This window comes from Flagellimonas sediminis (assembly GCF_010500845.1).
Classification (GTDB): domain Bacteria; phylum Bacteroidota; class Bacteroidia; order Flavobacteriales; family Flavobacteriaceae; genus Flagellimonas; species Flagellimonas sediminis.
The window spans coordinates 403,700-519,042 of sequence record NZ_JAAAMI010000001.1 but is presented as its reverse complement, the minus strand read 5'-3'; the positions used below and the strand labels follow the sequence as shown (position 1 = coordinate 519,042).

At 42.6% G+C, this 115,343-nt stretch carries 93 protein-coding genes and 3 tRNA genes (2 of these 96 running past the window's edge); 42 read left to right on the top strand and 54 right to left on the bottom strand.

Annotated features, from left to right (window positions below; genetic code table 11):
* The 6 genes from GTK07_RS02210 to GTK07_RS02185 form a co-directional block, all read right to left on the bottom strand.
* Positions 1 to 379, bottom strand: partial view of an OmpH/Skp family outer membrane protein gene (locus GTK07_RS02210; RefSeq protein ID WP_163633454.1) — the 5' portion only. The gene continues 128 nt to the left of window position 1, outside the view; 379 of the gene's 507 nt are visible here — the first part of the coding sequence; its start codon is at positions 377 to 379; the stop codon falls past the left edge of the window.
* A gap of 240 nt (positions 380 to 619) precedes the next feature.
* Positions 620 to 1,450 carry a class I SAM-dependent methyltransferase gene (locus GTK07_RS02205; protein ID WP_163632595.1) on the bottom strand — a complete coding sequence of 277 codons (831 nt, stop codon included), beginning with the start codon at positions 1,448 to 1,450 and terminating at the stop codon, positions 620 to 622.
* Positions 1,428 to 1,973 carry a hypothetical protein gene (locus GTK07_RS02200; RefSeq protein ID WP_163632593.1) on the bottom strand — a complete coding sequence of 182 codons (546 nt, stop codon included), beginning with the start codon at positions 1,971 to 1,973 and terminating at the stop codon, positions 1,428 to 1,430. The genes GTK07_RS02205 and GTK07_RS02200 overlap by 23 nt, the downstream gene beginning before the upstream one ends.
* 98 nt (positions 1,974 to 2,071) lie before the next feature.
* Positions 2,072 to 3,940, bottom strand: coding sequence for a tRNA uridine-5-carboxymethylaminomethyl(34) synthesis enzyme MnmG (gene mnmG / locus GTK07_RS02195; RefSeq protein WP_163632591.1), 1,869 nt, complete (start codon positions 3,938 to 3,940; stop codon positions 2,072 to 2,074).
* Positions 3,941 to 3,942: 2 nt separating this feature from the next.
* Positions 3,943 to 4,362, bottom strand: coding sequence for an rRNA maturation RNase YbeY (gene ybeY, locus GTK07_RS02190; protein WP_163632589.1), 420 nt, complete (start codon positions 4,360 to 4,362; stop codon positions 3,943 to 3,945).
* Complete coding sequence (locus tag GTK07_RS02185) at positions 4,355 to 7,804, bottom strand: hypothetical protein (RefSeq protein WP_235932406.1); 3,450 nt, start codon at positions 7,802 to 7,804, stop codon at positions 4,355 to 4,357. Before GTK07_RS02185 ends, ybeY begins: the two co-directional genes overlap by 8 nt.
* Before the next feature lie 121 nt (positions 7,805 to 7,925).
* Here GTK07_RS02185 and gltX point away from each other — a divergent pair, with 121 nt between their 5' ends.
* Positions 7,926 to 9,428, top strand: a complete 1,503-nt coding sequence (gene gltX / locus GTK07_RS02180; RefSeq protein ID WP_163632587.1) for a glutamate--tRNA ligase — start codon at positions 7,926 to 7,928, stop codon at positions 9,426 to 9,428.
* 87 nt (positions 9,429 to 9,515) lie between these two features.
* Positions 9,516 to 10,448 (top strand): SPFH domain-containing protein, encoded by a 933-nt coding sequence (locus GTK07_RS02175; protein ID WP_163632585.1) that lies wholly within the window; start codon positions 9,516 to 9,518, stop codon positions 10,446 to 10,448.
* Positions 10,449 to 10,504: 56 nt separating this feature from the next.
* Here GTK07_RS02175 and GTK07_RS02170 read toward each other — a convergent pair whose 3' ends face one another.
* The 4 genes from GTK07_RS02170 to GTK07_RS02155 all read right to left on the bottom strand — a co-directional run bounded on the left by GTK07_RS02170 (position 10,505) and on the right by GTK07_RS02155 (position 13,394).
* Complete coding sequence (locus tag GTK07_RS02170; protein ID WP_163632583.1) at positions 10,505 to 10,720, bottom strand: DUF6327 family protein; 216 nt, start codon at positions 10,718 to 10,720, stop codon at positions 10,505 to 10,507.
* A complete protein-coding gene (locus GTK07_RS02165; protein ID WP_163632581.1) occupies positions 10,717 to 11,067 on the bottom strand; it encodes a hypothetical protein in 351 nt (116 codons plus the stop codon). Before GTK07_RS02165 ends, GTK07_RS02170 begins: the two co-directional genes overlap by 4 nt.
* A 3-nt stretch (positions 11,068 to 11,070) precedes the next feature.
* Complete coding sequence (locus GTK07_RS02160) at positions 11,071 to 11,400, bottom strand: YtxH domain-containing protein (RefSeq protein ID WP_163632579.1); 330 nt, start codon at positions 11,398 to 11,400, stop codon at positions 11,071 to 11,073.
* 308 nt (positions 11,401 to 11,708) lie between these two features.
* Complete coding sequence (locus GTK07_RS02155) at positions 11,709 to 13,394, bottom strand: glutamine--tRNA ligase/YqeY domain fusion protein (RefSeq protein WP_163632577.1); 1,686 nt, start codon at positions 13,392 to 13,394, stop codon at positions 11,709 to 11,711.
* Positions 13,395 to 13,658: 264 nt separating this feature from the next.
* Here GTK07_RS02155 and GTK07_RS02150 point away from each other — a divergent pair, with 264 nt between their 5' ends.
* The 7 genes from GTK07_RS02150 (at position 13,659) to GTK07_RS02120 (ending at position 33,874) form a co-directional block, all read left to right on the top strand.
* Entirely contained in the window at positions 13,659 to 15,920 is a 2,262-nt protein-coding gene (locus GTK07_RS02150) for a T9SS type B sorting domain-containing protein (RefSeq protein WP_163632575.1), read from the top strand.
* Positions 15,921 to 15,926: 6 nt separating this feature from the next.
* On the top strand, positions 15,927 to 18,008 hold the full coding sequence (locus GTK07_RS02145; RefSeq protein ID WP_163632573.1) for a PorP/SprF family type IX secretion system membrane protein: 2,082 nt from the start codon (positions 15,927 to 15,929) through the stop codon (positions 18,006 to 18,008).
* Between the two features lie 10 nt (positions 18,009 to 18,018).
* Positions 18,019 to 32,202 carry a T9SS type B sorting domain-containing protein gene (locus GTK07_RS02140; RefSeq protein ID WP_163632571.1) on the top strand — a complete coding sequence of 4,728 codons (14,184 nt, stop codon included), beginning with the start codon at positions 18,019 to 18,021 and terminating at the stop codon, positions 32,200 to 32,202.
* A gap of 19 nt (positions 32,203 to 32,221) precedes the next feature.
* Positions 32,222 to 33,172: a PorP/SprF family type IX secretion system membrane protein gene (locus GTK07_RS02135; RefSeq protein WP_163632569.1), complete on the top strand. Its 951-nt coding sequence runs from the start codon at positions 32,222 to 32,224 to the stop codon at positions 33,170 to 33,172.
* 45 nt (positions 33,173 to 33,217) lie between these two features.
* Positions 33,218 to 33,574, top strand: a complete 357-nt coding sequence (gene folB, locus GTK07_RS02130; protein ID WP_163632567.1) for a dihydroneopterin aldolase — start codon at positions 33,218 to 33,220, stop codon at positions 33,572 to 33,574.
* A gap of 61 nt (positions 33,575 to 33,635) precedes the next feature.
* Positions 33,636 to 33,707 (top strand) — tRNA-Cys (locus GTK07_RS02125).
* Positions 33,708 to 33,803: 96 nt separating this feature from the next.
* Positions 33,804 to 33,874, top strand: a tRNA-Cys gene (locus GTK07_RS02120).
* Between the two features lie 32 nt (positions 33,875 to 33,906).
* Here the strand turns inward: GTK07_RS02120 and GTK07_RS02115 are convergent.
* From GTK07_RS02115 to rnr, 3 genes are read right to left on the bottom strand one after another with little or no spacing between them, the layout of a single operon-like run.
* On the bottom strand, positions 33,907 to 34,569 hold the full coding sequence (locus GTK07_RS02115) for a LysE family translocator (RefSeq protein WP_163632565.1): 663 nt from the start codon (positions 34,567 to 34,569) through the stop codon (positions 33,907 to 33,909).
* A 3-nt stretch (positions 34,570 to 34,572) separates the two neighbouring features.
* Positions 34,573 to 35,253: a head GIN domain-containing protein gene (locus tag GTK07_RS02110; protein WP_163632563.1), complete on the bottom strand. Its 681-nt coding sequence runs from the start codon at positions 35,251 to 35,253 to the stop codon at positions 34,573 to 34,575.
* A gap of 52 nt (positions 35,254 to 35,305) precedes the next feature.
* Positions 35,306 to 37,489: a ribonuclease R gene (rnr, locus tag GTK07_RS02105; protein WP_163632561.1), complete on the bottom strand. Its 2,184-nt coding sequence runs from the start codon at positions 37,487 to 37,489 to the stop codon at positions 35,306 to 35,308.
* Between the two features lie 593 nt (positions 37,490 to 38,082).
* Here rnr and GTK07_RS02100 point away from each other — a divergent pair.
* Genes GTK07_RS02100 through GTK07_RS02090 form a run of 3 tightly spaced genes read left to right on the top strand, consistent with a single transcriptional unit; the run spans position 38,083 to position 39,879 of the window.
* A complete protein-coding gene (locus GTK07_RS02100) occupies positions 38,083 to 38,514 on the top strand; it encodes an RpiB/LacA/LacB family sugar-phosphate isomerase (RefSeq protein WP_163632559.1) in 432 nt (143 codons plus the stop codon).
* A 4-nt stretch (positions 38,515 to 38,518) separates the two neighbouring features.
* Entirely contained in the window at positions 38,519 to 39,439 is a 921-nt protein-coding gene (locus GTK07_RS02095; RefSeq protein ID WP_163632556.1) for a cation diffusion facilitator family transporter, read from the top strand.
* Entirely contained in the window at positions 39,439 to 39,879 is a 441-nt protein-coding gene (locus tag GTK07_RS02090) for a GNAT family N-acetyltransferase (protein ID WP_163632554.1), read from the top strand. Before GTK07_RS02095 ends, GTK07_RS02090 begins: the two co-directional genes overlap by 1 nt.
* On the opposite strand, the gene GTK07_RS02085 is transcribed toward GTK07_RS02090, so the two are convergent.
* The 11 genes from GTK07_RS02085 to GTK07_RS02035 all read right to left on the bottom strand — a co-directional run bounded on the left by GTK07_RS02085 (position 39,880) and on the right by GTK07_RS02035 (position 50,548).
* Positions 39,880 to 40,488 (bottom strand): hypothetical protein, encoded by a 609-nt coding sequence (locus tag GTK07_RS02085; RefSeq protein WP_163632552.1) that lies wholly within the window; start codon positions 40,486 to 40,488, stop codon positions 39,880 to 39,882.
* Complete coding sequence (gene dcm, locus GTK07_RS02080) at positions 40,472 to 41,713, bottom strand: DNA (cytosine-5-)-methyltransferase (protein WP_163632550.1); 1,242 nt, start codon at positions 41,711 to 41,713, stop codon at positions 40,472 to 40,474. Before dcm ends, GTK07_RS02085 begins: the two co-directional genes overlap by 17 nt.
* 50 nt (positions 41,714 to 41,763) lie before the next feature.
* Positions 41,764 to 42,738, bottom strand: a complete 975-nt coding sequence (locus GTK07_RS02075; protein ID WP_163632548.1) for a hypothetical protein — start codon at positions 42,736 to 42,738, stop codon at positions 41,764 to 41,766.
* A gap of 138 nt (positions 42,739 to 42,876) precedes the next feature.
* Positions 42,877 to 43,215: a hypothetical protein gene (locus GTK07_RS02070; RefSeq protein ID WP_163632546.1), complete on the bottom strand. Its 339-nt coding sequence runs from the start codon at positions 43,213 to 43,215 to the stop codon at positions 42,877 to 42,879.
* A gap of 179 nt (positions 43,216 to 43,394) precedes the next feature.
* Positions 43,395 to 43,679, bottom strand: a complete 285-nt coding sequence (locus GTK07_RS02065; protein WP_163632544.1) for a hypothetical protein — start codon at positions 43,677 to 43,679, stop codon at positions 43,395 to 43,397.
* A 12-nt stretch (positions 43,680 to 43,691) separates the two neighbouring features.
* A complete protein-coding gene (locus GTK07_RS02060) occupies positions 43,692 to 43,973 on the bottom strand; it encodes a hypothetical protein (protein WP_163632542.1) in 282 nt (93 codons plus the stop codon).
* Positions 43,974 to 43,975: 2 nt separating this feature from the next.
* On the bottom strand, positions 43,976 to 45,601 hold the full coding sequence (locus GTK07_RS02055; RefSeq protein WP_163632540.1) for a S41 family peptidase: 1,626 nt from the start codon (positions 45,599 to 45,601) through the stop codon (positions 43,976 to 43,978).
* A complete protein-coding gene (gene rnpA / locus GTK07_RS02050; RefSeq protein ID WP_163632538.1) occupies positions 45,585 to 45,968 on the bottom strand; it encodes a ribonuclease P protein component in 384 nt (127 codons plus the stop codon). Before rnpA ends, GTK07_RS02055 begins: the two co-directional genes overlap by 17 nt.
* Positions 45,969 to 46,153: 185 nt before the next feature.
* A complete protein-coding gene (locus GTK07_RS02045; protein WP_163632536.1) occupies positions 46,154 to 48,004 on the bottom strand; it encodes a M1 family metallopeptidase in 1,851 nt (616 codons plus the stop codon).
* A 2-nt stretch (positions 48,005 to 48,006) separates the two neighbouring features.
* Entirely contained in the window at positions 48,007 to 49,656 is a 1,650-nt protein-coding gene (locus tag GTK07_RS02040) for a S8 family peptidase (RefSeq protein WP_163632534.1), read from the bottom strand.
* A 34-nt stretch (positions 49,657 to 49,690) separates the two neighbouring features.
* Positions 49,691 to 50,548 carry an MBL fold metallo-hydrolase gene (locus GTK07_RS02035; protein WP_163632532.1) on the bottom strand — a complete coding sequence of 286 codons (858 nt, stop codon included), beginning with the start codon at positions 50,546 to 50,548 and terminating at the stop codon, positions 49,691 to 49,693.
* 241 nt (positions 50,549 to 50,789) lie between these two features.
* Here GTK07_RS02035 and GTK07_RS02030 point away from each other — a divergent pair, with 241 nt between their 5' ends.
* The gene (locus GTK07_RS02030; RefSeq protein ID WP_163632530.1) at positions 50,790 to 52,631 is read left to right on the top strand and encodes a cation:proton antiporter; all 1,842 of its coding nucleotides are present in this window, start codon (positions 50,790 to 50,792) and stop codon (positions 52,629 to 52,631) included.
* On the opposite strand, the gene lepA is transcribed toward GTK07_RS02030, so the two are convergent.
* Positions 52,628 to 54,424 carry a translation elongation factor 4 gene (gene lepA / locus GTK07_RS02025; protein ID WP_163632528.1) on the bottom strand — a complete coding sequence of 599 codons (1,797 nt, stop codon included), beginning with the start codon at positions 54,422 to 54,424 and terminating at the stop codon, positions 52,628 to 52,630. The genes GTK07_RS02030 and lepA overlap by 4 nt on opposite strands.
* Positions 54,425 to 54,573: 149 nt before the next feature.
* On the opposite strand from lepA, the gene GTK07_RS02020 reads away from it, so the two are divergent.
* Positions 54,574 to 56,994 carry an outer membrane beta-barrel family protein gene (locus GTK07_RS02020; protein ID WP_163632526.1) on the top strand — a complete coding sequence of 807 codons (2,421 nt, stop codon included), beginning with the start codon at positions 54,574 to 54,576 and terminating at the stop codon, positions 56,992 to 56,994.
* A gap of 51 nt (positions 56,995 to 57,045) precedes the next feature.
* Positions 57,046 to 58,038 carry a tRNA dihydrouridine synthase DusB gene (gene dusB / locus GTK07_RS02015; protein WP_163632523.1) on the top strand — a complete coding sequence of 331 codons (993 nt, stop codon included), beginning with the start codon at positions 57,046 to 57,048 and terminating at the stop codon, positions 58,036 to 58,038.
* Here the strand turns inward: dusB and GTK07_RS02010 are convergent.
* Positions 58,035 to 59,240 (bottom strand): ABC transporter permease, encoded by a 1,206-nt coding sequence (locus tag GTK07_RS02010; RefSeq protein ID WP_163632521.1) that lies wholly within the window; start codon positions 59,238 to 59,240, stop codon positions 58,035 to 58,037. The genes dusB and GTK07_RS02010 overlap by 4 nt on opposite strands.
* A 2-nt stretch (positions 59,241 to 59,242) precedes the next feature.
* Entirely contained in the window at positions 59,243 to 59,638 is a 396-nt protein-coding gene (gene rbfA / locus GTK07_RS02005; protein WP_163632519.1) for a 30S ribosome-binding factor RbfA, read from the bottom strand.
* 105 nt (positions 59,639 to 59,743) lie between these two features.
* Here rbfA and mce point away from each other — a divergent pair, with 105 nt between their 5' ends.
* From mce to GTK07_RS01985, 4 genes are all read left to right on the top strand, one after another.
* Positions 59,744 to 60,151: a methylmalonyl-CoA epimerase gene (gene mce, locus GTK07_RS02000; RefSeq protein WP_163632517.1), complete on the top strand. Its 408-nt coding sequence runs from the start codon at positions 59,744 to 59,746 to the stop codon at positions 60,149 to 60,151.
* Between the two features lie 59 nt (positions 60,152 to 60,210).
* Positions 60,211 to 60,287: transfer RNA gene (locus GTK07_RS01995), tRNA-Ile, on the top strand.
* A gap of 247 nt (positions 60,288 to 60,534) precedes the next feature.
* Positions 60,535 to 60,804: a helix-turn-helix domain-containing protein gene (locus tag GTK07_RS01990; RefSeq protein ID WP_163632515.1), complete on the top strand. Its 270-nt coding sequence runs from the start codon at positions 60,535 to 60,537 to the stop codon at positions 60,802 to 60,804.
* A gap of 8 nt (positions 60,805 to 60,812) precedes the next feature.
* Positions 60,813 to 61,088: a hypothetical protein gene (locus GTK07_RS01985; protein ID WP_163632513.1), complete on the top strand. Its 276-nt coding sequence runs from the start codon at positions 60,813 to 60,815 to the stop codon at positions 61,086 to 61,088.
* A gap of 212 nt (positions 61,089 to 61,300) precedes the next feature.
* On the opposite strand, the gene GTK07_RS01980 is transcribed toward GTK07_RS01985, so the two are convergent.
* Positions 61,301 to 62,104 (bottom strand): nucleotidyl transferase AbiEii/AbiGii toxin family protein, encoded by an 804-nt coding sequence (locus GTK07_RS01980; RefSeq protein ID WP_163632511.1) that lies wholly within the window; start codon positions 62,102 to 62,104, stop codon positions 61,301 to 61,303.
* Positions 62,104 to 62,424: a DUF6922 domain-containing protein gene (locus GTK07_RS01975; RefSeq protein WP_163632509.1), complete on the bottom strand. Its 321-nt coding sequence runs from the start codon at positions 62,422 to 62,424 to the stop codon at positions 62,104 to 62,106. Before GTK07_RS01975 ends, GTK07_RS01980 begins: the two co-directional genes overlap by 1 nt.
* Positions 62,425 to 63,209: 785 nt before the next feature.
* Here GTK07_RS01975 and GTK07_RS01970 point away from each other — a divergent pair.
* The 6 genes from GTK07_RS01970 (at position 63,210) to GTK07_RS01945 (ending at position 67,586) form a co-directional block, all read left to right on the top strand.
* Positions 63,210 to 63,587: a plasmid mobilization protein gene (locus GTK07_RS01970; RefSeq protein WP_163632507.1), complete on the top strand. Its 378-nt coding sequence runs from the start codon at positions 63,210 to 63,212 to the stop codon at positions 63,585 to 63,587.
* Between the two features lie 5 nt (positions 63,588 to 63,592).
* A complete protein-coding gene (locus tag GTK07_RS01965) occupies positions 63,593 to 65,893 on the top strand; it encodes a relaxase/mobilization nuclease domain-containing protein (RefSeq protein WP_163632505.1) in 2,301 nt (766 codons plus the stop codon).
* 320 nt (positions 65,894 to 66,213) lie between these two features.
* Positions 66,214 to 66,474 (top strand): hypothetical protein, encoded by a 261-nt coding sequence (locus GTK07_RS01960; protein ID WP_163632503.1) that lies wholly within the window; start codon positions 66,214 to 66,216, stop codon positions 66,472 to 66,474.
* 18 nt (positions 66,475 to 66,492) lie between these two features.
* Complete coding sequence (locus GTK07_RS01955; RefSeq protein WP_163632501.1) at positions 66,493 to 66,966, top strand: hypothetical protein; 474 nt, start codon at positions 66,493 to 66,495, stop codon at positions 66,964 to 66,966.
* The gene (locus tag GTK07_RS01950) at positions 66,938 to 67,195 is read left to right on the top strand and encodes a hypothetical protein (RefSeq protein WP_163632499.1); all 258 of its coding nucleotides are present in this window, start codon (positions 66,938 to 66,940) and stop codon (positions 67,193 to 67,195) included. The genes GTK07_RS01955 and GTK07_RS01950 overlap by 29 nt, the downstream gene beginning before the upstream one ends.
* A gap of 121 nt (positions 67,196 to 67,316) precedes the next feature.
* Positions 67,317 to 67,586: a hypothetical protein gene (locus tag GTK07_RS01945; protein ID WP_163632497.1), complete on the top strand. Its 270-nt coding sequence runs from the start codon at positions 67,317 to 67,319 to the stop codon at positions 67,584 to 67,586.
* A 1,470-nt stretch (positions 67,587 to 69,056) separates the two neighbouring features.
* Here GTK07_RS01945 and GTK07_RS01940 read toward each other — a convergent pair.
* A complete protein-coding gene (locus tag GTK07_RS01940; RefSeq protein ID WP_163632494.1) occupies positions 69,057 to 69,287 on the bottom strand; it encodes a helix-turn-helix domain-containing protein in 231 nt (76 codons plus the stop codon).
* A 226-nt stretch (positions 69,288 to 69,513) separates the two neighbouring features.
* Between GTK07_RS01940 and GTK07_RS01935 the strand changes: the two genes are divergently transcribed.
* Positions 69,514 to 69,675 (top strand): hypothetical protein, encoded by a 162-nt coding sequence (locus GTK07_RS01935; RefSeq protein ID WP_163632492.1) that lies wholly within the window; start codon positions 69,514 to 69,516, stop codon positions 69,673 to 69,675.
* A 277-nt stretch (positions 69,676 to 69,952) separates the two neighbouring features.
* On the top strand, positions 69,953 to 70,198 hold the full coding sequence (locus tag GTK07_RS01930; protein WP_163632490.1) for a DUF6922 domain-containing protein: 246 nt from the start codon (positions 69,953 to 69,955) through the stop codon (positions 70,196 to 70,198).
* A 176-nt stretch (positions 70,199 to 70,374) separates the two neighbouring features.
* Here the strand turns inward: GTK07_RS01930 and GTK07_RS01925 are convergent, their stop codons facing one another.
* The gene (locus tag GTK07_RS01925; RefSeq protein WP_163632488.1) at positions 70,375 to 72,528 is read right to left on the bottom strand and encodes a T9SS type A sorting domain-containing protein; all 2,154 of its coding nucleotides are present in this window, start codon (positions 72,526 to 72,528) and stop codon (positions 70,375 to 70,377) included.
* A gap of 5 nt (positions 72,529 to 72,533) precedes the next feature.
* Positions 72,534 to 73,130, bottom strand: coding sequence for a hypothetical protein (locus GTK07_RS01920; protein ID WP_163632486.1), 597 nt, complete (start codon positions 73,128 to 73,130; stop codon positions 72,534 to 72,536).
* A gap of 165 nt (positions 73,131 to 73,295) precedes the next feature.
* Between GTK07_RS01920 and GTK07_RS01915 the strand changes: the two genes are divergently transcribed.
* A complete protein-coding gene (locus GTK07_RS01915; RefSeq protein WP_163632484.1) occupies positions 73,296 to 73,448 on the top strand; it encodes a hypothetical protein in 153 nt (50 codons plus the stop codon).
* A gap of 142 nt (positions 73,449 to 73,590) precedes the next feature.
* Here the strand turns inward: GTK07_RS01915 and GTK07_RS01910 are convergent, their stop codons facing one another.
* The 18 genes from GTK07_RS01910 to GTK07_RS01825 all read right to left on the bottom strand — a co-directional run bounded on the left by GTK07_RS01910 (position 73,591) and on the right by GTK07_RS01825 (position 94,578).
* The gene (locus tag GTK07_RS01910; RefSeq protein WP_163632482.1) at positions 73,591 to 74,913 is read right to left on the bottom strand and encodes a tyrosine-type recombinase/integrase; all 1,323 of its coding nucleotides are present in this window, start codon (positions 74,911 to 74,913) and stop codon (positions 73,591 to 73,593) included.
* 282 nt (positions 74,914 to 75,195) lie between these two features.
* Positions 75,196 to 75,681, bottom strand: coding sequence for a hypothetical protein (locus GTK07_RS01905; protein WP_163632480.1), 486 nt, complete (start codon positions 75,679 to 75,681; stop codon positions 75,196 to 75,198).
* 10 nt (positions 75,682 to 75,691) lie between these two features.
* The gene (locus tag GTK07_RS01900) at positions 75,692 to 77,167 is read right to left on the bottom strand and encodes a DUF2779 domain-containing protein (RefSeq protein WP_163632478.1); all 1,476 of its coding nucleotides are present in this window, start codon (positions 77,165 to 77,167) and stop codon (positions 75,692 to 75,694) included.
* Complete coding sequence (locus GTK07_RS01895) at positions 77,167 to 78,351, bottom strand: SIR2 family protein (protein ID WP_163632476.1); 1,185 nt, start codon at positions 78,349 to 78,351, stop codon at positions 77,167 to 77,169. The genes GTK07_RS01900 and GTK07_RS01895 overlap by 1 nt, the downstream gene beginning before the upstream one ends.
* 10 nt (positions 78,352 to 78,361) lie before the next feature.
* Complete coding sequence (locus GTK07_RS01890) at positions 78,362 to 79,042, bottom strand: RipA family octameric membrane protein (RefSeq protein WP_163632474.1); 681 nt, start codon at positions 79,040 to 79,042, stop codon at positions 78,362 to 78,364.
* Positions 79,043 to 79,049: 7 nt separating this feature from the next.
* Positions 79,050 to 81,896: a BPTD_3080 family restriction endonuclease gene (locus GTK07_RS01885; RefSeq protein ID WP_163632472.1), complete on the bottom strand. Its 2,847-nt coding sequence runs from the start codon at positions 81,894 to 81,896 to the stop codon at positions 79,050 to 79,052.
* A gap of 3 nt (positions 81,897 to 81,899) precedes the next feature.
* A complete protein-coding gene (locus GTK07_RS01880) occupies positions 81,900 to 84,359 on the bottom strand; it encodes a site-specific DNA-methyltransferase (RefSeq protein ID WP_163632469.1) in 2,460 nt (819 codons plus the stop codon).
* A 48-nt stretch (positions 84,360 to 84,407) separates the two neighbouring features.
* Positions 84,408 to 85,499: a HigA family addiction module antitoxin gene (locus GTK07_RS01875; protein ID WP_163632468.1), complete on the bottom strand. Its 1,092-nt coding sequence runs from the start codon at positions 85,497 to 85,499 to the stop codon at positions 84,408 to 84,410.
* Between the two features lie 11 nt (positions 85,500 to 85,510).
* Positions 85,511 to 85,843, bottom strand: coding sequence for a type II toxin-antitoxin system RelE/ParE family toxin (locus GTK07_RS01870; RefSeq protein ID WP_163632466.1), 333 nt, complete (start codon positions 85,841 to 85,843; stop codon positions 85,511 to 85,513).
* Between the two features lie 97 nt (positions 85,844 to 85,940).
* Entirely contained in the window at positions 85,941 to 86,396 is a 456-nt protein-coding gene (locus GTK07_RS01865; RefSeq protein ID WP_163632464.1) for a DUF6730 family protein, read from the bottom strand.
* A 12-nt stretch (positions 86,397 to 86,408) separates the two neighbouring features.
* Positions 86,409 to 87,266, bottom strand: a complete 858-nt coding sequence (locus GTK07_RS01860) for a relaxase/mobilization nuclease domain-containing protein (RefSeq protein ID WP_163632462.1) — start codon at positions 87,264 to 87,266, stop codon at positions 86,409 to 86,411.
* Positions 87,263 to 87,733: a mobilization protein MbpA gene (gene mbpA / locus GTK07_RS19210; RefSeq protein WP_235932405.1), complete on the bottom strand. Its 471-nt coding sequence runs from the start codon at positions 87,731 to 87,733 to the stop codon at positions 87,263 to 87,265. Before mbpA ends, GTK07_RS01860 begins: the two co-directional genes overlap by 4 nt.
* A complete protein-coding gene (locus GTK07_RS01850) occupies positions 87,711 to 88,574 on the bottom strand; it encodes a toprim domain-containing protein (RefSeq protein ID WP_163632460.1) in 864 nt (287 codons plus the stop codon). Before GTK07_RS01850 ends, mbpA begins: the two co-directional genes overlap by 23 nt.
* A gap of 205 nt (positions 88,575 to 88,779) precedes the next feature.
* Positions 88,780 to 89,988 carry a primase-helicase family protein gene (locus GTK07_RS01845; RefSeq protein WP_163632458.1) on the bottom strand — a complete coding sequence of 403 codons (1,209 nt, stop codon included), beginning with the start codon at positions 89,986 to 89,988 and terminating at the stop codon, positions 88,780 to 88,782.
* Positions 89,989 to 89,996: 8 nt separating this feature from the next.
* Positions 89,997 to 90,299: a helix-turn-helix domain-containing protein gene (locus tag GTK07_RS01840; RefSeq protein WP_163632456.1), complete on the bottom strand. Its 303-nt coding sequence runs from the start codon at positions 90,297 to 90,299 to the stop codon at positions 89,997 to 89,999.
* A 139-nt stretch (positions 90,300 to 90,438) separates the two neighbouring features.
* Positions 90,439 to 91,608, bottom strand: coding sequence for a hypothetical protein (locus tag GTK07_RS01835; protein ID WP_163632454.1), 1,170 nt, complete (start codon positions 91,606 to 91,608; stop codon positions 90,439 to 90,441).
* Positions 91,609 to 91,614: 6 nt separating this feature from the next.
* On the bottom strand, positions 91,615 to 92,865 hold the full coding sequence (locus tag GTK07_RS01830) for a site-specific integrase (protein WP_163632452.1): 1,251 nt from the start codon (positions 92,863 to 92,865) through the stop codon (positions 91,615 to 91,617).
* A 786-nt stretch (positions 92,866 to 93,651) separates the two neighbouring features.
* Positions 93,652 to 94,578: a LysR family transcriptional regulator gene (locus GTK07_RS01825; RefSeq protein WP_163632450.1), complete on the bottom strand. Its 927-nt coding sequence runs from the start codon at positions 94,576 to 94,578 to the stop codon at positions 93,652 to 93,654.
* A gap of 93 nt (positions 94,579 to 94,671) precedes the next feature.
* Between GTK07_RS01825 and GTK07_RS01820 the strand changes: the two genes are divergently transcribed.
* The 6 genes from GTK07_RS01820 (at position 94,672) to GTK07_RS01795 (ending at position 104,525) form a co-directional block, all read left to right on the top strand.
* Positions 94,672 to 94,980, top strand: a complete 309-nt coding sequence (locus GTK07_RS01820) for a hypothetical protein (protein ID WP_163632448.1) — start codon at positions 94,672 to 94,674, stop codon at positions 94,978 to 94,980.
* A gap of 242 nt (positions 94,981 to 95,222) precedes the next feature.
* A complete protein-coding gene (locus GTK07_RS01815) occupies positions 95,223 to 96,692 on the top strand; it encodes a proton-conducting transporter transmembrane domain-containing protein (protein ID WP_163632446.1) in 1,470 nt (489 codons plus the stop codon).
* Positions 96,689 to 99,040, top strand: coding sequence for a DUF2309 domain-containing protein (locus tag GTK07_RS01810; protein WP_163632444.1), 2,352 nt, complete (start codon positions 96,689 to 96,691; stop codon positions 99,038 to 99,040). Before GTK07_RS01815 ends, GTK07_RS01810 begins: the two co-directional genes overlap by 4 nt.
* A gap of 299 nt (positions 99,041 to 99,339) precedes the next feature.
* Complete coding sequence (locus GTK07_RS01805; RefSeq protein WP_163632442.1) at positions 99,340 to 101,058, top strand: GMC oxidoreductase; 1,719 nt, start codon at positions 99,340 to 99,342, stop codon at positions 101,056 to 101,058.
* A complete protein-coding gene (locus GTK07_RS01800; protein WP_163632439.1) occupies positions 101,058 to 101,711 on the top strand; it encodes a gluconate 2-dehydrogenase subunit 3 family protein in 654 nt (217 codons plus the stop codon). Before GTK07_RS01805 ends, GTK07_RS01800 begins: the two co-directional genes overlap by 1 nt.
* Before the next feature lie 201 nt (positions 101,712 to 101,912).
* A complete protein-coding gene (locus tag GTK07_RS01795) occupies positions 101,913 to 104,525 on the top strand; it encodes a M14 family metallopeptidase (protein WP_163632438.1) in 2,613 nt (870 codons plus the stop codon).
* Between the two features lie 68 nt (positions 104,526 to 104,593).
* On the opposite strand, the gene GTK07_RS01790 is transcribed toward GTK07_RS01795, so the two are convergent.
* Positions 104,594 to 105,349, bottom strand: a complete 756-nt coding sequence (locus GTK07_RS01790) for a sulfite exporter TauE/SafE family protein (protein ID WP_163632436.1) — start codon at positions 105,347 to 105,349, stop codon at positions 104,594 to 104,596.
* Between the two features lie 68 nt (positions 105,350 to 105,417).
* On the opposite strand from GTK07_RS01790, the gene GTK07_RS01785 reads away from it, so the two are divergent.
* The gene (locus GTK07_RS01785; protein ID WP_163632434.1) at positions 105,418 to 107,226 is read left to right on the top strand and encodes a sodium:solute symporter family protein; all 1,809 of its coding nucleotides are present in this window, start codon (positions 105,418 to 105,420) and stop codon (positions 107,224 to 107,226) included.
* Here the strand turns inward: GTK07_RS01785 and GTK07_RS01780 are convergent.
* Positions 107,223 to 107,813, bottom strand: a complete 591-nt coding sequence (locus tag GTK07_RS01780; protein ID WP_163632432.1) for a riboflavin synthase — start codon at positions 107,811 to 107,813, stop codon at positions 107,223 to 107,225. The two genes, GTK07_RS01785 and GTK07_RS01780, sit on opposite strands and share 4 nt — an antisense overlap.
* 58 nt (positions 107,814 to 107,871) lie before the next feature.
* Between GTK07_RS01780 and pdxA the strand changes: the two genes are divergently transcribed.
* The 7 genes from pdxA to GTK07_RS01745 all read left to right on the top strand — a co-directional run bounded on the left by pdxA (position 107,872) and on the right by GTK07_RS01745 (position 114,059).
* Complete coding sequence (gene pdxA / locus GTK07_RS01775; RefSeq protein WP_163632430.1) at positions 107,872 to 108,924, top strand: 4-hydroxythreonine-4-phosphate dehydrogenase PdxA; 1,053 nt, start codon at positions 107,872 to 107,874, stop codon at positions 108,922 to 108,924.
* Between the two features lie 110 nt (positions 108,925 to 109,034).
* A complete protein-coding gene (locus GTK07_RS01770; RefSeq protein WP_163632428.1) occupies positions 109,035 to 109,568 on the top strand; it encodes a YceD family protein in 534 nt (177 codons plus the stop codon).
* 7 nt (positions 109,569 to 109,575) lie between these two features.
* Positions 109,576 to 109,776 carry a 50S ribosomal protein L32 gene (gene rpmF, locus GTK07_RS01765; RefSeq protein ID WP_119640925.1) on the top strand — a complete coding sequence of 67 codons (201 nt, stop codon included), beginning with the start codon at positions 109,576 to 109,578 and terminating at the stop codon, positions 109,774 to 109,776.
* A 173-nt stretch (positions 109,777 to 109,949) separates the two neighbouring features.
* The gene (locus tag GTK07_RS01760) at positions 109,950 to 110,945 is read left to right on the top strand and encodes a beta-ketoacyl-ACP synthase III (protein WP_163632426.1); all 996 of its coding nucleotides are present in this window, start codon (positions 109,950 to 109,952) and stop codon (positions 110,943 to 110,945) included.
* A gap of 26 nt (positions 110,946 to 110,971) precedes the next feature.
* Positions 110,972 to 111,457, top strand: coding sequence for an acetyl-CoA carboxylase biotin carboxyl carrier protein (gene accB, locus GTK07_RS01755; RefSeq protein WP_163632424.1), 486 nt, complete (start codon positions 110,972 to 110,974; stop codon positions 111,455 to 111,457).
* An 89-nt stretch (positions 111,458 to 111,546) separates the two neighbouring features.
* Positions 111,547 to 112,905 carry an acetyl-CoA carboxylase biotin carboxylase subunit gene (accC, locus tag GTK07_RS01750; RefSeq protein WP_163632422.1) on the top strand — a complete coding sequence of 453 codons (1,359 nt, stop codon included), beginning with the start codon at positions 111,547 to 111,549 and terminating at the stop codon, positions 112,903 to 112,905.
* A 35-nt stretch (positions 112,906 to 112,940) separates the two neighbouring features.
* Positions 112,941 to 114,059 (top strand): NAD(P)/FAD-dependent oxidoreductase, encoded by a 1,119-nt coding sequence (locus tag GTK07_RS01745; RefSeq protein WP_163632420.1) that lies wholly within the window; start codon positions 112,941 to 112,943, stop codon positions 114,057 to 114,059.
* Positions 114,060 to 114,172: 113 nt separating this feature from the next.
* Here the strand turns inward: GTK07_RS01745 and GTK07_RS01740 are convergent, their stop codons facing one another.
* Positions 114,173 to 114,835: an ABC transporter ATP-binding protein gene (locus tag GTK07_RS01740; protein ID WP_163632418.1), complete on the bottom strand. Its 663-nt coding sequence runs from the start codon at positions 114,833 to 114,835 to the stop codon at positions 114,173 to 114,175.
* Between the two features lie 9 nt (positions 114,836 to 114,844).
* A protein-coding gene (locus GTK07_RS01735) for an FtsX-like permease family protein (protein WP_163632416.1) crosses the window boundary here: on the bottom strand, positions 114,845 to 115,343 show its 3' end. Its footprint extends 1,952 nt past the window's final position; 499 of the gene's 2,451 nt are visible here — the last part of the coding sequence; its start codon lies beyond the right edge, outside the window; it ends in the stop codon at positions 114,845 to 114,847.

Sequence of the window (115,343 nt, the reverse complement as noted above, 5' to 3'; positions counted from 1 at the left end):
AATCCTTGATCTCCTTTTTTACCTTTTTTACCAAAGAATCCATTTCTACTTGGCTGGTAGATTGCAATTGTTGTTCCTCTTGCTGCAATTGCTGACCGATAAACTGACCGCGTTGTTGGAATTGGGCATATTCTTCCTGTGCACTTTGTTGCGACATTTTTTGGGCCTTCGCTTGGAACGCCTGAAGCTCCATTTGGAAAGATTGGGAAATACTGTCCCTCTTTTTGCCCATGGCATCGGCCTTTGTTTTAAAGCGAGCTTCTAAATCGATTTTCTCTTGGTAATCGTCCATCAACTTTACACTGTCCACAAAGCCGATCTTGTTCTGCTGACATGCCATGGCCATAACGGCAAGGGCAAGTATCATAATTTTTTTCATCATTCACTTTTTAAAGTTGCGCAAAAATAGAAAAGCTTTTGGAATGGTGGTCATTATCTTTATTGGATTGAAAAATTGACCAATAGGATGATATAAGTAAAATTTATCGGGATTCTCTATTAAGATTACGCGTATCTATTTTGTCGGCTTGCAGAAACAAGGGTTTCTAAGCGTTTCTTTTCCAATTTATACAATGGCCCATGCTCATCAAAGATGTTCGGGCAGAGCGACTTAAACGCGTTATTTTTTCTTTTTGAGAAGGTACACCAGGGATGAACACTCTTTGGTGAACAAAGCGTTAATATTAGAAGCTAATCCCACGAAAAAAGCGCTTAACCAATACAATTTGTTTCCCTTGTATTTTTCTGAGAGCAGGGAAACATAAAAAGAGTCGAACCACATGGGCTTGATGGCAATCACTTCCAATCCATGAGCATCAAAAAGTTTGGTAATGGAGGTTTTTGAAAAATGCCAAAGGTGCCGGGGTACGTCATAAGCTGCCCAGTACTTTCCATAATGACTTGCATCATATGATTTGAAATTTGGGACCGCTATCACCAAAACACCATCGTCTTTCAAAAGTGAAGCTATGGTTTTAATCTGGTCATCTAAATTGGGCAAATGTTCCAAAACGTGCCAAAGGGTAATAGCATCATATCTTTGGTCGGCAACCTCTTCTAATCTTTCCGAAAGAGGAATCCCTTTTTGGGAAGATAGTTGTCTTGCCTTCTCGTTGGGTTCCACACCAAGTACTTCAAAACCTCTCGATTTGGCGAAAAGTAGAAAATCACCAGTCCCTGCACCGATATCCAGTAAAGATTTGGGCTTATTTAACTGATTTTCAATTAATTGAATCTTATTTTTGAGGTTTTTCCTCTTTACAACCTGATACATTTTGTCCATCAAGGACTTTTTCGCATCCGTATGAGAAATATAGTCCTCACTTTCGTAATACTTGAAGAGATTTTCAGGCTGCGGTCGGGTAACCAGCATGTCCAGATTTTCATCTTTGAACAGTTCAAAGGTTTCTCCTGAAACAGAAAAGTCTTTAGTTTTTAAAAACAACTTCATTATAATTATCTGTGGCCATATATTCGTTTTTCAGATACCGAAGATAGGGCAAAACTGCATCCCTTGAAACAGAACCCTCTTTTAAACAATCTTTCTCCGTATCGCTAAAAACTTCCAAAGCGATATACCAATTTCCTGTTCGGGTTGTGTAGACCTCTTCAAAAATGGGGTCCATATCTGCAGCCTGATCTAAAATACCATCAACCACAAAAGGAATCAAATTAATCGTCTTTGTCGGAATTTCAACTTCATAAAATGAAAAGAAATACGTTTTACCATCTACCTCAAAAGGCACTTGAACATCCACATAATAATCGTTAAGCTGAAATTTGGTGTTGATGTAATTATAAAACTCATTAGCATCCTTAGGGTCTTCAAAAACAAAAACCGTCTTTTTGGGCAATCCTCTTTTAAAGCTTTTTCCCCTTGTGATTTTGTAATCTTTAATGTTTGGGGCAATCCGTAATGGGATACAAGAACTTAAAAAAATGAGGGCGGAAAAAACGAGCAAAAACCTTTTCATGATGGCTGGATTTGAACAAAAGCAAACACAAAAATTAAGCCACATATGGAGTAAAACAGAAAATCTCAACTCATGTTCCACGTGGAACAAAACATACCCTATCGGCCTAAATACACCAATAAAACACTAATGTCCGCTGGAGAAACCCCACTGATTCTTGAGGCCTGGGATATGGTCACTGGGCGAATGGATTCCAATTTTTCCCTAGCCTCGAACGACAATGATTTTAATTGGGAATAATCAAAATGGTCAGGAATGCGGACATTTTCCAATCGATGCAACTTGTCCGCATTGTTCTTCTCCTTTTCAATATATCCGGAATATTTCACCAAAATCTCGGCCTGCTCCATTACTTCTGCATCCAAATCATTTTCGGAAACGTATCCTGAGACCTCATTTAATTGAAGCATGTGATCCATGGTTACTTTTGGACGAGAGAATACTTTAAAAAGTTTATCCGATTGTCTAACGGTAGCCGAATCTACCGATTCCAAAATGGGGTTGATTTCCTCCGGATCAAAGCTTGTCTTCTTGAAAAAGTCCACAAACTTTTCAGATTTATCCAGCTTCTCCTCCATCCTACGCATACGCTCTTCTTTGGCCAAACCAATCTCAAAACCTCTGGGTGTAAGTCTTAGATCGGCATTGTCCTGGCGTAAAAGGGTACGGTATTCCGCCCTGGATGTGAACATGCGATAAGGTTCTTCTGTACCTTTGGTAATCAAGTCATCTATCAATACTCCAATGTATGCCTCATCCCTTTTTAGAACAAACGGCTCCTTTTCATTGATTTTAAGGTGGGCATTTATCCCGGCCATCAACCCTTGTGACGCAGCTTCCTCATAACCCGTTGTGCCATTGATTTGACCGGCAAAATACAGGTTGTTCACCAACTTTGTTTCGAGTGTATGCTTCAATTGCGTGGGTGGGAAATAGTCGTATTCGATGGCATAACCTGGCCTAAAAAACTTGACATGTTCAAATCCCCGTACCGATTTTAAAGCCCTGTATTGAACATCTTCCGGAAGGGAGGTAGAAAAGCCATTTACGTATACTTCTACCGTATCCCACCCTTCAGGTTCTACAAAAATCTGATGGGAATCCTTATCCGTAAATCGGTTAATTTTATCCTCAATAGAAGGACAGTAACGCGGCCCTAAACTTTTGATCCTACCATTGAACATGGGTGAACGATCAAAGCCTTCGCGCAAAAGATCATGCACCAAAGCACTGGTATGTGTCATATGACAATCCCGCTGCGTTTTCAAAACAGGGGTGTTCAAATAGGAAAACTTCTCCGGCTTTTCGTCACCTGGCTGTGGAATCATCTTGGAATAATCCAACGAACGGCCGTCCACCCGAGGTGGGGTTCCTGTTTTCATTCTTCCGCTGTCAAAACCCAAACCAACAAGTTGTTCGGTGATGCCGGTAGCGGCTTTTTCACCAGCACGACCTCCACCAAATTGTTTTTCACCAATATGGATCAACCCGTTTAAAAAGGTTCCGTTGGTTAAAACAACGGCCTTAGATCTAATCTCAATCCCAAGGCTTGTTCTTACACCAACTACTCTATCGCCCAAAATCAAAATTCCAGAAACCATGTCTTGATAAAAGTCGGCATTAGGAGTATTTTCAAGAGCCAAACGCCACTCCTCTGCAAACCGCATACGGTCATTTTGGGCGCGAGGACTCCACATGGCCGGGCCCTTACTTTTGTTCAACATCTTGAACTGTATGGCCGACCTGTCCGTTATAATTCCGCTGTATCCACCAAGAGCATCAATCTCACGAACAATCTGTCCCTTAGCAATTCCGCCCATAGCCGGATTGCAGGACATCTGCCCAATGGTCTGAAGGTTCATGGTAACCAATAAAGTCCTAGAGCCCATATTAGCTGCTGCGGCAGTAGCCTCAGCGCCAGCATGACCTCCCCCTACTACAATAACATCGTATTCCTTATCAAACATATCTATGGTTCCACGTGGAACATATTCATCTTTTCCTCTTCCTTGCTGCGCATTTGCCTCTGGTCCTTTTCAGACTTGTCACCATAGCCCATGAGGTGCAAAACACCATGGCTCATTACCCGTAACAACTCTTCTTCAAAACCAACTTCAAAGCTGGAGGCATTTTCCTTCACCCTATCAGTGGATATAAAAATATCCCCAGAAATAGTTATCCCATCCGTATAATCGAAAGTAATGATATCGGTAAACGTATCGTGATTCAAATACTCTTGGTTCAACTCTAACAGATAATCATCCGTACAAAAGATATAGTCAATCTGACCAAGAACAAAACCCTCCGATTCCAATATTCTATTTATCCAATCGGAATAATCGGATTTGTTGTCAAACAGCAAATCAGACTTAAAATGAAACTCAATCATTATTGAAATATACCTTTACTTTCTTTTCGAAATTTTGCCGCAAAGGTAAAGCTTGTCTGTTTAATATTTCAATGTCGTTTTGGTAATCTTTAAGCAGTTCGGGTTTAGTAGTAATAGGGTTGGCAAAAATACTCTTGTTGGTTTCGCTCTCCCTTTCCTTTTTCTCTCCTTGTTCCAGACTCGCATTTTCCAATTTCATCAATTGATGTTGAATGTTGTTGGCCTTGCTCAGGGTCCTATTGGTAATTCCATTTTCCAACAAATCATTTTCAAAGTCCTCCATTTGTTGAAGCAACTTTTTGGTCAGATCCTGATCCGATTTTCTGATCATATCATTCAACTGCTCCTCTAATTTTTCCCTCAAAAATTGCTGCTCTTTATAAATTTCATACACCTCATTAAGGTTCATTTCTTCCAAACCATTTCCAGATTGACCACCAGCCGACCCATTCTCTCCACCGTTACCTTCCTTTCCTTCACCCGACTTTTGACCTTCACCTTTTGAACCCTGTTCACCTTCCTTGCCTTGACCCTCCTTGCCATTCTGTTCCCCTTGTTGTTGTGAAGGTTGTCCCTCTTTACCCGAACCTTGCATCTTCTCCTGAAGCTTTTGCTGGCCCTTTATGATATCTGGCAATTGAAAATCAGAGCCTCCACCATTGCCTTGACTTGGATTCATGTTTTGTTGCATATTGTCCAAAACATTGGCCAGAAAATCTGCCAAAGCATTTGTGGCATTGATAACGTATTGCTGATAAGAAGCACTTTGATAAATTTGGTTCTCCGAGATACTCTCAAGTGACTTGTCAATATTATAGTACACCTCGGTAATCTGTTCATTTACGAATTCTGACAGCTCGGCCCTACGCAGCGAAAGTGCAAACAAACTATCGTCAACATGTTCAAACAATCTTCGAAGGTTTTGTTGATCTTTAACCGTTTTTGAAAATTGAGAAATGTCAACATCGGCCGTTTGAAGGTTGTCGAATAAATTTTCTTGCTTAAAGGAAAAGGTTACCAGGTTGTCCAAAATCTGACGTAACATTTCAGCGTCCTCGGAATCCGCTTCCGCGCCTCCTCCTGATGCCCCTTGTTGCATACCCTGACTCATTTCCCTCATCTTTTGGGCGGCAGATTTCTGCTTTTTAGATGCCTTGTCACTTGCTTCATTTCTTTGTTGACTTTGGGAAGATTCATCCATTCCTTGATGTTTGTTTATTTCCTCTAAAGCATCTTTTTGGTCCTTACTTACATCGTCAGTTTTCTTTTTGTCTGCATTAATTTCCAATGGCTTTTTCAAATTCGCATTGTCCTTTTCCAACTCTCTGATTTCTTTCTCCAGATCCTCAAAAGCGTCATTCAACTTCATCTGTTCCTTATCACCAAAATCTTGACTTAGCTTTAAGTCAGAGAGAGTTTCTTGCTTCTCGGCCAACTCTTCTAGCTCTTTGGCAATCTGAGCCGCCTTCTCCGTCACATAATAGCGTTTGGTCAATTCCAAAATCTGCTCTAGGTTTCGTGTATTCTTTCCCTGATTTTTACCCAGTTCCTCCAAACGCTTTTGGAGCTCGTCTTTATCAATTTTGACGGCTATCCTATTAAGCTCTTCCAAAAGTTCTGCATTTCTTTTTGCTTCCAATTCTTGTCGTTCCAAACGCTCTTGAAGCATTTTCTTAAGTTCATTGTCCTCGGAACCTTTATCAATACTTTCACTTAACTCCTGGCTGAACTTTTTCATCAAGGCTTCTTGCTGTTGTTGCTTTTGCAAAAAGTTCTTGATCTGGCCCTTGTCCTCAAAGGTAAGGTTGCGTTCCTCCTTTTGACTTTCATTGATTTTGGAAAGTTCCTTATTTTGGTCCTTAAATTGTTCCAAAGACTTGGACATCTTGTTCAATGTGGAATTCTGAAACTCCAACTCCTTGTTGTTCAACTCATTATCATTAAAATATGTAGCATTGAACACCTGACTTTTCGTAATCTTTCCGTCCCTAATACCATCATTATCAACTACTTCAAAATACAACTTGTAATTTTTTCCCGCTACCAAATCCAAACCAGAAGGAAAAGTGTAATAAAATTGATAGACATTGCTCTGTGGAGATTCCAAATCCAGCCTTTGAATCGCCTTTGCATCATCCACCGGATAACAAACCAATCGGATTTTGCTCAACCCATAATCATCTGCTGCCTGCCCTGTATAAAATGATTGGTTCGGATTTAGGGAGTCCAGTATTTGTTCCACGTGAACTGTAGCATTGGCATCCCGAATCACTTCCAAGCCATAGGACAACCGTTCAAAATTTTGAACATTCTTGTTGGAAGTACTCAACTCATAGTCCAAATCCCTGAAGAGTTTCAATTCATGATAAAATCCATCTTGGCCGCTATGAAACTTAAAAACCGAATCCCTGGTGGTCATTTGGATTTCATCAACATTCCTACCCTCTATCCGCCAAGTTACCTTAGTTCCTTCAGGAACAATAGCATTACCCGTACCAGAAACCACATCCGTACCCTTGTTCAAATACCCTGGATACTGAAGTTGCATTCTAAAATCAACCAATGACGGAGTAGCATAACTTCTGATGGAATAACTACTGGAATTCCAACCATTGGCCAAAAAATAGAAGGAGCCTTCCGCCACTGGAGGTTCAAAAGTATAGGTATACTCCTCACCTACTTGTTTCATCATCAATACCTCGCCATTCACCACAATACTGACACTTTCCGGCCGCACGTCTCCCACCGTTATAGTACGAACGGTCAAAGGTTCATTGTCCAAGACCTCCAATTCACCATTTAACAACTGAAAGCGAAAAGGAGCTGGCTTTTCAAAGGCCATATCATAATGCAAAACGCGCTCATTAGAATTGAAAAAAGAAACGATATTCCCCGAAACCCAAATGAACAACAATATCCCTACGGGAATGAACACATACTTGGCATACGAATAACCGTGCCTTAAATCTACCGCTTGCGCAAACGGAATGGGTTTTAAACTGCTGGCGCGTTGCTCTATACTTGCGAGCAAAAGGTCTGTTTTTTCTTTGGATTCGGAAAGCTCTAACAGGTTGAGCAACTTATCGTCCACATCAGGGAAATGCTTGCCGATCAATACCGAAGCCTCCCTATTCGTAATTCCCCCTTTAAACCTGAGCAAATACAAAAATGGAACCGCAATGAACCGGTACAATAAAAACAATTCTACCACAACAAACAGCATAAACAAGGTCATCCTCCATCCCTGGTTCAACCATAAAAGCAGCTCAACGGAGGTCACCGCAATCCAAAAGAGCAAACCAAAAACCAAAAAGAGCAAAATGCCCTTGATCAATTTTTGTGTGTAGTACTTTTTAATGAAAGCACTTAATTTGTCCAATATTTCCGGATAATTACCCAACTGCTTTAAATCTATACCACCAAAATACCTGATCCTTAACAAATCAACAGCAAATTTTTGTTAAACCTTGATGAACGGCATATCCACAATAGGCAAAAGCCTTTAATCTATCGCTTTCTTAATCATAAATGGGGCGTATCTTTGTGCCACAAGAATTTACAACATGAGTGAAAAAGTAAGGGTACGTTTTGCCCCGAGTCCCACAGGTCCATTACATATTGGCGGTCTGCGAACTGCCCTTTTCAACTACTTGTTCGCCAAAAAACATGGCGGAGATTTTTTGTTGAGGATCGAGGATACCGATCAAAACCGCTATGTGAAAGGAGCCGAGGAATATATTATAGAAGCCCTAAATTGGTGCGGTATTCCTTTTGATGAAGGACCCGGAAAAGAAGGTGATTGCGGCCCTTACAGACAAAGTGATCGCAAAAACCTGTATAAAGACTACGCGCTGCAACTCATTGAAAATGGACATGCATACTACGCTTTTGATTCCGCTGAAAGTTTGGATTTTCACAGGAAGGACCATGAGGAAAAAGGCAAAACCTTTATCTATAACTGGCATAACAGACTGAAACTTTTGAACTCGCTATCACTCACTTCGGAAGAAGTAAAGGCTAAATTGGATTCAGGAGCAGATTACGTCATTCGATTTAAATCGCCACAGGATGAACAGTTGGTCCTTAACGACATCATCCGAGGCGAAATTACCATTGATACCAACATTTTGGATGACAAAGTTCTATTCAAGAGTGACGGCATGCCCACCTACCATTTAGCCAACATTGTGGATGATCATTTAATGAAAATTACCCATGTGATTCGTGGTGAAGAATGGTTGCCTTCCATGGCACTACATGAATTGCTGTATAAAGCCTTTGGATGGAATGCGCCAAAATTTGCACATCTACCGCTCATCATGAAACCTATTGGCAAAGGTAAATTGAGCAAACGTGATGGTGAAAAAGGAGGCTTTCCTGTATTTCCACTTTCCTGGAACGAATCCCAAGGCTACCGTGAGGCAGGCTTTTTTCCTGAAGCTGTTGTTAACTTTTTGGCCCTTTTGGGTTGGAACCCTGGTACAGAACAGGAACTATTCTCTTTGGATGAATTGGTCCAAATCTTCAGTCTGGAACGTGTGAACAAATCAGGGGCGCGGTTCGACCCGGAAAAAAACAATTGGTACAATCAACAATGGCTTCAACGAAAATCGGATGAAGAATTGGCGAAAATTTTCATCAAACAACTTGAATCACATAAAGTTAGTGTTGACTTTACAAGGGTTAAAAAAGTTGTTTCCCTCATCAAGGAAAGAGCTGTTTTTGTATCTGATTTTTGGAACCTGAGCGATTACATTTTCCAAAGTCCAACAGTTTATGATGACAAATCAGTTAAAAAACAATGGAAGGAAGACACACCACACATCATGCAACAAATTGCACAGATACTGACCGGTATTACCCCATTTGAATCGGCCAATATTGAAACTATAATCAAAGAATGGATTTCCAAAAAAGAACTTTCCTTTGGAAAAGTGATGCCCCCTCTGCGACTAATCTTGGTAGGAGATATGAAAGGTCCGCACTTGTTCGATATCATGGAATTGATCGGTAAAGAGGAAACCATAAAGCGTATCACCAATGCCATCAATACACTTTCCAATTGATGGATGTGTAACAAAACTTGATGGATTACTACCTATAGTGTACGAGAGTTTCGTAAATTCCATTGCTAACATAAAAATCTAAACACTATGGGCAATTATATCATAATACCGATCCTATTTTTTGCACTTGTAATTTTATTCAAGTTCTTTTTTATCGTAAAGCAACAGACCGCCGTTATTATAGAACGGTTCGGTAGATTCCAGAGCATTCGCCAATCAGGATTACAGATGAAAATTCCATTGGTTGATAGGATTGTGGCTCGTGTGGGTTTAAAAATTCAACAGTTGGATGTGATTGTGGAAACCAAAACTTTGGACGATGTATTTGTGAAGTTGAAAGTTTCGGTTCAATACGTGGTCATCAAGGACAAAGTATACGAAGCATTCTACAAACTGGAATATCCCCACGATCAGATTACTTCCTATGTATTCGATGTAGTCCGTGCCGAAGTACCCAAAATGAAACTGGACGATGTGTTCGTGAAAAAAGACGATATCGCTATAGCGGTCAAAGCTGAATTACAGGACGCCATGCTGGAATATGGGTACGATATCATCAAAACATTAGTGACCGATATAGATCCCGATGCCCAGGTAAAAGCGGCGATGAACCGTATTAACGCATCGGAGCGAGAAAAAATAGCCGCCCAATTTGAAGGGGATGCCGCCAGGATCCTGATTGTTGAGAAAGCAAAGGCCGAGGCCGAAAGCAAAAGACTGCAAGGACAGGGTATCGCTGATCAGCGTAGGGAAATTGCCAGAGGTTTGGAAGAATCCGTAGAGGTATTGAACAAAGTGGGTATCAATTCGCAAGAAGCTTCCGCCCTCATCGTGGTAACACAACATTATGATACGTTGCAGGCTATTGGAGAGGCAACCAACGCCAACTTGATCTTGTTGCCCAACTCACCACAAGCCGGTAGCGACATGCTCAACAATATGGTGGCCTCCTTTACCGCAAGCAACCAAATTGGAGAGGCCATGAAGAAACAGAACAAGAAAAACAACGGCGAACAATAAACGTAATAATAAAAAAAGGCTCCCTAGGGAGCCTTTTCCATTCTCAAGACATTGGTTTAACCTATCTTTCTCAATATTTTCTTGGCTATCAATGAAATGGCCACCTTTTGAATGATGGGTGCCATGCCTCCCAATACATTCACAGGATAAAGTTCCTTCTTGGTATTTTGAATGGAGAGCCTCAATTTTTCTTCATCAATTTGCCTTTCCAGATTCAGGATTTTTAGGTCCTGTTCTATTGCTTCAAAGGATGTATATTGTTTCTGTATCATAGCTCATCAAAATAAAATTTAGAAAACTTCTCCAAAAGCGGTTTCTCAAGTCTTTGCCTGAAGGCGTAAATCAATATACCAATCAGTACATAGAAAGAACCGACAGACAAGAATCCTGCCGCATTGCTCTCGAGCGATTCGCCAATCCAAAAGGCAGCACTTATGGAAAGGAACAGCAGCGCCATAGCCACCATTGATCCAATCAAAATGGCCTTGGCCCCTACTGTAATTCCCTGCATCATCGACTTAAAACTTTTAAGTCTATAAAAATCAATGCTCTTGCTTACATAGGACTTGGCACTATCCTCTGCCTCGGCAATTTGCTCTTTAATGTCCTCGAAAGCCATACATTATTTTTGAAGTTGGGCGTTCTTCTCCCTTAGATCTTCCAATTTTCTTTCCAAGGCCACAATAATATCATCGGCCTTGTAGCTCATTGTGGAAAGTGTATCTTCCAACTTTTCCTCGAATTCAATTTTTTTGGCTTCTGCCGTTTTATGGAACTCGTTCTTGGCATTGGAAATAGTATCTGCCAAATCATTCTTTGCCTTAACGGCGCTTTTCTTAATTTTCTTTCTTGTTTTGGTCCCTTTATCGGGAGCATAAAGAATTCCGACTCCGGCACCCACTATGGCTCCTGTTACTAATGCTGTTACAATGTTTCCTGTATTACTTGACATAATTTTTAGGTTTTGAGATTAAACTTCCTTTTTAGTACCGATGGAACATCAAATCTTAAATCTAGTTCATGCTGTTTCAACGATACACAGCTAAATTACTATCCAAGTAGTGGAGAGTTTGATCCAATCGATGTAAAGATTGACTCTAACACTGAAAAAACGCAAATAAGCGCTTTTATCAAACTTTTGGTTTAAAGGAAGGGCAAATGGGTTGCCCCAACAAAAAAGGGCGCCATATGGCGCCCTATCGTTTCAATTTCAATAAAATAAACTGATTGTTATTTTGTTTAAAATAAGGAATGGTTATACTACTCCTTTTGTTCCAATTTGGCCCAAGTGTCCCTTAAAGTTACGGTTCTATTAAAAACCATTTTGTCCTTGGTTGAATCCCTATCCACATTAAAATATCCCATACGCTGAAATTGGAATTGCTCCCCAACTTGGGCATCCCTTAAACTAGGTTCCAAATAACCGGTTATTTTTTCCAATGAATCCGGATTTACAAAATCCATAAAATCCTTATCCTTGTGTCCATCAGGAGTTTCATCCGTGAAAAGACGATCGTACAAACGAACTTCTGCGGTAATGGCATGGGGAATGGATACCCAATGCAGAGTTCCTTTCACCTTTCTAAGACTTTCCTCGGTACCTGAACCACTTTTGCTCAATGGATCGTAGGTACATTGAACTTCGATCACATTGCCTTCACTGTCCTTGGTGCAGCTGTTGGCTTGAATAATGTAACCATTCTTCAATCTTACTTCACCGCCGAGCTTTAACCTAAAGAATTTCCTGTTGGCATCCTCCCTAAAGTCCTCCTGTTCAATATACAACTCCCTTGAAAATGGGACTTTCCTGAATCCGGCCGTTTCATCCTCGGGATTGTTTTCCGCGTCTAGCCATTCCTCCTTACCTTCTTCGTAGTTGGTAATGACCACTTTTAAAGGACTTAGAACAGCCATAACCCTAGGGGCAATCTTGTTCAAATGCTCCCTGGCGTGAAACTCGAGTAGCGATACATCCACCACATTCTCACGTTTTGCTATTCCAATGGTGTCCGCAAAGTTCTTAATCGATTCAGGGGTATATCCTCTTCGTCTTAGCCCGGAAATAGTGGGCATCCTGGGGTCATCCCAACCGGCCACCACTCCACTCTCCACCAATTGGAGCAACTTTCTTTTGCTAACCACCGTATGGCTCAGGTTTCTTCGGGCAAATTCTCGCTGTTTCGGACGTAATTTTTCCTTAGATACCAATTGGTCCAAAAACCAGTCATAAAGTTCCCGGTGTGGTAAAAACTCAAGCGTACAAAGGGAATGCGAGATTTGTTCAATATAATCACTTTCCCCGTGTGTCCAATCATACATAGGATAAATACACCAATCGGTATTAGTTCTGTGATGAGCCTTGTGCAATATGCGGTACATCACCGGGTCTCGCATCAACATATTGGATGACGCCATATTGATCTTGGCCCGCAGCACATGTTCCCCTTCCATGAAATCTCCATTTTTCATGCCTTCAAAAAGCCGAAGGTTCTCCTCAATGGTACGATTCCGAAATGGACTGTGTGTACCAGGCTCCGTTGGAGTTCCTTTTTGACTGGCAATTTGTTCCGAAGTTTGACTATCAACATATGCTTTTCCATCCTTGATCAACTCAACCGCCCAATCGTACAACTGCTGAAAATAATCGGATGCATAGCATTCCGTATCCCACTCATATCCTAACCAGGTAACGTCCTTCTTGATGGCATCTACATACTCCTTTTCTTCCTTTGCGGGATTGGTATCATCAAAACGAAGATTTACGGGGGCATTATACTTCAAACCCAAACCAAAATTGAGACAAATGGAGCTGGCATGACCAATGTGAAGATACCCATTTGGTTCGGGCGGAAAACGGAACCTTAATTGGTCCTTTTCATACCCTGTCCTAAGGTCCTCTTCAATGATATGCTCTATAAAATTCAGCGATTTAACTTCTTCCGCCATATTCAAAATTTGAAGCGCAAATGTAGCAAAATCAACCGTTCAACGCTATTATTTGTGCTTTAGTCTATACAAAGTACGCTATTTCACAACACTTTTAGCATCACCCACAACAATATCTTTCGGTTCGATGAAATTCGGGACATATTTGTTATTGGAATACTATATGGAATCGTAACGCCTGAGAACCGTTGCGAAGAACAAATACATTAAGGGGCACAAACTAACAGGGCATTATTGCCCATAACCTCTTAAAAACTAACGGTGATGAAAAAAAGAAGTTCAACCTATGGTATTCCGTTCTTGGCCTTGGCCACTTTGCTCCTATTGGGTATGGGGGCGAAGGCCCAAGTGCTGAACAAACCTACCCCTGCGGATAACCCAAACCTTGCGGGAAACTCAGCGTGGACGGCCGCTTGTGCTTCCGCCAGTTTTAACGAGTATTTTGTGAACTTTACCTGGAACCCACCATTGGTGGCCTCCAACAACGAATTTATCCTGGAACTTTCCGATGCCAACGGTTATTTTAGCAACCCCGTTGAATTGGCACGGGTAAGCGATAAAAACACAACTTTCGACTTCGAGTTCCAGTTTGCCCTTCCTACGGACATTAGGGGAGAAAATTTCAAATTTAGGGTAAGAAGTACCTATCCTGCCAAGACAAGTCCGGCTTCCGATGCCTTCTCCATGTATTTTATTGACTACAATTCCCCTTTGCTTATCAGCGAAAATGGAAGTGGTTCAATTCCGGCTGGAGGACAGATCTCACTTTGTGGTGGAGGTTCCGTAACCCTTAAACCACATAACATTCCTAATGCAAGTTCTTATTTGTACAACTGGTACCGTAGTGGCACCCTATTGGCCGAAAAGTCGGAAAGCATCACCGTTTCCGACCCAGGCATGTACTATGTGGAGTTGGATTATGGTTCTGTTTGTTCGGGATCTGCCAATACGTTGTCCAATACCATAGAAATCACCACCGGAACAAGCACGGGTATTGCTATTACGGGTAGTAGTGCCGTTCAAATTTGTCCAGGTGACACCCAAGTGTTGCAAGCCAATATTACCGGAATGGGCTATAAATATACTTGGTACAAGAACAATACTGTGGTTAGTGGACCAACCGTTGAGGGAAGTTCCTATACTGTAAATGCCAATACTGCCGGGTTTGAAGGCTCTTATGCCGTAGAAATTAGTGGTACTGGCGTTTGCATTGAAAAATCGGCTCCAGTAACCGTAACCAGTGCCGGTGATTTTGAAGTGACCCTTCAAAATGCCGAAAACATTGTGTTGTTGCCTTCTCAAACCAAAACCTTATCTGTTTCTTCAACCGCTTCATCACCCACGTACCAATGGTTTAAGGATGGTGCCGCAATTTCCGGAGCAACCAATAATTCCTTGGTAGTCAACACTATTGGCGAATATTATGTTGAAGTGACCGAAAATGGAGGGCCTTGTTCTTCCGCTCCAAAATCATCTGCCATCACTACAATGGTATCTCCGGATTCCTTTGAATTGGTAGTGGATTTTGTGGGGACCTATGCTTCTTGTGAAAATACAGATGCCACCTTAAGCCTTACCACAATTAACGCGGTAAGTGATAACGGTACCAAAACAGATGTTACCGCAGATTTACAGGCATCCTTTACTTATCAGTGGAAATGGAACGGAACTAACATAAGTGGAGAAACAGCTAAAACCATTACTGTTTCCGATCAGGCCAAAAACGGAACCTATCAATTATCAGGAACCGTTGGTGCTTTCAATGCGGTTTCTAACAACCTAGACCTAAAATTAGCATCAAACCAAAACCTTGTCATCACCTCTAACGGAACAGTTTACTGTGATGGAGGAGATGCCATTGTATTGGAAAGCTCTATTGATCTAAGCAGCGAGACCTTTACTTGGAAAAAGGACGGTACCGTTGTGAATAGTTCATCAGCAAGTCTAACCGTGGGACAACCAGGTGTTTATCAATTGATTATCACCAGCAATGATTGCCCAATAGTATCCAACCAAGTGACCATTACTCCTTTTGATGCTTCCTTGTTGGTTTTGGATAAATCCAGTGACCTAGTCATCATCGAAGGAGAAACCGGGACCATTACCGCTAGTGGTGCCGATTCCTACGAATGGTATGATGCTGGTAACAACTTGATTTCAACAGATAATTATTATGGCTTCCAAACCGAAGGTCAGTACCTATTGGTAGCCAACTTTGGAACCTGTACCGTAAGCAAAGTAATTACGGTATCCTATAGAGATATGTTCGCCATACCCAATGTCATCACCGCCAACGGTGACGGTATCAATGATCTATGGGTATTGCCCAACACTTATTCAAGAGACCCCAATGTTCTTGTTACCATTTTCAACGAAAGAGGAGAACAAGTATTTAGCCAAGCAGGCTATGAGAACAACTGGCCACAGTCCACCACAACGTTCAACAAACAAAGCATGATCTTCTACTATAAGATCACACGGGGTGGGAAAAGCCTGAAACAAGGAACCATCACTGTTATCAAATAAACAGCAATGCAAACCAAAAAACCTCTACTACTATTCACATTCATCTTTCTTCTTGTCTTCTCCGGAGTGCGGGGACAGGAAGAGGATCCCTATGTACCATATAACGTCCCATCTCAAAACCTCCTGAAATTCAACAGGTTCTTGATTAACCCAACGTTTTCAACGGTACGTGAGGACAAATCCTATATCAATTTGTTCCACAGGAACCAATCGGTATCTTTTGATGACAACAACCAGGTTTACTTCTTGAGCTACAGTGGCCGGGTAAGTGACAGGAGTGGTGTTGGGGTAAGTCTCTTTACAAATAGGGAAGGGGTTTTCAACAATTTTGGTGTGCATGCCAACTATGCTTACGGAGTGCGTTTGAGCCCTAAGAGCACTTTCACCTTTGGTGCAAACGTAAGCTATTACCAAAGTGCCCTTAACCAAGATCGTATCAATTCTGTTGATTTGGATCCCTATCTGAGCACTCTTGAAAGCAGTTCCTTGGTGACTTTCCAACCTGGTTTCAATTTTTCCTTCGGGAATTTTGATATTGGTGGTTTTGCCGAAAACCTATTTGATTACAACCTGAAAACCAGTGAATCGGTCACCGAATTTGCGGACAAAACCTATTCAGGCCACCTACAATATACCCATCAGTTTAAAAATGGTGCGGGTATCATGGAACGCGCTCGGTTGATGCCTTTGGCAAGGATTAGAAAAGTAGGGGACCAAAACCTGGTACTTGGTGGTAACCTTATTCTTGACCTTCCAAAATTGGGTTGGGTTCAAGGGGGTTATGACGACTATTATGGTGCCTCTGCAGGGCTTGGTTTTAACCTGACCAAGAATATTTCCTTGGGTTATACTGTGGAAAAAGGATTGAGCAACGAATTTGAAAACTTCGGGGTCACCCATGAAATCTCATTGGCCTACTCCTTTACGCCGAACTTAACAGAAGATCGGGTTATGCTCGAAAATGACAACGAGGATTTGGTATCCAATGAAGAAAATGTTCCTCAAGATAGCTTGAACATTACCGATAAAGACCTTGAAATTGCTCAATTAAAGGACAAGCTGGCCGAAAACGATGCCATCTTGGATGAATTGTTGATGCGCCAAGACTCCATAGAGACCAACAGAAGACAGGATCTTGAAAGACGTTTTGAAACCGTAATGAAGATGGTGCAACGCGAGACCCGAGGTCAAAACCCTGCGCTGGAGGAAAAGGCCAAGGAAGTCTATTTCGCCAACATGGACACTTCGGATGTGGTTTCCAGAAAAACACAGCCTTTGGCCAACCATGGGCTTACGAATAGCACTTCTACCAAAAAGGTCATCAAAATAAACAAAAACAAGAGCAATGCCCTTTTGGCACAAACCCCTGTAAACAAAGACAATACCTATAGGACATCTCCTCCAAAAACCAATAAGGTCTATTTCAAGGCGCACAATGTTCCCAATGTAGAAAGTGGGCATTATTTAATTGCCAATGTGTTCAAAGATCCTAAAAACGTGGATCAATTTGTGGAAAACCTAAGGGCACAGGGCTTGGATGCCGATTACTTCCAAAACCCAAAAAATGGTCTAAACTACGTGTACATCGGTGATTTCGAAAACAAAAAAGAAGCCTTGAACGCTTATCATACCAAAATGGACGGTAAATACCAAGGTGATGCATGGATCATGAACGTTAACGGTGGGGCCGATACAACCATTGGAGGATTGAACACTGCAGTTGCCAACAATAATAGCTCTAAATATGGAAGTACCGTTCTATCCAAAAATGTGGCAAATACAGTATTGGGCCATGGAAAAATGAATATGGCGGTGAAAACCGCTTCCATTGATGGGCTTCCTTCCGGTTTTTATATCATAGCCAGTGTATTTGAAAGCTCTTCCAACGCTAGATATTTTGTAAAAGAACTGAATTCCAGAGGATTAAACGCAAGTTACTTTGTAAATCCAAATGATGGTCTACGTTACGTATACCTTAAAAAACATGAAACTTGGGGCAACGCCCTAACCTCATACTACTCCAAACTAAACGCCTCGTATGATGACGACATGTGGATCATGCGAGTAAAACCAAACACAACCGCATAGAACCAAACCTATGAAACAATCTCTACTCAGATGGGGCATTGCAGCCTGTATTCTCTTGTTTTACTTTACAGGTGGGGCTCAAGTAAAGAACAACTTTGAGGTTCGATATGAAAACAAACTCAAAGGTGATCTTACCTTTATTGCCAACAATATAGTCAACAGGGATGGGAGCACAACAGAACCTGAGGACCCATACAATACCACTGGAAGTAATTCGTCCTACAACGACGACTTAAACATGCAATATATTGATATTGACAGTGACCCCACAACCTTTAGTTCGAGCAGTGCCACTTTGTCCGTTCCAGATCCTTCCTGTTCTTTGATCAGATATGCTGGCCTTTATTGGTCGGCAGTTTACAAAGAAACCGATAGGAGTGACTTCAACCAAGTAAAATTTCAGGTCCCAGGGGGATCATATGTAAATCTTACGGCGGATGAAATCTTGTTCGATGGATACAACGACCCCGATTTTGGGAACTATAGCCCTTATGCCTGTTATAAGGACGTCACCTCTTTATTGACAGCACTTCCCAATCCTGATGGTGAATATTTTGTGGCCAACGTACGGGCCAGTTCTGGTAGCAGCATTACCGGAGGTATCTCAGGTGGTTGGTCCTTGGTGGTGGTCTATGAAAACCCAACTTTACCCGGTAAATACATCACCACTTTTGATGGGTATGCGGGTATTAAATCCGGGCAAACCGTAGATATCCCTTTTAGCGGATTTACCACATTGCCTGCTCCATTCCCGGTAAATGCGAAGCTGGGGGTTGCTGCCCTAGAGGGCGATAACCGAATCACCGGTGATCAATTGGCCATAAAGGCAGATAGCAATGGCTCCTTTACAACATTGTCCAACACGGCCAACCCATCAAACAACTTTTTTAACAGTAACATTACCAATGAAGGTTCCATCGTAACCACCCGTAACCCAAACAGCACCAACACTTTGGGATGGGACGTAGACCTTTTCACCATACCCAACCCCAACCAAGCGGTAATCCCAAACGATGAGACGGGAGCAACACTGCGAGCATCTTCAACCCAAGATAAATACGACATATTCTTTACCTCTTTGGATGTAGAGATCATAGAGCCTTTGATGAACTTGGCCAAAACGGTAGAGGACATTGGAGGTAACGACATTACGGGCCAAGGGGTACATTTGGGCCAATATCTGGACTATGTCCTTCGATTCCAAAACGTGGGTAATGACGATGCGATAAACTATACCATCAGGGACGTTCTCCCTATCAACGTTACCTTGGATGAATCCAGCATAAACATGCCTGCCGGAGTGACCTATACGTATGACCCATCTACCCGAACCATCATATTTACCATACCGAACAGCATTGTTGAGGAAGGTGACCCGTCAGCTACCATCCGTATGCGTGTACAAGTGGCTGAGAACTGTTTCGACTTTATTGACGCCTGTACGGACATCATCCAAAACTTGGCATATTCTACTTATCAAGGAGCCATCAATACCGCCCAGATTACCGACGACCCGAGTGTCTCCGATTTTGACGGTTGTGGATTTGGAACACCAGGTGCAACCAACTTTTTGTTGGACGACCTAAGCGCTTGTAACTTCAGCAGGACGGTGCAGCTTTGTGGTGACGATGTGCTATTGGATGCTGGTGACAACTTTGACAATTACATTTGGTATAAGGACGAAAATGGAAACGGTCAAATTGATTTGGGCACGGACACGGTGATTACCGATGCCGATTCCGACAACGATCCTAGTACCATGTTGGTTACCGAAGTAGGAACCTACATCGTTGACAAACAGGTTGCCGATCCGTGTAAGGATTTTGAGGAGACCATTATCGTAGAGCTTTTTGGTTCGGTACAATCCAACCCGATTACGGCATTGATCAACGACACCTCCAACACCATAGATGGAGATATAATCGTTTGTCCGAACGATGGTAGCGAGACTCCGGAAATCTTTCTTTGTGGTTTGAACGATACCGAGCTGATCCAGATTAATATACCAGATGCCACCAGTATAGTATGGCAACAATTGGACGAGGCCAGTTGTGCCGCAGTAACAGATGGTTGTGCCAATACCAATGCAAGTTGTACCTGGAACACGGTTGATACCGGAAATGACTTTTTGGCTTCCAATTCAGGCCAATACCGTTTGGTAATCAATTATCAAAACGGATGTTTTAGCCGGTTCTATTTCAATATTTATAAAAACCCGCTAGATCCCCAATATACTTCAAGCGATATTATTTGTAACACGCCTGGTAACATTACGGTGACCAACATGCCGTTGACCTACGAGTTCCAATTGCGAAACCAAACCACAGGTACGGTTTTGGTTCCTTATCAATCCAGCCCAAGCTTTGACATTGCCACTAATGGTGCATACATGGTTGAAATGAGACAGCAAGGCGTTACCGATGGTTGCGTATTTGTCTTGGACAATATCGGGATCTTGAACAGGGACTTTCAAGTAGATATTACCGCCCAAGATCTGTATAACTGTACCGGAATGGGAGAAATTGCCATTTCTGTACTCAACGTTGAGGCTCAATATTACTATGAAATATCTTCAGGAGGTACGGTCATCGACACATATGGGCCGTCTCTGGACAACAACTATACGTTTGAAAATTTAAGTGATGGGGTCTACGATGTTTCCGTATCAACCGATGATGGTTGTGCCTACACGGAACAAGTTACCATCGCAAATTTGCTGGATCTAGAATTAACAGCAAGGGTTTCACAGCACATAACCTGTAAGGAAGGTAATATTCTAATGGAATCCTCTGGCGGTAAAACACCACACCTGTATGCTATTTGGTCATTTGTGGACGAGGATGGAAACACTGTTACTTCCTATCCATCGGTAGCGGACATTCCTGCTTCCGCATTTCAGACCAGCCAGATTTTCGATATCTATGATCCAGGGGATTACACTTTTGTGGTCATCGACAGATACAACTGTTATGATATCTCAAATACTGTTACCATTGAATTCAGGCCCGCTGCCGACTTTAATGCAACCTCAACAACTGATGTGTTGTGTTATGGCGATGCTACCGGTTCCATTGCATTCAATCTAATAAACAGTAATGGCTACCAACTAACTTATTATTTGTTTGATGCTACCGGCTTTGACGAGGATAACTATAGCTATGCTAATGCTTTGGCCACCAACGCTTCCGGAAACTTCCCCGGTTTGGCAAGTGGCGATTATGTAGTGGTTATCAACCAAAGAAAAGGTAGTGCGTCTTGTGATTATTTTGAATACCATACCATTTCTGCGCCTTCCTTTGCCTTGGATGCAGATGCTGTTTTGGTACAAGGATACTCTTGTTTGCAAGATGGTATTATCGAAGCGCAGAATGTTACAGGAGGGACCGCTCCATACCAATATAGTATTGACGGGGTCACCTTTGGCGCCTCTCCAACGTTCCCCAACTTAACCGATGGAACATACAGCATCACCATAAGGGATGAAAACGGATGTACTTTCGTGACCAACTCAATTACCATCGATCCTTTGGATCCACCAACGGATTTGAGTTTCTCGGCCACCAATCCAATTTGTCCAACATTTGTTTCCGATGTAACGGTAACACCAACTGGTGGCACACCTAATTTGGTATACGAAATCATTTCCCCCGCGGGAAGTGCTGTGAACAATGGAAACAACGCAACTTTTGCCGGTTTGTCACCAGGAACCTATATGTTCCGGGTTACCGATGCAAACGGATGTTCTTATGACGAATCGTTCACCATTGATCCCGTTACCGAAATTTCAGTAGTGGGTCAATTAATAGGTAATATAACCTGTTTTGGGGCTAGTGATGGTGAATTGCTATACACCGTTGCAGGCTTTAACACCGATTACGATTATAACATTACCGGTCCTGCCAACTTCTCCGGAAGTGCACAGACCAACGGTACTATTTCCTTGACAGGACTGGCCGAAGGAACCTACACCATTACGGTAACCGATAACTTTACAACCTGTACCGATACGGCTGATGTGACCATTGCCGCTCCACCAGCTGCTATTTCGGCTCCCGTTACCGTTAACCAACCCACTTGCGTGGCCGATGGTGATGCTACCATTGTAGCTTCCGGAGGATGGGGAAGCTATACCTACGAAATTACAAATGCTCCTGCTGGTTACGTACTTACTGGACCGCAGTCCAATGGATTGTTTGCCAATTTGACCATAGGGGGAACCTATACTTTCACGGTTACCGATGCCAATGGCTGTGTGTTTACAGATACTTTTGACATTATTCAAGCCGTGGCACCCGTTTTGGCCATTGTTCCCAATGATATTTGTTATGACGACGCGGTGGGATTGACCCTTACTGCTAATGTAACTTCAGGAGGAGATGGTAATTACGAATACAGTTTGAATGGCGGTCCGTATGGAACTAGCAATGTGTTCACTGGATTGGGCCCTGGTACCTATACCATTTCTGTGAGAGATGGCAACGACTGCTTCGATTCCGAGACCATTACTATTGATCCCGAATTGAGTGTAGTGGCTTCGGCCCCCAATATTACGGCTTGTACCACCGATACCGATGTGACCATTACCGCCGCTGGTGGCGATGGAAACTATGTGTATGCCGTGGTGGCCAATGGTGTTGCTCCAACCGCTGGGGATTTTTCAACTACAAACCCAGTATCCGTTACAGGTGCTGGAGATTACGATGTTTATGTAAGGGATAATGGCGGTGCTTCAGGATATTGTGAGGCAACTTATGATATTACGATTACACAAGACCCTCCATTGGTGATTTCTGTGGTGGACACCGGTATTCTGTGTAGTGGAGAGTCTCAAGCCCAGATTACCATTACGGCTTCTGGCGGGGAAGCGCCTTATATGTACAGTATTAACAATGGTGCAACTTATCAAACCTCCAACACGTTTGTTAACCAGCCAGCTGGTAGTTACAACATTAGGGTTAGGGATGCCAACAATTGTGTGGTAAACCAAATCTATACCATAACCGAACCTTTGACACTTTCTGCCTCTGCAGCGGTTACCGCTCTTGCTGAATGTTACCCAGGTATGGGGGCCGAGGTAAGGATTACCAATGCTATCGGGGGCACCGCTCCTTACGAATACAGTTTTGACGGTGGTTCCACTTATGGCGCCAGTTCTATCGGGTACCTGCTTCCAGGTACGCACACCCTATACATTAGGGATGCCAACTTGTGTAGCTATCCTATGACGGTTACCATTGACCCAGAACCAACCCCTCCAACTGCCACTACCGCTATTGACTATGAGTGTGATGGTGAGGGAACCATTACGGTGACTCCTAGCAGCACTGACTTTGACTACACTTACGAAATTGATGGCAATCCCAACACGCCCAATACATCAAACATTTTTACGGATGTAGCCGTTGGCAGCCATACCATTACCGTAAACTATACCAGCAATATTGCGCCATCCCCCAGTGTGTTGCTTCTGGAAACCTTTGGAACTGGTCCAAATACCAGTATTCCCGAAGTAGATCCAGCCTATTGCTACGAACCGCAAAATGGTGCCGTGAATTCATGTGGTTGGGGTATTGACACCCACATTCAGGATGGAGAATACTCTGTTACCCAGACCATCGTAAATCCTTATGGAACATGGTTGAGTCCAAATGACCATTCTGGCTTAGCCAATGGTCGATTCTTGGCTATGAACGTTGGAGGAGCGGTAGGTCCAAACGGAATCATTTATGCCAAAAGAAACATTGAAGTGGTGGCCAACAGGGACATTACCATTTCCCTTTGGGCCTTCAACCTTTTGAGAACAGGAACCAGTGGAGCTGATCCCGATATCGACATTCAATTGGTAGATGGTGGCGGAACCGTTATTGCGAGCACTACCACAGGAAATGTCCCCAAAAACAATGGTGCCAACGACTGGCAAAATTATACGGTAACCCTTAATCCAGGCGCCAATACCAATCTCGACATTGTTATCAGGACCAATTCTGCTGTAACCGGTGGAAACGATATCGCCATAGATGATATTGAAGCCTTCCAAACCCCGGAAGTTTGTACAGATTCCTTGACTTTGAACGTTACCGTGGAAGACGGACATGCTTTTGATGCTGCCATTACCAACTTCACCAATCTTACTTGTAACGGTGCGGCTGATGGCTCCATCGCTTTTGAGGCTGAAAATTTTGACCCTGCTACCGGATTTACGTATCAAGTGGATGGTGGCGCGGTTTCCGCGGCCCAATTTGCCAGCCCGATAACCGTTAACGGATTAACAGCAGGCAACCATACCATCACCATTGTAGACCTTAGGGATCCTGCATGTTCCGTGGTGCTCAACCAAACATTGACAGAACCTGCGGTGTTGGATGTTACGGCTTCCATTACCACGCAATTGACCTGTACCAACGGAGGAGCGGTCATTACGGCTGCTGCCACTGGCGGCACCCCAACCTATCAGTACCAATTGGAAGATGGCGTTGGCGGAGTCTTGGTAGCTTTCCAATCCTCAACCGTTTTCAACGGCCTTACTGCCGGTGATTATGTGGTTAGGGCAAGGGATACCAATTTGTGTGAGGATGTTACCACGGTTATGACGGTTGTAGCCCCAATCCCGATTGTATTTACCACAACCCCAACAGCTTGTTATACTGGAAACAGTGATGGAAGCATTCAAGTTGATGTGACCAGTGGTAACGGAAACTATCAATTTAGCCTGAACGGAGGTCCTTGGATGACACCTACGCCATCTACCGGAACCACCTATACTTTTGGCAACCTGACCGCCGGAACCTATACCATTGACGTTCGTGATCAATATGGATGTCTTGGTGTACAACAGAACGTGACCATTGTGGATGCCTTGGTTGCCCAAGTGCAAGTAGTGGATATTTCTACTTGTGCGGATGGTAGCATTACGGTAACCGCTTCTGGAGGTTCACCTACTTTGCAATATGCATTCGTGTTGACGGGAGTTGACCCAACAGGTCTGTTCACGGCGTCCAATGTTTACACCATAACCACTGGTAATGACGGAACTTATGATGTGTACGTAAGGGATAATTCTGCTACTGCCCCATATTGTGAATATATGGAAACGGTGACCGTTAATCCTGGAGTGCCCTTGACCATGACCGTTACTCCAACCGACCCACAATGTCACGATGGAACGGGTTCTATTTTGGTGAACATTACTTCTGGCTTAGCACCTTACACCATTCAAATCATCGATTTGGACAATGGTGGAGCTTCCAACCAAACCAATACCAATGTACTGGCTTCAACCAGAACCTATTACAACCTAATGCCTGGCAACTATACCATTAATGTTACAGATGCCGCGGGTTGTACCATAACGGATACCCAAACAATCAATAATCCTGATGAATTGACCGGTGTTGTGAATGGAATCACTCCATCTTCCTGTACTGGTGACATCAATGATTTTGGATTTGGATTCTCAGGATATCCAACTACTTTGGGAACCATTGAATTCAGTGATGATGGTGGTACTACTTGGATCGGAGATAACTCTAACCCAGGTGTATCTGACCAATTCACAGGTTATACCTCAGGACAAACTGTTTATCCTTCCATGAGAACCGTGGATGGATTGGGGAACACCCTTTGTCAAACCGATCTACCTCCTTTTGTCATTCCTTATCCTTTGGATGATTTGGATATCACCATTTCTGCAGTGGTTGTTAATTGTAACGAACTTCAGGTAACCGTTCAAGGTGCGGAAGGTACTCCGGACTATCAATATGCGTATTCTGAAGAGCCCGGAACTTTCAACCCTGCAACTGCTGCGTGGACCACTCCTGCACAGGATGAATTTACTCCTTATGTGTTTACAGGTCTTGTTCCTGGTAGAACCTATGTGTTCTATGTAAGGGATGCGGCAGGTTGTGTGCGCCAAAGCAATGTGGATGTAAACGACTTGATTACCGTTCCTTTGGAAATTACCACTGCGCTTACTCCTTCCTGTTTTGGAATGAACAACGGTAGTATTACTTATACTGTTACCGATAACCAAGCACCATTTGGAAACCAATTCAGATGGACTGTTTATGATATTTCTTCTGGAAGCCCTGTTGCCGTTGCCAATAGTGGTGGCAATATTGCGTATTCCTCTCCACAGGATGTAACCGTAAACAATTTGCCTGCCGGTACTTACTTTATTGAAGTTGTTGAAGTTGATGGTGGTGTAGATAGTTGCGTTGGTGCTACTGAAAATGCCCTTTTACAAGAATTGGATCCATTGACCGGTACTCCGGTGGTGCTTCAGAATATTACCTGTGATGCTCCAGGATTGATCCAGATCCAAAATCCACTTGGGGGTGGGGGCATTTACACCTATACTGTTACAGGTCCTGCCGGATTTACGACCATTACTTCAACATCCGATAACCCTATAGAGATTCCTGCCAATTCACCAGCTGGAAACTACGATATCACCATGGAAGACCAATTTGGTTGTGGGGTGAATTTGGGAACTGTGCCATTGACCTTGACACCAAACCCAACTATTGACAGTGTTGTTATAGACAATTGTGCCACTCCGATTACGGTGACCATCAATGCCACCAGTGCCGCTGCCCAAATCTTCTATTCTTTGGATGGTGGAGCAACTTATGTGGACAATGGTGGTGTATTTACTAATGTGGCTCCTGGGACTTACAATGTCGCCATCCTTGATAGTAATGGATGTATGGATACCGACACCATTACGGTACATGCTCCACTAGAATTTACGGCCATTCAAACTGTTGCTTTGGATTGTGAGCCGGGCTCCGCTGCCAATGCAGAAATTGAAATTACAGTAATTGCTGGATCTGGAAATTACGAATACATGATAGATGGTCCGGGAACGAACGACCAGACTAGAACGGTGCTTCCATCCAATCCATTTACGTGGACTGCCGCTGCCGCTGCCGGTAGTTATAGTGTAATAGTGTTCGATATGGGCACCGCTCCGCCGAACTGTTCCAAAACCATTACAGTGGAAGTACCGGATGCACCCCTGCCTTCCTTTACAGAAACCCATATGGATGTGAGCTGTTTTGGTGGAAGCGATGGTAGCATTACCCTTCACGAAATTGATAATGGAATCAATCCGTTGACCTACACGCTTACCCCAATGCCAGCGGGTGCCGTATTGAACGGTACCACTTTTGAAAACCTTCCTGCGGGCACTTATAGTGTTCGTGGTGTGGGAGCTAACAGCTGTTTCGTGGACATATTCGATATTATCATCAACGAGCCTGCGGCCATTGCGGTTCCTGCTCCAACGGTTGTTGAGTTCGGCTGTACCGCAGGGAACAATACCAATAATGCCACTATTACTGTGGATACTGCTTCCATCACTGGAGGTAGTGGAACCTATGTTATCTATGAATTTATCAACGATGCTGGTTCTGTAGTGGTACAAGCTGGTAGCAACCCTGTTTATACAGAAACCAATATCAACGGTGGCAGCTATACCATCAACGTTTATGATGAAAATGGCTGTTTGGGTACAACCACAGCCGTAATTGCTCCGTTTGATAGTTTGGACTCCGCTAATATTGTTGTGGATGCCGTTGCTACTTGTGTAACGGGTGAAGATATCACCATCACGGCCATTGGTTCCATCACCAATTCAACTACCGACCCTGCCAACTATGAGTTTAGGGAACTGCCATCTGGTACTTTCCAAGCTTCTGGTAGCTTTACCGGTCTTTCTGTTGGTGTTCATTACTTTGAGGTGAGAAACACCGTAACAGGATGTATCCTAACCGTTTCCCACGAAGTGGCGGACCCAGAAGTGTTAGATCTAATGGTTGTGGGCACCACCAACATCACCTGTTATGGTGATACAGATGGTACGGTAGAATTGAACTTGGTTGATGGGTCTAGCGTAACCTACGCAAGTGCAACCAGCTATACGCTTTATTACGATGTAAACCACACGCCGACCAACTTGGGCGATGATGTAGTGACCACCGGATCTGATGCCGATGGAAGCTTTACCATCACTGGCCTCGCGGCAGGTACATATTATATTGAAGTGACCGATACCAACCCTCCAGGTTCTGCCTGTGTGTACAGTGAATCGTTCAACATTGCTGGTCCTGCTGCTGCCATTACAGGTGCAACCGTGGTAACCGATATTACCTGTTTGGGTAATGATGGCGAAATCCAGGTGACCAATGTGTCCGGTGGATGGGGTGGATATTCCTATTACGTGGGAACCACAAGTCCTGCTGGTCCTGGCGATTACGTTGCCAGCCCAAGCTTTACCGGATTGGTTGTAGGAACTTATGAAGTATGGGTCATCGACTCAAGTGGATGTTCCCAAATGGTTGATACCGTTTCTTTGGTAGATCCAATGCCTATTACGGCCACATTACAGATCAACCAAGAGAATTGTACCAACCTTCAAGGTGAAATTGAAGTGGTTGGAACTGCAGGCGGTCAAGGTAGCAACTATACCTACCAATTGATCCGCAATGGTTCTAACATAGGATCTCCACAGACCAACCCAATATTCTCAAACTTGGGTGCCGGTTCTTACGAGGTGTTGATCGCGGATCAGTGGTCTTGTACTACTACTGTTGGACCAGTAGTATTGACCAATGCTATGACGGCCACATCAACTGTAGTAAAACCTATTGATTGTACCGTGGATCCAGGAGGTCAGATTACCATCAATGTAAGTGGTGGTTCCTCTAACTTGACCTTTGATGTGGTGTATCCTGATGGAATTACGACTGCCAGCAATGCAACGGGTATGTTCACAGGACTTATTCAGCCAGGTGTTTATACCTTCACCGTTACGGATAATGATACGGCCACACCTTGTACCTATGTGGTTACCCAAGAATTGGATGACAAGGTAGACCCTGTAATCAATGATGTACTAATAGATGATGTGAACTGTTTTGGTGGTTCAGATGGAAGTTTGACTGTGGTAATGGATCCTGCAACTGTGGTTGATCCTCTGTATACCTATGAGCTTTACCGAATGTCAAATTTGGGAACACCATACCGTTTTGCACAGTCTAGCTTGGTTTTCGATAATCTTCCTGCGGACAACTACCGTGTAAGGGTGATTTCTAGCAGGGCTTGTGAGGATACCTTCGATGTTACTGTTGGACAACCAACTCCTTTGACCGCTACTGCCGTAGCCACGGATTTTGTGTGTAACCCGAACAATTCGGTGAACACTTCAACCGTAACCGTTAGCCCGGTTGGTGGAACAGGACCTTATTTCTACAGTAGGAATAATGTAACCTTCCAATCTGCAAATACTTTTGCTGTAGTGGATACTGGGGTTGATCAAAACATCACCTTGTATGTAAGGGATAGCAACGGTTGTACCACCACAACTTCTGTGATGATACCAACTATCAACAAATTCAGTGTTGCCGTTACCCAGACCACAGCCATTAGTTGTGCCAATTACGAGGAAGTATTGTTGACCGTTACCGATAATGGTGATGTAGCCAATACCTATACGTTTGAATTGTTGCCAATTGGTAACACATATGGCGCACTGACAGGTACTCCAACGAGCACTACAGCTACATTCGAGTTGTACGCCCCTGGAACATATACCTTCAGGGTGACGGATAATGCTACCGGTTGTTACGTAACTACGGTGGCCTATACCATTCCGCCTTATGATACTATTGATGTTATTGCAACGGCTACTTCTCCTGCCATGTGTTTTGGAGATGCGGGTACTTTGGAAATTAATGTAACAGGCTATACCGGTGCTTATAACTATGAGGTTTTCATGGCCAACGGAACCACAACAGGTATCGTAGGAGCGGGAAATACCTCTACTAACCCATTGAGCATCACAGACCCTGCCTTGGTAGGTGGAAACTACTTTGTACGTGTTACCGAAACCGGTTATCCGTTCTGTGCCGAGGATTCCAATACCATCACCATCATATCTCCAAGTTCTCAGCTGGACGCTACCCCCCAACAAGTGGCAAGCGTAACCTGTACCAATGACCAAGGCGAAATATTGGTGGCTCCAACAGGTGGTTATGCGCCTTATGATATTATATTGACCAATACCACAACAACACAGGTATACACCATCAACGATGTACCGAGCTATGTGTTCACAGGCCTGTCAGCAGGTGTTTACCAAGTGCGAATCACCGATAATGGAGGATGTGAAATTATCCGAAATCTGACGTTAACCGAACCACTACCAATCACTGCCGATATTGATGCTGCACCTATTGACTTGACCTGTTACGGAGACGAAAGTGCTGCGGTATGGGCCTACAATGTGGCTGGAGGTGAAGGTTCCTATGTGTACCAGTTGAACATCTATGATGCAACGGGAACCAACATAGTCTTTACCACGGGTGAACAAGGTAATAACACCTTCACCGGATTAGGTGCTGGTATTTATAGCATCACCGTATCCGATGGATGGAACTGTAGTATGGAAACACCACAGGTGACCATCAACGAACCAACAGAAGTTATGGCTTCTTTGGTACAGGTTACTGAAATGACCTGTCTAAACGATGCCGAAATTAGATTGACCGCTTCCGGAGGAAATGGGTCATACGAATACAGTAGTGATAACATCAGTTTTACCCCAATGAGCGGAAACTCAGTGACGCTTACTGTAAGTGCCGGGGTTTACCAATTCTATGTGCGTGACACCAACGGTTGTGAGGCCGAAATCTCCAACCAGGTGAGCATAGATCCTATTCCGCCATTGACTTTGAATATTGACGAGTCTGCTGCCTTTATCAACTGTATGGGAGAAGCATCCGCTACCATCATCGCTTCGGCAACCGGTGGTTTAGGTAACTATAACTACGAATTGTTCGGTGATGCGGCCTTGACAAACTTGTTGGCTGGACCACAAACCAGTGGCACCTTCAACATGTTACCAGCCGGCAGCTATTATGTGCGGGTAATCAGTGACGACTGCGTTGAGGTATCCCCAGAAATCGTGATTGTAGATCCGGCTCCATTACAAGTTGATAATCAAGGTTTCACCAATGTTACCTGTTCAGGAATGGACGATGGTACCATTACTGTGGAAGTTTCCGGTGGTACTGGACAGATTCTTTATGCCATTTCACCAAACTTGGATCAATTTGATTCAGAAAATACCTTTACCGATTTGGCACCTGGCATTTATGATGTGATCGCTCAGGATGTGAATGGATGTTTCATCACCTTCCAGTTTGAGATTACTCAACCTGAACCGATTCAGGCCGAAGCAGTGAACATCATGCACGAAGTATGTTACAACAGTGCCGATGGTTCATTTGAATTACAGGTAACTGGAGGAACGGCTCCTTATGAAACCGCGTTGAACTCCAATGCAGATGCAGATTTTGTTCAAGACCAGTTCTTGTTCCAAAACTTGGCTGCCGGTACCCATGTGGTCTTTGTTAGGGACGCCCAAGGATGTGAAACCAATGTATTTGTTGAAATAGAGCCCGGTGTAAACCTTGCCGCTACCGTAACCCCAATGTATGAGTGTACGGGCAACATTCCGGATAATTATCTAAACATTGTGTTCGAAGATCCATCTGTTTCTGTTGATGTATTGTACGCTCTGGATTCCACCGATCCTGCTGATATGCAATTGACCGCCGATTATAGAAATATGACACCGGGCGACCATTATCTGACCATAGCACATGCCAATGGATGTATGATCACCTACGACTTTACCATTGAAGGTTACGAACCTTTGACATTGGTATTGGAGAACAACGTCATCAACCAGATTACGGCCATTGCCAACGGTGGAGTGGAAGATTATACCTTCTATTTCAACGACCACAATAATGGTACGGACAACACCTTCTTCATTAACCGTACCGATACCTACACGGTAACGGTTATCGATGAGAACGGTTGTGAGGTCCAGGCGGAGATATTTATGGAATTTATAGATGTAGAGTTCCCGAATTTCTTCACCCCTGACGGTGACGGATTGAACGATACTTGGATTCCGGATAACCTGGAAGGCTTCCCAGACGTACTAATTAAGATTTACGATCGTTATGGTAGAGTAGTGGAAGAGATGACCCGAGATACCCAAGGTTGGGATGGTGATTACGACGGTAAGCCATTGCCAACGGGAGACTACTGGTATGTAGTTAAACTGAAGGGTGATCTTGACGATCGTGAGTTCGTAGGCCACTTTACCCTATATCGACAATAACGCTTAACCTGCTAACCCCATGTTCAAAAAAGTATATTCAACCGTCCTCTTATTTTTATTGGCCCTTACGACCAAAGGACAAGAGTTGACCATACCACAGCTTTCACAATATATTGCAGACAACCCTTTTATTATGTCCCCGACCTATGCAGGTATCGGGGACCATATAAAGGTCCGTCTGAACGGACTTACACAGTGGGTTGGTATCAAGGATGCCCCTGATACCCAAACTTTGGCCGCAGACGCCAGGATCGGGAACCGATCAGGGATTGGTATGTTGCTCTATAACGATAGCAATGGGGAGACCAAACAAAGGGGTGCAAGGGTATCTTTTGCCCACCATTTGACCCTGGACAGGTATGACGATATCTTTCTATCATTCGGTATCTCCTATAACTTTAACCAGTTTAGGATCGATGTGGAGAATTTTACTGAAAACAACGGTCAGCTTCCCACAGATGATAAGGCAACCACCAACCATAACTTTGATCTCGGGGCCCTGTATCGTTACGGCAAATTCTATTTCAGTTTGAATGCCTCCAATATCCTCAACAAAAACTTGGAACGTTTCAATCCTACCTTTGAACCCAATACCCTCAGGAACTATTATGCATACACAGGGTATAGCATCATGAAGAACAAGAACAGTAAATTGGAAATAGAGCCCTCCATTTTCTTTCAATGGTTTGAAAGCGATGGGCGTTCCGTTACCGATCTTAATGCCAAGTTCCGCTTTCATGATTTTGAAGACTACTATTATGTAGGGCTTACCTATCGCTTTTTGAACGATCAATGGGGTGCCCCCTTGTATATTGCCCCAATAGCCGGATTCAAAAAGAACAACTTCTATTTTGGATATTCCTATCAGGTAATCACTAATGAAATTCTGGGATATAGCACAGGTACCCATGTGGTAACGGTAGGTATGGACCTATTCCAAGGTATAAGCAACTGTAGGTGTATGTATTGATTTAGGCCTATTTAACCTATTTTTGCCATTTTTAAAGGCATTTTCATGGGAAAAATTAGGCTAAGGAACATCAGGATACATTCCAACCATGGTTGTTTAAAAGAAGAGATGCTCATAGGTAGTGACTATAGAGTAGACCTTGAAGTGACTACCGATCTGGTAAGACCGGCATTATCCGATAAGCTTGATGAAACTGTGGACTATGTTCACCTGAACAACATTGTGAAAGAAGAGATGATGGTACGCTCCAATCTCTTGGAACATGTTGCCAAACGAATCTGTGACCGAGTTCTGGAAGAACTCTATGAAGTAACGGAAGTGGAGGTAGAGGTGGCCAAAATAAATCCGCCTATAGGTGGTGATGTGGAGAGTGTTTCGGTGAAACTCAGATTTACTCGATGAACCGCAGCCTTAGGAAAGGCCGCACTGTTAAACTTTTTTTAAATTTGTCTACAACAAAAACGGCATTGTGGTCGAATTGGATAGACAAAGTCCCGCAAGGATTTTAATGGTGGTTCGAGTCCACCCGATGCCTCAAAGATAAACTTTTTTGATAAAGTTATCATACTACTATTTAGATATTTTACCATCTAAAAATTCATAAAATATTTATAGCTTTGCCAACCAAAATGGCATCGTGGCCGAGTGGCTAGGCAGAGCTCTGCAAAAGCTTGTACAGCGGTTCGAATCCGCTCGATGCCTCAAAACCCAGTACTTAGTACTGGGTTTTTTGTTTAAAGCTTCTCTATTTTTTCAATCTCGTTCTTTATATCGAATTTATCCCTTGGTATAAATCCCTTGATAATCAGAACAATACCACAGATTATCAATACAATTCCAAGACCTTTTTTAATAAGTACGATTCGTTCTTGGGTGAGATAGCGCTTCAGTTGTTTAGCTAAAATAATCTTTAAAAGATCGGTTGCAAAGTACACCAAGATCACTGTACCGAAGAACACGAACATGCGTTTGGGTTCGTTATCCAAACTTGGGCCCACTACAATGATCAGCCCCAGCCAAAAGGCCAATACACCTATATTGATGAAATTTAAAATAAATCCTTTGGCAAAAAGTCCAAGATACGTGCCTTTGGTCGCCTTAACATTAGCTCGCTTTTTAGCCTTTTTTACAAAAAGAAAAATACCATAGACCAACAAGATCATACCCCCGAACACAAAAAGCCCCGGTTCATTGCTTAAATTTTCCAACAGTTGAAAACTACTGAAATAAGCAATGGTCAAAAAAACGATATCGGCAATGATTACTCCAAAATCCAAGCTCACTCCAGCCCTAAAGCCCTTTGTGGCACTGGTCTCCAGCAACACAAAAAACACAGGGCCTATCATAAAGCTCAATAAAAAGCCCAAGGGAATCGCTGCCTGGATATCTTCTATCATTCCTTACTTTACTCTTTTTACCTTTCCTCCAAACAAGGTCTGCTCGTCCATTTTTTTTGGATTACCATAAACCAGCACCTCACCACCGGCCTTTACGGTTGCCTTCACATAATCGGTAGCATAAATTTCGGCATTTCCACCTGCATTCACATTGATTGTGGTGAATTTTGTCTTAAAAGTGCGTCCTGTGTAGGCTCCCCCGGTATTGATAATCACATCTTGATTATTGGAAAAACCGGCTGTTAAAACCTTTCCACCTGAAACCGCTTTGATCAATAATTGGTCTACCTGGCAACTGATTTCGAGTTCACCCCCTTCTTGGGCCTTCAATTCCAACACATCCTGAACATAAGTGGCATCGGAAGTAATCCGTGCATCCTCGTTCACATCAATGACCACCAAATCTTCGGTATGGTATAGATCCACATAGGTGCGGTACCCACTAAAAATTTTATCTATTTCCATTCGTATCTTCAGTACCCCATCATTATTCACAATGGCTACCTTATTGGTATTGGCACCAGTGATCACTGCTTTGTTTTCTTTCCCCTTGATGAGGTTAATGGCAAGTCCATCAAAACCCTTCACCTCGGTAAATTTTTGTAGGTTCTTTGTAACGTTTTTTTCCTGTGCCATAACACCGGAAAGGGTAAGAAACATAATAACAAGCGTAATTTGTTTCATGTTATAAAAATTTGGTTCTCAAAAGGATAACAAATTTTATTCCAAAATAGTATTATTCCCTTTTTCCAATCAACGAAAAGTCGAGATGTCTTTTCAATAAATCGGTATCCTTTACCATAACATACACCTCGTCACCCAGCTGGTATATACGCTTGGTGCGTTCGCCGATTATGGCATATTGTCGTTCATCAAAAATGTAATAATCATCACGAATATCGCGGATCCTTACCATTCCCTCACATTTGTTCTCAATGATTTCCACATAAATACCCCATTCGGTGACCCCAGAAATCACCCCTAAGAATTCTTGGTCCTTGTGATCCTGCATAAACTTGATCTGCATATACTTTACAGAATCCCGCTCCGCATTGGCGGCCAATAGTTCCATATCGGAGGAATGCTTGCATTTTTCCTCATAAATAGTGGCTTTCGGTTGCTTGCCCCCCTCCAAATAATGCTGCAGCAATCGATGTACCATCACATCCGGATATCTTCTAATAGGCGAAGTAAAATGTGTATAATAATCAAAGCCCAGACCGTAATGTCCAATATTTTCAGTGGTATAGATGGCCTTGCTCATACTGCGGATGGCCAAGGTATCTACCAAATTCTGTTCTTTTTTGCCCTTAACATCCTCCAATAACTGGTTCAGGGACTTATTGATGCTCTTTCTATCCTTTAGGTTTATACTATGTCCGAATCGGGAAATAACGCCGTTCAGGGCCATCAATTTCTCTTCATCGGGCTTGTCATGCACCCGGTAAACAAACGTTTTTTTCTGCTTGCCGATGAATTCGGCCACCTTCCTATTGGCCAAGAGCATAAATTCCTCTATAAGCTTGTTGGCATCCTTCGCTTCTTTAAAATATACACTTTCCGGTTCGTTGTTCTCGGAAAGATTGAATTTTACCTCTATTTTATCAAAAGAAATGGCTCCTGCATCCATACGTGCCTTGCGCATGATCTTGGCCAATCGATCAAAAGTGAGAACCGCATCCACAATTTCATCGGATACCGAATAGGCATTGCCCCGAATGGAAATTTCTTCCGGAATCTGGGAACCACCTGTTTCTATGATATGTTGGGCTTCTTCATAAGCAAACCGTTCATTGGAATTGATGACCGTCCGTCCAAACCATTGATCCACCACCTTGGCCTGTTCATCTATTTCAAAAACAGCGGAAAATGTATATTTTTCCTCATTTGGCCGAAGCGAACAAGCTAAATTGGACAAAACCTCAGGCAACATCGGAACTACCCGGTCCACCAAATAAACAGAAGTCGCCCTTTCATAAGCTTCATCTTCCAGCACCGTACCTAGTTCCACGTAATGCGAAACATCCGCAATGTGGATCCCTATTTCGTAATGGCCATTTTCCAATTTTTGAAAGGAAAGGGCATCATCAAAATCCTTGGCATCCTTGGGATCAATGGTAAAGGTGAGTACCTGGCGCATGTCCCTTCGTTTGGCTATTTCAGATTCTTTAATGGAAGTATCCAAGGTCTTTGCAAATTGTTCCACTTCATACGGGAACTCATTGGGAAGGCCATATTCCGCCAAGATGGCGTGTATTTCGGTATTGTGTTCGCCGGGTCTGCCCAAAACCTCCACCACTTCCCCATATGGAGAATCGGTATCGTCTGGCCATTCTCCCAAGTTTACCAAAACCTTGTCCCCATCATTGGCCTTTTTCAGTTTTTCAAGGGGAACGAAAATATCGGTATACATTCTAGAATCCGTTGGCCGTACAAAAGCAAATCGTTGTTGCTTGTCCACAATGCCCACGTAGGAGCTCTTCTTACGTTCCAAAACCTTGGAAATCTCCCCTTCCAGTTTCTTTCCTTTTCGTTTGGGTATTAAGAACACTTCCACCGTATCACCATGAAAAGCTCTGTTCAATCTATTATTGGGAATGAAGATATCCTCATCCAGTTCATCAACAATTACATATGCGTTTCCGCTGGAGGTCAAATCTACCCTGCCTGTAAAGTAAGTATGCAGCGTAGGCTTCTTTTGGTACTTGCCCGTTTCTACCTCCTCAATACGATTTGTAGCTTTCAGTTGACCCAATCGTTTGATCAATTCGTTCCTATCCTGCGTATCAGTTAACCCTAATTTAGATGCTATTTGCTTGTAATTAAAGCTTTTGGAAGGTTCTTTTTCCAGAACCGTAAAAATGCCTTTCGTTATCTCATTCTTCCTCTGACCCTTGGCCCTCTTCTTTTTCTTTGACATTTACGTCCTTATTTTTTTGAAAAATACGAATTATAATTCTTGGCCCACAAGGATTGATACCAGAAACGCAAACAATACGTTCTTATCAACAATCATCAATAGTATCTTTTTTCTTCTTTCTTTAAATTTTAAAAAATGATGATGATGATGTATTGTTGAAATGTGGAATAAAATTTTGAACCAAATATTGCTTTGAACAGTGAAAAAAGTTTGTTCACAATTTTTCAGACCAAAAGAAATGTAAGAATCAAGCCTTTAGAAATGTTATCCACGGTTTTTGATAACCGTTTTCAACATCAATTTATTGAAAAGTAAATGTATCTTTAATGTTAACTAATAATATAAAATGTTCCCAACTGGTTGATTAATTTTTGATCGATTTTTGCTCCAACTCTGGAAATTTATTGTAATTGATCCATTTTCTGAAAAATCAAAATTTAGTTACCTCTATTTTTCTTAAAAAAATGAACAAAACACAGGTTTTGTTAATAGGTTGTTTTTTAAAGGAATATAAACTTCTGGTGATTTTTATGAACACCATCACATAAGAAAGATATTGTACCTTTGTTAGGTATCCTCAAAATACTTAAACCATGAAAATTTCTATAGGAAACGACCACGCCGGAACCGATTATAAACTGGCCATTGTGGGACTTTTAAAATCAAAGGGAATAGAGGTAGTAAACTACGGAACGGATGGCACCGATAGTGTGGATTATCCTGATTTTACCCATCCCGTTGCCACTGATGTGGAAGAAGGCAAGGTGGATTTTGGCATTGTGATCTGTGGAAGCGGAAATGGCGCCACCATGACCATAAACAAACACCAAAAAGTAAGGGGTGCACTTTGTTGGACCAAAGAAATAACCCAACTCGCCCGTGAACACAATGATGCCAATATATTAAGTCTTCCCGCCCGTTTTATTTCCATGCCACAGGCTCTGGATATGGTGGAAACCTTTTTGAATACCGAATTTGCTGGTGGAAGACATGAACGTAGGATAGAAAAAATACCCTGCAGTTAGGTATATGGCACACCACCATCACCATCATGGGCATTCACATTCGCATCCCGATTTAAAGGGAAGGAACCTGCTTATCTCCATCTTTTTGAACGTGGCCATTACTGTGTCGCAGATTGTGGGTGGACTTATTTCTGGCAGTTTGGCCCTTTTGTCGGATGCCTTGCACAATTTCAGTGATGTACTCTCCTTGGTAATCAGTTATGTAGCCACTAAATTGGGAAAAAAGAAGGCCTGCAAAAAAAAGACTTTCGGTTACAAACGGGCCGAGATTATGGCGGCTTTCGTGAACGCGGCAACCTTGGTGGTCGTGGCCATTATTTTAATAAAGGAGGCCGTAGAGCGACTCTTCCATCCCCAACCTATAGAATCGAATCTGGTCATCTGGCTTTCCTTGATTGCCATTGCCGGTAACGGTTTTAGTGTGCTCTTATTGAAAAAGGATTCCGAGCATAACATGAACATGAAGTCAGCCTACCTGCATTTATTAACAGATATGATGGCTTCCGTAGCTGTTTTGGTGGGTGGTATTTTGATGAAGTTTTACCAAATCTATTGGGTAGATGCAGTGTTGACCATGGCCATTGGTGTTTATCTAATTTATATGGGTTATGATCTGTTGAAGGAATCTACCAAAGTTTTGATGCTTTTTACACCCAAGACCATCATCATACAGGATTTAGTGGAATCTATTTGTACCATAGATCGAGTTAAAAATGTGCACCATGTACATATTTGGCAATTGAATGAAGATGAGGTACATATGGAAGCCCACATTGATTTTGTGGAAGATATCACACTTTCCCAGTTCGATACTATTTTGGAGGAAATAGAAGAACATCTCTATCACAAACACGGTATCAACCATGTCAATATTCAACCGGAATTTGACAAATGCGATTCCAAAAGCGTAATTGTACAGGATTAATGAAAATCGGTGTAAAGACCTTTGAAGAACTTTCCAACTTGGAGTTGTACCAAATATTAAGGCTCCGCAGTGATATTTTTGTGGTGGAACAGGATTGTGTGTACCTAGATTTGGATAATAAAGACCAAAAGGCCCTACATATTTTTGGTACAAAGAACAATGAGGTGGTCGCTTATACCCGTGTTTTTAAACCAGGGGATTATTTTGAAAATGCCAGTATTGGCAGGGTAGTGGTGGCCCGCGACCAGCGCAAGTACGGGTATGGGAAAAAGATTATGGAAGCTTCCATTGCCGCCATTGAAAAAAAATTTCCGAATACTTCCATAGAAATTTCGGCCCAATCCTATCTTTTAAAATTTTATGCCGATTTGGGGTTTGCCGCCTTTGGCGAAGAGTACCTGGAAGACGGCATCCCGCATACCCGAATGTTGAGGAGTTGATCAAACCAACCGTTTTGCCACCCCTATTCTCTCTAAAAAATCCAATTTTAGGATAAGGTTAATGGGTTTTTCGGCCTTGTTTTGGGTAGAAAAGAACAAATAGCCTTCCTTTTTGGGATGGATTTCCTTCAATTCCATTTTGCCATGAAGATTTTTATGCACCATGGAAATCTCCCTTAAAAATTTTTGGGTCAGACCTCTTTGGGATAAATGGACCATCAATTTTTCCCGATTTACAAAAGTGATGTTGCACGAAGTGAAGGTATCTTTCTCATCCGAAAAAATGCTGGTCACCAGCGCATAAAAATGGGTCTTTTTGGTTGCATCCAGAAACCAACCTTCGCGGATTTTTCTGTTTTTCCTGTAAAACAATTCAAAGGCAAAGGTGGGTAAGGATTCGTTCACATAATCCAATTGTGCCTTTTCGTCCACATAGTATTCTTTGTTGTTTCTGTGGTCGGTTAAAATAAGGTCCACGCCGGCCTTTTGTAGTTTAAGGTCGGTTATACGTTCAAAACTAGAGTGTTTTAAACAGGTTTTGTAATAGTGATCCAGTAAGGGGATTAATTGTTTTTCTTTGGATAGGTCTGCTTTAAAATGGCTCTTCAATTTGGGCAAGTTTCCGGAACAGGGTAGCACCTATCCGTTCCACAATGCCTACAACCAGGGCATTTCCCATGAAAAATGCACGTTTGGCATTTGGGATTCCCTCCAATAAGGTGTGATTGTCCGGAAACATGTTCAACCGTTCCAATTCAATGGGTGTGAGTCTTCGGAGTCCCTTGGAGGTTTTGACTACGTGCTTGAACCGGGAAGGAGATTTGCCACCCTCACCGGTTATGATCGTTCTGGAAGGTTGATCGAGTGCATCGGGAAACACCATGCTTCCCTCGCTATAATGGTATTCAAAACCGGCGACGGTCTTGCGGATTTCTTTTTTGGCGCCTTTCAGGTATGTCCATTTTTCCAACTCGGTATCGTCGATGAAAAACTCTGGGTCAACGGCATTTTTTTCCAAAATATCGGAAAGCAATGTTCTTGTCCCATCATAAGAGGGGACCGTTTTAAAAGTGGTAACATGGCCATCAAGGCACATACCGGTATTTTGAAAGGGAGAATGTCCTCTTTTGGTATTAAAATGTTCCGAAATGGAAACAAGGTCCTTCTCGAGAGTAAAATGTTGGGAATTTTCAGTCGTTTCTCCTACGGGTAAGGCCGTTGCAGTGGTTCCATCCTTTAAAAGCCAATTTGAAGCCCCCTTTTTTTCTATGTTTTTGAACAATAGGGTCGTTTTGTGGTACGCCAGAAAAAAAACGCGCCTTCGGCGCTGAGGCATACCATACTCCGCCGCGTTGATTACGCGCCATTCCACGGCATAGCCCAAATCAGACAAACCACGAAGCATAATGGCAAAGTCGCGACCTCGTTGGTTGGAAGGTGATTTTAAAAGGCGGTCCACATTTTCCAAAAAAAGGTATTTGGGTTTGTTCTTTTTTTCGGAAAGAATACGGTGAATGGACCACCAAAGCACCCCCTTTTTACCCAAAAGGCCCTTGGAATTTTTTAGGCTGGTGGCCACGGAATAATCCTGACAGGGAAAGCCACCCACCAAAATGTCATGATCGGGAATTTCGTCGGTAGGGACTTCTTCAATATTTTTATTGGAGTGGTTGTCGCTCCCAAATCGGGCTTCATACACCAAAGAAGCGTGTTGCGTTTTGGTGGAAGGCTCCCATTGGTTGCTCCACACTACTTTGTAGTGTTCCGTGGTTTCCAGCCCCAAACGAAAACCACCTACCCCGGCAAAAAGTTCACACACCTTTAGTTTTTGCATGTTCAAAAATAGGATTAATCTTTCTTATTAACGATCCTTATTGGCCCGCTTTATGGGATTGCTGTTGAGGCAAAAACGGCATGGGAAAATAATCCGATCACCACCACCGAAAACAGGAACACCACAATAAGAAAAAGGGTGTTGATGAATTTAGAAATGTCGGGGGATTCAAGATTTTCGGTCAATCGGGAGATAAAGGGATTATCGGGCAAAAACATGATTTCGTGACTATCCATTTCTGTTGGGGAAACCATTTCCAAAGAGTCAACTGTTTTTTTATCGACACCTTCAAAGACCTGTCCTTTTTCGTCCGTAAACACATAATCTACCTGAAGTACGCGATGGCCATTTATTTTGGTGCCCGTATCCCTATATCCCTTTATGTGCGCTTTGGTACCTTTTCCCAGGTACAGCAGGTCCCACTTTTGGGAGCGGGTCTGTCCTGTTTCCATCCATCCTATTTTTTTGAGCAGAAAGTGGAGCAGAAAGACCACACCCAATAAAATTAGATAGATTTCCGGGATTTCCGAGGTGCTGAAAATGCATTCAAATCGGTCCGGGGATTCCCAGATCCGGTTCAGGGCCTCCCCGATCAAAAGATAGCATCCGGTCACATAAACCATGATTTTTATACAGCAGGCCAACACCAAAAAAAGGGAAACACCACAGGTTCCCGTGGCCAGGAATATAGGGTCTTTGGGCCTTCTGGATTTGTTCAGAGCAATGGAAATTTTGTCGTCGGCACGGAACCTGCTTAAAAAGGGTTGGCTGTCCCGCACGCGAACGTTTCGGTGAATGGGAAATCCAGATAGGTTTTCAAAAACCAATAAAAGTTCCAATAGCGGTTTTCTTCCTTCTTTTATGGTTTTGATGGACAAAATGGTCGCCTCCTTGGTGACCAGGGAGCCGCTTTTTTGGTCTTTCCATGCGCAAAAGGACCGACAAAAGCAGTTGCACATCATTTTATACAGCCAGAACAGAAGAATGGTGCCAACCAAGAATAGGGTGACGAGGGTGTAGGTCATTTGGGCGTTTTCGGTTAAAATACTAACCGGAAAAATTTCCTAGGCCCAAAACTTGACCGTTACGGAATATGGATTGACCAAAGGGCCGTATGGTTTGTTTTGGTAAAATTAATTGTAAAAGGTTTTCTTCGAAATCAATCAACGCCGCAGAGCCCCCAATAAAATGTCCCAAATCACATTGAGTGCCTTTTTGGATGTGGACAAGGGTTTTTCTTGATTGGGGTCCTCAAGCCAAAACCCACAAACATTACAGATAACTTCATTTTTATATGTTGCGCGGCCCCCCAATCCATCCCACGTGGCAACTTCATCTTCTATTCCAAATCCACCCCTGGTGTTGGTCCATTCCACTTGATTCTTTCGGATTTTGTCCGAATAACACCTAGGACACCTTTCACGTTCATCGTTCAATTTAGATTTTGGATTTTCCGAAATTAGACGGTCAATTTTGGATTCGTTTAAGTTTCTTTCGGTCAAATACTCTTTAATTTCTGATTAAGTACCTTTCATATAGGTCAGAAGCTTGAATCTGGCAAAATAAGCCAATTCATAATCGTCTAATCCAGATAAAAAGGTTTTTACTCTAGTCATTTTTAAATCGAAGACAATCAGCTTTTAAAATCATTTCTAATCAGAACGTAATTTTTTTGAACAACCTATAAACTTCTTAATATACTATCTACAATTTCTATTAATTTACTATGACTTTCAATCAAAGGTTTCCTAATTTCTTCAAACTTGGCTTTGTTCCAAAATGGCCTTTGTTTTAACGATGGCAAATCGTCTATCCCATGTACAAAGTAACTGACCAAGGGTTTCAATTTTTGGTTTCCCTCGCTATATTCCCAATACAATTGATATAATAACTCTATATGGTCTACCTGGGAATTTAATGGAGACTTTTTTAATTCTATAAGCATATTTATTAACTTAATATCCATGCTATGAATTGTTTATTTGAATTTTGATTTTTTTAACTCATTCACCTGTTCGATCAACTTTTTTCTTCTAACCATTCGGTATAAAGCCAGAATCAGTAAGATGATTCCAACGAAAACAACTTCAGACCCATTAGATAAGCTAGGTTGTGGAAATTTAGGATGGGTTACCGATACAGTACCCAAATACAAATAATGGTATAGTCCATAAGAAAGTAAAAAGATCGCCATTACAACAATCGAAAAAGTCAACCGATCAAAATCTTTTTTTGTTTTTTCAATTCTTTTATCTGCCATCACTATTTCAAAATACTGGCATACTTTGAATTGTCGGCCAACAGTTCCTTGGCGGTCAGAATAGCATCGTCATGGGCTAAAAAGTATTGGTAAAGCCCTTCACGGTAGAAGTAACGGGTGATGATTTCGTCCTCCAATAGCTTTTTGATTTCGTTTTTATAGGAGTCCAAAGCGGAAATCTTGCCCCGGTTCACGGCCAAAAGCAAATCCTTGTATTTTTCCTGCACCTCTGCGCCCAAAAGGGAGTCGTCCGCGTTTATGGATTGCTCCAACAGCTCTTCCGTTTTGGTCTGAAAAGTAAAATTCTGTTCCTGCACGTATTTTTTAAAGGCATTGTAATCAGCGTCGGAAAAAACAAAATCATCCACATTGGCAAAAGAATGATCGTAGAAATAGTTCGTGGCAAAATCGAAGACCACATCATTGTCCTGAAGGGCATCAATGAGCGTGTTGGTCTTGAGGGATTTGATGGCCACATCGGGCATTACGCCCCCGCCATCCCACACCTTACGGCCGTTTTTGGTGGTGTATTCCTTAAAATCGGTATTTCTAACAGCGTTGCCCTCGGCATCCCTGTGCCAATAATCCAACGCTTGGATACACCTTCCAGATGGGGTGTAGTATCGGGAAATGGTCACCTTCAACTGGGTACCATAGGTGAGTTTAAGGGGTCTTTGCACCAATCCCTTGCCAAAACTTCTGGCCCCGATGATAACGGCACGATCCAAATCTTGTAGTCCACCGGAAACAATCTCGCTGGCCGAGGCACTTTTGCCATCCACCAAAACCACCAGGGGAATGTTTTCATCTTCAGGTTGGTTGCGGGTGCGGTATTCTTGGTTGAACTTTTTCACCTTGGATTTGGTGGTTACGATCAATTCTCCTTTCGGAACGAATAAATTGGTCACGTTGATGGCTTCGGAAAGCAATCCGCCCGGATTTCCCCTTAGATCCAACACCAATCGTTCTGCCCCCCTACCTTTTAGATCCTGAATGGCGGATTTGGTCTGGCTGGAAGCTTTTTCATTGAATCGGGAGAGTACGATGTAACCCGTTTTGGCATCGATCATATCGTAAAATGGCACGGCATCCACTTCCACGCCTTCACGGGTGATGGTGGCGGTCTTGGTTTGGCCCTGCCGCACAAAGGTCACCTCCACAGAAGTGTTGTTGGCGCCTTTCAGCAGCTCGCTGGCATTGTCGTCAAAGTCGGCCACTTTGGTCTCCCCAATTTTGATGATTTCATCCCCGGCCTTAAGGCCGGCCTTATCGGCGGCATAGCCTTTGTAGGGCTCCACGATCACCAATTTGCTTTCGTAGGAACGTACCAGGGCACCGATTCCTGAATACTCCCCAGAATTATTGATTTTGTAGGCCTCTACATCCTGCTCGTTCAAAAAACGAGTGTAGGGGTCCAGTTCGTCCAGCATGTTTTTAATGGCCGAATCCATCAGTTCTCCCGGATTGGTTTCGTCCACATAGTTCATGTTCAACTCCTTGAACAAGGTGGTGAAGATTTCAATCTGCTTTGCAATTTCAAAAAAATCACTTTTAAAACTACTGGCCGTCACCAATAGGGCGACTGCCAAAATGGGCACCCATATTTTTTTCTTAACCGACGCTTTCATCACATTCTTTTTTTAGGAAGGCTTCCAACAATTGCTTCATGGCTGTGTCCACCTCTTCAAAAGAGGGCACTTTATGACCAAGGTATAAAAATAAGAACGCATAGTTTCCTTCAATGTTGTTAAAAATAAGGGACTTATTGAGCCGATAGGATTCCCGTAGCAACCGTTTGATGCCGTTTCGGTCCACCGCCTTTTTGAACTTTTTTTTGGGTGCCACCACCCCCACTTTTATGTGGGCCCCATCCTCAAATGGGGTTTTGAGATATATCAACTTTATGGGAAATTCGCGAAGGTTCTTTCCTTCGGCAAAGAGTGCCTCGATTGTTTTTTTGCTCTTGAGCTTTTCAATTTTGGGAAATGTATACATAGGAAAGCCTTTATGCAACGGGCGTACTTTTTACCGCACCAAGTTACTCAATTTATATTTTGATGAAGGAGCGACCCATCAGGGGATTTCCCGCGAATTTTGGATTGAAGGCCAAAAAAATTTTAAAAAAGAAGGGCGGGCCATTCGGCCCGCCCTAAAATCTTTCCATTATATGAAAAAATCGATTAAGGATTGGCTTGGTATACATTGTTTTCGCCGTCCACATCCGCCATCAGTTGTGATGGGTCGATCATAATGGCCTTCACTTTTTCCAAAGGCATGTCCAATGTAAATTCATAGGTAGGGTATGCCCAGGCCCAGTTGTCCAAAACGGTTCTTTTAAGGGTTGGATAAGGATTATCCTTTTCCCCGAACATCATTCGCAACGGAATATAATAGGTTTCTTGGGTTCCGTCTTCACCCACCACCAAAATATCGATAGGCATAGGCATTTCGCCGATGCGCTCCAAGGAAACTCTTGTTTTATTGCCCTCAGCTTCTACACTTTTGATGCCGTAATCAATGGTGTTGGTGGTCATGGTCCAATCGGTCAAGTACCAGTTCAGTTCCATACCCGATACCTTTTCTGCCGTTCTTTTGATGTCGTTAGGGGTAGGGTGTTTAAACTTGAAATCGTCAAAGTATTTGTGGATGGTTTCCATCAATTTATCCTGTCCGATCACATAGCCCAATTGTGATAAAAAGATTGACCCCTTGCTATAGGCTGCAATACTATAGGCAAAGTTGGTGGTGTAACGGTCGGCATGGGTGGTCTGTGGCATTTCCAATCCGGAATTGACCAAGGCATAATATCCTTTGTACGAGCCCTCGAACGGATTTTGTTTTTCCTGATCCATAATCTCGTTCATGCACAGACTGCTGATGAAAGAGGTAAAACCTTCGTCCATCCAAGCGTGTTCGGACTCATTGGTGGCCAATATATGCTGGAACCAGGAGTGCGCCATTTCGTGAGCCATAACCCCAACCAAACTGCCGTATTCGCGGCCTCCGGTAATCAAGGTGCTCATGGCGTATTCCATACCGCCATCGCCTCCCTGGATCACAGAGTATTGATCATATGGATATTTCCCGACGTTCTTGCTGTAGAAACGCATGGCCTCGGCTGTTGTGGGCTGAAATTTTTTCCAATTTTCTATAAAATCAGGATTGTTCTTATAAAGAAAATGAAGGGTAGGTCCATCTTCCATGGGCAGGACATCGTGAATGTAATCGGGATCGGCGGCCCACATAAAGTCATGAACATTGGGGGCCACAAAATGCCAGGTAAGCGTTTTGCCCTTGGTCTTTACAGTAGTTCCAGGGGTTTCGTACCCGTGTCCAATTTCCTGTGGATTTTGCAAATATCCTGATCCACCTACGGTGTAATCTTTGTCCAAGGTAAGTTTTACATCAAAATTGCCCCAAACGCCGTGGAATTCACGGGCGATGTAGGGATTGGGATGCCAACCTTCAAAATCGTATTCGGATAGTTTCGGATACCATTGGCTCATGGACAAGGCCACGCCTTCTCTACTATTTCTTCCAGACCGTCTAATTTGAAGGGGAACCTGCCCCTTGAAGGTCATTTCTAAAGTCGTCTTTCCTCCAGCGGGAATCGGTTTTGCCAAATCCACTACAAGTATGGTTCCTTCTTCCTTAAAAGTTACAGGTTGACCGTCTTGGGTAAGCGATTCGGCATGGAGATAACCCATTTCACTTTCAGAAAGGGCGGCAATCCTGCTCTTTTCACCGTCCATCATCCTTTTATCGGGATCTTTGATGTTTTGGAGCCTAATATCCATTTCGCTGCCGGGTTGGAAAGCGTTATAGTACAAATGATAAAAAACACGGCCCAAGGCATCTGGAGAATTGTTGGTGTAGACCAATTTTTGGGTACCTGTGTACTGGAAGGTCTTTACATCCATGTTCACATCCATGGTGTAGTCCACATGTTGTTGCCAGTAGCAGGGGTCTTGCGCCGAGAGGAGCGAAACTCCCATTAAGGCGGCAAAAAAGAACAATGATAATCGCTTCATAATTATTTTGAGTTACTTTCCAAGGTTGTTTTTCCTTTTGATATGTTGCTTGCCAAAATTAAGGCATTGTAGGCATTGACCATTTTACCAGACTTTGAAATTTTATCAAAAGCTGCTGCATTGGACTGGTCCCCGGCCAATATGACAGTGGTTTTGGTCTTGAGTCCTGATTGCATTATGATGCTTTTTACCTGGGGCGCCGTCAAGCTCGGATAAAAGGAACGGATCAAGGCCGCAACCCCGGCAACAGCAGGTGCCGCCATAGAAGTTCCCCCTTGAAACTCGTAATCGTTGCTTGGCATGGTGGAATAAATCTTGTCACCAGGGGCGAACACATCTACATTGGCATGGCCATAATTGGAAAATGTGGCCACCATATCGGAACCATAACTGCTGGTAAGGGCACCAACAGTGATCACGTTGTTCACGTATTCGGAACTTCCAAATCTGTGGTCGTTCGGGTAATTAGGGTTTTCCGGATCATCTAGATCTTCGCCATCGTTTCCGGCGGCATGCACGATCAATACATCCTTGGATTCTGCATATTTAATGGCATCGTACACCCATTGTGCTTCTGGCGAAAAAGCTTTTCCAAAGCTACAGTTGATAATGGAGGCCCCGTTATCCACGGCATATCGGATGCCCATGGCAATATCCTTATCATATTCGTCCCCATTGGGGACCGCACGGACGCTCATGATTTCCACATTGTTGGCCACTCCGTTAATGCCAATGCCGTTGTTGCGCTGGGCAGCGATGATGCCGGCGACGTGGGTACCATGACTTTCTGTAACCACTTGGTTTTTCGGATTACCGTTTCCGTATGGCACATCGGTGATATCGTAGGGATTATCACCCACAGGAGTTCGCCCATCAAAATCTTTGTTGAGGTTATAGTTTACTTGATCGGTGAAGTAGGTAATCCCTTCCTGAAGTTCATCCAAAACATCGGCTATGCTGTCGCCATAGGTAAACATTTGCGTCAACACGGCCACACTTTGTTCCATTTGTGGTGTTTTAGGCTGAATGGACAACAAGTCCTGTTTGGTGTAGGTTTCCTTGCCCAATTCTTCCTTAACGGTCTTATCGGCACCTTTTACCACTTGAAAGATCTGCTCGTACTGTTGCTTGTTCTGCAATGCCTTTGGATATTCTTCATCCAACAATAAACGGGCCTTGGCCCTGTCCGCAGCATCACCAATATTCAAGCGAAGCATGCGCACATATTCCAACTGTTCGTTATAGGCATCACCCAAAAAGTTATACCCGTGTATATCGTCCACATATCCGTTACCATCATCGTCTTTCCCGTTGTTTGGGATTTCATCGGTATTGGTCCAAAGTACATTCTTGAGGTCTTCGTGGTTTAGGTCCATTCCAGAATCCAAAACGGCAACCACCACTGTTTTCCCCTTTTTGTTCTTGATGATTTCATCATAGGCCTTGTCCACGCTCATCCCTGGAATAGTATCTTGTACCAAATCCAAATGGCCCCAGTTTTTTTCCTGCGCCTCGGTAAGCTCCGAAACCTTAAGGGGAATGGAATCAATATTCTCAACAGGTGTTGAAACGAGCGAAGTGGAGCCACATCCCATAAAGAAAAAGGTTGCGGACAGGGAAAGGAATGTCAGTTTATAATATGTGCGGTTCATAGAAATGTTTTTGTAAATCGTAAATTTATAGTGTTCAGAATAATTCATTGAAGGTGAAAACGGTATCCAACCGGGCACCCTTATCGGTTTTTTGCAGGGAACAGATTTCGTTGTGGGCATCGTGTTCAAAGAACAAAAGCCAATTGTTTTCCACGGCACTGCTTAAAAATTTCTCTTTTTCGGTCAGGGTAAGTAAGGGTCTTGTGTCGTATCCCATCACATAAGGTACAGGAAGATGGCCCACCGTTGGGATCAAATCGGCCACAAAGACCAAGGATTTGCCTTTATAGTTGATTTTGGGAAGCATTTGCTTTTCGGTATGGCCATCCATAAAATGGATTCCAAATCCCAATTCGGATTTTTCCAAGTAGTGAGCTCCCTTTCTGTTTATAAAATGTAGTTGACCGCTTTCTTGCATAGGCAATAGGTTTTCCTTTAAAAAGGAAGCCTTTTCCCGGGCATTGGGCTTGGTGGCCCACTCCCAGTGCTCCTCATTCGTCCAAAAGCGGGCATTTTTAAAAGCGGGCTCATACCCTGTCCGGTCTTTGTTCCACTGAATACTTCCGCCACAATGGTCAAAGTGCAGGTGCGTCAAGAAAACATCCGTAATGTCATTCCGATGAAACCCTGCCTTTTGCAAGGAACCATCCATGGTGTGGTCTCCCCACAAATAATAATATCCAAAGAATTTGTCGGATTGTTTGTTTCCCATACCATTATCGATCAAAATCAGTCGATCACCATCTTCGATCAAAAGACAGCGGGCAGCAATATCAATCATGTTGTTGGCATCTGCGGGATTGGTCTTGTTCCAAATGGATTTAGGTACCACACCGAACATGGCACCACCGTCCAATTTGAAATTACCGGTTTCTATGGGATAAATTGTCATTTAGAAAACAAAATGGCATGCAAAATAAGAAAAGCGACATCCAAATGCCTTAAAAATGAGATTTAATTGGCCGTATTTTAACAAAAACGGGACAAGTAACCTGTCCCGATATGGTCTTCGCGGGAATTATGCCTGCACAACTTGAATTTTGGGCCCTGTTTATCACAAAAAAGGGGTGGCGCGTATTGCGTCAAAAGCAAAATCTAAAAGAAAAGCAGTAAATTTCCACAAAACAAAGACAATGCTCGAACTTGCAGGAATCGTTATTCTTGGCATTATTGCTCAATGGGTGGCCTGGCGGTTTAAAATCCCCGCCATTTTGCCCCTAATACTTATCGGTCTGTTGGTAGGGCCCATTGCCACTTTGTTTACGGAAGATGGATCAAAGCTTATAGAGCCTATTTGGAACGGAACCCAAGGCCTTTTTCCAGGGGAAGGGCTTTATTACTTTGTGTCATTGGCCATTAGCGTAATCCTTTTTGAAGGTGGACTTACCCTTAAGCGGGCCGAAATATCGAACGTAGGGCCTGTAATTTCCAAATTGATCACCATTGGTACGGTGGTCACCTTCTTTGGGGCCGGTGTTGCGGCCCATTATATTTTTGGACTTTCGTGGCAGATTTCGTTTCTGTTTTCCGCGTTGATCATTGTAACGGGACCCACCGTAATCACACCGATTTTAAGGAACATTCCCCTAAAAAAGGATGTTTCTGCGGTGTTGAAATGGGAGGGTATCCTTATCGATCCCATTGGGGCCTTGGTGGCGGTATTGGTGTTCGAGTTTATCAGCGTAGGGGAAGGACAGGCCTATACGCAAACGGCCCTGATCGAGTTTGGTAAAATCATTCTGTTTGGAACCACTTTTGGTTTCACCTTCGCCCACGCCTTGGCCTTTGCCATTAAAAAAGATTTTATTCCGCATTATTTGTTGAATGTGGTTTCCCTTTCTGCCGTACTTCTGGTTTTTGTGGAGTCGGATGTTTTTGCGCACGAATCCGGATTATTGGCCGTAGTGGTCATGGGAATGGTGTTGGGCAACATGAACTTGCCCAACTTAAAGGAACTGCTTTATTTCAAGGAATCGTTGAGCGTATTGTTGATTTCCATCCTGTTTATTCTATTGGCGGCCAATATCAACATTGGGGACATGGAGTTGATCTTCAACTGGAACTCGGTGGCGCTTTTTGCGATAATAGTTTTCCTAATCAGGCCATTGGGTGTTTTTTTGAGCGCACAAGGTTCCAATTTAAAATTTAATGAAAAGCTTTTTATAGGATGGGTGGGCCCTCGTGGGATCGTTGCCGCTGGTATTGCCTCTTTATTTGGGTCGAAACTGATGTTGAGGGGAGAGGCAGGAGCCGAATATATTACGCCATTGGTGTTCATGATCGTCTTGGGAACGGTTTTGTTGAATGCGACCACGGCCAGATTATTTGCAAAACTGGTAGGGGTGTTCTTGACCAAATCCGAGGGTATTTTGATCATTGGTGCTTCCAAACTATCGCGGCTGATTGCCAATTACCTTAAGAAGAACAACAGGCACGTAGTGTTGATAGATAACAACCAGGCCAATGTGGACAAGGCCAAAAGATTAGGTCTAGAGGCCATTACCGCAAACATATTCTCGGATACGCTCACGGACAATATTGAATTGAACGATATGGGTTATCTGATGGCCCTGACAGGCAACTCGGACATCAACAAATTTGCGATCCGAAAGTTTCAAAAACAATTTGGGGAGAACGGCGCGTTCCGTTTGGTGAACACGGAAGAGGTGAACGACCCGGACAACAATCCGAAAGAGGGACTTTTCTCGCACACGGATGATTTTATTCAATTGATGGATACGGTAAGGAAACATCCCACCATCCACGAAATTGATCTGAAGGATAAAAAGCACTACGACAGCCTTATTGACCTAACCCTAAAGGACAGCGATATTGTGCCCTTATTTACAAAGGCTCCTGGTGGTAGTATTGATATCATCCCCGCAAACAGCAAAGATTTTGTGCCGAAAGGAGATGGTTTCAAATTGGTGTATCTAGGAAAAATGATCGACCCCGATGAGGATGACCAAGATTAATCGTTCAGCTTCAGAACTGCCATAAATGCCTGTTGCGGAATTTCCACGTTTCCTACCTGGCGCATACGTTTTTTACCCTTTTTCTGCTTCTCCAAAAGTTTACGTTTACGGGAAATATCCCCACCATAACATTTGGCGGTAACGTCTTTTCTTAGGGCTTTGATGGTTTCACGGGAAATAATCTTGGCCCCAATGGCAGCTTGGATCGGAATATCGAATTGCTGTCTCGGGATAAGCTCCTTCAACTTCTCGCACATTTTTTTCCCAATGTTGTGGGCATTGTCAAAATGGACCAAAGCGGAAAGGGCGTCAACAGGTTGGGCGTTCAAAAGAATATCTACCCTTACTAATTTGGAAACCCTCATACCTATCGGAGAGTAATCGAACGAAGCATACCCTTTGGAAACGGTTTTCAAACGGTCGTAAAAATCAAATACGATCTCCGCCAATGGCATGTCGAAGTTCAACTCCACACGCTCGGTGGTCAAATAGGTCTGATTGGTAATTTGCCCCCGTTTATCAATACAAAGTGACATTACGTTCCCCACAAAATCGGATTTGGTAATAATCGTTGCTTTAATGTATGGTTCTTCTACCCGGTCCAAGGAAGAAGGATCCGGAAGATCCGAAGGGTTGTTCACGATGATTGGCGTTTCCTTGTCCTTTGTGGAAAAGGCGTGATAGCTTACGTTGGGCACAGTCGTGATCACCGTCATATCGAACTCGCGCTCCAAACGTTCCTGGATGATTTCCATGTGTAGCATACCCAAGAAACCACAACGGAAGCCAAATCCCAAGGCGGCACTGCTTTCTGGCGTGAACACTAAAGAGGCATCATTGAGTTGTAATTTTTCCATGGAGGAGCGTAGCTCTTCAAAATCCTCATTATCAACAGGATAAATACCTGCAAATACCATAGGTTTTACGTCCTCGAAGCCTTCAATGGCATTTTTGGTAGGGTTGGCCGCGTCCGTAATGGTATCACCCACTTTCACTTCACGGGCATCCTTTATACCGGTGATCAGATAGCCCACATCGCCAGCGGATATCTTGTTTTTGGGTACCTGGGTAAGCTTTAAGGTTCCGATCTCATCGGCTTCATAGGCCCTACCTGTGGCCACGAATTTGATTTTTTGTCCTTTTCGGATTTCCCCGTTTATTACCCTAAAATAAGTCTCTACACCTCTAAATGGATTGTATACAGAGTCAAAAACCAAGGCCTGTAACGGTTCGTCAACGGAACCTTTGGGAGCTGGAATCCGCTCAATGATGGCCTTTAGGATTTCTTCGATACCGATACCCGTTTTGGCACTGGCAGGAATTACCTCCGAAGCTTTACAGCCCAATAGGTCCACAATGTCGTCCGTAACCTCTTCTGGGTTGGCACTGGGAAGGTCCACTTTGTTCAGCACGGGAATGATTTCCAAATCATTTTCCAAGGCCAGGTATAGGTTGGATATGGTTTGGGCCTGAATACTTTGTGCTGCATCTACCACCAAAAGGGCACCCTCACAGGCGGCGATGGACCGTGATACTTCATAGGAAAAATCCACGTGTCCGGGAGTATCGATCAGGTTAAGGATATAGGTTTCACCTTCGTACACGTATTCCATCTGTATGGCATGGCTTTTAATGGTGATGCCACGTTCGCGTTCCAGGTCCATGTTATCCAACAATTGGTCCTGCTTTTCACGTTCGGTAACGGAGCCCGTAAAATCCAACAAACGGTCGGCCAAGGTACTCTTACCGTGGTCAATATGTGCAATGATGCAAAAATTTCTGATGTTTTTCATATAACAAAACCTATCCTTAAAAAGGGTCTAAGCAACTGCAAATATAGTTGTTTTAACTGCCCACAATGGGTTTTTTGAAAATAAGAAAACCAAGGGGTTATATCGCTCAAAAATAATTTCTTAGATTTGAGGTTCAACCCCAACCTTTCATGAAGCAAACCACCTACATTGTTTTATTGGTGATTTTGACGGCAAACGCATTGAGCGGACAAACCTTTAAGATTTCAGGTAAGGTTGTTGATGAGCAGGACCAAATTATTCCCTTCGCGAACATTCTACTTTTAAAAGCAGCGGATACCACATTTGTTAAGGGTACTTCAGCAGACGATAATGGGTTTTTTACCCTGCTGGATGTGGAACCCAACCTGTATTTGCTCCAAGCAAGTTATGTGGGGAGAGGTTCTGAACCACGGGCTTTGGATATCAAGACCGATGTTTCCCTAGGCGCTTTGATCATTCCCTTAGAAACCAACGAACTCGATGAGGTGGTGGTCACCGCACAGCGTCCGAAACTGCAAAAATTGCCAGACAGACTGGTCTTCTCGGTTGAAAACACCGTGGTTTCACAGGGAACGTCATGGGATATCCTCAAAAGTACGCCAGGGGTGATCGTCAACCAAGAGGAACTCATGATTCGTGGGCAAAATGCAACGGTATACCTGAACGACAGAAAGGTGCAACTTTCAGGACAAGAGGTTCGGGATTTATTACAAGGACTATCAGGCGCCAACATCAAATCCGTGGAAGTGATTGCCAACCCACCGGCAAGTTATGATGCCGAAGGCGGTCCTATTTTGAATATCGTCACCAGTAAAAATATCATTCCGGGTTACAAAGGAAGCGTCAACGGCACTTATACGCAGGCCGTGTTCCCCAAATTCAGCATGGGGACCAGCCATTATTACAAAACGGACAAATTGCATCTGTTCGCCAACTATACCATCAACCCACAAAAAGAATTGCGAAAAACAACCAAGGGCATCCATTTTATGGATGATACCAACACCGTTTTTTCGGAATGGGATACGAATTACAATCAAATAAACAAGTCCCAATCCCAAAATGGTAGTTTTATTTTGGACTATGATTTTGATGAACGAAACAGTTTGAATTTTACTTCCAATCTCCTGTTCAATCTGGACCAAGACCAGCATACAAATCTTAATAATGAAATGCTTAACGGGTCGGGACAGTTGGATTCTACTTTTACCACCCAGAACATGGCCAATTTGGACAATACCAATTTGGCTTTTGATTTGAGCTATGTGCACAAATTGAAAAAGCCCGGCGCCCGATTGAGTGCGAACGGACATTACACCTACTTCAATGGGAAGTCGCTCCAAAACTTGGGCTCGGATTATTTTGATACCAACGGCGTTTTTTTACGGGAATTCGGATTTGATTCCGATTCGGAGCAGGACATCCAGATTTTCACTGGGCAGTTGGATTATTCCACACCAATAGGAAATGCCTCCTTCGAGACCGGGGCCAAGATATCTTCCATTAACTCCAAAAGCAATGTGGATTTCTTCAATTTTACAGGTTCGAGCAATACGGTGGATGCATCCTTATCGGACAGATACACGTATGATGAAAATGTGTATGCTGCCTACTTGAGCTTTGTGAAGAATTGGGAAAAATGGTCGATGAAGTTGGGCGTACGTGGAGAACTGACAGAGGCCGAAGGCACGTCCTTGACGTTGAACCAAGTCAATACCCAAGACTTTTTTGAACCGTTCCCCTCCGTCTACTTACTATACTCCCCTTCGGACAAGCACAGTTTTTCCTTTGATTATGGACGAAATGTGAACCGTCCCAAATACAATGACCTGAACCCTTTTCGGTTTTTCTTCAATGAAAACGACTATGAGCAGGGGAATCCAAGGTTGACCCCAAGTTTCAGCAACAATTTCAACTTTAACTATACCCTCAACAGCGAGTATTTCTTCGATGTCTATTACCGCGACAATGGAAGCAATATTGCCTACTTGGTCTTTCAAGATAATGATAATCAGACTTTGGTAGAACTGAAGCAAAATGTGTTGGACAGCAAATCGTACGGGTTGGATTTTACCTTGAGCAAATCCCTCATGTCATCATGGTTTGTGTATGCCTACACATCCCTTTTTCATGAAGAAGAGACCTTTTTGGCCGCCCAAAGCGGCAATGTGGAATTTACCAACGAAGTAAACGGGGTATATGCCTATTTGGGCAACTATTTAACCTTGTCCAAAGACGGCACGTTTACCGGAGAAGTCGCCGCCACCTATATTTCAAAGTTCCTGTTCGGGTCCTATGTTTCCGATGAGCAGTTCAACTTGACCTTGGGATTGCGTAAAACGCTCTTCAAAAATAAAATCATCCTTTCTTTGGCGGCCGAGGATATTCTGGAAAAATACGTGCCCACTTATCGTTCCCAATATTTGAACCAAGATAATTTTTACCGAAGAAGGCCCGAAACCCAGTTCATCCGCTTCGGATTTACCTACAATTTTGGAAACTTCCGATTGGAGGACAACCAACGCGGAATAGACAAAAAGGAACGCGACCGACTACAATCGCAACAGTAATATGCTGATTTTGGGTTATTTTGTATTTTTGCAGTCCAAAAAAAGAAGCATTTGCCCAAAATAGGTAACATAGAACTCCCGGATTTTCCACTTCTTCTTGCTCCCATGGAAGATGTGAGCGACCCTCCTTTCCGTGCATTGTGCAAGGAACAAGGTGCTGACGTGGTGTACACAGAGTTCATTTCTTCCGAAGGATTGATCCGTGATGCGGCCAAAAGTGTCCTCAAGTTGGACATTTATGAAAAGGAACGCCCAGTGGGCATCCAAATATTCGGGGCGGAGCTCGATTCCATGTTACAAGCAGTGGATATTGTGGAGCAATCCAATCCTGATATCATCGATATCAATTTTGGGTGTCCAGTAAAAAAGGTAGTTTGTAAAAATGCCGGTGCCGGAATTCTTAGGGATATTCCGCTCATGGTAAAACTAACCGAAGAAATTGTAAAACGCACCAAATTACCGGTAACCGTCAAGACCCGTTTGGGTTGGGATGCCAATTCCATAAAAATTGTTGAGGTGGCGGAACGGTTGCAGGATGTAGGCATTAAGGCTATTTCCATCCATGGACGTACCAGAGTGCAAATGTACAAGGGAGAGGCCGACTGGAGACCGATTGCCGAAGTGAAGAACAACCAGCGCATGCAGATTCCCGTTTTCGGAAATGGGGATGTGGACACGCCGGAAGCAGCCTTGAAAATGAGGGATGAATTTGGTTTGGACGGTGCCATGATCGGTAGGGCCAGTATCGGGTATCCGTGGTTCTTCAAAGAGGTGAAACACTTTTTTGAAACCGGCAAGCATTTGGATCCCCCAAGCATGCCGGAACGTGTAGATGCTGCCCGGAGACACCTTCAAATGGCCATCGATTGGAAAGGTGAAAAATTGGGTGTATTTGAGACCCGAAGACATTATACCAATTACTTCAAGGGCATTCCGCACTTTAAGGAATACCGAGCTAAAATGGTGACCAGTGATGATGCGGTGAACGTTTTTGCCGCTTTTGATGAGGTGCTCGAAAAATTTGGGGACTTTCAGTTCGCCTAAATCGATATCAATTTTTTGGAAATCCTACTGCTGGCAATCTTTGCGGAGATAAAGCCCAAGACCACAATGGTACCCATCACGATGAATAGGTTCATCACACTATATTCAACAGGATAGGCTAGGGACGGCGTAATTTTCAGCCATCCGAACAGCAATTGGGAAATGATGAGCAACGAACCGATCAACACTCCGATAAGTCCACCAAAAGAAGTGACCAGCAAACCTTGGATAAAATAGATCCGCCGCAATTCTTTAATGGTGGTGCCCAAACTGAACAGCGTTTTGGAGTTTTGTTGTTTGTCCAAGATCATCATGATGATGGCCCCCACCACATTGAACAAGGCAATGATCAAAACCAGGGTAAAAATGAGGTAAGTGGCCAAATTTTCGGTGTTCAACATGCGGTAAAGCGAATTGTTCTGTTCCCTTCGGGATAGCACAAAAACTTTGTCGCCCAACACCGTTTTAATAGCTTCCCTAACAGCCTCCACATCGGCTTTTTCCTCCAATTTAAAATTGATGCCAGAAACTTCGGTGCTATCCTTACGCAACAAATTTTGTACTAGGGGAAGCTGAGTGAACACATACTTTTTATCCAGATTTTCTTCAATGGCATACACACCGCTCACCGTAATAGGAAGGTCATCATAAGGCTTGGAATTGAACCCCTGTTGTGAAAGGGAGCCCTTGCCCGGTTTGGGGACCAATACTTCCAAAGGCTGACGATTGTTGGTGGGAACACCCAATAAGTTGTAGATACCGATACCGATAACGCCCTCAAATTCTGAATTGCCCCAATCGCCCCAATACAAGGTGCTATCCACCCCGGTCACGGAGCGGTAATTTTCGTCCACACCTTTAATATAGGCAATGGTACTTTTATCCTTATAGGAGAGATAGGCCCGTTCTTCCAGTTCTTTGGCATAATTGGCCAATCCTGGAATATCTTTCAGTTGATTTTGTTCCGCTTCGGAAAGCGAAAACACTTTACCCGTGGTGGGCAAGGCTTTCAGATCGGGGTCGAAGGTGTTGGAAAAAGAAAGGCTAAATGTTTTGAGTCCCGCAAAGGCCGAAAGCACAATGAACAAGGCCGCCGAACCGATGACAATGACCAAAAACGTAATAAAATTGATGATGTTCACCGCATTTTGGCTGCTCTTGGATCTCAGGTAGCGTTTAGCGATGTAAAGCGGAAAGTTCAAGATTAGGCTTTCTTACGTTTATCGAGCAAGTCCCTGTTTTCGATTGGATTTTCTTCGCCCTTGAGCGATTTCTCGATATTGTCGATGTATTCCAAGGAATCATCCAGATAAAAATTAAGTTCTGGAACCCTTCTCAACTGGTGTTTGGTACGTTGGGCCAATTCATGACGGATGCCCACCTGACCGGCCTTGATGCCTTCCAGCAGGGCTTTGCCATCCTTGTTCGGAAAAATGCTCACATAAACCTTGGCCAAGGATAGGTCTACGGTCACGGAAACCTTGGAAACAGAGATCAAGGTTCCCTTCAGGCCGCTATCGGTAGTGGCCCGCTGTAGGATGTCGGCCAAATCTTTTTGAATGACCCCTGCAATTTTCTTCTGTCTTTGTGTTTCCTCCATGGTGCAAAAATAAAGGAATTCCTGACTAACCTCACAAAAGGAATGGATTACAGTCCGTAATTTTGGAGAAAAGCAGCTATTTTGTGAACCAAACCAAGGGTTAAAATGGAAAAAATAGAACATATCGGCATTGCGGTAAAAGATTTGGAGGCATCCAACCCATTGTTTGCTAAATTGTTGGGGGTACCTCAATATAAAATGGAAGAAGTGGCCACGGAAGGGGTTAGAACATCCTTTTTTATGTCGGGGCCCAATAAAATTGAGTTGTTGGAAGCCACCAATCCCGATAGTCCCATTGCCAAATTTTTGGAAAAGAAGGGTGAGGGGATCCATCATGTGGCCTTTGCTGTGGATGATATTGTTTCGGAAATCGCCAGATTAAAACAGGAAGGCTTCCAAATTTTGAACGAAACCCCCAAAAAGGGAGCGGACAACAAGCTGGTTGCCTTTTTGCACCCGAAGGGCACCAATGGGGTTTTGGTGGAACTTTGCCAAGAAATAAAAGAAGGCTAGGTCGGTTAAAACCTTGCGGTGTAGAAAAATAAACACTAATATTGCATCCGCAAAATGCGGGTCCTATAGCTCAGTTGGTTAGAGCACCTGACTCATAATCAGGGGGTCCCTGGTTCGAGCCCAGGTGGGACCACCAATAAATCAAGCAGTTACAAGAATTCGTAACTGCTTTTTTGTTTCATCAGCGTGCTTTCAGCGTGCTTTTTTACATCAAATTAACCTCATTTTCCTTACTTATTTTGTTTCGGGAACTGTTTTTTGGTCGCAACCGATAATTGAAACCCTACACTATCGGTTTCTACATGTGTAATTGGGATGAATATCAGGAAAGTGTGGAAATCTGACCAATTTTTCCGATATTGTCGTTCAACCAATCCATCAATATGCAAGTCGTCTGCCTACAAGAAGAAGCTTTTTATGCCCTGTTTGAAAAAGTGATCGAGCATGTGGAGGCCAAAAGAAGGGACAAGCCGGACAAATGGATCGACGGAGAGGAGGCCATGCATATCCTCAGAATAAAATCCACGACCACTTTACAGAAACTAAGGGACGAAGGAAAGATCAGATATACCCAGCCCCAGAAGAAAATAATACTCTATGACCGTGATTCCCTGAACGACTATCTTGAACGTCACGCCCATGAAACCTTTTAAATACGAATATGGAAAACAAAGTTGACAAAAAGTATATCAGGGAATTCAACCTTGGCTACGAAATGGCCAAGGAACTGAAATTGGAAAGACCCATGCTCCAAGGTCAGGATATTTCCCAGGCACCACCGGACAATCCGGTGCATGCAGGAATGTTTCAATATTTCAAGGAAGTGGCCCTTTCCAAAAGTAAAGACCTTGATAAATCTGTAAATTCATCAAAAAATGAATTGAAGGAGGATAGCAAGGGAAAAGGCAAAAATAAGGATGAGGGTTTGTCTCTTTAGACAGGAGAGGTTCAAATCAATTGGCCATTCAAGTTTCCATCCGTTGACATGGAACAAGCACATTTTTCAACATATCTTTTGATTTTGACACTATGATGATACAATTTAATGTTCATTCAGTTCCTTTCCCCCATGACATTTATTTATATCATCAAATAAACATATGTATAAATGTGTCTCGTCTTAGAACACAATAAAATCATTGGAACTCATCATAACCCCATCCCCCTATCCTTTCTTCTGGCAGGGGTGATCTTCTGTGGAGTGACTTTTAACCCTACTTGTTCCGCAAGCTCTCTGACCTTGGTTTCCCATAACCTGGCCACATTGACAAAGGTTGTATAGATTTTGAGAGAGTTCTTGGTCAGGATGATCTGGTTCCCTCCCATGGACAAGTCCTTGGCATTGTTGAAATTTATCAAACGGCCAAGGTCATTGACCAAATCATTCGCCCCTTCAAACCCTTCCTTGTCGAATATGTTCCTGTTCTCAAACCCTCGAAAGGCTGTCTTTCTCCTCAAATATTGATGAAAGATTTCATAAAGGTCATAATGCTCGCTCAATAGGATTAGGTCGTACAAATCCTTTCGTGTACCCCGATTGGCCATGGACTCCAACTTGAGCGGGGCTATGTCCAAATCATCTATCAAGCGGATGCCGTCGACAATTTGTACTCTTTGGAGCAATTTTAGGTTCTGGATAACATCCAATTTTACTTGATACTCTTCCTTTTGGAGTATCCCGGTAATCCAAGAAAATTGATCGCTCTCCCTGTTGTTGATGACCAATTTCGATTCAGGGTACAATTTGGAAAGTTCCAAATGGATTTCACAGATTCTATCGATACCAGCTATATCGCCGCTGAACAAATCAATATCAACGGAGACCCTATGATCGTACTTGATGGCCAGATTGGTCCCCCCGCCCAAATGGAAGCCTTCCAAAAAAGGCAGCTCCATCAGTTCTTTTATAAGACCATAAAGCGGTTCGGGAACACCCTGTCGTTTCCCTCCCATCAAAACGATCTATAATATAAAAAATCCTTCTTGGGAATATTATACCTGGAAGATAGGATATCGAACACCTCGTTTGAACGGATATCCCTGTGGGCCCTTGCATGTCTTTTGATCTTCCCTATGGGGTAGATTTCCTCCAATTTGTCCAGTGTACCGGGAATATTGGACCATCTCAAGATCCTGTCGATGATAAATCCGGCGTTCTTTTTCAAAAAGATGCGGTTGGGGTCCACGTCCCAAAAGAGTCCTTTTTCAAATATCCCTTCTATGGATTTGTCCCCTTTGATGCTCAGATCGATATGTACGCTTCTTTTTTCCACTTCAATACAAAGTTAAGACATTATTATATAACGCAATACATGTGCCAATCTTTCCATTTCACAGAAAAACCCATTGCGTTGAGTTGGGTGCAAAAAACAGGCATGGTATACCACCTCGCCGGAAAAATGAGCACAGCGAAGCAACCAACAAAATATTGAGCTACAACCTAATACAATGAAATATTTGGTGATCCAAATTTGCCATTTTTAGTGGTTCTCATTATCCGTTCCATCCAGATCGGCAAAAACTTGGGCATAGCGAGCGAATTTGTTTGTATATGCAGCGGCAAGTTGTATTCATTGCTTTGTTGGGGGGTTCAACTTGTTCAGTGAAGTATACTAGTTCTGCTAAAGGAAACTACCCAAGTCCCCTGCGGAAGTCGGTCGACCCTGCTCGAAAACCTCCCGTGCGACCATGCTTGGCAGGGGCGCATTAGGTCGGCTATTTTTCGCGTTCCTTCCCGACATCCTCGGTGCCGCCCAAAAGCACAAGCGGCGAAAGGCCGCTTGCCCTTTTCTCTCCCTGCCCACAAAAAACAGACACGTTTTTCCTATCTTTTTTGTGACTGTACAATTCCCATATTGGACCATTTAAAAATGCTTCCTGTACCCATTTGGCTCTATATAAACCAATATGATTTATTGACATAAAACATTGATTTTTAATTGCTTATATTCAAAATCAATCGCTTATATTTATCCGTGGAACGGATTGCAAGTTGTATTCTAAGTAACTCAGAATTGTCTACTTCTGCCGAAGTGTTTTCGCTAAAAAAACAGCTAAAATGGAACAAAGGAAAAAAGGCCGGAAACGATTGGGAAAAAGGAAGCGGAACCATAACATAATGTTGCGTTTCAACGATAGGGAATATGAAAAATTGAGATCCATCTGCGAATCCTACCATCTGGACATCTCGCAACGGGGAACCATAAGCCCCCTGTTGAGAAGGTTGGTCCTGAACGGCCAAATGGAGGAAAAGGAGAGGCTCCCGAACATCTCGAACCTTTCCTACCATTTGAACAGGATAGGGAACAACATCAACCAATTGGTCAAACTGGCCCACCATAAAAATTTGAGAAGCCCGAACAGTACCTTGGAAATCGAGATCGGAAAGACCAACGAACTACTGCGTTCACTCATTGAGATCATGGAAGAAAATTAGATAGGATGATAGGGAGGATATTATATCGGGAAAACTGCCAAGGAATATTGAACTATGTGTTTGGCAAAAAAGGAATGAGCATCCTTGGTTATGGGAATATGTGCTCTCAGGATATATCACAAAGATTCTTCGGGAATGTACTCCATTTTCAAGGGCAGCGCAATGCCACCAAAAACCGCTATGCCCACATCACCTTGAACCTTCCCCATGGCGAACATCTTGATGACAAAGCCTTCCATGAGTTATCGGAGGAATATATGGAACAAATGGGCTATGGGGAACAACCCTATGTAGTGGTCAGGCATAACGACACCAAGCACGAGCATGTCCATATCGTGACAACCAATGTGGACGAAGTGGGAAAGGTCATCGGGATCTTCAATAGCCATCGAAGGAACATGGCCACCCAGCGCCATCTTGAAAAAAAGTATGGCCTATCCCCTTCCCCTAGGGCAAAACAGGAAAGGGAACTTCCCCTTTATAGACTGCCCGAATTACAGTTTGGCATGGACCATGCACAGGGAACAAAGTTCTACTTACAGGATGTGCTCAACGGTATCCTCCAAAAACACAAGGTGCGGAGTTTTGAAGAACTGGAAAGACTGGTGAAGCCCTATTATATCGAGATAAAGCAGACCAAAAGCGGATCAGGTAGGATAGGGGTCTTGTACGGACTGGACAACCAAAATGGATGCCGGACAAGGTTAATCAACGGTTCCACGGTACACCGAAACCTGAGCGGCCCAAAGCTCCAAAAAGTATTCGATGCCCATTCCCGTTCAAAGTTGTTGCCCATGCACCGGAAACGCCTGCTGAAACAGATAGGGACCACCTATGCCCTTTTCAAGACCATCCGCCCGAACGAACTGGCCGATGTGCTCAAGGAATATCAGGGCATCGACATAAAGTTGGACAAGAAAGGAGATGTCTTCAAAGGATACACTATTTATGACAAATCAGGATATGTATTTACCGAAAGAGAGCTGGGTCAAAGCCTAAGAATGCGGAACCATTTGGACATTTTCGGCAAGGGCGATGCACATACGGAAATCGATATCGAAAGCAAACAGTTCAAACTGGAAATCCAAAAACGGATAAAGGAGGCTTTTTATGCATCTTATTTAAAATCCAAAAAACAAAAAGGGCTACTTTCGGAGTACATAGCGACAAAAAACTTACGGGATGTTCTTCCAGAACTAACAGCATCCGAAAAGTACCGATTCTTGGAGCGATGCATTCCAAACAATCAAAAAGTACTGTTCAAGAAAGCGATTCAAAATACGTTTCCAATTGTCAGGAACAGATTAGCCGTGCTGGAAACGAGAAAGGAAAAGGAAACCCTCGAAGGCAAGTTCAGACTCATTGGCAATATATTGGAAAAGGGCATTTTCGATGTGGATGCCAAAGGGGGAAGGGTTCAGTATTTGTTCCAAGCATTGGGAGTGGAATACCGTGATGACCGATTGTACTTTTCGAATTCCAATAAACATTCGGTTCCCGTTGTTTTGGGGAACCTACCATCTCCCAAGGACATGGAGAAATATGTGTCCACGGGTTTTGTCCACCAGAACCATTTGCTGTTGGAAATGTTGACGGTACAGGATCCCGACAATGGTTCCAAGTTGACGCCATCAGCCTTTTTCTTGCCCATGGTCTTTCCGAAGCTTTTCGAACGGATGCATCCCGTTCACAGACAACGATATGAACATGCTGCTCTGGCATCCTATCTGAAACATGCCGAACGGATGCACGCCCCATTCGAGAAATGCGCCAAGGACTATTTTTCCCTTTTCAACGCCAAGGGTTTCTATTTTGTAAAGGGGGAAAACGGCTTCGAGGTCAAGTCCATTTATACGGACAAAGCAACAAGTTATATATTGCCCAAAAGGACAGACCTTTATTTAAGTTCCATCCCTAACTTGTCAGAAACATTAAAAGGACAGCAAGCCGTTATCAACGGTTTGTTAAAGAAAGGAAGGTACGATCTAAAAAACCTATGGGCAGGTCATATGATGGAATTGGAATTGTATGAGAGGGTCGCCTTTATGTTGACATCGGAAAAGGTATACCCGAACTTACAACATGATATTATGCAACACCACATGGACAAGGGACTTCGGGAAACCTTACATAGGGCCATGGAAAGAAAAACCAGCATCCAACAGAACCGTTTGCTCAGGAAAGATCTCTACGCAATCAGTTCATTGTTGGGCAACAGGGACAAAGAACAAGAGGAGTTCTTTAACGGATTCAGGGACGAACTGACCGATTGGTCAAAACATAAGGGCAAGGGAGTTTCATTATAAATCTGGATAGATGCTATTTAAAAAAGAAAGAATACAAGCATTGAAGGTGTCAATTGCTTAACTTTAATTGTTGTTCAACGGGTGTTTGTATCCGAAATCAGCAAAAATGGGTAATTTACACAAATGGTTGTATGCCTATTTGAGGATTGCCCCATTAGTGCATTTGTCAGCTAGGATGTGAGGGTAACAACCAAGGCCAAGCAGAACAACCCCAAAAAGGAATCGTTCATTATTGCCCCTGATGGAAGGCTGAAAAAACTATGCAATACATGACAATGTCTTATTGATATAAATGGACCATGACAGGCTTAAAATTTAATATGCCGAAGATTTGGCCAATGCTACCGTTGTGGTTGGAAGGAAAACAGGACAATATGGACAATATAGATAGGTTTATGGATATTCAAGACATCAAAAAAATGCCAGTGACCAAGCGGATGCAACTGGTCCAGGACATTTGGGATTCCCTTGAGAGCGAGACCAGAGAGGTGGGCGGCCCGATCAAAAAGGAACTTGATAGTGGGCCAGAGGGTTCCAAAAAAAAGAGGGCAAAAAGGTTGGGAGCGGAGAAAAGAAAGTGAAAGGACACAATCGATAAATTGGGAAAAAGAATCAGGACATATCCAGAGATAAAGACGGGACAGCTTTGGAACGTCGATGGGGAAGTCTATGAGCTTGTCGATATGCGGGTCACCGCTGTGGAGTCACCCACCAAGTTTTTGACCTCCGCATTTTTCAGGAGCAAAGACCCATTGAGCGACAATCCCTTTTTTGAGGAAAAGGTCATAACGATCCTTTCAGACCCTGTTTTCAAAAGGCATATATTTGGCGGTAGAAGGGAACTAGAGGGATGGTTGGAAGGTGTGCCGGGAGGGATCAGCACCAGGCTCTACAACATTCTCAGGGGACTTTGCAACAGGGAGTTCAACGGCATGGAGGGCGATGTTTCCCCCTTTGAGCTCACCAAGGAGGCGTTCTTGGCACTGGACGGTGCCGGAAAGAAATCATGGGAAGAATTTGAGAGGGCAAAAAGACTACATCAAAATGAGAGCAGAAACGACAAAAGAACGTGAAAAATCATGGGAAGAAGAAAGTTTTGCCCAGGGCCTCAGGTTATATGCCGAGGCAATGGTGGACTATCTGGAGAAAAACGGAAACGTGGCGACCAGAGGGAAACTGGGTAAACTCTTTGACGATACCACAATGCAAAAGTTCCCAAGAACGCTCACAGGAAGAAACCTTTACGAAACCATAACGGGGTTAAAAAAAGAAGATATCGGGTACAGGGAAAATGAAAAATAAAGGCCGATAGGGGGGACGCCTGAAAAGCGCAATCGGCCGTTTATCCGTAATATCAAACTCTGGCAACAAATTTTTTTGTCAAATAGACAACCCGCAAGGCCTTCCAAGATAAATAAATATCATGCGAGTTCAAAGTACTTATGAAAAATTGTCGGTGTTCTTCACCAACACAAGGATCTGGAAGATCGAAGACCTTGATGCAGAGTTTGGGTTCCATCTCGTTTGTGAGGATTGGAACGAAAGCCATACAGGGTTTCCCAAATACGAGAAGGTAAAGATCAATTCCATCGATTGGAAGAACAGGACCCTTTGGGTTTCCATGGAAAAGAGGCAATTGAAGGAAATAGGGGAGAAGGCTATACTTGAACTGAAAAGAGCCTTGGAGCTATAGAACGATAATGCGGAAAATTGGACGATCAACTATTAAGGCCCGCATAGTATGGAAGGACATCAATAGATTTATCAAAGGATAGATGAAAAGGTTATATACTGATTGGAGCCCATGATCATTACAGCCCACTACACTGCCCCATCGTTGGTAAATTCTTTTCCAAAATTCACGCCCTTTTTGATCTTAAGGTACTCGGATTTATATTTGTTCCCATTCATCCAACTTTGAAACAGGAAAGCCAACAGTATAAACAAAGTGCTAAAGCTAAGAACAAAAAATAATACCATGATTTAATAAATGTGGTTATATATGTTTTGGAAACATAAAATCATCAAAGGTCACATTTATGGGTCTATTCCATAATTTCGCACCATTGATTTTTCAAAATATATCGGATTTCATTAAATAACTTTTCTTGGTTTATGAAAACGGTTCCATAAAACGACCGTCTTAGAGTACCATCCAAACCAATAAAATATGCCTTGATTTTAGTAACATTTTCCGTGACATTTTATGGTTTCGTAAAATAAGATTATACGGGACTATATGATTTACGGTTATGCCAAGGTTTCATTAGGGCTAGAAACTAAATCCATGGACCGATTAACTCTAAAAGGAGGCATGTGTATACAAGATGAATCAAATCTAAGATAACTAAACCAATTCTTTACCGTTCATCGAATAGTAATAATTATGCTTGTGGTGCTCCTGATTACCCTTTAGTTTAGAGCATCATTTTTAAAAAAAATCATTGTCTTTCGATGATATGTCCATTCCCCTGATTTATTGATACAGCAGCCTGCCGTCCCGTAACCGGAAAGTTTTTAATTGAATGAATTCATTTATCCGGGTCAGCTGTCGGGGGCGGGTTGCTTTTCTGTTTTACTTTCTGTATTCAGCCTATCCAATAAATAGGTAAGGGCGTTTATTGTATGGGAGAGCTGTTTCCTTTTCATGAATTGGAGCACTTTTGTCCTTTCCCTTTTCTTTATTAAGTTTTCCCTTAACTTATTGATTGCTGATTCATTGTACATACGCTCGGACATTAATTTTGAGCGCACTTGCCTTACTGTCTCTGTGTCTGTTTTGTTAATGGCCATATATTCATTAACGGACTATTTTGTATTATCTTATTGTAAATTTTTTCCCAGCACCCTTTTTTCGATGAACAGTATCTTGCTTGTTTGAACTTCAATCGTCCACAATTGATTGGATAAGGATGCGCGGAAAATCAAAAATTTGTGCGCAATCGGTTAGTTCATCCTGAATCCTTTTTGAAGAGGTGCTTATAAACGCCCAGGAATACAATGTTTACAACATCGGGAAGATTCCGATTCCTGTCATTGATTTCCTGGATGTCAAAGTAATGGATGTTTTAAGGAAGCCGAACTGATATTTGCTCTAAGGACCGCCAATCGGCATTTATCCTCCTTAGAGAGCTTAAAATTGAAAATTTTTGAAGAAGAATCCTTATTTGATACCCTTGAAAAAATCTTCAAGGCTAACATCATGAATTTTGAGAATCCTGATCAGGGTATTGATGGTAAAGTTCTCACCTGTCTCCATACGCCAATAGTTTTTACGGGGAAGACCATTCTCAACCGCAAAAGCTTCATAACTGGTATATCCGCTTTTGATTCTAAGCTCTTTGATACGGTCAGCAATGGCTTTCCTCTCCTCTATATAATTGGCTTTCTGCATGGGCGGAAAGTTGCAGAAAACGGCGGACACATATTACGTCATATATAGCGTGATATTTTCATTATATTTGTTGTTAGTTTATAGCCTTATAAAGACTTATAAAAAAGTAATGCCATTTCAGCCATCAGATGATTTTATAAAATATGTGTTTTGTTCCAATATGGAGGCCAAAGTTCTTTTCCAAGATTCGATAGAAACATTGATAGACTCCGAAAACTTAGATTTCATGGTCTTCAAAGTAGTGGACGGTAAAGTCAAAAACCTATCCGGTTACGATGAATGGTCTGAGATTATTGAAATAGACGAGACAACCTTTAAGAAACTACATTTAAACCTTTGCCAAAAAATGGGTAGGGTCGTAAGGACGAATTTTATGGATAATCCCTAAGCTTTTTAATCTTAACGGTTGTTCAGTTCATTTGAACTTTATCATTTATGAAGGAGACACCCTATTTAGACCATTTTTGATATATTCATAATCCAATACGATGTTGCGTTGTATCCTTCTTGTTTTCAATGGTCTATGATATGGGTTCCAGCACCCTGCGGGTGCTCTTTTGTGGAAAGGGAGAGAAAAGAAAATCAAGAAAATTGACGTTCAATCAGGATAACAGGATTACCAAAGACTTGAAAAATCTGTAAATTGCCATTAGAATCAAAGGAACTTGGAAAAGCAAAGACTCAATAAAGACTATTTGAACCCTACTACCTTTTGGGATGTGGACCCGAACCTTTTGGATACTGAAAAAGATAAGGATTTTATCATAGCAAGGGTACTCGAACGGGGTACGGACCCGGAAATCGGACTTATCGAATCGACATATTTGCAAAGGGAGATAATCTCGGCATTGGAAAAGACCAAAGAGGTCTCAAAAAAGACCCTTAATTTCTATAAAACGATTTCAATTTAAAGGCGCACGAATTGTAGCCGCCCCAATAAGGAACAAAGAAGGCCGCTTAAAGGGCTGATCAGGTGGATTTCAGGAGAAACCTTGGTGGTGTGGAGTGCTTTACCTACGATGTCAAATACTTACAAAAGAAAGAGGGGGCAATAAGCCCCCTCGTCATGCTTTTCCGCCATACACGGTTATTCGATGACCACGGTATGGGTCTCGTCCAATTCCTTTCCAACAATTTTTAAGAAATATATTCCCTTTGATAGTGAGGACACGTCCATTTTTATATCCTGTACCGGCCCTTCAAATGCCATTTCCTTAACTGGGTTTCCCGAAAAGTCCAACAATGTCAACGATACATCCTGAATATTGGTCAGGGTGTTTGATTCTAAAACATTCATACCTGAACCACTACTTTTTTCATCAAGGGCGATGTTTATTTCTGAATCTGAAGGGTTTGGATATACCACCAACTTGTGTCCGCCACCCCCAGAGCATTCCTCATAATAATAGGCTTGATCGGAACCACCACAACTGGCGACAACACCCAACGACGAGCTCCCTCCCTCGCATGGATACCTATGGCTAAAACTTCGCGAACTTGTGGTGCTTATCAGTTGATTGTTTATGTACCATCTAAAAGGAGCGGACCCCCCTGTTACGCTGCCAGAAACATAGATGGCACTTCCCTCCCATTCCACCGTGCCAATAGTAAGGTTCACACTTCCTGTGCTCAACACAAGGTTTTTTCTAATAGTGAAATCCACACCGCATCCATTCGTGATCCTGGCCTGGATCCACCCCGTAGTGCCCAGTCCCGAAAGCGAAAAGGTACATGGGTTGGAACCTTGGGAAGAATTTCTTGTAATATTGCTACTACTGCTCCAAGTGATGGTGGCCCCAGCGGGTAAATTTGTTATTGAATATGTTGAACCGCTGGCGCATGTAGTCGTAGGCCCGTTTATATAGGCACTTCTGGTCGTATTGGTTGTGTTGGCCCCCGTACCGCAAGGATCCAGCCAGTTACTCAGCCTTGTGTCATTGGTGCCCCCTCCAGCCCAGGACAGATTGAACCTTCCATATTCTGCCCTTGGTTGACTGCAATAGGACTGGGATAGATTATAATTCTGATTTCCGTGCAATTGTCCGACCACCCTTCTGTTCTGATTGAAAATTGGGGAACCCGAAGACCCATGTTCCACGACACCATCGTCAAAGTTGACTAACCACCTATTGTTCGCCCCGTTCCAGCTTGAAACCTGAAAGGCATTGTTTTCTATCGAAATTTTCATCATGTCGCCCGAAGGATGGTGGATGCCCGCCCCGCTTGTCGGGGTGTTGGCCCTTCTGTCCCAGCCGGCCCATGTTATCTCTTGATTTCCTACCGGCGATTCATCAAGCTCCATCAAGGAGAAGTCGGTTGGAAACCATGCCGCCCTAAATGTGGCATCGTTATAGGTATAGCCGGCCGAAGCGGTTCCCGAAGTGCAGCTTACCGATTTGAACTGGAACTTGAACATCCAATCTTCGGCTGCCGTTCTTTCTGCGGCGGTTATGGCTCCACTGTTGTTTGTGTCGATACAATGGAACGCACTAAGAAAATATGGCCGAAAGCTATTATTTGTTGACATTAATAGCGAACCACTACAATGTTCAAAACCACTGGACAAAAGGACCAGGCCCACGGCATCCGAAGAAGCGTCCCAAGCCCCGAAACATCCTATATTATTGTTACAGCTCTCCGATGCTCCCGGAGTACCGTTCAGCATTTCGCCGACCCCCCTATAACCATGCACCACCCGTTTAATGGTAAAATCCGATTTATTATCATTGTCCGGTTCCTTTAGGAACAATGTAACACGCTCTCCAGGAATGATGTCGGTCAAAAATACTCCCTTGTCCTTGTTGTTAAGGGAAGTTACGGGTCCATATACAACAGTGCCCTCTTCATTGAACGCAAACAATTCTGCTCCTTCTGCCAATTTCATTCCTTCCAACACAAAATTTATGGACAAGGCACCCTCTGAATAAAATTCCATCGACCATTCCCTGAACCCATCATTTACGCTCCAATCCCCATCCTTTAATTTAATATCAAGATCAAAGGGCTTGCCAAACCTAAAGGGTATATTTCTACCGGCATTTTTCCTGTCCTCAGCCAACATCTGTTGCGCGTCGAATTTTGGGAGGACATTACTTTTTTTAGGTTTAAAGTCGCTTTTAAGACCGAGGCCCATTTGTTTGCCGTTCCCGTCCGGAAAGTTTTTAGTTTCTACCTGGCTGAACAAAAAATTTGTAAAGCAAAACGACAATAATACGATGCATAAGCGTAAATGTGTTTTCATGGTTTTTAGTTTATGGTGAAAGTAATTTTGGGTTTAAAATCATTATTTGTGGATATTTCATTTTGTGAAACCGTAAATGAAAAATTCAAGTTGTGTTCTACATCGTATTCCCCAATTGGCAAATATTCATTGCTTTGCCCCTTACACAATGGATAGACCGGCTTTAATGATTTTGTCAAGATCCATGGACATGTGAGCTGGAAAGTTTCGCTCGGACCAATAACAATTTCTCTGGGCGCGTTGCTAAATTCACACCATGCCCCTGTCTGGGGCGTACCCATATTTTGTTGTTGGGATTTTTCCGTGACCCGGAAAAAGTGCTCGTCTATAATATTTTGCTTAATGATAATCGTATCCTTTGATGTATTCGTAAGGGCAAGGCTGAAAACTATGTTTTCACCTTCCTTAAATTGGGTTTTTGCGACGCCCATTGAATCCAATAAGCAGAATGCCAACTTTAGTTCCTCAATGGAACTTTCAGTGCAATTATCTACAGAGCGGACCTGAAAATCCTTTATACCCTCATTTTCATTCGAACAAGATATAATGCAAAAAATGAAAGCGACAATCAATGTCATGGTCAAATGGAATTTTGTTTTCATAGTGTTAATTTATTAATTGACTTATTATCAAGAGTTAATAATACATTATTATAAGATTAATCTTACACAAATTTTTTATTCTACTTAATAATGATACTTATTCACTGAGTTGGTTGCTCGCAGGATCGTCAACAAAATGTTATGTTTATTCATCAAATAACCCATATGTGTTTTCATACAAGAATCGATAGGCCCAATACCGAAATAGAGACCCATTACAACGTTTCCCGGCCCGAAAAAGGACTGGAGTTGGAGGAGGAACTTCTATACCACCATTTGGACGGGTTCAAACATCAGGATTTTTGGGTCATACCATAGGAAAGCCCAAAACACATCACCCCGATGATGTGGGGGATGTTACCACCATGGGCCAAGAACGAAGACCAGTTTGAGGACCTTAAGAAAATCAATGGACTGGGTCTTTCTCGATAGGATTTTGTTCTTCCCGAAATGATTTTGGTCAAGGGCTTTGGACTTTTGTGATTTTGGCATTGATTTCGTCCAATATTTTCTCTGAAACACTTTTGCCATAGTGTTTTTCAGTTACCTGAACACTGGAATGCCCGAGTCCCGATGAGATTTTGCGGATGTCGATGCCCATGTCCAGACCGATATTAGTCCATGTATCCCGAAGAGTGTAGGTGGTAATCTTTTTTTCGATTCCGGCGAGTGTCGCAATTTGAGCTGCATACTTATTGAAAATTTTAACCTTTCCCTTGTTGACCTTATACAAGCGTTCAGGGGAAGTGCCATTTGGTATAATCGGAAAAAGATAATCGTTGTCGTCCTGCCCATTTAAATAGTGGTTGATGATTTCCAAAGACTCATCGTTTTGAAGTACGCTGAAATAATCCCCTTCGTAAATTGTCTTCTTGCGAAAATATTTGATGCGATTATCCGAAAATTGAAAACGCTTTAAAATCGCCATATCGAAGAAATTCATTCCCATATTATTGAACATGAACAATAGGTAATTGCGATTGTCCCAAATAGGCGTATGTGGCACTAATTGCAATTTCCGAATTTTATGGATGTCCTCTAAGTCAATAGGGGCAGGGGCATTTGCATGGCTTTTCTTTTTAATGCCCGACAAGGGGGTATGGTCTTTTAAATCTTCATAGGTTTTCCTGGCATCGTTCATGATGGCCTGTAGACTGCGAAGATATATGGCAGGTGTATTTTTTGAAGCATAGCGATTCGTCAAATAAGCCTTAAAATCCTTTGTGAAACCATAATCTATCGCCTTGATTTCCATATCCAAATCCTTGAACTCATCCAAGGGAACCATTTTATCTTCCATGATTTCGAACAGTGTTTTGATCTTGGAGTCCGCTAGACCTCTTAGATGGCGCCGATATTTTATCAAAGACTTTAGGGCATCTTCATAAGAACTGGCTGTGGAAAACCGACCTTCCATACGTAGGCGATAAAGGTATTTAGCGCCATGGTTCAGTATGGTTCGGGATGGGGATTTCTTAAAAAACTTTTGTTCAATTTCTGATTTTAGACGGCCAATCTCCCAATTTTTGATTTCTCCCTCATGTTCATCGACCCATAAATCCACATCGGAATACATCTTTCGAATGCGTTTTGTATGGCGTACAGCGTTCATTATACCCTTGATATTACCGGTTGCAAAATCATATTGGTTTTCTTTTAGGTGCAAATTCAAGGGTATGTCGCGTGTTTTTCGGTTATGGCCAATGCGCAAAACCAATGGGTATTTGTTACCTTTAACCGTGTTAGAGGCGCGTCTATCGAATGCAATCTTAATTGTTGCCATGGAGAAGAATGATTATGGTATGTTTTTTTCAGCGTGCTTTCAGCGTGCTTTTTTTGATTCCAAATGGTTCAATGTGATATTGAAGATACAAAAACCCCCAGTAAAACGGGCATTTCAAGCCATTCAAAATTACAAGGAACCATAATTGGACTGACTCATAATCAGGGGGTCCCTGGTTCGAGCCCAGGTGGGACCACAGAAAACCCTTCTAAGTCATTGATTTAGAAGGGTTTGTTTTTTGAAAGGGGGCAGAAAAGGGGGCAATTGCTAATTTCATTACTCCTAGACAAATTGAAGATGCACGTCTTCTATGTTTCTGAAAAGCTCTATGAAGATTGCATATTTGTATTTTAACTCTTTTTTGTATCTCTTCAATTTTTTAAAATCGTGCATGATATCGCCACTTCTTCCATTAACTTTTATCTCAATTATCGAAAGATTTTCAGCTGTACCTCTTTTGTGAATTATAATATCGGGAAAAACGCGTGAGCCTAAATCACTTTCGTCAGATACTAGGCCCTCAGATAAACAAACTCGTTTTGCAAAGTAATCACCCTCTGTATAATATAAATTCTCATTGTCGAAATAACCCATTCTATTATATTCACAATCGACATCTAGCGAATCTCCTATGATTTGTTGTAAATACATTCCTATTCGATGAGTTATTGCTCTTTCTGCAACACCATTTTTTACCAGAAATAAATCTTTTTTATAGAATATTTCAATGGATTTTTTTAACCATTGTATTATAGTATCCTCTGTCATTATTTGTGTATTATAGTTCCTTTAGAAACTTATAAATCTCGACCATAGCCAAGGTATCCAATTTGCAATATGCTAGTAAGTTTTTTCGTGTTTTTTCAATATCTCCGACAAAATTGGGGTCATTAACAATTCTTCCCCAGGTGTCCAATGCCATAGTACCGTCCTGCACCTCTAAATCTGCATAAGAGAACTGTGGACATAAAACAGGCAGAACCTTTTTTATAGAAGTGGAACCATGAAAATGATAATCTACATAATCTTCTTTGAACAGATTCATCAAATCGAACATATGTTCGTTCATGTACATAAGGTAGCCTGTAAATTCTGGCAACCAATCTATCATGTCTTTATTTCGACTCATTTCAAAGGGTGCGTTCCAAGAAATATAGGTGCCTTGTTGCCCAGTAAATTCTTGCATTTTATTCAACATATCTTTAGGTAGTTCCATGCTGTCACCTAACCATTCAAAATGGGTCAATTCTCCGGTTTGGTTCAGAGTATGTATGGAAACCTGAAATACCAGATGTTTATGCGGACTCAGACCATTTACTTTAGGTACAGCACTCGCGTACGTTTCATAGTCTACAAAATGAAGCGGATATTGAAGTTTTGAAAATGTACTGGCTATAGCTTTTGTATTAATTATGGGTTGTTGTTGTCGAATAGATTCAACTTGAGTTTGTTGCTTAGAGTTCAACTCAAAATCTGATGGAATGTCCAAAATAGAGGTATTTCCTTCCTCTACTAACTGTATCACTTTTTTTTCTGAAATACGACCTATTTCATATACTGAATATTCAGGAATATCCGCATTGAAAAAATAAAAACTATCACAATGGTTGCTTCTTGTTTTGTAACGACAAGAGCATTCGGTTAAATTGATGATATCTTTAGTAATGAGTGTTGTGGCAGTATTAATTTCATTGACCACGGTGCTATAAAGAAGGTCTATTTCGTTGGTAACATTTGTAATACTAAGTAGATCTTTGGGAATAATGGCTCCTTGCCTAATATATTCCTTATTAAGATTGATGATAGATACGTTTGATACTTTAAAACCGCACTCTTGTAAAACATACTTTTGAAAACAAGCATCTTTTAAATGGTTGTGTTTTTTGTCTGTTTTAATGCTGGTAGATGATTTTATTTCATAAATATGAAAGCTACCATCAGGTAACTTTTCTAAAACGTCTACTCGGGCAAAAACACCCTTTTCTGTTATGAAGGAAGCTTGAAAAAATAAATTGTTTTCTGAGTCGAGCGCTGTTTTGGTATATTCAGGACTTGCGTCCTCAGGTAAATCAACACCATTTTCAAATAGAAGCTTGGCAAAAGCTTCAACCTCATAACCTTCTTTTATCAACTTCTCCAAAAATAGCGAGAACTCACCTTTGTATTCTTCGTAGATATCAGGGCGGTTTTTTTGTAGCCATAACGACTCTGGGCAATTGAGGTATTGAATAAAATCGGTTTTGGTAAGCAGCATTATTTTAAATCTTTTAAAGAAGGAATATTAAATGAATGCCTGCACGAAAAAGGATACCGATTGAAGGGATTTTGATTAATAACATTAACATCATTTCGCTTTTCAAGCTCCTTATTAATATGTTTATCTCTATATGAATAACCGGATATCAAAATATTCTCTGCTTTGGAAACACATAACTCGAAGCGATTAAAAAGTTCAGTATACATCAAGTCATTTTTTATGATTTCAGTTTTATTGGTCCCGGTAATAAATTTAGGAACTACATTAAAATTAGTTTCCTGTAAAAGTTTTCCATTTTCAGGGTTAACTCTTACTGCAAAGTGTTTTTCTTTGTAATTGTTGGTAGTAAAATAATTATAATTCCCAGTATATTGCAGATAGGGCTTATCTCCTTGGACATAATGTTCGAAACGGTAGTAGTCGATACTACCGTGCAGTTTATATAGCCTTACTGGTTTGTCAAAAAGATTTTTAAAAACGGCAATAGGAGCATCATTATCCTGGAATCTAATTTCGGATTTTTCTTTTGTAAATCCACGGCTATATTGACTTCCAAAATACTGTAGTATATTTTCAAGTAATAAATCATGATTTAGTGAAAAAATATCAACCTCTTCAAACTTTCTCAAATAATTAACGAATACTTCATAATTGGAAAGGGATTCAAGGAACTGAGGCTTCTTGATACTGATCAAATCGGCTATCAAATAATTTATGATTTCTAAAATATTGGATAAGTCTGAATCATTTTTAAAGCGATATAAAAAGGGATGGATATCACCATCATATTCAGGTACAAATTCCATAAAATTTGGATGGTCCTGAAGAAAAGAATCTTTTGCCTTTTGGTATATATATTCCTTTAATCTCTTATCTCTAACTATATCCTGAATCCATTGATAAAAATGCTCGTAGTCAATAAAAACTGAATGCTCTAATTTATATTTTTTGATAACTTCATTAAGAATATAACCATAAACAGAGCTATCAGTATTCATCTTGCCATTATTAATATCTATTTCAGATTTTTCATCTTTCCACATCCATTCTCCTGAACCAAACCTTAAAAGATTTTGTCTTTGATCTCTGTCAAATCGCTTTTTGATGTCGCTTGCAAGAGGTAATCCTGCTGGCCTTGAGAATCCTGCTCCTAGTATAACGGTTAATGAAGGCTTTTGCATTAATAAATTATTAACTCAACCTTTTTATTTTTGATTTTCTTCTATAAAACTGTACCTCTCTATTCTGGAATAAACCCAATCCATGTTCAAATATCATTTGCCAAACAATAAAAAGCGTAATTAAAACGATAAAGAATTCTTCAAAGGCGAAGTCCGAATCGGTGGAAATATTCTTAAGATTATTGGACCATAAATAAAAAATAGATAGAAGTATCCAAACTAATAGAAAAAATAAACTCACCAATTCATTAATTTTTGAAACAGAATATGTTCGTGTTTTAGAAATTGTTTTATATAAGGGGCCGGTAACCCTATCCTCTAGATGGTCAATATGATTTTCCCAATGCCTTTGCCAATTTTTGCTGCCTACATTAATTAGTTTCCAAGCTAATGATACTATTATCCCGATACAACTAATTAGAAACAATATGACTTTGTAGTCATCTAGCTTATCAGAACTTAATAAGGCAAAATATGCGGCGAAAATTGGTATTTGTAAAGCCCAAAAATAGTTTGTCCTTCTCCAATACAAATCAATTTCAAAATTTCTAGTTTCCCAAGCTTTTTCAAACGCGGCTAAGGCCTTACGCCTACTTTTTTTGGTTTTGAAGTTAGACAAGTCGTCTAAATACTCATCTTTGTAAATTTCTCGAGGCTTATCAGCTGACTTATTATTTCTATATAATTTCATAGGAACTCTATAAATGGCTTTTGGTCAATTCACTTTCCAAATATTTTTTAACCAATCCTTCTATATCACTAGGATGAAAAGAAACGTCCCAATGCCACTTTCCAAAACCACCATGATTATTCACTGCATTTACCCATTCATTCAAATATTCTCTTTTGGTTTGATTTTGTTGGTTATCAACACCTTTGGTTTCTAAAACCATGTAATCACCATTTACCAACCTTAAAATGAAGTCTGGATAGAATTTTCGGATTACTCCTTTATGATTATATAGAATGGTAAATCCTAAATGGTCATTTTTAACGAAAGATTCTACCAGGTCTGATTTATCAAAGAAGTAGGCCTCACTTGCTTCCCAGCCGCTGTCATAAACGCAATGGCTGATATGTGATTTATCTGTCCATTCGCATGGCTTGCTAGTATACCAGGTTCTTACGTCTTCTGTCGAACGAATAGGTTTTTCTTTGTCAAATACGGGTGTTAGTCTCTCTGTATTCTCCGAGCGAATGGCTGTCCAGATGTGCTGAACAATTTTGTTCATATTCAGAATGATTAGAATCTTTCTTTTAGAATCGTCTTGATTAAACAAATCATTTTTAATTTTGATATTGTCCGAATCAATAAATTGTTCGACAATACGAACGAGCTGAGCTAAGAATATTTCTTTGCTTCCTTTCCAATCTGGTTTCTTTTCTGAATTGTAAATCGTGGATGCAATTTTAAACACAATTGATTGAATCCTTGTGTCTTCTGCAATTTGCTCTAATCCTATGGCTGACTTTACTTTTGGATTGGCTTTGCCGGAAATGATGGCAGCCATTTCTGCTTCTGTGATTGATTCATAAGGGTCAATCTCCAATACATTGACTTTTTCCCAATCCAATTTCAATTGTGGGTAATAAACATGGTCAATTCTTACAATATTTGGAAAAGAGATTTCGTGTTGTGCCTTTTCTTTTCTTGGTTCAATTTTCGTTTTAGGTTTGGGCGGTGGTGGTGGTGTTCCTTCGCCGCCTTCGTGAGGTAAAAACGTAAATGGAACACCAAAAATGTTCACATATTCAGCTTCAAATAAACCATCTTCACCTACATCATAACTTACTCGTCTTAATCCTCTTCCGACTACCTGCTCGCACAATAATTGACTGGAGAAAGCTCTTAACCCCATGATATGTGTAACGGTTTTCGCGTCCCATCCTTCGGAAAGCATGCCTACTGAAATCACATTTTGAATTTGCTCGCCTGGTTCACCTTCTTTTCCTACTGTATCAACCGTCAATCTCAATAATTCTGCTTGTTGTTTTTTAGTGAGTTTAGGAATGTTTTCTTCTCCATCCTCATCTTCAGAATCAAGCACTAATTCAAGAGCTTCAGTTTCTGATTCAGCACTTTCCAATACCCTACTGTCAATTTGTAGTGTTTTTTCTGGAGCACATAGTTCAGGTATTAAAATCTGATTGTGATCAAAAGCATATTTGATACGTGCAGAAGTTTCCGTTCTATTGGCAACCGTAATCATTACAGGTGGAACTTTGTGTCCAACAGATTCCCATTCGTTTTTCGTTTCTAACCAATCTTTTCCTAGCAGATAATAGGCATTAATGAGCAGGTCGGGTAGAGGTTCAGTTTCCTCTGCTTTGCGGTTGATATCGTCTTTTACTTCATCATCTGCATATATATGATACAATCTTGATTTCAATTCTTTGGTTCGCTCACTATCGTCACGAACAACTACCCTTGGTGTTTTTACTAAACCTGATTCAATGGCATCATTCAATCCAAAGTCTGAAACAATCCATGTGAATAAAGCATCTTCTGCTGCTTTTTTTCCTGAAGGAGTGAAAGGTGTTGCTGATAAATCAAAGCATTTCAGAATTCCTCTTTGTTCATGGATTTTATCCAAACCTCCTACCCAAATTGTGGCTTCTTCTGCACTGTCTTTGTCTGAACCAGTCCGTTTGTATTTTCCAACGGCTTCTGGATTCATCCGCCAAGCATGGTGAGCTTCATCATTTAGGACAATGATGTTTCTTGCAGTGCTCATTTCACCTAGCACATTTCGAACATACGCTTCACCACTAATTTCCATGCGTTGGCGTTTGTCAACAGAACGCAAATACCCTTTTTCAACTTTGGCATCAATCTTATCTTGAGAATCCCAGGCTAAAGCATGCCAATTGTGAATAATCACTTTTCCTTGACGGAGTTTATCCATCAAAGCAGCAGGTACAATATTGAATTCTTCGTAGTAGTTTTCTTCGTGAGTAGGTTGTAAAACTTGAAGTCGGCTTTTTACCGTAAGACCAGGTGCAACACACAAAGCATATTTGCTAAATCGAGCATCTGTTGGGTTGGATACTTTATTCAAGAAATTCCATGCGATAATCATTGACATAATGATGGTCTTTCCTGAACCTGTTGCCATTTTACTACACCAACGTTCAAAAGCTCCACCATCTCCTTGAATGTCAACACCCACCTTGTCCGCAGCAGGTGCTTCCGTGAGCCAAATCAAGGTTTCAATGGCTTCTAATTGACAAAAGAAAAATCTACGGTCTTTTCGTTCTTCAGGGTCTTGCCAATGTTCTAGAAGTCGTTTGGTGATTCCGGTTACTCCAGGGTAACCTGCTTCTTGCCAAGCTTTAACCCGTGGGCGGATTTTGTTAACGATATCTATTTCTACGAAAATACCTGGGTCGTCAAATGCTTTGGAATTTGGAGTGGCCATAACATAGCCCGCAGGTCGTCTGCCTTCTTTTATGTAGAAATTTCTATTCTCTCTATCGTAAAACCAATGTTGTTGTGGTTCTTGATGAGGACTGTTGATGATGAGTTTATCGATGCTACCTGCCATAATCTATACAGTTAAAACTCTCAAACTTTCAATACCTCTGTCGTCAATAATTTTGACGGCTACCGCAGAACCTGATTCAAAAGGCAGTGAAATTGTGCCTTTGAATGCTTCAATTTTTTCTTCGTCTATTTCTGCTTTGAGGTTCTTAGCCAATTTTACCCAACCGTCTTTTGCCCCCGCCATTGGGAAAAAGACCTGAGAAGGGTAGAGTGAACGATTATCGTAATCGGTATCAAGCATCCACATGGCAATATTCTTTTTACCACCGCTTTCAACATTGCCTGTTTTTGGGTTGTAGTAATCAAAGCCCATAACTTCAACTTGAATTTTGCCATCTTCTACTTTGTGTATTCGTACATCAGGCTGACCCACCAACCAGAAACTTTCGTTGCTGCTACGCTTTTTGCGCAGGTCATCTGTAAGCATATCGGCATTCATTTGTGCTTTGATGAGCTGCATACCCGCAATTGCTGGTGTAAGTTCATCAATGTCTTTAGCGGCTTCTTCGTCAAATTGGAAAGCACAGAACAACAACATATCAGGTCTTAAAGCCCTTGATTCTTGCCAGGCATTTTCTACCATGCGTTGCTCTAAAGGAGCATGTTCAGGGCCAAAAACCACCAATACTTTTTTAGGCGTGTCTTCTTTGGTTTCCGCTTCTGCCTGAATGTATTTGGTGCCCGCCAAAGGCTCTACTCGAGTAAATTGGATGATGTTACCACCTTTGGCTCTTACACCTGCACGCAGCAATTCATCCCGCCATTCTGCTTGTCTATTTGTTTCTCCGCTGCGTGCTATGGAATTATCAGAGCCGGTATCTTCTTGTTCTAATTCGTCAAAGCTTTTAGCATATGGAGCAGGAACCGCTTCTACGGTGAAAGGACCAGTAATACGGGTTTTGCCATTTTCTTTTAAGGGTTGGTCGTAAAGGATTTCAGTGGCTGGTGGTTCGTTGTTGGCAATACTTTTAAGGGTGATATGTGGTACAGTTTTATAATCAAAGCCACTACTTACCCCTTCTTTAGGATATGCAAGTTTATAGTAATCATAATTTGCTGTCATTAACCTTTGTTTGGTTAGAGATAGGGCTACACGAGATGTATCGCAAGTCATCCACCTTCTTCCCCATTCCTCAGCAACGGTTGCGGTTGTTCCACTACCGCAAGTAATATCTAAAACTAAATCCCCAGGATCTGTTGTCATTAACATACATCTTTGAATGGGAGAGCTAGCTGTTTGAACTACATAAATCTTACCTTCGGTTCTATTCTGAACACCGGATGTATCTGTCCATAAATTATTTATAGGATATACAGGGTAATCTTCAAAAAAGCGGAGAAACCTAGGTGAATTACCTTGAATGACAATTCTTTTTTCTTCAGCCAATTTATAAAGCCCTTCAACTGTGGTTTTCCAATGCATCCCGGTTGGCGGATAATATACTTTTCCGTCAAACAAGAATTTCGAATCAGTTTCTGTTGGTCCTTGAGAAGTCAATGAATCAACAGAAACCAATTTATCGCCAGGCCACCAGCTATTTGGTATAGAACTATAAGTGTTTGCTGGCTTATATTTCGTAGCACCCGCTTCACCTGCAACCTTATTTTTGAATAGTTTTCTAAACTTAAGATTTGCAGGGTCTTTGCAATACCATACAATATAGTCTCCTGATCTGCTCAAAGCGTTTGTCGAAAAACCACTCGTTGTTGTAAATGCTATTAGGCTAACAAAGCAATTTCGCCCAAAAACTTCGTCCATAATTTCTCGAACATGATGTACATTTTCATCCGAAATCTGAACAAAGACACTTCCACTTTCATTTAACATTTCTCTCGCAAGTAAAAGCCTATCACGTAAGTAAGTCAAATACGAATGGATACCTAACTCCCAAGTATCCCGAAATGCCTTTATCATTTCAGGCTCTGCGGTTAAATCCCCATCATTGCCATCTTTTACATCACGTTTATTAACAAAAGGCTGAAAATTACTCCCGTATTTTATACCATATGGCGGGTCAAAATAGACCATCTGCACTTTGCTTGCCATACCTTCTTTTTCCAATAGGGAGTTCATCACCAAAAGGCTATCACCCGCGATAAGTCTGTTGGTCCAACCTTCATTATGCTTGTAGAAATCTATGGCTTCACGTAAGGGTTTTTTTTCAGAGAACAGGCTCATTTGTCCGACATCATCTTTTTCCTTTTTTACAGTTTCAATAATGGTTTTCGGGTCAATACGTTCATGTACATGCAAGCTTACAGTTGGCACTTCAAAACTTGTATGTTCTGCTTTCCCTGCCCATTGCAACTGTGGGTCAAGATGAGGATCGTATTCGTATGTTTTCTTTTCGCCAGTGTCGGGATCGCTGGCAGGAGTTACCAGTCCAACATGAGGTATGTTGGCACGTTCGTCTTTGCTGTGCTTGTATTGTTCAATTTGTTTGTTGGTCTTTTTTTTGGCCATAAGCAAGGTTAGTGTATCTAATTGAAAAAATAATGGGCTGTAAACACATTAATCGAAAAGATTAATCTTTTGTTTTAAGTGGTTGCCTTCTGAAAAGTCAATATATTTAACATACTGCAATCTACCAATGATTATACCTGTGGAGACTTTAAAAGCGGTAGAAAAACGGTTTATTTTTTCATCGTCTAATGGTGAAGACGCAATTATTTCATTAAGCTGGGTTTGTGATAGAAGTTGTTTTGACGCAAAATTGTTAGCCTCTTCCTCTTTAAAATCATCAATTTCTGCACCATCTAAGTTCTCTAAAAAAACATCTTTTTTGCCATGCAGTAAAATATGGCCTGCTTCATGGAAAAAGGTAAACCAAAAATGGTCGTCGGTTTTAAACCTCCCAGATAATTGAATAATTGGTATATTATGAAACCATCTAGCTGCTCCGCTGATTGGGGCTTTTGGAAGGTTGGGAGTATAAACTAGGGCAACACCACAGTTAGCACATATTTCCTGCAGTCTGCTTTTAAAGTCGCTAGGCATAGCAAAAGCTAATTCTTTTATTTTAATTAAACTATCCTTAAATTTTTTCTTATCGTATTCTTTTAAATCAAGCTTTTTAGATTGTAATTCACCCATACGAAGCCAGGCGGATACTGCAAATGGATTTTTGGTATTCGCCAATGAAATTCGAAATGAAACAGCAATTTCCTCGTGAACATAAATTCTTTTCCATTCTCCTGGAGATGCCACCCCAAAGAATTTTAAAATTGGCTCAACTAGTTCTTGCTTATTTCTACTTTGAGGCAACCATCCGAATTTGCACATTTCCCGAATGGGGAACAGTTTTAGCCAATCCAGACATTCTTCAAAAAAAGCTTCTTGCTCCAATTGATAAATTTGTTCTCGATATTCATTTTCTCTATTCAGCCAAAAACTGGCCGGTACACCTAATACATTCTCCAATTTAAAGGCCGTAGCTGTGGAAATTGGCTCCTTGCCCTTTATTATTTCATTAATCTTTTCTTTTGGCCTACCCATTCTTTCCGCTAGTTCAGCCTGTGACATACCCATTAAATCGATTGTTTCTTGGATAGTATCTCCTGGGGGAGAAAGAAGTGATTTTGCTTGTTCGATAGTGCTAGTCATATTGTTGATTTTTAATGGTAATCTTCTATCAGATTAATTTGAATCCTAGTTATGCTTTCCCAATGGAGCCCGCCATCTTCTTTTTTAGGCAAAGGATCATGGTTTGGTTGGAAAATCATCCGATAATTTGGAGAAACATCCACAGCAAGCTCGCCTTTATTGCTTCCACTAAGTTCATGGCATCTTGCTGCAGGTATTAATCGCATAATAGCCAAAGTTTCTGCAGATTTTAGCTCACCAAGTCTTTGGTTAATTTTTCGAGCAAGTTGACCAAAAGTCTTGGCCAACTCCCGTGAGTTGGTCAATTGTTTCTCCAGTTTGTTGGTTTTATAACTTATTTCCACAAATGTATTAATTATTATTAACGAAATGGGTTAACAAAAATATAAAAATTTTTGTAAAATTATTCCGACAATGAATTAAAAAGCGGATTGTGCACCGCTAATTTTTACTATCCTGTTTATTCCATTCTTCGTAAAGCCTAAGAAGATTAGGAGTTTCTTTTATAAATTGTTCGTAATGGGTTTCTGCATTCATTCTCCCTTTTACAAATGCTTCATTCTTTTCTTCCTCCAATCCAGATTTTAAGGTGTAGGCATAAAATCCCATACATAATGAAAAACCAAAAAATACCATAAAAGTAACTACCGCCCATTTCGGATAAATCTTGGCCTGTTGTAGGTTTCGTTCCAAACTGTCCAGGTAATGTTCCCTTCTTTCCGATTCACGTCTGCCAAATTCTTCCAATTGTGAGATGAAACCTTTAATAGGTGCCACATCGAATTTAACTTTAAGAGATTCGGCCCTTTCCATTTGGTCGCTTAATTGTTGTACGTTCTTATCAAAGTCGGCCAGCTCGTTTACCAATAGCTGTGTGATGGTTTCAAGTTTGTTCATAACACTTCAGATTTAAATGCCCAATCCAATGTCGATTGATTTTCTAATTGCCTTTTTAACCAAGGATGCCAAGAGCTTTTCGGGAACTGGCACCACTTTGTCCAATAGCTTGATGGTGTTCTTTGGCGAAACGATTTTCTGTGGGGCGTTGTATCGTGTCAATTCCCTGCCAATATTGGCCATAGACATATTCCTGTTGATTTCGCTGCCCTTAAAGCTTTGCCCTTGAAATTCGAACCGGAATCCTTGCAGTTGACCTTGTCTGTTGATGCTCGGTTTAACTTCGACACCATTTGCTTTCATTCCTTCCATATATTGTTGGTAGTTTTCAGGTTTTTGATAATGCAAGGTCAGTTCGTGCCGTCGTTTAATTTCATTGCGAAGTTCTTGGGTATTGAATTCCCGCTCCATTTGCACTTGCCTAACGGTGGTTATTTCCATGGTCTCCGCCACTTTTTCGGCTGCTTTCTGACTGCGTTTGCCAATAAAGCTGTCGTTGTACGCGACTCCTTTAAAGTCGATACGGTTGACGTACAAATGAATGTGAGTGTGTTCCTTGTCACGGTGCACAAAGGCAATGGCCTGTCGTTCCCCGAGATTCATTCTTTTCATAAATGCCCTGGTCATCCTTTCCAGTTCCTTCTTTTTTAAACGTTGGCCATCGTCAATGGTCGGGCTTAACACAAAGGAAAGGGTATTTCGTTCACAGACATGGTTCATTTCTTGTATTCGTTGGAACTCTTCGGTTACTTCTTTGGGGTTTTTCCCCACCAAATGTTGCCTGAATACCACTTCTGCATTCTTTTCCTGGTTCCAACCATACCCCATGGAAGCACGGGTATGGGAAATGGATTTACCCTTACCTATCATGATCCGAATCTTTTAAGGTGTTCCTTAATCTGCTTGGCCGTATCGTAGACCAACTCGGTCAGTTTTGGACTCTTTTTCCGGAACATGTTCCCAATCGATTTAAAGTTGTTGTGGTACTTGGCTAGCATTTGATAGATTTCGATTTCCTCGTCTGATAATCGTTCCACGGTGGTTTGTTCCATGGCCGCTCTCCTTAGGAATTCGCTCAACGTCAGCCCACAGAGCTTCGCCTTTGCCATCAATAGTTTTTTCTCGTAGGTGGTACAGCGGAATTTTACCAATTCTCTTTTCCCCTTAAAACACTTCTTTTTTTCCCTGCGACCATCGGGAGCGGGCGAGATTGTGTCCACAGACACACATCTCGAATTCTTATCAGAATTACGTTTTGGTTTTCCAAATTCATCAAAAGTAACCAACTCGGAAAGTTCGACGGGGCCATGTTTTTTATGGATAGTATCGCTGGCCATGGGCTATCAATTTTTCGTTTATATCCTTGAAACCGGCAAAGCAATTTCTTTTATCCAGGGCCTTAGGAAATATACTTGTAAGATATTGTGTCCATTTCTCGCCGGCTTCGTCATTGTCCAAGGCTAGATTTATACCATCGTATTTTTCTATAATACTGCCAATTTTGGATGCAAAAGCCAATGAGTTTAGAATCAACACATCCGAATCCACAAACCATTTTGGTCGAATGACCAAAAGGGAAAGAAAATCGAACATGCCTTCGACAACGATAATGTTTTGTTTTCCTCTACTAATGAGGGTGATTGCCTTGGGGGAACAACAATGCTTTTGAAATTTGTTCCGAAGTTCCCATCCACCCGCCTCGTTCTGTAAACCAAGAGCGAAATATTTTACGGAGTTCAGGATGAAATGGACTTGTTTCAAATATCCATGGGCAAGGGTAGGGGGTATTTTCCTTTCTGTGAGATAATCCAATAGGGCCGGATGCCGAATAGGAAGTACTTGGGTTATTTCAAGCTTCGGGGATTCCTTTTTAACGGGTTGCTGTTGAAAGGAAAAAGAACAATGATTGTCGCTCAAAAATTCCAGAGATTCCTTTACGGAAATCTGTTTCAATTTGCAGATCAAGTCGATTACATTACCCCCGATACCTTCACCGTGGTCGTACCATCGGTTGAGGGTTTTAGAGACTTTAAAAGAGGCTTGGGTTTCCGACCGGAAAGGACTTGGAAACCAAGCTTCTTTTTCCGATTGTTTACTGGGAAAGTGCCCCAACGTTGCAAGCGTTTGGACGATGCAAACGTTGCGGGCTTTTTCACAGGTTATTCTTTTTTCTTTCATAAGCTTCTCTCTATTATTTTTTTGATGATTTGATGAGCATTCTATGGAATGGCCAATATTTAAAGTGGTTCCCGAATTCATCAATTTTTCATCATTTCATCAAAAGGCTTTTTTTCAATCTTTTTACTGTCATCATTATTTATTTTGATGACCAAATGATGAAAATATGATGACGGCGTAAAGTCCTATGTTTGCCTAGTTTGTGCTAATCTGTCATCGTTTCATCAAAATTCTTCAGCAAAAAATCTTTTTGAATGGTAAAATACCTTCCTTTGGCATCTTCAGTATTGATTTCACCATTGGCCCAGATAGTTATCTTTTGATAGCTATTTGAATTGTTCTGGTTGTCCAACTTCCAATCTTTTTTTAATAACCTCCTTAGTTGGGTTAAATCGGTTTTGACCCTAGTCTTGTTAAGCATGTGAAGGGCATCAATGGGACAGAGGTCAATACTTTCCATTTCAAATTTTTCCATGGCACTCAATAAGAGGCTGGCCAATTCCTTTTCTACGCGATTACGGTTGTTATTGACCAGTTTTTTAAGGGCTGGGGTGTAAAGCTCAGCTGGTGTAAACCACATACGGGTTTTTTGTTTCGAGACTATTTTTCTTTGAGAGAGGAAGTGGAGGAACCCTGGTATTTCTCCTATGAGCAATTCCAAGAAATCGGTCTGCTCTTTTTTTAAGGGGGCTATTTTTCGTACCCAGAACCGGGTTTCATTTGCATCGATTTTAATGAAACTGTCTTCATTGTTACTACATAGGATAAATTTTCCAAAAAACTCAACTTCTCTTTTATCCTTTCCTTTTGCTTCAAGCTTATTGCGATTGGTTGTGCTTAAGTATTTGATTCGTTCAGTGAGTTCCTCTTTATTAAAGAGTACTTCATCAATGCAGATAAGAAGTTTGTTGGCCCAATCTGAATTAAATTGACTACCGAAGCTGTCGTTGGTCAAATACGTAAGGTTATTCTCGAATATCTCTTTGAGCCATTTTAAGAACGTGCTTTTTCCAGTATTTCTTTCTGTTGAAACCAAACAAAGGATGGGTAGTATTTGGGTCGGTTTTTTATATAGTAATTGCAAAAAGTCAAGTCCCAGCTCCTTTTGTTTTCCAAATATATGCTCCATAAACATCAAGGAATTCCGAATTTCTTTATACTCAATTGTGTGGGATAGGGGTGAATAGATGTTATAAAATCCATGGTGTTCCCTTTTAAAATCAATGTGGTTTGGAATACAGGTAAAACCATCATATTTCGGCACCTTGCTTAAATAATCCTTTCCATGATCCTGTTTTATCGCATGTTCGCTCCAAGTAACCAATTGCTCATTAAAATGGCCGGATATTGTTGGCACTCGAACGATTTTATAGAATGAAGTACCTGACCTTAAATATGGAATGTCCTGATTCATTGAAATCCTTATTTAGATGTTGGCCTTCTCAAGTGTGGGTTTCTTTTCGCGTATTCCAAAAGCTCTTTTTTGGAATAAAAAGGAGAGTCACCGATTTGGTAGTAGGGAATCTTCTTTTGTTTTTTCCACTTAATGAGGCATTGCTCGGATTTGCCAAGAAATTGGGCCGCTTCTTTTTGGGTTAATCGGTCTTCTTCTGATAGAAGCGGTGATTCAGATACTAAGGAAGTTTTTTGGAGCCTTTTTACAACAAGCTCAATGGTGTTTTCCAAGTCTTTCTTGGTAAAACCATATAGAATAGGGTTTGACATAGTTAAGCGATTAAATGTGAAACTTAGATTTTCACAGCTAAACTATGTTCAATAAAGCCCCAAATTGACTTACCAACTACTCTTGGTAAGTTTTATGCCTCAATTACTTATTGCTTCGTTGAGAAACGGTAAACATTAATTATAAGGGAGGTAAATCTTTGTCTATGGCAGTATTAATTTTTCGCATTGTATCTGGGTGAAGGGATTTCCTATGCTTGTACGTTTCCGAAAAGTTGCGGCGAATTGTTTCTGATGAAAGCAAACAATTTTCAACTAGAATCTCTACAATTTCAGCAAGCTTAGAATCGGTGTTAAATTCCTTTCCCAGGATTACTTTGCGGTCCATTAAAAAGCGTAGAAATGCAATGAATTCTTTGGTTTCATCATCCGTTAAGTCTATGCTATATGGAGTGAAGATGTTTTGACAGTTGTATTTTTCTTTCTCATATATACTAAATCCAGTGAAAAAAGCCACAAAACGAACAGCTTTGAACCCGTTCAAATTTTCTTCGCCATAACTGTGCATTATCTTGACAAATTGCTCTTGTGTTATCCTTGGATTTAATAGTATTCGATACCTCAAATTAATATTATGGATTTCCTTATTTACCTTGTTAATATCCATTTTAAGGCCTTTCGCATCAAGTTGTACCCCATTATCGGTAATGTTGATGTTAGTGATTATAGCCTGTTTTACACTATCGATATTGTTCAAAATTGATGGTATGGAGGCATACTTTGACGCAATGAAGAAAGCTCTTTCAAAGGGAGTTTTGTAGTTCAAATGGTCTCGAATCCACCCTGATTTTTTACGCTTGTTTGATACTTCATTTACAAATCTGGGAAAGTCCAATTCTGAAATAAAGCTCGTTTTAAATGTTGTTGAATTTAGCTCTTCCAAAAGTATGCGTTGCCATTTGGGACTATTCTCAAATTGCTTTGCAAATTTCTTGAGGTTCAAATCCTTCGAAAGGATTGATTCTAAAACATATTGATGGAATAGTCTTTGGTCCTTTTCTCCAAAAAGCTTGAAGGATGCAGTGTAAAAATTAGAATACTTTATGAATTCAAAAGTCTTGGAAATTCTTTTAAGTGCTTTTGGATAAAAGACACCCACTGCTATGAATGTTGCGATAAAAACAAGTGCTTGTACTTTTTCGATTGTCATTTGACTTGATGTAAGTCCATCATAATCGTCAATGATCATGCTAATAAATATTCCAAAGGAAATAGCAGGAAAGAATAATAGTAGTGTATATCTATTGTGGAAAATTGATTTGAAAATGAAGTAGTTGTAATATAGTTTCATAATGGCTTAGTTTAAGGTGGCACTTATTTTATTCCAAGTATTCTCCATTTCCTTCTGTTTAAAACTTTCGGAAACATCAACGTAGCGCTTAAATGAACGTTCATCGCTGTGGTTAGAGATTTCTTTTATAACAGCTTCCTTCATGCCGAGCATTAGGCTTAGAGTAATGAAGGTTTTTCTTGCTGTATGACTTGTAATCAATTTGTATTTGGGTAATGTAATATCGACTCTTTTTTGACCTATGTACCTGGTGGTCGTTGTAGGTGTAATGATATTGGCTCTCTTGCAACATGTCTTAATATGTTCGTTGACCTTTTGATTGGAATAAGCGGGAAGAGGCTCATATATGGAGTCTTTGTACTTTTCTAGTATGGCCTTTGCATAAATGTTCAAAGGAATTGTCTGGTCGATTTTACGTGTTTTAACCACGTTAATTTTGATATGGTTATCATAGATGTTCGAGGATGATAAATGTTTAATGTCGCTGTATCTAAGTCCTGTGAAGCAGCCAAAACAATAAAAGTCCCGGATCATATCAAGTTTTTTGGAATGGAATTTAAAGTTGTAAAGGCGCATCAATTCTTCTTGGGTCAAATAAATCACCTCAATACGGTCTTCGGTTCTTTTGAATTTCTTGAATTCTAGATTTTGATGGTAGCCTCTTTCAAAAGACCAATTCATAAAGGTTTTAATAATGGCGACAAGTTTTCCAAAGTAGTTGTTCAGTGTGTCCCGTTCTTCAAAACAATAGTCCCGGAATTTTTCATAGAACTCCATATTTATAGTATCAAAATGGAGTGGATATGAGGTATAAGTCTGGAACTGCCTTAAAAATCCTTTTACTGTCTTATACTTTTTGATGGTCCCAAGGGCCTTTGTCGTCCTTCCGGACTCAATAAATTCTGAAAAGCTTTCAAAGAATTGTGGGGCAAGCGAATTTTCACCAAATGTCTTATCATTAAGCTTCTGCTCAAAAAGGTCTTTTGAAGGATTCCTTTGGTTTAAATGAAAATACCGGAATATAGAATGAACCTTATCTGAAAAGTCATCCAATATTTGATTGTACTCAATGTGATAGTTGTAAGGTTCCCCTTTTGAGTTAGGCCGGATTCGTTCCTTTTTCCAATGTTTAGGCAGTACTTTAACACCGTTGATATTTTTCCTAAACCGTTCCCCATTAAAAGTGGCCACTGCCCTAATTGGTAGAGTTCCATCCTTATTCTGCTTGTCTTTTCTAATAGTAAAAGTTAATTGCATTTAATGTAGTTTAATCTAATATGGATTAATATGGACTAATGTACGTTTAAAGGGGGGCAAAATAGGGGGCAAATAACACCATATAAAATGATAAAATCTGCTAAATAGAATTCGCCTAATACCTTATGTGCTATAAGTTAAGCAATTATATCACATGAAAAACCATGAAGCTAAAAAATAGGTCCAGGTGGGACCACTTAAACAAAGATAAGCCTTTCAAGCAATTGGGAGGTTTTTCTTTTTTTTCGGGTACAACATAGGTACAACAAGGCAATTTACTAGACCTATTCTAAAACAACCATTGAGTTTATGAGTGAATTGACAAAACCTTCCTAAAAAAAGCGACCCGTTAATTATACAACATTTTCAATATAACTTTTGATTGGAGATTGACTAGTTTGACAATTCATGAGCAATAAAGGATTTTTCAACATCTAGTACTGTTTTAACGTAATTGATTGATAATAAAAATATTCAGCAATAAGGTAGATATTATTATCGCTGAAAGACAGATTGGATTCCTTGTCCTAAATAATCAATATCCAAAAACCTTTCTAAGAATAGAGAACTTTTCTTCCAGATTATTATAGTGTTAAATCTCTAAATACAATTGTTCTTTTCAATTTGCTTTAATGTTTAAGTTATGGCGCGACCATATTATCACCCATGCTCAATTCTCACTTGTTATCAACAAAATGATAATCATCAAAAGTGGATGTAAAAAGTTATGAATAAAAGCTTCTTTCTAGCATCAAAAAGAATTGCTTAGGAATTTATCATCCAAAATCAATTAAAATCATGTATCCACTCAAAATGTTCTGCAATGATCTGATGTTTGTTTTGGCCCAAATATTCCAAAAAAGCAACGGCAACAGGGGACAGGTTCTTTGATTTCAACCAGATCAGGTTCCAGTTCGTGATGATGGGCAGACCCTTGATCGGGACGATTTTAAGGTCTTGGTTCCTCAGTGCATTTTTGATGCCGATTAAAGGCATGATGGAACAGCCCAATCCGGATATCACGGCCTGTTTGACCGCTTCATTGGAGGTCAGTTCCATTTTCTTCACTACGGTATAGTTGTTCCTGTCGACGAAACCCTCCATGGCGTTGCGGGTGGCGGAACCCGGTTCCCTGTAGATCAAGGGAATGTTCTCGAACAGGTTTCTCTTGATGATGGACTTGGGTAAAGTCCTATCATAATCGCTTACATAAAATAATTTATTGGGCATCAGTTCCATGCGGTCCACGTGCAATTTTTCCGGTAATACTGAGACCAGGGCAAAATCCACCTCATTTTTTTCCAAGCTTTGCACCACAATGGATTTATTGGTCACATCCATCACAAGTTCCACGCCCTCATGCCTCCGCATAAAGTCCGACATAAAATACGGCATTACATACTTACCGGTGGACACCACCGAAATCTTCAACCGACCAAAAAGTTTCCCCTGATAGGCAAGTGTTCGGTAATTGATCTCGTGCACTTGGTTCAAGATCTTCTCCGCGGCGGTGGCGATCTCCTTACCGAAATCTGTGATAAAAAGTCGCCTGCCCACCACTTCGGTCAACGGAATCGGGAATTGATCTTGAAAATTTTTCAATTGGATTGATACCGCAGGCTGGGTCAGGTGGAGTGCTTCGGACGCTTTTGTAATACTCTGTAATTCAGATATTTTCAAGTATATCTGAAGTTGGTGCAAGGTATAATTCATAAATATTATTAATGTTTAATATTATAAATATAAATAAAAATTAATGTAGTTTATATGGCATCTTTGTCCGTGAAAACTTAAAAATCGAAAAATATGAAAACCAAAGAATTGCCCGGAACCTTTACAGACCAGCGTACCATTCGATTGGTCAAGGGATCCTTCACAGCGTCCGAGGCGACGGATGTCATTTTCTCTTTGATCGAGGAGAAAATCAACTTTCACAAACTCCAAAGACTGACCCAATGGGAAGGAAACCATAGTAGCGAGTCCCCTCAATTGAACCAACGTATCGACGAATTGGAGCAGGAGAAGGAAACTGCAAGGCGCATCGTGGAACTGGCCCGGAGCAAGGGAAAAAATGTAAGAATCAACGGTATTTTGGAAATGCAGTTGGAAGATTGACCCCATTTACTAACAGCGCCACATTCCAAAAACATGCAAAACATTAAAAACACCTTTACATCGATACTGGGCATTCTTTTAGTTGCTGTCCTGATTCTGATGTCTTACCGGCATGGATCCATCTTCATGGAACAAATCCTCATGTGCAGTTTTATATTGGCAACGGGTCTAATGGCCCGGCTGAGGAGCGGGATCCAAAAAGGAAACCAAGAAAAGGAACAACACCATCATTAAATCCTAACATGGAGCAAAACACTATCAAAGACCAAAAACAAAGGGCAAGCGAACAAAGGAAAGCGCTTATCGCCCGCGTGACCCCGATCCTCTTCTGGATTTTGTTCACCTGCAATCTGATGTTCATCGGCCTGAGGTATCCAGATCTTCCCACCTGGAAAGTGGGACACCTCTTTCGAATCAATGGATTTTCACAATTGCTTTGGACCACTGTCTCTTTCTTTGGTGCCGTCGTAAGTACCTATGCCAGTGCCTATATCAAGCACAAGGGACAATTGTCCACTTTTATGTGGCTGTCATCGGCCTTTACCTTCTCCGTCATGTTATTGGTGATATCCGAGCACCTAGCCATTTTGATCGGGAGTTGGTCGCTCATGGGCCTTTTAATGTCTAGACTGATCGGACTGGATACCTCATGGGGGGAAGCCAGGGAAGCCAAGACCCTTTCCAGACGCTACTTTTTGACCGGAAGCCTGTTATTGGGCGTTGGGGCCGGATTGCCTGCCTACTGGAGCGGCAGTTACACCCTGGACGGACTCACCGCTAATTGGGAGGGGTTGCCCAACGCTGTAATCTTCATATCGACTACGTGCATCATCCTGGCTGCTTTGATCCAATCCGCCATTTTTCCCTTTCACAAGTGGTTGTTATCCGCCATGACCGCACCGACCCCTGCCTCGGCCCTAATGCATGCTGGATTTGTGAACGGTTCCGGAATCCTATTGTCCCTGTTCGCCACCTTGATGATTGCATCCAACACCTTGGACATCCTTTTCATCATTGGGGGATTGACGGCCATTGTGGCCCAGTTCACCAAACTGATCCAAGTGAACGTAAAACAACGTTTGGCCTGTTCCACCATAGCCCAAATGGGATTCATGATCATGCAGTGTGGCCTTGGCTTTTTCAATGCTGCCATCACCCATTTGATCCTACACGGGTTCTACAAAGCCTCCTTGTTCCTGTCCTCTGGTGAGGAAATCCAACGTTCCCATCCCACAACCCCGCCCATTATACAGATCAAATGGTTCCAAGCCATCATCGTCGCACTTTTCAGTTTGGTTGGTGCCGTACTTTTTGCCCGATGGACCGGAAAGGGTATGGATTGGGACAGTGGTCTATTTCTGACCCTAGTGGCTTCCTTGGCAGTGGGCCAGGCCACCTATAACATTGTCAAACAACAAGTGCTCACCGGATGGCAAAAACTGGCACTCCCTCCCTTGCTTTTCCATTTGGGAATAGGGATGTATGCCCTATCCTATAATGGGGTAACCGCTTTGATGTCGGATATGGCCGTATTTTCGGTCCACATGCCGGTATCCCCATTACAGATTGGTTTCGGGGCCGTGTTCCTAATCGGTTTCTTCCTCATGAAACTTGGGGTCTACCGCAAAATCCCCTGGATTTATGTATGGCTGATGAACCTGTCCCAACCGCATCAAAAGACTATTTTAACGTACAAAATTCAGAACCAATGAACCCTAATACGATAGAAAACCTTATTGAAAATGCGGCCAGGTGTGTCGGAAGGACATGGCCCCTATACTCCTTCGTGACCTCAAATCCCCTGAGCGGACTGGAAGGAACATCCTTCGTGAAAGCAGTTCGTCAGGCCAATACCATTTTCGGCTGTAAGGTCTTCCCGACCGCTGACATGTACCGCCAAGCTCTCGATAGGAGGGAAATCGACCCGGTGGTGCTCGAAGGACTGCTTGTGGAAAAAGGGTATACGATGTGCTTGGACGATTATCTCGAATTGATGGATGCCCCCACCTCCAGGGAGGTCAAAAACCCGCATCACCTCCTGGACCGATTGATGGTCAAATGGTTGGCTAGCTTTATGGACGAAGGGTTGGCCGAATGGGAGATGCCCTATAAGAACGAAGGGTTCTACGGAGCCTGGAGAAAATTGGTGCGCTATGATGGGATGATGGGCAATAGCCGATTTTCGACCCTCCCCCAATCCCATGAAGAAGCTTTGGCACAACTGGTTTCGGGACATGACCAGGCCTTTATCCAAGAACTTTTTACCCATCATTTGGCGTCCTTACCGGGCTGGATGGGCTACATCCAACATCGGACCCAAAACCTACCCTTGTGGGACCAGCAATACCCTATAGACCTTGCACACTATTTGGCGGTCCGGTTATGGTCAGCAAAGCTGCTCGATCTTCCCCTTACCGTGGACCAACGACCTACTGGCAAGGACCAGTGCCACTTCGAACTGAAATATCTATGGTTGAAGGCTTGGGAAATATCCTGGCAGAATACACTGATCAGGGACCTTGGCACAACAACGAAAAAAAAGCGGGAAAAGAATCCCGAAGTCCAAATGGTCTTCTGTATCGACACCCGATCGGAGTCCATCCGAAGACATGTGGAGGCCAGCGGGAACTACGAAACCTTCGGTTATGCGGGATTTTTTGGCATAGCAATGGATTACGAAAGTCCCGGTAACGGTCATGTCCACAAGGCCTGTCCACCCATAGTGCCCTCCAGTTACGTGGTAAGGGAAACGGTAACCCAGGCAAAAAAGGAGGCCAAAAAGGACTTCGACCGAAGGTACGGTCTTCGCGTCTTTTGGAACTACTTTTTAAAACGCATGAAAAACATGTTGCCCTCCACCTTCGGATTTGTGGAAGGTGCTGGATTCCTCTATGGTATGAACCTGGTGTCCAGGACCCTCTTGCCGGCAACGTTTTATCGCAGGTACAGCCACAAAAAAAACCATGAGTCCATCAGCGAGCCCGAATTAGTCGCCTGTCAGGACCAAGGACAACAAATACCCCTGGAAAACAAGGTGGCCATTGTCAAATCGGCCTTTGACCTGATGGGCTGGGAGCGATTTGCCCCATTGGTCCTATTCGTAGGACATGGCAGCCAATCCGCGAACAATCCTTATGGTTCCAGTTTGGACTGTGGTGCCTGTGCCGCAAGCCCGGGAAGGCACAATGCTAGGATGTTGGCCCGGTTGGCCAATGAGAAGGAAGTGAGGAAGATCCTAAACGAACAATTCCGATTGGAAATTCCTGAAACAACGCTTTTCCTCGGTGCGGAGCACAATACCACAACGGATGAAATTGTCGTTTTTGACGCCCACGCCCCTGAAAGTCATGCAAAGGCCCTATATCTGATACGGGCCAACTTGGCCAGGGCACAGCGCTCGGCAACACGGGAAAGGTTGGGGGCATATGAAAACAGTGTGGCCCGGGCGCAACGCAATGCCGGTCATTGGGGGGAAACAAGACCCGAGTGGGGCCTGGCCAAAAACGCGGGCTTTGTGATCGCACCCCGAGCGGTGACAGAGGACCTCGACTTGGACGGAAGATGCTTCCTGCATTCCTACGATTGGAAGTTGGACAAGAACGGTACCGCCCTGGAGGCAATCATGCAGGGACCCATGGTGGTCACCCAATGGATCAACAACCATTACTACTTTGCCACGGTGGACAACGAAAAATTTGGTGGAGGAACCAAAACTACCCATAACATAACAGGTAAATTCGGGGTGGTACAGGGCAACGGCGGCGACCTTAAAATGGGTTTGCCCTGGGAATCCCTCTTCCAAGGGGAATCGTATCCCCATCACAAACCCTTGAGGTTGTCGGTGGTGATCCAGGCCCCTCTGGACCGCGTGACCTTAATCCTATTCAAAAATGATCACTTGAAGTCACTGTTGGATCATGGGTGGATAAACATGATTGTAATGGATGCTGAAAATGGAATGGTTTCCTATCGTTATGACAAACACCGTATTTGGAGGGCAATGGACCAAATGGGAACATCCAAAGGGATATCCCTCAAAATAGAAGAGATATTGGTTTAGGAACCATTTTCATGGCACTACTGAGGGTAAGGGAGGTAGGGATTATCCTTTTCGGCACCTCCCTTGTATCCCTAAATCCAAGACACTATTTTGGAAGGTTTTTTTATTTTAACATAAAACAGCAAAAGCGTGGTTTTAACACTTATTTCCTTTTATATCCCTACTTCCCACAGGGCTTTCCAAAACTCCGTTCATCCCATGCATTGCTATTTTTAGGGGTAAAGGTTTGTTATTCAGAGAAACATCTTTGAACCATAAAGTAATTATTGGTAAATTGAGCCAACATAAGATTATACTAAATGAGCAAATTTTATTTCAACGATGAACAGGAATCCTACGATGCCATTGTGGTGGGCACGGGCATCAGCGGCGGTTGGGCCGCCAAGGAACTCTGCGAGAACGGTCTCAAGACGCTTGTCTTGGAGCGTGGCCCGATGAAAAAACACCGAGAGGACTACCCAACGGCCAATTTGGATGCCTGGGACCTTCCTCATCGCGGACAGTTGACTCGGGAACAAAAAGCCCGACAGGAAAAACAGTTGCGAACCGGTTATTTGGGCAATTCCGCCCACAACTTTTGGTTCGTGGACGATGTGGACCATCCCTATAACGAAATTAAACGTTTTGATTGGCAACGGGGCTACCATGTGGGTGGCCGTTCCATCATGTGGGGTCGCCAAAGTTACCGCTGGAGCGATATCGACTTCAGTGCGAACAAGAATGATGGTATTGCCGTGGATTGGCCCGTTCGCTACAAGGACATCGCCCCTTGGTACGATAAGGTGGAAAGCTATATCGGTGTATCCGGAGAGGCTCTGGGACTCCCACAATTGCCCGACGGGCAGTTCGAGCCCATGATGGAACTCAACTGTGTGGAGCAAGTTGTTCGTGAAAAAGTAGCTGATAGTTTTGGTGGTCGAGTTGTTACTGCCGGTAGGGTTGCCCATATCAACAGTGACAAAAAATTTGAAGGTGACGGCCGCGTGCGCTGCCAGTACAGGAACCGTTGTATCCGTGGATGTCCTTTCGGAGCCTACTTTAGCAGTTTGTCATCTACTCTGCCCGCTGCAGAGAAAACAGGAAACCTAACCCTAAGACCGGATAGTATAGTACACGAGGTCATCTACGACCCCAATACGCAAAAGGCAACGGGAGTCAAGGTGATCGACAGGGAGACCAAGGAAGAGTTCGAGTTCAAGGCCAAGGTGATCTTCCTTTGTGCCTCTGCGATCGCTTCCACTTCCATCTTGATGCAGTCCAGATCCGACAGGTTCCCCAATGGTCTTGGAAATGATTCCGACCAATTGGGAAGAAATGTCATGGACCATCATTTGGGTGTTGGCGCCTCTGGAAAATATGACGGGTTTGAAGACAAATTTTATAAAGGAAGAAAGCCTAATGGTATCTACATCCCAAGGTTCAGGAACCTGGGCGGTGATTCCGATATGAAGACCTTTAAACGTGGTTACGGGTACCAAGGTGGTGCCGGAAGGGGCAATTGGGAACAGACCGTAGCCGAACTTTCCTATGGAAAAGAATATAAGGACGCCATGATGAATGCAGGTGGATGGACTTTCGGTATGGGAGGTTTTGGAGAAGTTTTGCCTTATGAAGACAACCGAATGACCCTTGATTACGATAAGAAAGACCAGTGGGGACTACCTACTGTTACCTTCGATGCGGAATTCAGGGACAATGAATGGAAAATGCGGGAAGACATGAAAGAACAGGCGGTAGAAATGCTTACCAAGGCAGGGTTAAGGGATGTTCAACCGTTTGACAATCCAGGAGCCCTCGGCTTGGGCATCCACGAGATGGGCACGGCCCGTATGGGCCTCGACCCGAAGACCTCGGTGGTGAACGGGAACAACCAGGTGCACACCTGCAAGAACGTGTACGTGACCGACGGTGCCTTCATGGCCTCGGCCAGTTGCGTGAACCCCTCGCTCACCTACATGGCATTCACCGCAAGGGCCGCCAACCATGCCGCCCAGGAACTCAAAAAAGGAAACATATAATGGAAAGAAGATCAGCACTCAAGAACATGGGGATGGCCTTCGGCTACGCCGTGGCGACCCCTACACTGTTAAGCCTGCTCCAGGGCTGCAAGGACAAGCCCGCCTATTCGGAGTGGGTCCCCGCCTATCTGGACAGGGGACAGGGACAGGCCCTGGCCACCACCCTGGACGTGATCCTTCCCAAGACCGATACCCCCTCGGCCACCGAGGTGAACGTGCACGGCTTCATCGACGCCTACCTGGACCAGGTGATGCCCCTTGAACAGCGGGACTTCGTGATGATGAAGATGGGTAAGTTCTACGACAGGGCACTGGAGGGTTCCGGCAAGACGGAGCTGGCGGAGCTGGAGGCGGAGGACATAGAGCCGGTACTGGCCACCTACCTGAGGAAGCGCACCGAGGAGGAGGAGACGGCCCATTCCGAGGCCGTGATGAGCTACATGCAGGCCATCATGCAGGGCGGCGAGGCCACCCTGGACGAGGAAGTGGCGCGCTACACCTTCGCCAACGAGCTCAGGGACCTGGCCACATGGGCCTACAAGTCCTCGGAGAAGGTCGGCGAGGAGGTACTCGCCTACCTGCCCATACCCGGGGAGTACATCGCCTGTGGGGACCTACAGGAACTCACCGGCGGAAAGGCCTGGTCCGAATAGGAAACACGATACACAAAACAAAAGGGCCTCCCAACCGGGAGGCCCTTTCAAATAAGGGAAATGTGACAATATGATGATTTTTAACCCGCTTGATCACCAAACCTCAAAAAAAGTATAAGTAAAGGCAATTCTATGTCCAACCGTTTAATTTCCTCCTCGCTAATACTTAATTTTCAATCCAATTCTAACTAATTCAAAAAAATGACTTTTAAAATTGTAAACCTTAAGGCATTGCTGTTTTCAGCAACGATGTCTTTGGCATGCGCTTTATCCATGGTTGCGCAAAATGTGCCATCCCCCAAAGACGTTTATGGCTTTCGGGTAGGAGACGACTACAAACTGGCAGATTATGCCCAAATAGAAGATTACTTGACCAAATTGGACAATGCTTCCAATCGTGTAAAGAAAATTGAAATCGGTGAAACCGTCCTAGGCCGTAAAATGTATCTTCTGTTCATCTCCACGGAAGAAAATTTGGCCCAACTGGATAAATGGAAGGACATCAGTGCCAAATTGGCCCGCGCCCGAATCAGTGATGATGAGGCCACAAGGCTTTCCGAAGAAGGTAGGGCCATTGTTTGGATAGACGGTGGGATGCACTCCACGGAGCTGGCCCACGGACAAATGACTTCTGAATTGGCCTACACGTTGGCCACTTCCGAAACAGCGGAAATGAAAAAAATCAGGGAAAATGTGATTACCTTGTTAATGCCCGTTATGAATCCTGATGGGTTGGACATTGTTGTGGATTGGTACCGTAAAAATCTGGGTACTGCCTACGAAACTTCGCATCCACCGGTTCTTTACCATTACTATATGGGGCATGACAATAATAGGGACTGGTTTATGAACAATATGCCGGAAACCTATAACGTGACCAAAATATTGTACAATGAATGGTACCCGCAGATTGTGTACAACCACCATCAATCCTCTCCAGCGTGGACCAAAATTTCCATTCCACCCTATGCTGATCCGGTTAACCCGAACATTCATCCAGCTATTACTGCCGCAGTAAGTGAAGTAGGTTCTGCAATGTCCAAAAGATTCTCGTTGGAAAACATGCCGGGGGCCATCGCAGATAACTTTTATACCATGTTCTGGAACGGAGGTGGGCGTACGGTACCTTACTATCACAACATGATCGGTATTTTGACCGAAACAGGACATACCACTCCCACACCAAGGTTTTATGACCCTGAAAAACTTCCAAAAACAGTAGCAGGTACTCCAACGGATGGTACCGATATCATGTATCCCGATCCTTGGAAAGGAGGAGAATCTCATTTTAGGGATGCCGTGGATTATATGTTGACGGCCACCTGGGCCACCTTGGACCTTGCCGCCGACCGTAAGGAAAATTACCTGTACAATATCTACAAAATGGGTAGATCTGCCATTGAAAAAGGCAACAAGGAAGGGCCCTTTGCCTACATCATTGATAAAAACCAATGGGATTCCTTTGAAGCGGTGAATCTTGTAAACGTGTTGCTACGCGGCGGTGTTGAAATCGAAAGGGCCACCAAGGATTTTACCCTAAACGATAAAAAATACGAAAAGGGAACCTATATCATCTATTCCGGTCAGGCATTTAGACCGTATTTGACCGATTTGATGGAGAAACAAAACTATCCTACCCGTTTTCAATATCCAGGCGGACCTCCGGATACCCCTTATGATTTGGCAGGATGGACCTTGCCTTTGCAGATGGGTGTAGATGTGGACAAGATCAAGGAATCTTTCAAGGCGCCTACTGAAAAAGTTGCCGGATTGGTAAATTATTATGAAGGAAGTGTGTCAAAAAGTGCCTCTTTTGGGTATGCGTTGAGCGCGAACACCAATGCTTCCGTAGCAGTGACCAACAAAGTATTGAAAGCAGGTGGAACAGCATACAAAGCCATGACCGAGTTCAAATCTGGAAAAGTGACTTTTCCCGCCGGTTCCTATATTGTATCTGGTGACAATGCTCTAATTGAGTCCTTGAGCAAGGAATATGGCCTGGAATTTACGGGATTGATGGCAAAGCCAGAAGTGCAATTGAAAAAAATCCATTCGCCCAAAGTAGGGCTTTACAAATCTTGGGTTTCCAATATGGATGAAGGATGGACCCGTTTTGTGATGGACGAGTACGCTTTTGATCTTGACACCCTTCATGACAAGGACATTAAAATGAAGGACCTATCCAAATATGACGCCATCATTATCCCATCCCAGCGACCGAATTCCATTTTGCACGGCCATAGTGTTTTGGACATGCCCGAACAATTTACAGGTGGTGTTGGATTGGACGGTTCCATGGCATTGAGCAACTATGTGAAAGAAGGGGGAACTTTGATTGCTTTTGATGAGGCCAGCGATTTTGTCATCGAACAATTTGGTTTGCCTTTGCGTGATGCAGTGGAAGGTGCGGACAGCAAGGATTTCTTTATTCCCGGATCGTTGATCAGAACCGGAATAGACACCACTAATCCTTTGGCGTTCGGGATGAAGGATACCGTTGCGGTTTCGTTCAACAGAAGCCGTGCCTTTGTGATTGATAAACAGAACAAAACCGGAGAGGGTGGCAAAGAGGACATCAAGGATGCCCCGGCACCTGATGTAAAGGTAATCGCCACGTATGCGGCCAAGAACCTGCTGATGAGCGGTTGGGCCATGGGCGAAGAACGGTATATTGCCAAAAAACCTGCCTTGGTTGAGGCCAAGTACGGAAAAGGCAGCTGTATTTTGTTTGCCTTTAGACCACAGTTCCGTGGGCAACCCAGAGGAACATATAAGCTGATTTTCAATGCGATATACGAAGGAGCTTCGGAATAGGAAGACCTTTTCTTAAGTACAAAAGCCCCATCCATTGATGGGGCTTTTTATTTTTTAACGCTTTAATCTTACTTAAAAAGAATCGCAAGGGCCCCGATGGCCGTTACCACCAAAATAAAACGTTTGTAATTTTTCTCGTTGATTTGTTTCACCAAAAATACTCCCAGGACCAATCCCGCTAAAATTGCCGGCAGCAACCTAAGATTGATGGCCAAACTTTCCTCGGAAATGGTGTTCCATACCCATATATGAAAAGGCAGTTTAAAGAGATTCGTAATCAAAAACAACCAGGCCGCCGTGCCTACAAATTCATTTTTCGGTAAGCGCATCGCCAAAAAGAAAATATTGGTGAAGGCTCCTGCCAAATTGCCGATCATGGTACAAATGCCGGCCAAAATACCCATCGTGCCCGCAAAAAGCCAATGGGTGGGTACGTTTTCCGATTTTCTTCGGTCCCACCAAATTAACATGCCCAAACTCAAAAAAATGACTAGGGCCATGCCCCATTTGAATTCTTTTTCAGGAAGATCCTTACCTATGACAACCCCGATTAAGATTCCGATGACCATCCAAGGTATAAACCGATAGATGTATTTCCACTGGGTATGACGATTGTAATACACCACGGCAAACACATCGCCCACCAATAATAAAGGAATGAAAATACCGGTAGAGGTACGGGAACCGAAGGCAAGGGCCATCAGGGTAACGTTAAAAATGGACATGCCCTTGAGCCCCGCTTTGGATACGCCCATTAGAAAAACAGCGGTGGTAGCCATGGTCCAAGCGGTTATCGAAATATCGGAAAGGGAAGAAAGTAGCATGAAGAAGTATTGGTCGTGTACAAAAGTAACCCAAAAAGGCTATCTTTATCTCTTGCCAAACCAAACATATGGAACTTCAACTTATAGATTACATTATCATTTTTGGGTTTTTTGCCCTAGTACTTTTTATCGGGATCTACGTATCCAAAAAATCTGGAAAGGATTCAGCCGAGTACTTTTTGTCTGGGCGTAGCATGCCCTGGTGGCTCTTGGGATTGTCCATGGTGGCCACCACATTTTCTACAGACACGCCCAATTTGGTAACCAATTTGGTGCGTTCCAATGGGGTTTCTGGAAACTGGGGCTGGTGGTGCTTTTTGTTGACGGGGATGTTGACCGTTTTTGTGTACGCAAAGCTTTGGAGAAAATCCAACGTGAATACGGATTTAGAATTTTATGCCATTCGATATGGAGGCAAACCCGCCAGTTTTTTAAGAAAGTTCAGGGCGATTTATCTCGGTGTCCTTTTTAATGTGATCACTATGGCCTCCGTTACTTTGGCGGCAATTAAGATCGGTGGGGTCATGTTAGGCCTTGATCCATGGGTGACCGTGGTAAGTGCAGGTCTAATCACCGTTATTTTTAGTGCCTTGGGTGGATTTAAAGGTGTGGTCTACAGTGATTTCTTTCTCTTTTTTGTAGCCATGGCAGGAGCTATTGGAGCAGCCATCTATCTAGTCAACCTCCCAGAAGTAGGTGGATTACAGGCCATTCTGGAAAATGAGAATGTAAAAGGGAAATTGAGTATTCTTCCCGATTTCAGTGATAAAAAAGCATTGATCACGGCATTGATCATACCATTGGCTGTTCAATGGTGGAGTTCTTGGTACCCAGGTGGGGAACCAGGTGGCGGGGGCTATATTGCACAGCGTATGTTGGCCGCCAAAAATGAAAACCATGCCATTGGGGCAACCTTCTTTTTTAATATCATGCACTATGCCTTGCGTCCATGGCCTTGGATTTTAGTGGCATTGGCATCGTTGGTGGTTTATCCGGACATTGCTAGCATCCATGAAGCATTCCCTAATGTAACCGAAGATAAATTGGGACATGATTTAGCGTATTCCGCGATGATGACCAAATTGCCAACAGGTCTTTTGGGAATTGTTCTGGCCTCTTTGGTAGCGGCATATATGTCTACTATTTCTACCCAATTGAACTGGGGCTCCTCTTATATTGTTTATGATTTTTACAAACAACAGATAAATCCCAATGCTTCAGAAAAGCAAATGGTAAATGTGGGAAGGATATCCACGGTAATATTGATGGTGTTAAGCGCCTTTTTGGCCCTGGCCCTTCAAGACGCCATGGGAGTGTTCAACTTGTTGCTTTCCTTTGGTGCGGGTACTGGACTGATCTTTATTTTACGTTGGTTCTGGTGGCGTATAAATGCATGGAGCGAAATTACGGCCATGTTTGCTTCCGGGATTTTGGCAGTACTATTGGAAACCACCTCCCTGCGCGAAGTCTTGTTTGCCCCAGAAACGGGGATTTTCCCTGAATGGGCCGATTTGCCCTTCATTATGGTGGTGACCTCTATTATATGGTTAACGGCAACTTTCATTACGCAACCTGAAAGTAAAGAAGTACTACGAAGCTTCTATCTCAAAATTCAACCTGGTGGTCCGGGCTGGTCCAAGATTGTGGATGAGGCCAAGGAGGACAACGTAGAAATCGTAAAGACTGATGAAAAATGGAGTGTGCCTTCAGGAATAAAGGCCATGCTATCCGGTGTCGTATTGATCTACTCCATCATGTTCGCAACTGGGTATTGGATCTATGGAGAGTACAAGTTGGCCATGGGACTTACCGTACTGGTTGTGGTTTCTGCCCTCGTGCTGTTAAGGGTTTGGAAAGGAATGAGAAACGTTTTTTAATCCCGAAGCGACAACAGCCTGGCCACATATTTTCCAACCACATCAAACTCTAGGTTAACCGTTGTACCCACTTTATAGGTATGAAAACGGGTGTGCTCGTATGTATAAGGAATAATGGCCACACTGAAGCGGTCTTTTTGGGAGTCCACAACCGTCAAGCTAACCCCATCCACAGTAATAGATCCTTTTTCAATGGTCACGTTGTTGAGTTTGGTATCATAGGAAAAGGTAAATACCCAGCTACCATCCTTCTGGTCAATGGAAGTACATACGGCGGTTTGGTCCACATGGCCTTGAACAATATGACCATCCAACCGGGCTCCAAGTACCATGGCACGCTCCAGGTTCACCTCGTTTTCCAAGGTTAGTTCATCGAGGTTCGTCTTGTTCAAGGTCTCTTCTATGGCAGTGACCGTATATTGGTCATCCTTCAAAGAAACCACAGTTAAACACACGCCGTTATGGGCAACGCTTTGGTCAATTTTAAGTTCAGATGTAATATCCGAAGAAATGGTGATGTGAAGATTACCCCCTTCTTTTTCAAGCTTTTCAACTTTCCCCAAAGTCTCTATGATCCCTGTGAACATGTGTATTATTAATTGACTAGTTTTGTAGTGCAAAAGTAGCCATAACGGCATTGATTATATGGAGGAAACGCAAAAAATAAAGCTGGGGATTTCCATTGGGGACATCAACGGCATTGGGTGCGAGGTGGCTCTCAAAACCTTTGAGGATGCAAGAATGTTGGATTTTTGCACTCCTATCCTATTTGCATCCAACAAGACCATTACCCAACAAAAGACCGATCTGGGTATCGATATTACCTTCAACGGGGCAAAGGATGCCTCTCAAGCCGTGGATGGGAAGATCAATATTGTAAACGTTTGGAAAGATGTTCCACAAATTGAATACGGACAGGCTACGAAAGAAGCAGGTGCACTGGCCATTCAGTCTTTAAAGGCTGCGGTAAAAGCATTAAAAGAGGGTGAGATAGATGTACTGGTCACCGCACCCATCAACAAGAACAACATACAGGCCGACGATTTTAAATTTCCCGGCCATACCGATTATTTGGCCAAGGAACTGAAGGGGGAAAGCCTGATGTTCATGGTTGCGGATTCCCTTCGTGTGGGTTTGCTCACCGATCATATTGCGGTGAAGGATGTGGCACAGGCCATTACCCCAAAATTGATCCGCAACAAAGTGGCCATTATGGAAAAATCGCTTCAAATGGACTTTGGCATCCGTAGACCTAAAATTGCCTTGTTGGGCATCAATCCACATAGCGGGGATAATGGAACGATTGGTGAAGAGGACGATAAGATATTGAAACCGGTGATCCAAGAACTGTTCAATAAAGGCACTCTGGTCTATGGTCCGTATTCGGCCGATAGTTTTTTCGGTTCCAATACCCATCAAAATTTTGATGCTATTTTGGCGGCTTATCACGATCAAGGCCTGATACCGTTCAAGACCCTTTCCTTTGGAAAAGGCGTGAACTATACCGCAGGGCTGGATAAAGTACGGACCTCTCCCGACCACGGAACTGCCTATGAAATTGCGGGAAAAGGCATTGCGGATGAGAGCTCGTTCAAGGAGGCTGTATTCATGGCCATTCAGGTGTTTAGGCACCGAATGGAGTATATGGAATTGACCAAAAACCCTCTTCAAAAGCAAAAGATCAAGCGTGGAGCCTAAAAAGTTGCACTATTTATAGATATTTGTTGGTGTTGGAATTGCAGTTTTGTAAATAAGTAGTATCTTTGCACCCGCCTTTAGAGGCTGGTACACAAACCTTAAGTGTAGAAATGATGAAGCTGAAAGAGTTTAATATCCCTTTTTCAGGTCTGAAGTTGGGAAAACATGAATTTGTGTACGAGATTGACGATGCGTTCTTTGAATCTTTTGATTACCAAGAGTTTAATGGGGCTTCAATCCACACCAAGGCCATCTTGGACAAGATGAGCACTATGATGGAACTGCGAATTGAAGCAGAGGGCACCGTAAACGTGGATTGCGATCTTACAGGGGAACCTTTTGATCAACCCATTGAATCGGACCTGCATCTCGTCATCAAATTTGGCGAGGAGTACAATGATGAGGATGATGAGATTTTGATCATACCCCACGGAGAGTTCCAGATCAACATAGCACAGTATATCTATGAAATGTTGGTTTTGGCAGTTCCGCAGAAACGGGTACATCCTGGAGTTGAGGACGGAACCCTAAAATCGGACATCTTGGACAAGCTTGAAGAACTCCAGCCAAAAGAGCAAAAAGAACCATCTGAAAAAACAGATCCCAGATGGGATGATTTAAAAAAGTTACTAACGGATAAATAGGTTTATAATGGCACATCCTAAAAGAAAGACATCAAAAACCAGAAGGGACAAGAGAAGAACCCATTACAAAGCAGTTGCGCCAACCATCGCAAAAGATAGCGTAACAGGTGAGATGCACTTGTACCACAGAGCACACTGGCACGAAGGTAAATTGTATTACCGAGGCCAAGTTTTGATTGACAAAGCAGAGGAAGAGACTGCAGCTTAATTGCATTCCTTTTAAAATAGACCGACTCCCGTTGCGTAACAGCGGGAGTTTTTTTATGGACCATAGTTAAATACAAAAACGGGCTATTTTTGACGGGAAAGTCATATAAAATGACTAATTTTCACCGCTTTTGGGTCAAATTTGAATGTTTTTGACAATAAAGAGAGGCTAAAATGAAGAAAACAACGGCAGCCATTACAGCTGTAGGAGGATATGTTCCAGAGTTCATCCTTTCCAATAAAATATTGGAAACCATGGTAGATACCAATGATGAATGGATAACCACACGAACTGGAATCAAAGAAAGAAGAATACTTAAGGAAGAAAATGCCGGAACATCTTTTATGGCCATCAAGGCCGCGGAAGATTTGATACAAAAAAGTGGGGTTGATCCAGCTGAAATTGATTTTGTATTGGTGGCCACCGCTACACCGGACCTTCCGGTTGCGGCAACTGCTGCCTATGTGGCTTCTGAGATTGGCGCGGTGAACGCCTTTGCCTATGATTTGCAGGCAGCTTGTTCCAGCTTTTTGTATGGAATGTCCACAGCGGCGAGTTATATCGAGTCCGGTAAATACAAAAAGATATTGTTGATCGGGGCAGATAAGATGTCCTCTATTTTGGATTATACCGATAGGACCACGTGTATCATTTTTGGTGATGGCGCAGGAGCCGTACTTTTTGAACCCAATGAAGAAGGATTAGGCGTGCAGGATGAATATCTTCGTTCAGATGGGATTGGAAGACAGTTTCTAAAAATTGATGCAGGGGGTTCCATTTTACCTGCATCCGAAGAAACCGTGAAGAACAAGCAACATTATGTATATCAAGATGGCAAATCCGTTTTCAAGTTTGCTGTTTCCAACATGGCCGATGTGGCCGCATTGGTAATGGAACGGAACAACCTTACCCATGAAGACGTGCAATGGTTGGTGCCACACCAGGCCAACAGAAGGATCATTGATGCCACGGCCAACCGAATGGGGGTTGAGCCCGCAAAGGTAATGGTCAACATAGACCGATATGGAAATACAACCTCCGCAACATTGCCCTTGTTGTTGTTTGACTACGAGAAGCAATTGAAAAAAGGCGACAATTTGATTTTCGCCGCTTTCGGGGGGGGGTTCACATGGGGAGCCATTTATTTAAAATGGGCCTATAATTCTTAATCACGCAACTAACAAAAACTTATTCGATGGACATTAAGGAAATTCAGAATTTAATCAAGTTTGTGGCCAAGTCGGGTGCCAGTGAGGTAAAGCTCGAAATGGAGGATTTTAAGATCACCATCCGCACCGGTGCCGAAGCAAGCTATCCCGAAACAACTATCGTACAGCAAATCCCAATGGCCCATGCGCCATCTGCACCAGTGGCCCACGCTCCTGTGGCCCAAGAAGCCACAGCTCCAGTAGCCCAAGCTCCAAAAGCCGAAGATTCCAAATATATTACCATAAAATCCCCGATCATAGGAACGTTCTACAGAAAACCATCACCTGACAAACCCTCTTTTGTGGAAGTGGGGAGCAATATCAGCAAGGGAGATGTACTTTGTGTGATCGAGGCCATGAAACTTTTCAACGACATCGAGTCTGAAGTTTCCGGAAAGATCGTTAAGATATTGGTGGATGATTCCTCCCCCGTAGAATTTGACCAGCCTTTGTTCTTGGTAGACCCATCATAGATAATTTTAAGTGCTAAATTTTAAATGACTAATTGTTAGTTATTTAAAACCATTTAAAATTTAGAATCCAGAATTTAAAATTGTATTCTATGTTCAAAAAAATATTGATTGCAAATAGAGGTGAGATAGCCTTGCGTATCATACGTACCTGTAAGGAAATGGGCATCAAGACCGTCGCGGTGTATTCCAAGGCGGATGAAGAAAGCCTGCACGTACGGTTTGCGGATGAGGCTGTTTGTATTGGCCCCGCACCCAGCAGCGAGTCGTATTTGAAGATTCCAAACATTATCGCTGCAGCGGAAATTACCAATGCTGACGCCATTCACCCAGGATATGGGTTCCTATCCGAAAACGCTAAGTTTTCCAGAATCTGTGCAGAGCATGATATCAAATTTATTGGTGCCTCCGGAGATCAGATAGATAAAATGGGAGACAAGGCGACAGCCAAGGAAACCATGAGAAAAGCTGGTGTACCAACCGTTCCAGGTTCCGAGGGACTTTTGAAAGATGTGGAGCACGCCAAAAAGGAAGCCAAGAAAATGGGCTATCCCGTAATGATCAAAGCCACTGCAGGTGGTGGTGGTAAGGGAATGCGTGCCATTTGGTCCGAAGAAGAAATAGAAAAGAACTTTGAAAGCGCCGTTAAGGAAGCCACAGCCGCCTTTGGCAATGGTGGTATGTACATGGAAAAGCTAATCGAGGAACCCCGTCACATTGAGATCCAAGTGGTGGGTGACCAATATGGAAAAGCCTGTCACCTTTCCGAAAGGGACTGCTCCGTACAGCGTCGGCACCAAAAGTTGACCGAAGAAACCCCATCGCCATTTATGACGGATTCCCTTCGCGATGAAATGGGTAAGGCAGCCGTAAAAGCTGCGGAATATATAAAATATGAAGGCGCAGGAACGATAGAGTTTTTGGTGGACAAACACCGAAACTTCTACTTTATGGAGATGAACACCCGTATTCAGGTAGAGCACCCCATCACAGAACAAGTGGTGGATTACGATTTGATCCGTGAGCAGATTTTGGTTGCCGGTGGTGTACCTATTTCAGGGAAGAACTACTATCCAAAATTGCACTCTATTGAATGTAGGATCAATGCCGAAGACCCTTATAACGACTTTAGGCCATCACCAGGAAGGATTACCACCCTTCATACGCCAGGTGGTCACGGGGTTCGTTTGGACACCCACGTGTACAGTGGTTATGTGATTCCACCAAACTACGATTCCATGATTGCTAAGTTGATTACCACTGCCCAAACAAGGGAAGAGGCCATCAACAAAATGCGCAGGGCATTGGACGAGTTTGTGATCGAGGGCATCAAAACGACCATTCCGTTCCATCGCCAATTGATGGACCATCCGGATTATTTGGCGGGCAACTATACCACCAAATTTATGGAAGGTTTTAAGATGGACCCAAAATATCAAGACGAACATTAATTTGAGACCCCGATGCAAGTCGGGGTTTTTATTTTATGCAACTGAGCTATTGGGAATATAAAACGTGGTTCTCCCACGTGGATTTTACCGTTATTGGCAGTGGGATTGTTGGGTTGAACTGTGCGTTTCAACTCAAACAAAAACATCCCAAGAGTTCCGTATTGGTATTGGAGAGAGGTAGCCTACCACAAGGGGCAAGTACCAAGAATGCGGGTTTTGCCTGTTTTGGTAGCATTTCCGAGATTTTGTCCGATTTAAAAACCCATTCCGAGGAAGAAGTGGTGCAATTGGTGCAGAAGCGTTGGGACGGCATCCAATATCTTCGCCAACTTTTGGGCGACGAGACCATTGGTTTTGAACAGCATGGCGGGCATGAACTTTTTGTGGAACACCACCCCGAAATGCATGAAAACTGCTTGCACGAAATGGAGAGGTTGAACAAAATGCTCCAACCAGTTTTTGGCGAAAATCCGTTCATGCTGAACCAGAATATTTTTGGGTTTGGGAATATCAAGGAGCACTACATCACCCATCAGTTTGAAGGACAATTGGATACAGGTAAGATGATGCAGGCACTTATCCGAAAGTGTTTTTTCAGTGGAATTCCTATTTTAAATGGGGTGGAGGTTGATGCTGTTCAGGAAACAGGGCAAGGCGCAACTGTTATCGCCAAGGATTTTGAGTTCTCGTCCAAAAAGGTATTTGTGGCCACCAATGGTTTTGCATCCAAGCTTTTACCTACTGAAACCATTCAACCGGCACGAGCCCAAGTGTTGATAACGGAGCCTATTAAAGGCCTGAAGATCAAGGGAACCTTTCATTTTGATGAGGGTTATTACTATTTCAGGAACATAGATGAACGTATTCTTTTTGGGGGTGGCCGCAACCTTGATTTTAAAGCAGAGGAGACCACTGAATTTGGTCAGACCCCAATCATTCAGGACCAATTGGAGCAATTACTAAAAGAGATGATACTGCCCCACCAACAGGTAAAAATTGACCGAAGATGGAGCGGCATCATGGGAGTTGGTGGTCAAAAGACCCCGATAGTCAAGCGTATTTCCAACTCCCTATGTTGTGGTGTCCGCCTGGGCGGTATGGGTGTTGCCTTGGGCAGTCTTGTGGGCAAGGAACTAGCTGAATTGGTCGATTGAAATAACTCTCACACTTTAAAAAGTATGTGGTATTGACACGAATTCCACGAATACCCACAAACGTGGACCCATTAGGTCTTGTTTCTTGTTTCCTGACCCTTGGTTCTTTAAGTTTAAACCATCCTTCCGTCCAAAAGGTTGATGATCCGGGAACCATATTCCGCATTTTTTTCGGAGTGTGTCACTTGGATGATTGTGACACCTTCCTCGTTCAATTGTTTGAACAGTTCCATAATTTCCTCCCCCTGTTTGGAGTTGAGGTTACCCGTAGGCTCATCGGCCAAGATCAACTTTGGATTGGAAATAAGGGCACGTGCAATGCCCACCAATTGCTGTTGACCCCCGCTAAGCTGGGCTGGAAACAGGTCCTTTTTACCCACAATGCTGAAGCGGTCCAGCATATCGGCCACCATGGCCTTGCGTTCCGAGCCCTTGAATTTTTTATAGATTAAAGGCATTTCTAAGTTCTCTTGCACCGTAAGTTCGTCCAACAAATGATAGGACTGGAACACAAAACCGATGTACTCCTTATACAGATTGGCTCGGTGTTTTTCTTTGAGGTCATGTACTGATTCATCCAGAAAATTGTATTCCCCTTCATCAAAGGCATCGAGCATTCCGATGACGTTGAGCAATGTTGATTTTCCAGACCCGGAGGGACCCATGATGGAAATGAACTCCCCTTCCTCTACTTCAAGATTGATGTCCTTTAACAAAAAAATACGTTGGCCCCCAGAGTTGACCCATTTGAATATGTTGTTCAGTTGTAATAGCATGATATGATTTTATTCGGTTCTTAAACTTTTTACAGGGTTGGCGATGGCCGCTTTAATGGCTTGGTAGCCTACGGTGAGCAAGGCAATGGTAATCGCGGCTATACCGGCCAACAAAAATATCCACCACTCTATTTCTATTCTATAGGCAAATTTTTCAAGCCATTTATCCATGGCAAACCAAGCAATGGGCGAAGCAAACACCAAAGCAATGATCACCAATATAATGTACTCTTTGGAAAGTAAACGGACAATTCCTTCTACGGAAGCTCCCATAACTTTTCGTATCCCTATTTCCTTGGTACGCTGAAATGCGGTCAACACAGCTAGGCCGAACAGTCCCAAGCAACTGATAAATATGGAAACAAAAGTAGCCAAGTTCACCAAAGTGGCCAATTGCTTTTCTTGTTTGTACATCTGCTCTATGGATTCGTCATAAAAGGTATAGGAAAAACTTTCTGGCGGATAAAAGCGATACCATTTCTGCTCAATTTCACTTAAAGTGCTTTGC

What these genes read in the sequence shown, in the direction of transcription:
- GTK07_RS01810 (WP_163632444.1), top strand. Translation starts at nt 96,689, where the DNA reads ATGAACCCTAATACGATAGAAAACCTTATTGAAAATGCGGCCAGGTGT.
- lepA (WP_163632528.1), bottom strand. Translation starts at nt 54,424, where the DNA reads ATGAAAAACATCAGAAATTTTTGCATCATTGCACATATTGACCACGGT.
- GTK07_RS01760 (WP_163632426.1), top strand. Translation starts at nt 109,950, where the DNA reads ATGAAGAAAACAACGGCAGCCATTACAGCTGTAGGAGGATATGTTCCA.
- GTK07_RS02065 (WP_163632544.1), bottom strand. Translation starts at nt 43,679, where the DNA reads ATGGATATTAAGTTAATAAATATGCTTATAGAATTAAAAAAGTCTCCA.
- GTK07_RS01865 (WP_163632464.1), bottom strand. Translation starts at nt 86,396, where the DNA reads ATGAACAAACTTGAAACCATCACACAGCTATTGGTAAACGAGCTGGCC.
- GTK07_RS02165 (WP_163632581.1), bottom strand. Translation starts at nt 11,067, where the DNA reads ATGGCTTTCGAGGACATTAAAGAGCAAATTGCCGAGGCAGAGGATAGT.
- GTK07_RS01925 (WP_163632488.1), bottom strand. Translation starts at nt 72,528, where the DNA reads ATGAAAACACATTTACGCTTATGCATCGTATTATTGTCGTTTTGCTTT.
- GTK07_RS01890 (WP_163632474.1), bottom strand. Translation starts at nt 79,042, where the DNA reads ATGAAATTATATAGAAATAATAAGTCAGCTGATAAGCCTCGAGAAATT.
- GTK07_RS01945 (WP_163632497.1), top strand. Translation starts at nt 67,317, where the DNA reads ATGCGAGTTCAAAGTACTTATGAAAAATTGTCGGTGTTCTTCACCAAC.
- GTK07_RS02075 (WP_163632548.1), bottom strand. Translation starts at nt 42,738, where the DNA reads ATGACCTACACCCTCGTCACCCTATTCTTGGTTGGCACCATTCTTCTG.
- GTK07_RS02115 (WP_163632565.1), bottom strand. Translation starts at nt 34,569, where the DNA reads ATGATAGAAGATATCCAGGCAGCGATTCCCTTGGGCTTTTTATTGAGC.
- GTK07_RS01790 (WP_163632436.1), bottom strand. Translation starts at nt 105,349, where the DNA reads ATGCTACTTTCTTCCCTTTCCGATATTTCGATAACCGCTTGGACCATG.
- GTK07_RS01800 (WP_163632439.1), top strand. Translation starts at nt 101,058, where the DNA reads ATGGAAAGAAGATCAGCACTCAAGAACATGGGGATGGCCTTCGGCTAC.
- rnpA (WP_163632538.1), bottom strand. Translation starts at nt 45,968, where the DNA reads ATGTATACATTTCCCAAAATTGAAAAGCTCAAGAGCAAAAAAACAATC.
- GTK07_RS01770 (WP_163632428.1), top strand. Translation starts at nt 109,035, where the DNA reads ATGATGAAGCTGAAAGAGTTTAATATCCCTTTTTCAGGTCTGAAGTTG.
- rnr (WP_163632561.1), bottom strand. Translation starts at nt 37,489, where the DNA reads ATGTCAAAGAAAAAGAAGAGGGCCAAGGGTCAGAGGAAGAATGAGATA.
- GTK07_RS01935 (WP_163632492.1), top strand. Translation starts at nt 69,514, where the DNA reads ATGGTCTTCAAAGTAGTGGACGGTAAAGTCAAAAACCTATCCGGTTAC.
- GTK07_RS02200 (WP_163632593.1), bottom strand. Translation starts at nt 1,973, where the DNA reads ATGAAAAGGTTTTTGCTCGTTTTTTCCGCCCTCATTTTTTTAAGTTCT.
- GTK07_RS02160 (WP_163632579.1), bottom strand. Translation starts at nt 11,400, where the DNA reads ATGTCAAGTAATACAGGAAACATTGTAACAGCATTAGTAACAGGAGCC.
- GTK07_RS01895 (WP_163632476.1), bottom strand. Translation starts at nt 78,351, where the DNA reads ATGCAAAAGCCTTCATTAACCGTTATACTAGGAGCAGGATTCTCAAGG.
- GTK07_RS02055 (WP_163632540.1), bottom strand. Translation starts at nt 45,601, where the DNA reads ATGAAAGCGTCGGTTAAGAAAAAAATATGGGTGCCCATTTTGGCAGTC.
- GTK07_RS02155 (WP_163632577.1), bottom strand. Translation starts at nt 13,394, where the DNA reads ATGGCGGAAGAAGTTAAATCGCTGAATTTTATAGAGCATATCATTGAA.
- mbpA (WP_235932405.1), bottom strand. Translation starts at nt 87,733, where the DNA reads ATGGCCAGCGATACTATCCATAAAAAACATGGCCCCGTCGAACTTTCC.
- GTK07_RS02110 (WP_163632563.1), bottom strand. Translation starts at nt 35,253, where the DNA reads ATGAAACAAATTACGCTTGTTATTATGTTTCTTACCCTTTCCGGTGTT.
- GTK07_RS01965 (WP_163632505.1), top strand. Translation starts at nt 63,593, where the DNA reads ATGATAGGGAGGATATTATATCGGGAAAACTGCCAAGGAATATTGAAC.
- GTK07_RS01785 (WP_163632434.1), top strand. Translation starts at nt 105,418, where the DNA reads ATGGAACTTCAACTTATAGATTACATTATCATTTTTGGGTTTTTTGCC.
- GTK07_RS01815 (WP_163632446.1), top strand. Translation starts at nt 95,223, where the DNA reads ATGGAGCAAAACACTATCAAAGACCAAAAACAAAGGGCAAGCGAACAA.
- GTK07_RS02030 (WP_163632530.1), top strand. Translation starts at nt 50,790, where the DNA reads ATGCTCGAACTTGCAGGAATCGTTATTCTTGGCATTATTGCTCAATGG.
- GTK07_RS02170 (WP_163632583.1), bottom strand. Translation starts at nt 10,720, where the DNA reads ATGATACAGAAACAATATACATCCTTTGAAGCAATAGAACAGGACCTA.
- GTK07_RS01850 (WP_163632460.1), bottom strand. Translation starts at nt 88,574, where the DNA reads ATGAAAGAAAAAAGAATAACCTGTGAAAAAGCCCGCAACGTTTGCATC.
- GTK07_RS02040 (WP_163632534.1), bottom strand. Translation starts at nt 49,656, where the DNA reads ATGAACCGCACATATTATAAACTGACATTCCTTTCCCTGTCCGCAACC.
- GTK07_RS01940 (WP_163632494.1), bottom strand. Translation starts at nt 69,287, where the DNA reads ATGCAGAAAGCCAATTATATAGAGGAGAGGAAAGCCATTGCTGACCGT.
- GTK07_RS02060 (WP_163632542.1), bottom strand. Translation starts at nt 43,973, where the DNA reads ATGGCAGATAAAAGAATTGAAAAAACAAAAAAAGATTTTGATCGGTTG.
- rbfA (WP_163632519.1), bottom strand. Translation starts at nt 59,638, where the DNA reads ATGGAGGAAACACAAAGACAGAAGAAAATTGCAGGGGTCATTCAAAAA.
- GTK07_RS01885 (WP_163632472.1), bottom strand. Translation starts at nt 81,896, where the DNA reads ATGGCAGGTAGCATCGATAAACTCATCATCAACAGTCCTCATCAAGAA.
- GTK07_RS02145 (WP_163632573.1), top strand. Translation starts at nt 15,927, where the DNA reads ATGCAAACCAAAAAACCTCTACTACTATTCACATTCATCTTTCTTCTT.
- GTK07_RS02175 (WP_163632585.1), top strand. Translation starts at nt 9,516, where the DNA reads ATGGGCAATTATATCATAATACCGATCCTATTTTTTGCACTTGTAATT.
- GTK07_RS01860 (WP_163632462.1), bottom strand. Translation starts at nt 87,266, where the DNA reads ATGATAGGTAAGGGTAAATCCATTTCCCATACCCGTGCTTCCATGGGG.
- GTK07_RS01985 (WP_163632513.1), top strand. Translation starts at nt 60,813, where the DNA reads ATGGAAAACAAAGTTGACAAAAAGTATATCAGGGAATTCAACCTTGGC.
- GTK07_RS01900 (WP_163632478.1), bottom strand. Translation starts at nt 77,167, where the DNA reads ATGCTGCTTACCAAAACCGATTTTATTCAATACCTCAATTGCCCAGAG.
- pdxA (WP_163632430.1), top strand. Translation starts at nt 107,872, where the DNA reads ATGGAGGAAACGCAAAAAATAAAGCTGGGGATTTCCATTGGGGACATC.
- GTK07_RS01820 (WP_163632448.1), top strand. Translation starts at nt 94,672, where the DNA reads ATGAAAACCAAAGAATTGCCCGGAACCTTTACAGACCAGCGTACCATT.
- GTK07_RS01910 (WP_163632482.1), bottom strand. Translation starts at nt 74,913, where the DNA reads ATGGCAACAATTAAGATTGCATTCGATAGACGCGCCTCTAACACGGTT.
- GTK07_RS01915 (WP_163632484.1), top strand. Translation starts at nt 73,296, where the DNA reads ATGTGTTTTCATACAAGAATCGATAGGCCCAATACCGAAATAGAGACC.
- GTK07_RS01980 (WP_163632511.1), bottom strand. Translation starts at nt 62,104, where the DNA reads ATGGGAGGGAAACGACAGGGTGTTCCCGAACCGCTTTATGGTCTTATA.
- GTK07_RS02135 (WP_163632569.1), top strand. Translation starts at nt 32,222, where the DNA reads ATGTTCAAAAAAGTATATTCAACCGTCCTCTTATTTTTATTGGCCCTT.
- GTK07_RS01780 (WP_163632432.1), bottom strand. Translation starts at nt 107,813, where the DNA reads ATGTTCACAGGGATCATAGAGACTTTGGGGAAAGTTGAAAAGCTTGAA.
- GTK07_RS01990 (WP_163632515.1), top strand. Translation starts at nt 60,535, where the DNA reads ATGCAAGTCGTCTGCCTACAAGAAGAAGCTTTTTATGCCCTGTTTGAA.
- GTK07_RS01835 (WP_163632454.1), bottom strand. Translation starts at nt 91,608, where the DNA reads ATGAAACTATATTACAACTACTTCATTTTCAAATCAATTTTCCACAAT.
- gltX (WP_163632587.1), top strand. Translation starts at nt 7,926, where the DNA reads ATGAGTGAAAAAGTAAGGGTACGTTTTGCCCCGAGTCCCACAGGTCCA.
- ybeY (WP_163632589.1), bottom strand. Translation starts at nt 4,362, where the DNA reads ATGATTGAGTTTCATTTTAAGTCTGATTTGCTGTTTGACAACAAATCC.
- GTK07_RS02095 (WP_163632556.1), top strand. Translation starts at nt 38,519, where the DNA reads ATGGCACACCACCATCACCATCATGGGCATTCACATTCGCATCCCGAT.
- GTK07_RS01905 (WP_163632480.1), bottom strand. Translation starts at nt 75,681, where the DNA reads ATGACAGAGGATACTATAATACAATGGTTAAAAAAATCCATTGAAATA.
- dcm (WP_163632550.1), bottom strand. Translation starts at nt 41,713, where the DNA reads ATGCAAAAACTAAAGGTGTGTGAACTTTTTGCCGGGGTAGGTGGTTTT.
- mnmG (WP_163632591.1), bottom strand. Translation starts at nt 3,940, where the DNA reads ATGTTTGATAAGGAATACGATGTTATTGTAGTAGGGGGAGGTCATGCT.
- GTK07_RS02090 (WP_163632554.1), top strand. Translation starts at nt 39,439, where the DNA reads ATGAAAATCGGTGTAAAGACCTTTGAAGAACTTTCCAACTTGGAGTTG.
- accB (WP_163632424.1), top strand. Translation starts at nt 110,972, where the DNA reads ATGGACATTAAGGAAATTCAGAATTTAATCAAGTTTGTGGCCAAGTCG.
- GTK07_RS01920 (WP_163632486.1), bottom strand. Translation starts at nt 73,130, where the DNA reads ATGAAAACAAAATTCCATTTGACCATGACATTGATTGTCGCTTTCATT.
- GTK07_RS02205 (WP_163632595.1), bottom strand. Translation starts at nt 1,450, where the DNA reads ATGAAGTTGTTTTTAAAAACTAAAGACTTTTCTGTTTCAGGAGAAACC.
- GTK07_RS01840 (WP_163632456.1), bottom strand. Translation starts at nt 90,299, where the DNA reads ATGTCAAACCCTATTCTATATGGTTTTACCAAGAAAGACTTGGAAAAC.
- GTK07_RS01960 (WP_163632503.1), top strand. Translation starts at nt 66,214, where the DNA reads ATGCCGAAGATTTGGCCAATGCTACCGTTGTGGTTGGAAGGAAAACAG.
- GTK07_RS01845 (WP_163632458.1), bottom strand. Translation starts at nt 89,988, where the DNA reads ATGAATCAGGACATTCCATATTTAAGGTCAGGTACTTCATTCTATAAA.
- GTK07_RS01880 (WP_163632469.1), bottom strand. Translation starts at nt 84,359, where the DNA reads ATGGCCAAAAAAAAGACCAACAAACAAATTGAACAATACAAGCACAGC.
- GTK07_RS02150 (WP_163632575.1), top strand. Translation starts at nt 13,659, where the DNA reads ATGAAAAAAAGAAGTTCAACCTATGGTATTCCGTTCTTGGCCTTGGCC.
- GTK07_RS01805 (WP_163632442.1), top strand. Translation starts at nt 99,340, where the DNA reads ATGAGCAAATTTTATTTCAACGATGAACAGGAATCCTACGATGCCATT.
- GTK07_RS01875 (WP_163632468.1), bottom strand. Translation starts at nt 85,499, where the DNA reads ATGACTAGCACTATCGAACAAGCAAAATCACTTCTTTCTCCCCCAGGA.
- GTK07_RS02045 (WP_163632536.1), bottom strand. Translation starts at nt 48,004, where the DNA reads ATGAAGCGATTATCATTGTTCTTTTTTGCCGCCTTAATGGGAGTTTCG.
- folB (WP_163632567.1), top strand. Translation starts at nt 33,218, where the DNA reads ATGGGAAAAATTAGGCTAAGGAACATCAGGATACATTCCAACCATGGT.
- GTK07_RS01970 (WP_163632507.1), top strand. Translation starts at nt 63,210, where the DNA reads ATGGAACAAAGGAAAAAAGGCCGGAAACGATTGGGAAAAAGGAAGCGG.
- GTK07_RS02020 (WP_163632526.1), top strand. Translation starts at nt 54,574, where the DNA reads ATGAAGCAAACCACCTACATTGTTTTATTGGTGATTTTGACGGCAAAC.
- GTK07_RS01745 (WP_163632420.1), top strand. Translation starts at nt 112,941, where the DNA reads ATGCAACTGAGCTATTGGGAATATAAAACGTGGTTCTCCCACGTGGAT.
- GTK07_RS02035 (WP_163632532.1), bottom strand. Translation starts at nt 50,548, where the DNA reads ATGACAATTTATCCCATAGAAACCGGTAATTTCAAATTGGACGGTGGT.
- GTK07_RS01950 (WP_163632499.1), top strand. Translation starts at nt 66,938, where the DNA reads ATGAGAGCAGAAACGACAAAAGAACGTGAAAAATCATGGGAAGAAGAA.
- rpmF (WP_119640925.1), top strand. Translation starts at nt 109,576, where the DNA reads ATGGCACATCCTAAAAGAAAGACATCAAAAACCAGAAGGGACAAGAGA.
- mce (WP_163632517.1), top strand. Translation starts at nt 59,744, where the DNA reads ATGGAAAAAATAGAACATATCGGCATTGCGGTAAAAGATTTGGAGGCA.
- GTK07_RS01795 (WP_163632438.1), top strand. Translation starts at nt 101,913, where the DNA reads ATGACTTTTAAAATTGTAAACCTTAAGGCATTGCTGTTTTCAGCAACG.
- GTK07_RS02100 (WP_163632559.1), top strand. Translation starts at nt 38,083, where the DNA reads ATGAAAATTTCTATAGGAAACGACCACGCCGGAACCGATTATAAACTG.
- accC (WP_163632422.1), top strand. Translation starts at nt 111,547, where the DNA reads ATGTTCAAAAAAATATTGATTGCAAATAGAGGTGAGATAGCCTTGCGT.
- GTK07_RS02140 (WP_163632571.1), top strand. Translation starts at nt 18,019, where the DNA reads ATGAAACAATCTCTACTCAGATGGGGCATTGCAGCCTGTATTCTCTTG.
- GTK07_RS01830 (WP_163632452.1), bottom strand. Translation starts at nt 92,865, where the DNA reads ATGCAATTAACTTTTACTATTAGAAAAGACAAGCAGAATAAGGATGGA.
- GTK07_RS01740 (WP_163632418.1), bottom strand. Translation starts at nt 114,835, where the DNA reads ATGCTATTACAACTGAACAACATATTCAAATGGGTCAACTCTGGGGGC.
- GTK07_RS01825 (WP_163632450.1), bottom strand. Translation starts at nt 94,578, where the DNA reads ATGAATTATACCTTGCACCAACTTCAGATATACTTGAAAATATCTGAA.